General features: G+C 72.1%; 100 protein-coding genes, 2 pseudogenes and 1 riboswitch (1 of these 103 only partly in view). Of the genes and pseudogenes, 65 read left to right on the top strand and 37 right to left on the bottom strand.

The window, feature by feature from the left end:
• Window positions 1–77: 77 nt before the first annotated feature.
• Complete coding sequence (locus tag ACNYC2_RS15605) at window positions 78–2,678, bottom strand: glycoside hydrolase family 9 protein (RefSeq protein WP_419702676.1); 2,601 nt, start codon at window positions 2,676–2,678, stop codon at window positions 78–80.
• Window positions 2,679–2,823: 145 nt separating this feature from the next.
• Window positions 2,824–3,996 (bottom strand): SLC13 family permease, encoded by a 1,173-nt coding sequence (locus ACNYC2_RS15600; RefSeq protein WP_419702675.1) that lies wholly within the window; start codon window positions 3,994–3,996, stop codon window positions 2,824–2,826.
• A 104-nt stretch (window positions 3,997–4,100) separates the two neighbouring features.
• On the opposite strand from ACNYC2_RS15600, the gene ACNYC2_RS15595 reads away from it, so the two are divergent.
• Window positions 4,101–5,075 carry an LLM class flavin-dependent oxidoreductase gene (locus tag ACNYC2_RS15595; protein WP_419702674.1) on the top strand — a complete coding sequence of 325 codons (975 nt, stop codon included), beginning with the start codon at window positions 4,101–4,103 and terminating at the stop codon, window positions 5,073–5,075.
• A 10-nt stretch (window positions 5,076–5,085) separates the two neighbouring features.
• On the opposite strand, the gene ACNYC2_RS15590 is transcribed toward ACNYC2_RS15595, so the two are convergent.
• Complete coding sequence (locus ACNYC2_RS15590; protein ID WP_419702673.1) at window positions 5,086–6,030, bottom strand: LacI family DNA-binding transcriptional regulator; 945 nt, start codon at window positions 6,028–6,030, stop codon at window positions 5,086–5,088.
• A gap of 126 nt (window positions 6,031–6,156) precedes the next feature.
• Between ACNYC2_RS15590 and ACNYC2_RS15585 the strand changes: the two genes are divergently transcribed.
• The 5 genes from ACNYC2_RS15585 to ACNYC2_RS15565 are packed head-to-tail and all read left to right on the top strand — an operon-like array spanning window position 6,157 to window position 14,531.
• Window positions 6,157–7,503, top strand: a complete 1,347-nt coding sequence (locus tag ACNYC2_RS15585) for an MFS transporter (protein WP_419702672.1) — start codon at window positions 6,157–6,159, stop codon at window positions 7,501–7,503.
• Window positions 7,504–7,547: 44 nt separating this feature from the next.
• Window positions 7,548–10,007, top strand: coding sequence for a glycoside hydrolase family 2 TIM barrel-domain containing protein (locus tag ACNYC2_RS15580; protein WP_419702671.1), 2,460 nt, complete (start codon window positions 7,548–7,550; stop codon window positions 10,005–10,007).
• On the top strand, window positions 10,004–12,337 hold the full coding sequence (locus tag ACNYC2_RS15575; RefSeq protein WP_419702670.1) for a glycoside hydrolase family 3 N-terminal domain-containing protein: 2,334 nt from the start codon (window positions 10,004–10,006) through the stop codon (window positions 12,335–12,337). The genes ACNYC2_RS15580 and ACNYC2_RS15575 overlap by 4 nt, the downstream gene beginning before the upstream one ends.
• A gap of 17 nt (window positions 12,338–12,354) precedes the next feature.
• Window positions 12,355–13,572, top strand: a complete 1,218-nt coding sequence (locus ACNYC2_RS15570) for a family 1 glycosylhydrolase (RefSeq protein ID WP_419702669.1) — start codon at window positions 12,355–12,357, stop codon at window positions 13,570–13,572.
• On the top strand, window positions 13,569–14,531 hold the full coding sequence (locus ACNYC2_RS15565; RefSeq protein ID WP_419702668.1) for an alpha/beta hydrolase: 963 nt from the start codon (window positions 13,569–13,571) through the stop codon (window positions 14,529–14,531). The genes ACNYC2_RS15570 and ACNYC2_RS15565 overlap by 4 nt, the downstream gene beginning before the upstream one ends.
• Window positions 14,532–14,594: 63 nt before the next feature.
• Here ACNYC2_RS15565 and ACNYC2_RS15560 read toward each other — a convergent pair whose 3' ends face one another.
• Window positions 14,595–15,182: a TetR/AcrR family transcriptional regulator gene (locus ACNYC2_RS15560; protein ID WP_419702667.1), complete on the bottom strand. Its 588-nt coding sequence runs from the start codon at window positions 15,180–15,182 to the stop codon at window positions 14,595–14,597.
• 48 nt (window positions 15,183–15,230) lie between these two features.
• On the opposite strand from ACNYC2_RS15560, the gene ACNYC2_RS15555 reads away from it, so the two are divergent.
• Window positions 15,231–15,788: a GNAT family N-acetyltransferase gene (locus tag ACNYC2_RS15555; protein ID WP_419702666.1), complete on the top strand. Its 558-nt coding sequence runs from the start codon at window positions 15,231–15,233 to the stop codon at window positions 15,786–15,788.
• Window positions 15,789–15,801: 13 nt separating this feature from the next.
• Here the strand turns inward: ACNYC2_RS15555 and ACNYC2_RS15550 are convergent, their stop codons facing one another.
• A complete protein-coding gene (locus ACNYC2_RS15550) occupies window positions 15,802–15,987 on the bottom strand; it encodes a hypothetical protein (RefSeq protein ID WP_419702665.1) in 186 nt (61 codons plus the stop codon).
• 161 nt (window positions 15,988–16,148) lie between these two features.
• Here ACNYC2_RS15550 and ACNYC2_RS15545 point away from each other — a divergent pair.
• Together ACNYC2_RS15545 and ACNYC2_RS15540 are read left to right on the top strand one after the other, a co-directional pair.
• A pseudogene (locus tag ACNYC2_RS15545) lies at window positions 16,149–17,040 on the top strand (SDR family oxidoreductase).
• Between the two features lie 21 nt (window positions 17,041–17,061).
• A complete protein-coding gene (locus ACNYC2_RS15540; protein WP_419702664.1) occupies window positions 17,062–17,877 on the top strand; it encodes a hydrolase in 816 nt (271 codons plus the stop codon).
• A gap of 7 nt (window positions 17,878–17,884) precedes the next feature.
• Here ACNYC2_RS15540 and ACNYC2_RS15535 read toward each other — a convergent pair whose 3' ends face one another.
• Window positions 17,885–18,898: a LacI family DNA-binding transcriptional regulator gene (locus ACNYC2_RS15535; protein WP_419702663.1), complete on the bottom strand. Its 1,014-nt coding sequence runs from the start codon at window positions 18,896–18,898 to the stop codon at window positions 17,885–17,887.
• Between the two features lie 164 nt (window positions 18,899–19,062).
• On the opposite strand from ACNYC2_RS15535, the gene ACNYC2_RS15530 reads away from it, so the two are divergent.
• The gene (locus tag ACNYC2_RS15530; RefSeq protein ID WP_419702662.1) at window positions 19,063–21,990 is read left to right on the top strand and encodes a CBM35 domain-containing protein; all 2,928 of its coding nucleotides are present in this window, start codon (window positions 19,063–19,065) and stop codon (window positions 21,988–21,990) included.
• Between the two features lie 4 nt (window positions 21,991–21,994).
• Here ACNYC2_RS15530 and ACNYC2_RS15525 read toward each other — a convergent pair whose 3' ends face one another.
• From ACNYC2_RS15525 to ACNYC2_RS15515, 3 genes are all read right to left on the bottom strand, one after another.
• On the bottom strand, window positions 21,995–22,405 hold the full coding sequence (locus tag ACNYC2_RS15525; RefSeq protein WP_419702661.1) for a barstar family protein: 411 nt from the start codon (window positions 22,403–22,405) through the stop codon (window positions 21,995–21,997).
• A gap of 86 nt (window positions 22,406–22,491) precedes the next feature.
• Window positions 22,492–22,932 carry a ribonuclease domain-containing protein gene (locus ACNYC2_RS15520; RefSeq protein WP_419702660.1) on the bottom strand — a complete coding sequence of 147 codons (441 nt, stop codon included), beginning with the start codon at window positions 22,930–22,932 and terminating at the stop codon, window positions 22,492–22,494.
• Between the two features lie 89 nt (window positions 22,933–23,021).
• Window positions 23,022–23,786, bottom strand: coding sequence for a glycosyltransferase family 2 protein (locus ACNYC2_RS15515; RefSeq protein ID WP_419702659.1), 765 nt, complete (start codon window positions 23,784–23,786; stop codon window positions 23,022–23,024).
• A 243-nt stretch (window positions 23,787–24,029) separates the two neighbouring features.
• Here ACNYC2_RS15515 and ACNYC2_RS15510 point away from each other — a divergent pair, with 243 nt between their 5' ends.
• Window positions 24,030–25,421 carry a cryptochrome/photolyase family protein gene (locus ACNYC2_RS15510; protein WP_419702658.1) on the top strand — a complete coding sequence of 464 codons (1,392 nt, stop codon included), beginning with the start codon at window positions 24,030–24,032 and terminating at the stop codon, window positions 25,419–25,421.
• Window positions 25,422–25,473: 52 nt separating this feature from the next.
• Here ACNYC2_RS15510 and ACNYC2_RS15505 read toward each other — a convergent pair whose 3' ends face one another.
• Complete coding sequence (locus ACNYC2_RS15505; protein WP_419702657.1) at window positions 25,474–26,523, bottom strand: LacI family DNA-binding transcriptional regulator; 1,050 nt, start codon at window positions 26,521–26,523, stop codon at window positions 25,474–25,476.
• A gap of 171 nt (window positions 26,524–26,694) precedes the next feature.
• Between ACNYC2_RS15505 and ACNYC2_RS15500 the strand changes: the two genes are divergently transcribed.
• The 3 genes from ACNYC2_RS15500 to ACNYC2_RS15490 all read left to right on the top strand — a co-directional run bounded on the left by ACNYC2_RS15500 (window position 26,695) and on the right by ACNYC2_RS15490 (window position 30,674).
• On the top strand, window positions 26,695–28,257 hold the full coding sequence (locus ACNYC2_RS15500) for an alpha-N-arabinofuranosidase (RefSeq protein WP_419702656.1): 1,563 nt from the start codon (window positions 26,695–26,697) through the stop codon (window positions 28,255–28,257).
• Between the two features lie 232 nt (window positions 28,258–28,489).
• Complete coding sequence (locus tag ACNYC2_RS15495) at window positions 28,490–29,767, top strand: glucuronoxylanase (RefSeq protein ID WP_419702655.1); 1,278 nt, start codon at window positions 28,490–28,492, stop codon at window positions 29,765–29,767.
• Between the two features lie 244 nt (window positions 29,768–30,011).
• Window positions 30,012–30,674: a DUF5134 domain-containing protein gene (locus ACNYC2_RS15490; RefSeq protein ID WP_419702654.1), complete on the top strand. Its 663-nt coding sequence runs from the start codon at window positions 30,012–30,014 to the stop codon at window positions 30,672–30,674.
• Between the two features lie 26 nt (window positions 30,675–30,700).
• On the opposite strand, the gene ACNYC2_RS15485 is transcribed toward ACNYC2_RS15490, so the two are convergent.
• Both ACNYC2_RS15485 and ACNYC2_RS15480 read right to left on the bottom strand, forming a co-directional pair.
• Window positions 30,701–31,135 carry a BlaI/MecI/CopY family transcriptional regulator gene (locus ACNYC2_RS15485; RefSeq protein ID WP_419702653.1) on the bottom strand — a complete coding sequence of 145 codons (435 nt, stop codon included), beginning with the start codon at window positions 31,133–31,135 and terminating at the stop codon, window positions 30,701–30,703.
• Window positions 31,136–31,254: 119 nt separating this feature from the next.
• Window positions 31,255–31,476, bottom strand: a complete 222-nt coding sequence (locus ACNYC2_RS15480; RefSeq protein WP_357506662.1) for a hypothetical protein — start codon at window positions 31,474–31,476, stop codon at window positions 31,255–31,257.
• Window positions 31,477–31,691: 215 nt separating this feature from the next.
• Here ACNYC2_RS15480 and ACNYC2_RS15475 point away from each other — a divergent pair, with 215 nt between their 5' ends.
• From ACNYC2_RS15475 to ACNYC2_RS15460, 4 genes are read left to right on the top strand one after another with little or no spacing between them, the layout of a single operon-like run.
• Window positions 31,692–32,684: an ABC transporter substrate-binding protein gene (locus tag ACNYC2_RS15475; protein WP_419702652.1), complete on the top strand. Its 993-nt coding sequence runs from the start codon at window positions 31,692–31,694 to the stop codon at window positions 32,682–32,684.
• Window positions 32,684–33,685, top strand: coding sequence for a FecCD family ABC transporter permease (locus tag ACNYC2_RS15470; protein WP_419702651.1), 1,002 nt, complete (start codon window positions 32,684–32,686; stop codon window positions 33,683–33,685). Before ACNYC2_RS15475 ends, ACNYC2_RS15470 begins: the two co-directional genes overlap by 1 nt.
• Window positions 33,685–34,716, top strand: a complete 1,032-nt coding sequence (locus ACNYC2_RS15465) for a FecCD family ABC transporter permease (RefSeq protein ID WP_419702650.1) — start codon at window positions 33,685–33,687, stop codon at window positions 34,714–34,716. The genes ACNYC2_RS15470 and ACNYC2_RS15465 overlap by 1 nt, the downstream gene beginning before the upstream one ends.
• Window positions 34,717–34,748: 32 nt before the next feature.
• On the top strand, window positions 34,749–35,555 hold the full coding sequence (locus ACNYC2_RS15460) for an ABC transporter ATP-binding protein (protein WP_419702649.1): 807 nt from the start codon (window positions 34,749–34,751) through the stop codon (window positions 35,553–35,555).
• Window positions 35,556–35,577: 22 nt separating this feature from the next.
• On the opposite strand, the gene ACNYC2_RS15455 is transcribed toward ACNYC2_RS15460, so the two are convergent.
• A complete protein-coding gene (locus tag ACNYC2_RS15455) occupies window positions 35,578–41,625 on the bottom strand; it encodes an Ig-like domain-containing protein (protein WP_419702648.1) in 6,048 nt (2,015 codons plus the stop codon).
• Window positions 41,626–41,819: 194 nt separating this feature from the next.
• On the opposite strand from ACNYC2_RS15455, the gene ACNYC2_RS15450 reads away from it, so the two are divergent.
• Window positions 41,820–42,143 carry a hypothetical protein gene (locus ACNYC2_RS15450; RefSeq protein WP_419702647.1) on the top strand — a complete coding sequence of 108 codons (324 nt, stop codon included), beginning with the start codon at window positions 41,820–41,822 and terminating at the stop codon, window positions 42,141–42,143.
• A 15-nt stretch (window positions 42,144–42,158) separates the two neighbouring features.
• Here the strand turns inward: ACNYC2_RS15450 and thiE are convergent, their stop codons facing one another.
• The gene (gene thiE / locus ACNYC2_RS15445; protein ID WP_419702646.1) at window positions 42,159–42,806 is read right to left on the bottom strand and encodes a thiamine phosphate synthase; all 648 of its coding nucleotides are present in this window, start codon (window positions 42,804–42,806) and stop codon (window positions 42,159–42,161) included.
• An 83-nt stretch (window positions 42,807–42,889) separates the two neighbouring features.
• Window positions 42,890–42,993: riboswitch (TPP riboswitch) on the top strand.
• On the opposite strand from thiE, the gene thiO reads away from it, so the two are divergent.
• The 6 genes from thiO to ACNYC2_RS15415 all read left to right on the top strand — a co-directional run bounded on the left by thiO (window position 42,983) and on the right by ACNYC2_RS15415 (window position 48,209).
• Window positions 42,983–44,206: a glycine oxidase ThiO gene (thiO, locus tag ACNYC2_RS15440; protein ID WP_419702645.1), complete on the top strand. Its 1,224-nt coding sequence runs from the start codon at window positions 42,983–42,985 to the stop codon at window positions 44,204–44,206. Its footprint overlaps the riboswitch before it by 11 nt.
• Complete coding sequence (thiS, locus tag ACNYC2_RS15435; RefSeq protein ID WP_419702644.1) at window positions 44,203–44,460, top strand: sulfur carrier protein ThiS; 258 nt, start codon at window positions 44,203–44,205, stop codon at window positions 44,458–44,460. Before thiO ends, thiS begins: the two co-directional genes overlap by 4 nt.
• Window positions 44,461–44,462: 2 nt before the next feature.
• Window positions 44,463–45,311 (top strand): thiazole synthase, encoded by an 849-nt coding sequence (locus tag ACNYC2_RS15430; RefSeq protein ID WP_419702643.1) that lies wholly within the window; start codon window positions 44,463–44,465, stop codon window positions 45,309–45,311.
• Window positions 45,308–46,567 carry a ThiF family adenylyltransferase gene (locus tag ACNYC2_RS15425; RefSeq protein WP_419702642.1) on the top strand — a complete coding sequence of 420 codons (1,260 nt, stop codon included), beginning with the start codon at window positions 45,308–45,310 and terminating at the stop codon, window positions 46,565–46,567. Before ACNYC2_RS15430 ends, ACNYC2_RS15425 begins: the two co-directional genes overlap by 4 nt.
• Window positions 46,568–46,575: 8 nt before the next feature.
• Window positions 46,576–47,259 (top strand): hypothetical protein, encoded by a 684-nt coding sequence (locus ACNYC2_RS15420; protein WP_419702641.1) that lies wholly within the window; start codon window positions 46,576–46,578, stop codon window positions 47,257–47,259.
• A gap of 65 nt (window positions 47,260–47,324) precedes the next feature.
• Complete coding sequence (locus ACNYC2_RS15415; RefSeq protein ID WP_419702640.1) at window positions 47,325–48,209, top strand: HAD family hydrolase; 885 nt, start codon at window positions 47,325–47,327, stop codon at window positions 48,207–48,209.
• Here the strand turns inward: ACNYC2_RS15415 and ACNYC2_RS15410 are convergent.
• Window positions 48,197–48,859: a lytic transglycosylase domain-containing protein gene (locus ACNYC2_RS15410; RefSeq protein ID WP_419702639.1), complete on the bottom strand. Its 663-nt coding sequence runs from the start codon at window positions 48,857–48,859 to the stop codon at window positions 48,197–48,199. The two genes, ACNYC2_RS15415 and ACNYC2_RS15410, sit on opposite strands and share 13 nt — an antisense overlap.
• A gap of 295 nt (window positions 48,860–49,154) precedes the next feature.
• Here ACNYC2_RS15410 and ACNYC2_RS15405 point away from each other — a divergent pair, with 295 nt between their 5' ends.
• Both ACNYC2_RS15405 and ACNYC2_RS15400 read left to right on the top strand, forming a co-directional pair.
• A complete protein-coding gene (locus ACNYC2_RS15405) occupies window positions 49,155–49,601 on the top strand; it encodes a GbsR/MarR family transcriptional regulator (protein WP_419702638.1) in 447 nt (148 codons plus the stop codon).
• The gene (locus ACNYC2_RS15400; protein WP_419702637.1) at window positions 49,598–50,815 is read left to right on the top strand and encodes a glycosyltransferase; all 1,218 of its coding nucleotides are present in this window, start codon (window positions 49,598–49,600) and stop codon (window positions 50,813–50,815) included. The genes ACNYC2_RS15405 and ACNYC2_RS15400 overlap by 4 nt, the downstream gene beginning before the upstream one ends.
• 35 nt (window positions 50,816–50,850) lie before the next feature.
• Here the strand turns inward: ACNYC2_RS15400 and ACNYC2_RS15395 are convergent, their stop codons facing one another.
• Window positions 50,851–52,143: a glycosyltransferase gene (locus ACNYC2_RS15395; RefSeq protein ID WP_419702636.1), complete on the bottom strand. Its 1,293-nt coding sequence runs from the start codon at window positions 52,141–52,143 to the stop codon at window positions 50,851–50,853.
• A 141-nt stretch (window positions 52,144–52,284) separates the two neighbouring features.
• On the opposite strand from ACNYC2_RS15395, the gene ACNYC2_RS15390 reads away from it, so the two are divergent.
• Together ACNYC2_RS15390 and ACNYC2_RS15385 are read left to right on the top strand one after the other, a co-directional pair.
• Window positions 52,285–52,917: a TetR/AcrR family transcriptional regulator gene (locus tag ACNYC2_RS15390; RefSeq protein WP_419702635.1), complete on the top strand. Its 633-nt coding sequence runs from the start codon at window positions 52,285–52,287 to the stop codon at window positions 52,915–52,917.
• A complete protein-coding gene (locus ACNYC2_RS15385) occupies window positions 52,914–54,119 on the top strand; it encodes an FAD-dependent oxidoreductase (RefSeq protein WP_419702634.1) in 1,206 nt (401 codons plus the stop codon). The genes ACNYC2_RS15390 and ACNYC2_RS15385 overlap by 4 nt, the downstream gene beginning before the upstream one ends.
• A gap of 36 nt (window positions 54,120–54,155) precedes the next feature.
• Here the strand turns inward: ACNYC2_RS15385 and ACNYC2_RS15380 are convergent, their stop codons facing one another.
• Window positions 54,156–55,706 carry a SulP family inorganic anion transporter gene (locus ACNYC2_RS15380; RefSeq protein ID WP_419702633.1) on the bottom strand — a complete coding sequence of 517 codons (1,551 nt, stop codon included), beginning with the start codon at window positions 55,704–55,706 and terminating at the stop codon, window positions 54,156–54,158.
• 364 nt (window positions 55,707–56,070) lie between these two features.
• On the opposite strand from ACNYC2_RS15380, the gene nhaA reads away from it, so the two are divergent.
• Window positions 56,071–57,363 carry a Na+/H+ antiporter NhaA gene (nhaA, locus tag ACNYC2_RS15375; protein ID WP_419702632.1) on the top strand — a complete coding sequence of 431 codons (1,293 nt, stop codon included), beginning with the start codon at window positions 56,071–56,073 and terminating at the stop codon, window positions 57,361–57,363.
• A gap of 22 nt (window positions 57,364–57,385) precedes the next feature.
• Here the strand turns inward: nhaA and ACNYC2_RS15370 are convergent, their stop codons facing one another.
• The 4 genes from ACNYC2_RS15370 to ACNYC2_RS15355 are packed head-to-tail and all read right to left on the bottom strand — an operon-like array spanning window position 57,386 to window position 60,894.
• On the bottom strand, window positions 57,386–58,177 hold the full coding sequence (locus ACNYC2_RS15370; protein ID WP_419702631.1) for an ABC transporter permease: 792 nt from the start codon (window positions 58,175–58,177) through the stop codon (window positions 57,386–57,388).
• A complete protein-coding gene (locus ACNYC2_RS15365; RefSeq protein ID WP_419702630.1) occupies window positions 58,174–58,920 on the bottom strand; it encodes an ABC transporter ATP-binding protein in 747 nt (248 codons plus the stop codon). Before ACNYC2_RS15365 ends, ACNYC2_RS15370 begins: the two co-directional genes overlap by 4 nt.
• Window positions 58,917–59,483, bottom strand: coding sequence for a TetR/AcrR family transcriptional regulator (locus ACNYC2_RS15360; RefSeq protein WP_419702629.1), 567 nt, complete (start codon window positions 59,481–59,483; stop codon window positions 58,917–58,919). The genes ACNYC2_RS15365 and ACNYC2_RS15360 overlap by 4 nt, the downstream gene beginning before the upstream one ends.
• Window positions 59,484–59,526: 43 nt before the next feature.
• Window positions 59,527–60,894: a TrkH family potassium uptake protein gene (locus ACNYC2_RS15355; RefSeq protein ID WP_419702628.1), complete on the bottom strand. Its 1,368-nt coding sequence runs from the start codon at window positions 60,892–60,894 to the stop codon at window positions 59,527–59,529.
• Between the two features lie 166 nt (window positions 60,895–61,060).
• Between ACNYC2_RS15355 and ACNYC2_RS15350 the strand changes: the two genes are divergently transcribed.
• Both ACNYC2_RS15350 and ACNYC2_RS15345 read left to right on the top strand, forming a co-directional pair.
• Window positions 61,061–61,537, top strand: coding sequence for a GbsR/MarR family transcriptional regulator (locus ACNYC2_RS15350; protein ID WP_419702627.1), 477 nt, complete (start codon window positions 61,061–61,063; stop codon window positions 61,535–61,537).
• Window positions 61,534–62,694 (top strand): FAD-dependent monooxygenase, encoded by a 1,161-nt coding sequence (locus ACNYC2_RS15345; RefSeq protein ID WP_419702626.1) that lies wholly within the window; start codon window positions 61,534–61,536, stop codon window positions 62,692–62,694. The genes ACNYC2_RS15350 and ACNYC2_RS15345 overlap by 4 nt, the downstream gene beginning before the upstream one ends.
• 93 nt (window positions 62,695–62,787) lie before the next feature.
• Here ACNYC2_RS15345 and ACNYC2_RS15340 read toward each other — a convergent pair whose 3' ends face one another.
• Together ACNYC2_RS15340 and ACNYC2_RS15335 are read right to left on the bottom strand one after the other, a co-directional pair.
• Entirely contained in the window at window positions 62,788–63,780 is a 993-nt protein-coding gene (locus ACNYC2_RS15340; RefSeq protein ID WP_419702625.1) for a hypothetical protein, read from the bottom strand.
• Between the two features lie 148 nt (window positions 63,781–63,928).
• Window positions 63,929–64,921, bottom strand: coding sequence for a LacI family DNA-binding transcriptional regulator (locus ACNYC2_RS15335; RefSeq protein ID WP_419702624.1), 993 nt, complete (start codon window positions 64,919–64,921; stop codon window positions 63,929–63,931).
• 175 nt (window positions 64,922–65,096) lie between these two features.
• On the opposite strand from ACNYC2_RS15335, the gene ACNYC2_RS15330 reads away from it, so the two are divergent.
• The 11 genes and pseudogenes from ACNYC2_RS15330 to pcaC all read left to right on the top strand — a co-directional run bounded on the left by ACNYC2_RS15330 (window position 65,097) and on the right by pcaC (window position 74,631).
• Window positions 65,097–65,612: a TRAP transporter small permease gene (locus ACNYC2_RS15330; protein WP_419702623.1), complete on the top strand. Its 516-nt coding sequence runs from the start codon at window positions 65,097–65,099 to the stop codon at window positions 65,610–65,612.
• On the top strand, window positions 65,609–66,883 hold the full coding sequence (locus ACNYC2_RS15325; RefSeq protein ID WP_419702622.1) for a TRAP transporter large permease: 1,275 nt from the start codon (window positions 65,609–65,611) through the stop codon (window positions 66,881–66,883). The genes ACNYC2_RS15330 and ACNYC2_RS15325 overlap by 4 nt, the downstream gene beginning before the upstream one ends.
• A gap of 86 nt (window positions 66,884–66,969) precedes the next feature.
• Window positions 66,970–68,004 (top strand): DctP family TRAP transporter solute-binding subunit, encoded by a 1,035-nt coding sequence (locus tag ACNYC2_RS15320; protein ID WP_419702621.1) that lies wholly within the window; start codon window positions 66,970–66,972, stop codon window positions 68,002–68,004.
• Between the two features lie 43 nt (window positions 68,005–68,047).
• Window positions 68,048–68,902, top strand: a complete 855-nt coding sequence (locus tag ACNYC2_RS15315) for a shikimate dehydrogenase (RefSeq protein ID WP_419702620.1) — start codon at window positions 68,048–68,050, stop codon at window positions 68,900–68,902.
• A 1-nt stretch (window position 68,903) separates the two neighbouring features.
• Window positions 68,904–70,748: a TIM barrel protein gene (locus ACNYC2_RS15310; RefSeq protein ID WP_419702619.1), complete on the top strand. Its 1,845-nt coding sequence runs from the start codon at window positions 68,904–68,906 to the stop codon at window positions 70,746–70,748.
• Window positions 70,745–71,536: a protocatechuate 3,4-dioxygenase subunit beta gene (gene pcaH, locus ACNYC2_RS15305; protein ID WP_419702618.1), complete on the top strand. Its 792-nt coding sequence runs from the start codon at window positions 70,745–70,747 to the stop codon at window positions 71,534–71,536. The genes ACNYC2_RS15310 and pcaH overlap by 4 nt, the downstream gene beginning before the upstream one ends.
• Entirely contained in the window at window positions 71,529–72,176 is a 648-nt protein-coding gene (gene pcaG, locus ACNYC2_RS15300; RefSeq protein ID WP_419702617.1) for a protocatechuate 3,4-dioxygenase subunit alpha, read from the top strand. Before pcaH ends, pcaG begins: the two co-directional genes overlap by 8 nt.
• A 296-nt stretch (window positions 72,177–72,472) precedes the next feature.
• Window positions 72,473–72,904: pseudogene (locus ACNYC2_RS15295) on the top strand (lyase family protein); the annotation flags it as partial.
• 82 nt (window positions 72,905–72,986) lie between these two features.
• A complete protein-coding gene (locus ACNYC2_RS15290) occupies window positions 72,987–73,406 on the top strand; it encodes a hypothetical protein (protein ID WP_419707926.1) in 420 nt (139 codons plus the stop codon).
• Window positions 73,403–74,224, top strand: coding sequence for an alpha/beta fold hydrolase (locus tag ACNYC2_RS15285; RefSeq protein ID WP_419707838.1), 822 nt, complete (start codon window positions 73,403–73,405; stop codon window positions 74,222–74,224). Before ACNYC2_RS15290 ends, ACNYC2_RS15285 begins: the two co-directional genes overlap by 4 nt.
• A complete protein-coding gene (gene pcaC / locus ACNYC2_RS15280) occupies window positions 74,221–74,631 on the top strand; it encodes a 4-carboxymuconolactone decarboxylase (protein ID WP_419702616.1) in 411 nt (136 codons plus the stop codon). The genes ACNYC2_RS15285 and pcaC overlap by 4 nt, the downstream gene beginning before the upstream one ends.
• An 81-nt stretch (window positions 74,632–74,712) precedes the next feature.
• Here pcaC and ACNYC2_RS15275 read toward each other — a convergent pair whose 3' ends face one another.
• From ACNYC2_RS15275 to ACNYC2_RS15265, 3 genes are all read right to left on the bottom strand, one after another.
• Window positions 74,713–74,862 (bottom strand): hypothetical protein, encoded by a 150-nt coding sequence (locus tag ACNYC2_RS15275; protein ID WP_419702615.1) that lies wholly within the window; start codon window positions 74,860–74,862, stop codon window positions 74,713–74,715.
• 108 nt (window positions 74,863–74,970) lie between these two features.
• Window positions 74,971–75,615, bottom strand: coding sequence for a trimeric intracellular cation channel family protein (locus ACNYC2_RS15270; RefSeq protein WP_377139336.1), 645 nt, complete (start codon window positions 75,613–75,615; stop codon window positions 74,971–74,973).
• 57 nt (window positions 75,616–75,672) lie between these two features.
• A complete protein-coding gene (locus ACNYC2_RS15265; protein ID WP_419702614.1) occupies window positions 75,673–76,773 on the bottom strand; it encodes an amidohydrolase family protein in 1,101 nt (366 codons plus the stop codon).
• 243 nt (window positions 76,774–77,016) lie between these two features.
• Between ACNYC2_RS15265 and ACNYC2_RS15260 the strand changes: the two genes are divergently transcribed.
• The 6 genes from ACNYC2_RS15260 (at window position 77,017) to ACNYC2_RS15235 (ending at window position 83,058) form a co-directional block, all read left to right on the top strand.
• The gene (locus tag ACNYC2_RS15260) at window positions 77,017–77,904 is read left to right on the top strand and encodes an SIS domain-containing protein (protein WP_419702613.1); all 888 of its coding nucleotides are present in this window, start codon (window positions 77,017–77,019) and stop codon (window positions 77,902–77,904) included.
• 70 nt (window positions 77,905–77,974) lie between these two features.
• Complete coding sequence (locus ACNYC2_RS15255) at window positions 77,975–79,303, top strand: ABC transporter substrate-binding protein (protein WP_419702612.1); 1,329 nt, start codon at window positions 77,975–77,977, stop codon at window positions 79,301–79,303.
• A complete protein-coding gene (locus tag ACNYC2_RS15250; protein WP_419702611.1) occupies window positions 79,300–80,232 on the top strand; it encodes a carbohydrate ABC transporter permease in 933 nt (310 codons plus the stop codon). Before ACNYC2_RS15255 ends, ACNYC2_RS15250 begins: the two co-directional genes overlap by 4 nt.
• Window positions 80,232–81,125, top strand: coding sequence for a carbohydrate ABC transporter permease (locus ACNYC2_RS15245; RefSeq protein WP_419702610.1), 894 nt, complete (start codon window positions 80,232–80,234; stop codon window positions 81,123–81,125). Before ACNYC2_RS15250 ends, ACNYC2_RS15245 begins: the two co-directional genes overlap by 1 nt.
• Window positions 81,122–82,132 carry a carbohydrate kinase family protein gene (locus tag ACNYC2_RS15240; RefSeq protein ID WP_419702609.1) on the top strand — a complete coding sequence of 337 codons (1,011 nt, stop codon included), beginning with the start codon at window positions 81,122–81,124 and terminating at the stop codon, window positions 82,130–82,132. The genes ACNYC2_RS15245 and ACNYC2_RS15240 overlap by 4 nt, the downstream gene beginning before the upstream one ends.
• Window positions 82,129–83,058 carry a PfkB family carbohydrate kinase gene (locus tag ACNYC2_RS15235; RefSeq protein ID WP_419702608.1) on the top strand — a complete coding sequence of 310 codons (930 nt, stop codon included), beginning with the start codon at window positions 82,129–82,131 and terminating at the stop codon, window positions 83,056–83,058. Before ACNYC2_RS15240 ends, ACNYC2_RS15235 begins: the two co-directional genes overlap by 4 nt.
• A gap of 11 nt (window positions 83,059–83,069) precedes the next feature.
• Here ACNYC2_RS15235 and ACNYC2_RS15230 read toward each other — a convergent pair whose 3' ends face one another.
• Window positions 83,070–83,876 carry a DeoR/GlpR family DNA-binding transcription regulator gene (locus tag ACNYC2_RS15230; protein ID WP_419702607.1) on the bottom strand — a complete coding sequence of 269 codons (807 nt, stop codon included), beginning with the start codon at window positions 83,874–83,876 and terminating at the stop codon, window positions 83,070–83,072.
• Between the two features lie 99 nt (window positions 83,877–83,975).
• On the opposite strand from ACNYC2_RS15230, the gene ACNYC2_RS15225 reads away from it, so the two are divergent.
• Complete coding sequence (locus ACNYC2_RS15225) at window positions 83,976–85,292, top strand: alpha-glucosidase/alpha-galactosidase (protein WP_419702606.1); 1,317 nt, start codon at window positions 83,976–83,978, stop codon at window positions 85,290–85,292.
• Window positions 85,289–86,140, top strand: coding sequence for a class II fructose-bisphosphate aldolase (locus ACNYC2_RS15220; protein ID WP_419702605.1), 852 nt, complete (start codon window positions 85,289–85,291; stop codon window positions 86,138–86,140). Before ACNYC2_RS15225 ends, ACNYC2_RS15220 begins: the two co-directional genes overlap by 4 nt.
• Window positions 86,141–86,203: 63 nt before the next feature.
• Here the strand turns inward: ACNYC2_RS15220 and ACNYC2_RS15215 are convergent, their stop codons facing one another.
• Window positions 86,204–86,413 carry an EF-hand domain-containing protein gene (locus ACNYC2_RS15215; protein ID WP_419702604.1) on the bottom strand — a complete coding sequence of 70 codons (210 nt, stop codon included), beginning with the start codon at window positions 86,411–86,413 and terminating at the stop codon, window positions 86,204–86,206.
• 135 nt (window positions 86,414–86,548) lie between these two features.
• On the opposite strand from ACNYC2_RS15215, the gene ACNYC2_RS15210 reads away from it, so the two are divergent.
• Entirely contained in the window at window positions 86,549–87,142 is a 594-nt protein-coding gene (locus ACNYC2_RS15210; protein WP_419702603.1) for a hypothetical protein, read from the top strand.
• An 83-nt stretch (window positions 87,143–87,225) separates the two neighbouring features.
• Here the strand turns inward: ACNYC2_RS15210 and ACNYC2_RS15205 are convergent, their stop codons facing one another.
• A complete protein-coding gene (locus ACNYC2_RS15205) occupies window positions 87,226–87,918 on the bottom strand; it encodes an alpha/beta fold hydrolase (RefSeq protein ID WP_419702602.1) in 693 nt (230 codons plus the stop codon).
• Window positions 87,919–88,098: 180 nt separating this feature from the next.
• Here ACNYC2_RS15205 and ACNYC2_RS15200 point away from each other — a divergent pair, with 180 nt between their 5' ends.
• Entirely contained in the window at window positions 88,099–88,671 is a 573-nt protein-coding gene (locus tag ACNYC2_RS15200; RefSeq protein ID WP_419702601.1) for a dihydrofolate reductase family protein, read from the top strand.
• Between the two features lie 117 nt (window positions 88,672–88,788).
• Here ACNYC2_RS15200 and ACNYC2_RS15195 read toward each other — a convergent pair whose 3' ends face one another.
• Entirely contained in the window at window positions 88,789–89,238 is a 450-nt protein-coding gene (locus ACNYC2_RS15195) for an SRPBCC family protein (RefSeq protein ID WP_419702600.1), read from the bottom strand.
• Window positions 89,239–89,374: 136 nt separating this feature from the next.
• Here ACNYC2_RS15195 and ACNYC2_RS15190 point away from each other — a divergent pair, with 136 nt between their 5' ends.
• The 3 genes from ACNYC2_RS15190 (at window position 89,375) to ACNYC2_RS15180 (ending at window position 91,814) form a co-directional block, all read left to right on the top strand.
• Window positions 89,375–90,331 (top strand): helix-turn-helix transcriptional regulator, encoded by a 957-nt coding sequence (locus tag ACNYC2_RS15190; protein ID WP_419702599.1) that lies wholly within the window; start codon window positions 89,375–89,377, stop codon window positions 90,329–90,331.
• A 64-nt stretch (window positions 90,332–90,395) separates the two neighbouring features.
• Window positions 90,396–91,343: a diacylglycerol/lipid kinase family protein gene (locus tag ACNYC2_RS15185; protein WP_419702598.1), complete on the top strand. Its 948-nt coding sequence runs from the start codon at window positions 90,396–90,398 to the stop codon at window positions 91,341–91,343.
• Between the two features lie 144 nt (window positions 91,344–91,487).
• Window positions 91,488–91,814: a DUF5808 domain-containing protein gene (locus tag ACNYC2_RS15180; protein WP_419702597.1), complete on the top strand. Its 327-nt coding sequence runs from the start codon at window positions 91,488–91,490 to the stop codon at window positions 91,812–91,814.
• 30 nt (window positions 91,815–91,844) lie between these two features.
• On the opposite strand, the gene ACNYC2_RS15175 is transcribed toward ACNYC2_RS15180, so the two are convergent.
• On the bottom strand, window positions 91,845–93,455 hold the full coding sequence (locus tag ACNYC2_RS15175) for a PH domain-containing protein (protein ID WP_419702596.1): 1,611 nt from the start codon (window positions 93,453–93,455) through the stop codon (window positions 91,845–91,847).
• The gene (locus ACNYC2_RS15170) at window positions 93,452–93,973 is read right to left on the bottom strand and encodes a PH domain-containing protein (protein WP_419702595.1); all 522 of its coding nucleotides are present in this window, start codon (window positions 93,971–93,973) and stop codon (window positions 93,452–93,454) included. Before ACNYC2_RS15170 ends, ACNYC2_RS15175 begins: the two co-directional genes overlap by 4 nt.
• 202 nt (window positions 93,974–94,175) lie before the next feature.
• Between ACNYC2_RS15170 and ACNYC2_RS15165 the strand changes: the two genes are divergently transcribed.
• The 3 genes from ACNYC2_RS15165 (at window position 94,176) to ACNYC2_RS15155 (ending at window position 99,892) form a co-directional block, all read left to right on the top strand.
• On the top strand, window positions 94,176–95,252 hold the full coding sequence (locus ACNYC2_RS15165) for a LuxR C-terminal-related transcriptional regulator (RefSeq protein ID WP_419702594.1): 1,077 nt from the start codon (window positions 94,176–94,178) through the stop codon (window positions 95,250–95,252).
• 149 nt (window positions 95,253–95,401) lie between these two features.
• A complete protein-coding gene (locus ACNYC2_RS15160) occupies window positions 95,402–98,332 on the top strand; it encodes a M4 family metallopeptidase (RefSeq protein WP_419702593.1) in 2,931 nt (976 codons plus the stop codon).
• 219 nt (window positions 98,333–98,551) lie between these two features.
• Window positions 98,552–99,892 (top strand): FAD-binding oxidoreductase, encoded by a 1,341-nt coding sequence (locus ACNYC2_RS15155; protein WP_419702592.1) that lies wholly within the window; start codon window positions 98,552–98,554, stop codon window positions 99,890–99,892.
• 24 nt (window positions 99,893–99,916) lie between these two features.
• Here ACNYC2_RS15155 and ACNYC2_RS15150 read toward each other — a convergent pair whose 3' ends face one another.
• On the bottom strand, window positions 99,917–100,492 hold the full coding sequence (locus tag ACNYC2_RS15150; protein ID WP_419702591.1) for a hypothetical protein: 576 nt from the start codon (window positions 100,490–100,492) through the stop codon (window positions 99,917–99,919).
• A gap of 81 nt (window positions 100,493–100,573) precedes the next feature.
• Here ACNYC2_RS15150 and ACNYC2_RS15145 point away from each other — a divergent pair, with 81 nt between their 5' ends.
• The 4 genes from ACNYC2_RS15145 (at window position 100,574) to ACNYC2_RS15130 (ending at window position 104,818) form a co-directional block, all read left to right on the top strand.
• Complete coding sequence (locus ACNYC2_RS15145; RefSeq protein ID WP_419702590.1) at window positions 100,574–101,494, top strand: alpha/beta fold hydrolase; 921 nt, start codon at window positions 100,574–100,576, stop codon at window positions 101,492–101,494.
• A gap of 125 nt (window positions 101,495–101,619) precedes the next feature.
• Window positions 101,620–103,062, top strand: coding sequence for an extracellular solute-binding protein (locus tag ACNYC2_RS15140; RefSeq protein WP_419702589.1), 1,443 nt, complete (start codon window positions 101,620–101,622; stop codon window positions 103,060–103,062).
• On the top strand, window positions 103,059–103,976 hold the full coding sequence (locus ACNYC2_RS15135; RefSeq protein WP_419702588.1) for a carbohydrate ABC transporter permease: 918 nt from the start codon (window positions 103,059–103,061) through the stop codon (window positions 103,974–103,976). The genes ACNYC2_RS15140 and ACNYC2_RS15135 overlap by 4 nt, the downstream gene beginning before the upstream one ends.
• Window positions 103,973–104,818, top strand: a complete 846-nt coding sequence (locus tag ACNYC2_RS15130; protein ID WP_419702587.1) for a carbohydrate ABC transporter permease — start codon at window positions 103,973–103,975, stop codon at window positions 104,816–104,818. Before ACNYC2_RS15135 ends, ACNYC2_RS15130 begins: the two co-directional genes overlap by 4 nt.
• Here ACNYC2_RS15130 and ACNYC2_RS15125 read toward each other — a convergent pair.
• Window positions 104,815–106,479, bottom strand: a complete 1,665-nt coding sequence (locus tag ACNYC2_RS15125; protein ID WP_419702586.1) for a thiamine pyrophosphate-binding protein — start codon at window positions 106,477–106,479, stop codon at window positions 104,815–104,817. The genes ACNYC2_RS15130 and ACNYC2_RS15125 overlap by 4 nt on opposite strands.
• Before the next feature lie 293 nt (window positions 106,480–106,772).
• On the opposite strand from ACNYC2_RS15125, the gene ACNYC2_RS15120 reads away from it, so the two are divergent.
• A complete protein-coding gene (locus tag ACNYC2_RS15120) occupies window positions 106,773–107,579 on the top strand; it encodes a GH12 family glycosyl hydrolase domain-containing protein (RefSeq protein ID WP_419702585.1) in 807 nt (268 codons plus the stop codon).
• Between the two features lie 107 nt (window positions 107,580–107,686).
• Here the strand turns inward: ACNYC2_RS15120 and ACNYC2_RS15115 are convergent, their stop codons facing one another.
• Genes ACNYC2_RS15115 through ACNYC2_RS15105 form a run of 3 tightly spaced genes read right to left on the bottom strand, consistent with a single transcriptional unit; the run spans window position 107,687 to window position 112,517 of the window.
• Window positions 107,687–109,150: an NAD-dependent succinate-semialdehyde dehydrogenase gene (locus tag ACNYC2_RS15115; RefSeq protein WP_419702584.1), complete on the bottom strand. Its 1,464-nt coding sequence runs from the start codon at window positions 109,148–109,150 to the stop codon at window positions 107,687–107,689.
• Window positions 109,147–111,087, bottom strand: a complete 1,941-nt coding sequence (locus ACNYC2_RS15110) for an FAD-binding monooxygenase (RefSeq protein ID WP_419702583.1) — start codon at window positions 111,085–111,087, stop codon at window positions 109,147–109,149. The genes ACNYC2_RS15115 and ACNYC2_RS15110 overlap by 4 nt, the downstream gene beginning before the upstream one ends.
• Before the next feature lie 50 nt (window positions 111,088–111,137).
• A complete protein-coding gene (locus ACNYC2_RS15105) occupies window positions 111,138–112,517 on the bottom strand; it encodes an MFS transporter (protein ID WP_419702582.1) in 1,380 nt (459 codons plus the stop codon).
• 166 nt (window positions 112,518–112,683) lie between these two features.
• Here ACNYC2_RS15105 and ACNYC2_RS15100 point away from each other — a divergent pair, with 166 nt between their 5' ends.
• A protein-coding gene (locus tag ACNYC2_RS15100; RefSeq protein WP_419702581.1) for a fumarylacetoacetate hydrolase family protein crosses the window boundary here: on the top strand, window positions 112,684–113,011 show its start. The gene runs 1,241 nt beyond the window's last position; the window shows 328 of its 1,569 coding nt (coding positions 1–328); the start codon lies at window positions 112,684–112,686; the stop codon falls past the right edge of the window.

Here is a 113,011-nt window from a genome sequence, read left to right as displayed (position 1 = left end):
CGGCCGACGCCGAGGGCTCGTGGATCAGCCCTCCGGCGTCGGCCGCCCCAGATTCGACCGGTGGTGAATCAGCCCCGCTACGGAGCCGCTTGATCGCAGGCCACGCCGTTCACCGTGAACTCGGCCGGGTTCGTGTTGACGCCGGTGTGCGAGCCGTTGAACCCGAGGTCGGTGCTGGCCCCTGGCGCGAGCGTGGCGTTCCATGGCACCCCCGTCGCGGTGACGGCCGTGCCGGACTGCGTCCAGGTGGCCCCCCATCCCTGAGACACCCGCTGGCCGGACGGGAAGGTGAACCCGAGCGTCCAGGTGACCGGCGCCGTGGTGTCGTTCGTGATCCGTACCGAGCCGGTGAAGCCGTCGCTCCAGCTGCTCGCCGAGTAGCTGACCCGGCACCCGCCGGCCGGGCCGGCCGTCGTCGTGAAGGCCACGGCCGGGCTCGCGCCGGACGGGTTGCCCGCGCCGTCCCGGGCGCGCACCACGAACGAGTACGACGTGCCGGCGGTCAGGCCGGTCACCGTGTACGTGGTCGTGGTGGACGAGCCGGCGAGGACCTCGGTGCTGCCCTGCAGCCGGTAGACGTCGTAGCCGGCGACGCCGCTGGGCGGGTCGCCGTCGTCCGTCACCGCCGGCCAGGTGAGCCGGGCGCCGGAGGAGGTGACGGCGGTCGCCGTCGGCCGGGCAGGGGTGCCCGGCGCGGTGGTGTCGGTGGGCGTGCCGCCGGTCGGCTCGGTGCCCCAGACCAGCCTGCCGCCGTCGTACAGCGTGATCGCCTTCGTCCTCACCAGCGCGGTGGTGGTGAGGCCGGCGAACGACGGGTCGTTCGCGTTGCTCCAGCCCGTGCCGCCGCTGACCCGGAACTGGAGCTCGCGGCGGTGCTGCGACTGCCCGCCGGGGTGGATGTCCTGTCCCGCGCAGCTCAGCTCGGCGTAGTAGAGGCTGCCGGACGCCTGCACGGGCCTGGCGGTCTGCGGGCCGCACTCGCTGTAGTTCGACGACAGCGTGAGGTTGGCCGCGGAGTCGCCCGCGTCGAGGTTGAACCAGTACCGCAGCCGCGCGTTCTCGAGCGAGCGGGCGGGGAAGGCCGACCGGTTGCGGATCAGGGCCTTGATCTCGACGAACGTACCGCTCGGCGGCTGGTTGAGCTGCGCCTCGACGAAGACCTCGTCCTGGTCGGGGGTCTCCGCCTGCGGGAAGCCCGCCAGGGGCGTGCCGCCGTACTCCTTGGCCAGCCGCGCGAGGGCGCCGGAGAAGCCCGCGTTGTAGTCGGTCGCGACCTCGTTGGCCGTGTAGTCCTGGCGTGAGTCGGTGTAGGCGTCGTTGGCCGACGGCGGTCCGCCGACGAGCGCCCCGTAGAGGACGTGCCGGGTCTCGACCGGGTCGGTGAGGCTGTCCAGCCAGGACCCGTGCGCTGTGCGGTGGTGCGGCTTGGTCGGCGGGTTGGCGCCGAAGCCCACCACGTACGACGAGTCGCGCGGGTTGTCGCCGAGCGCGTAGTCGATCTGGCGGACGCCGAAGTCGTGATAGCGCGCCTTGAGCGTCGTGTCGGTGAGCCAGTCCGAGTAGACCAGCGCGACGAACGACGTGTTGGCCGCGTACCGCAGCGAGCCCCACGAGTCGAGCACCGCCTGACCGCCCGGGGAGTAGGGCACCCTCTGCCCGTTCACGCCGACCGTCCAGTAGTCGAGCCAGCGGTTGGTGTCGTCGACGTACTTCTGCTTGCCGGTCTCCATCGCCAGCAGCGCGTACGCACCGAACGACTTGTCGTCCCAGGCGATCGTCCACTTGTACTTGCGGGTGCTGGACTGGTTCTCGGTGCCCAGCTTGTCGTACTCGCTCTCGGCCTTGGCCAGGTACGTCGCGTCTCCGGTGGCCTTGTAGAGCCAGTAGGCGCCCCAGACGAGCTCGTCCTGGTAGCCGGACCACGACTTGTAGTAGGGGGCGACCGCGGTGACGCAGTCCGAGTAGCTGCCGCGGTAGGTGTCCGCGAAGGAGTAGAGCTGCTTGGCGTGCGCGATGAGCTCGTTCGCGTACCCGGGGTCGTCCTGGAGGACGATCGCCGAGGACGCCATCGCGGCGGCCGTCTCGGCGGCGACGTCGGAGCCGGGGCAGGACGCGGTGATCTTGTGCGACGGGCGGTCCATGGTCATGACCTCGGCCGGGCCCCACCACTTGTGGTCGTCCTCGCCGTCGCCCACCTGTACGTACAGCTCGTTCGGCGCGGTGTGGGCCTTGACGAGGTAGTCGTTGACCGAGCGCAGGTTGTCCTTGAGCTCGTCGAGCTGGCCGGCCCGCGTGTACCCCTCGGGCGACTCGATCGCACCCCACGCGAGCATCGTCGTGCTGAACGCCATCGGGAAGCCGAACTTCACGTGGTCGCCGGCGTCGTACCAGCCGCCGGTGAGGTCCTTGCCGACGTCGGCCCCGTCCTGGAGGCCGGAGTCGCCGCGCCAGCTCACCGGGTAGTCGTCCGGCAGGTCGCCGGACTGCTGCGCCTGGTAGAAGAACATCGACTTCTGCAGCGCCTCGGCGTAGTTGAAGGCAGGGTCTGCGGCCGGCGCACCCGTGGCGGGCGACGCGACGAGCAGGGTGGCGGCGAGCGAGAGAGCCGTGCCGGAGGCGAGCGCGGCGGCGCGCCTGCGGCGGGCCGGCGCGTCGGGAGTGCCGGACGAGTGTGCCATGAGGACCTCTTCAGCGCTGGAGCGGTCGGGGAGACGACGTCGGGCCGTGGCACGCCGTCGCCCCGGTGCGACGCGCCCGGACATCGTCGCGAGGGGCGGTTTTCTCCGTCAACGACCTAAACGATTCACAAGCCGGGGGACGGCGTCAGTGCGCGAGGGCGAGCGCCAACGTGGCGAGCGGAACCGTCACTGCGACGGCCACCAGTCCGAGTGCCGCGAAGCGGAGCCACGAGATGGTGATGCCGAGGGCCGTGAGCCGTTGGTGCCAGAGCAGCGTCGCGAGAGAGGCCCATGGCGACACGAGAGGGCCGAGGTTCACGCCGATGAGCAGCGCGACCAGTCGTAGCGGGCTGTCGGCCTGAGGTTCCAGCACCAGGTAGGCGGGCAGGTTGTTGATGCCGTTCGCGCTCAGCGCCGCCACGGCGGAGAGGTGGAGCAGGCTGAGCGGGTCGTCTCCTGAGCCCGAGACCGCCGCGAGCACGTCTTCGAGGCCGTGCGCGTGCGCGGTCTCGACCAGCACGAACAGCGCCAGGGCTATGCCGAGCGCCTGCCACGGCACGAGCGACACCTTGAGCGACTCGCGCCGGCGCACCGCGAACGCCACGAGCAGAAGCACGGCCGCGACGCCGGCGACCCACGCCACCTCGATGCCCGACACGAGCATGGGCAGCAGGAGCACCACGACGATCGCGCAGTACACGAGCAGCGGCCGGTCCCTGACCGGCGTCGGCGCGGGCGCGTGGTAGCGGCCGACGAGCAGCGCCCGGTAGACGAACGACAGGATGACGACGCTGACGACGACGCCCACGACCGCAGGCGCCCAGACCGCACCGAGGAACTGCACGGGCCCGCCCCCGAACGAGCGTGCCGCGAGCAGGTTGGTCAGGTTCGACACCGGGAGGAACAGGGAGGCCGTGTTCGCCAGCCATACCGTCGCGAGGGCGAACGGGATGGGTGAGACGCCGACATGGATGGCCAGCACCACGACGACCGGCGTCACGAGGACGGCGGTCGTGTCGAGCGAGAGGAAAGCGGTACACACCACGGCGAGCACGATGACGAGGACCCAGAGGACCCAGACCCGTCCGCGTCCCCAGGCGGCGAGCCGTTCGGCGAGCGCCGTGAAGACTCCGGCGTCGCTCGCGAGCTCGGCCACGACGGTGATGCCGACGACGAAGGCGAGCACGGGTGCCACCCGCTCGATCAACGACCGGACGTCGCCCCACGGCAGAGCACCGGTCGCGACGGCGACGGTCGCGCCGAGGAGCAGGAGCCCGGTGACGACTGCGGGGACTCGACGTGCAGCAGGAGCGACCACCCGGCCGAGTGTAGGTTCACGACGAGTACCCGGCCGTCGCCGGGCTCGTCAGGTGCTGGACCTCTCGCGGGAAGTGCTCGGGTGCTCTCGCGGTTGGGCTGCGTGTGAGGATCTCCCTGCTCGACCGTTCCCGCACCCGTGCGGGCTACTCCGACGGCGCCGCGCTGACCCACACGATCGAGCGGGCCGTGTCGGCGGAACGGCTCGGCTACCACCGCTTCTGGGTCGCCGAGCACCACGCCGTGCCGGGGATCGCCTCGGCGTCGCCACCGGTCCTGCTCGGTGCGCTGGGCGCCCGCACCACCACGATCAGGATCGGTTCGGGTGGCGTGATGCTGCCGCACCACCAGCCGCTGGTCGTGGCCGAGCAGTTCCTGATGCTGGACGCCCTCTACCCGGACCGGGTGGATCTCGGGGTCGGGCGCACCCTCGGCTTCACGGCGCCCGTACGCCGCGCGCTGCGGCACGGCCTGGACGCCCCGGACACCTTCACCGAGGACATCGAGGAGCTGCGCGACCATCTCGACGGCGCCGCGGCGATCACGGCGAGGCCTGTCGCCGAGCGGACGATCCCGGTCTTCGTGCTCGCCACCGGGCGCGGCCTCGCGGTCGCCGCCAGGCTCGGGCTGCCGGTGGTCATCGGCGGACCCGTGCTCGGCAGCCCCTCGCTGCGCGACGCGCTCGCGGCGTACCGGAGCGAGTTCCGGCCCTCGCCCCGGGCGCCGGAACCGGCGGTCACCGTCTCGCTCGACGTCCTCGTGGCGGACACGGACGCCGAGGCGCGCGACTTGGCCCTCCCGGAGGCGTGGGCGATGGCCCGGTCCCGGCAGACGGGGGAGTTCGGCCCGCTGGAGCCGGTCGCGGCGATCCGTGCCCAGCCGTGGACCAACCAGCTGCGCGAGCGGGTCGAGGCCCAGCTCGCGCAAGGCGCCATCGGGTCTCCTGCCACCGTGCGGAGCCATCTCGACAAGCTGGTGGAAGCCACCGGGGCGGAGGAGATCGTGGCGTTCAGCTCCACCTATGACCGTGCCGCGCAGGCTGCATCGGACACCGCTCTCCGCGACCTGGTAGGCGACTAGCCCCAGCGGGTCAGCAGGAGCTGCCGTCGATGATCCGCAGGCCGAGGTCGGGTGACGGAAGGTCGGTGTTCTGCCCGATGGCGCGCAGGGCGGCGTTGGTGGCCAGGCGAGCCGCCGCTGCGAGGTCATAACCGACCGTCGTGAGCGGCGGATTCATCACGTGCGCCAGAGGCGTGTCATCCATCCCGATCAGGCCGATGTCGGCGGGGATGCGCCATCCACGCCTCTCGACCGCCGTCATCAGCGCGATGGCGACGTCGTCGTTGTAGCAGACGATTCCGGTCCCCGGCTCGAGGGTCGCAAGGGCCTCGTCGGCCGACGACCGGTCGATCGCGATCCACAGGACGCGGGGCGACGGCAGTCCCGCGGCGGCGCAGGCGTTCACGACCCCTCGTTCCCTCCCCGGACCATAGGGGTCGGATCGACGATCGTGCAGGTGGACGAAGGCGAGCCGCTGGAATCCGCGAGCGATGAGGTGCTGCGCCTGGAGCGCTCCGATGTCGCCGTCGAAGTCGGTGTCGGTCGTCGTGTCGAAGCCCGGAACTTCCCTCTCCGTGAGGATCTGGCGCTCCTCGGGGCTGAAGGGCCGGAGGGAGAGCACGGCTCGAGGCTTGATCCCGCTGAGGATCCGGTCCAACGAGCCCGGTGATCCCATCGAGAAGTGCAGCACGAGGCTCAGGCCGTTCTCGGCGAGACTCTCGGTGAGGGGGTCGAAGATGTCCTGCAGGTTGCTGCCGTACGTGGTGTCGGGGATGAGCGCGACGATGAAATCGCTGGATCCTCTCCGCAGCATCCGCCCAGCAGCAGACGGCTCGTAGTCGAGCTCGCGGGCCGCTTGACGCACTCGTTGAGCGGTATCGGCGGTAAAGCGGTGGTCGTGGCCGTTGAGGATCTGGCTGACCGTAGCGCGCGAGAGGCCTGCGCGCCGGGCGACATCTGCACTGGTGACGGCCATCTACTCATCCTACGACACAGAATTGACACGTGATAACTGACATGATCTACTCCCTGATTATCACGTGTTAACGAGCGTGGTGATCACATCACGGTCCGGCGACCCGAGCCGGACGACAAAGGAGTCATGATGTCGGACAGCCCCCTCGCGCCGCCTGTGCCAGGCGCCCCCGCTCAGGAAGCCCTCGCCGCAGATCCGCAGGCCGAGAACCCACCGACCGGCACGGTGCGGACCCCGATGCCGCCCCGGTACGTCGTGTTCATGCTCCTCGGGATGTTCGGCGCGTACGCCGCGCTGGTCGCGCCGATCGGCCTGACCCTCTCTCTCCGCATCCAGGAGCTGGCCCCGTCGAACGTCGAGGTGCTGGGGTTCGTCATCGGCATCGGGGCGATCGTGACGACGGTCGTCGGCCCGTTGGCCGGCCTCTGGAGCGATCGGACGCGTTCGCGTTTCGGCCGACGGCGTCCTTTTGCCTTCGGCACGGCTCTTCTCGGTTTCGCCGGCCTTGTCGTGATCGCCCAGGCGCCCGACGTGCCGACCCTGCTCGTCGGCTGGATCATCACGTCGGTCGGCTGGAGCGGCAGCATGAACTCGCTGATCCAGTCACAGGCGGACCGCTTGCCAGAATCCCAGTACGGCCGCGTCGCCGGCATGTCCGGGTTCATCCAGATGGTCGCTCCGGTCGCGGGTATCGCGCTGGCCAGCGCGTTCATCGGCGACAACTACCTGGTCTTCCTCGTTCCCGGCGCGGTCGGCCTGGTGGGCATGATGGCGTGGGTGCTCTTCGTCAAGGAGCGCGATTCCAGGGACGCGGTCTTCGAGGACAACCTGAATGCCGGCAAGCTGCTCAGCAGCTTCGTCTTCAACCCGCGCCGCTACCCGGACTTCGCCTGGAATTGGCTGGCTCGGCTGCTGTTCATGACCGGTGTCACCTTCGCCACGACGTTCAGCTCCCTGTTCTTCGCGTCTCGCCTGACCGCGAGCGGCCAGGTCGCTGACATCGGAAACGTCATCATCGTGTTCTCGACGATCAGCATCGCCGTGACCGGCGTCGGGGCTCTCCTGGGAGGGTTCCTCTCCGACAAGCTCAAGCGCCTCCGGGTCTTCGTCCTCTGGTCGGGCATCGCCTACACGGCGGGATCGATCACCCTCGCCTTCGGTGGCAGCGACTTCGTCGTCCTGCTCCTCGGTTCCTGCCTCTCCGGACTCGCGCTCGGTGTCTTCTCGTCCGTCGACCAGGCGCTCGTGCTCATGGTGCTGCCGGAGAAGGACGTCAACGCGGGCCGCTTCCTCGGCATCAACGGCTACTCCACCTCGATCGCTCAAGCCGTCGCCCCGCTGCTCGCAGTCCCTCTGGTCCTCATCGGGGTCAGCGGGGGCGAGAAGAACTATGGCCTGCTCCTGCTCGTCGCCGCCGGGCTGACGATCGTCGCCGGAATCATCGTGCAGTGGAAGGTCAAGAGCGTGCGCTGATCCGCTTCCTCGCCCACGCCGCACGACCGACCTGGAGCACCACCATGACCACCACCTTGTTCACCGCCGGATGGACGTTCTTCCGCGACGGCGACCCTCTCGGAAGCGTCGTCAGACTGCCGCACGACGCGATGATCTCGGAGACGAGATCGCAGGACGGGGGCACCGGGAACCACGGAGGCTTCTTTCCCGGTGGGTCCTACCGCTACAGCAAGCACTGGACCCCGCCCGTCGACGTGGACGAACGCGCGTACTCCCTCGTCTTCGAGGGCGTCTACGGCAGCACGGTCGTCACCGTCGACGGGACGGAGGTCGCCCGCAGCGAGAGCCCGTACCGGGAGCTCACCGTTCCGCTTCCAGGACTCGTTCCGGGAGTGGAGGTACACATCGAGGTCGCCGTGGACAACTCCCGCACCCCGAAGAGCCGCTGGTACACGGGCTCGGGAATCTACCGCCCGGTGTGGCTGGACAGCGCTCCGCCGACACGTATCGCGCCCGACGGCGTCCGCGTGCGGACCCGCACGTTGGGTGCCGGCCAGGCCGAGGTCGAGGTGTCCGTATCGACCGAGGGCGACCTGGCGCACGCCTCCCGTGTCGAGGTGGAGCTCCGCGACCATGGTCGCGTCGTCGCCGGCGCGACGTCGTCGACGGCGAACGGCGGTGTCGTCGATCTCGAGCTGCTGGTGCCGTCACCTCGACCGTGGTCCGCCGAACATCCACACCTCTACGACCTGGACGTCCGTCTCGAGACCGAGCACGGGATCCTGGACGAGCGGTCCCTTCGCACGGGACTCCGGACGGTCGAGGTCGATGCCCGACGGGGTCTCCTGATCAACGGTCAGGCCGTGCTGCTGCGGGGTACCGCGGTGCACCACGACAACGGGCCGCTCGGTGCGGCGACCTTCGCCTCCGCGGAGAGACGCCGCGCACGCCTGCTGAAGGAGGCAGGCTTCAACGCGGTCCGCAGCGCGCACAACCCGCTCTCGCGCGCCTTCCTCGACGCCTGCGACGAGCTGGGGCTCTACGTGCTGGACGAGCTCAGTGACATCTGGTTCCGCAAGAAGACGCCCCACGACGAGTCTCCGCACTTCCACGAGCAGTGGCGCGACGACGTCGCCTCGATGATCGCGAAGGACCGCAACCGGCCCTCCGTGATCATGTACTCGATCGGCAACGAGATCGCCGAGTCGGCGACCCCTGCCGGAGTCGACGTCGCGAGACAGATCCAGGATCACTTCCGTCGGCTGGACAGGACACGCCCGACCACCATCGCCGTCAACCCGCTGCTGGCGATGATGGCCGTGCGCGCGAAGCCGTCCTCAGGCGAGGACGGGCCGCCCGAACGCAAGCCCGCGACGAGCACGGCGGCCAACCAGGCAGCGGCGAAGATGGGCCGGCTCATGGTGCTCGCATCAACGCTCCCCGCTGCTGAACGCGCGACCAGGGACGTCTTCGATGTCGTCGACGTCGCCGGCTACAACTACGGCTACGCCAGCTACGCAGGTGCCCGCCGACGCCACCCCGGTCGAGTCATCCTGGGCACCGAATCGATGGTCGGCGATCTTCCCGCCATCTGGAAGCGCGTGACCTCCATTCCCGGGGTGATCGGCGACTTCAGCTGGACCGGGTGGGACTACCTCGGCGAGGTGGGGCTCGGGTACTGGAGCTACGGCGACGAACCGGGCGGCATTGCCAAGCCGTACCCGGGGATCCTCGCCGGGTGCGGAATCTTCGACATCACCGGCCGGCCCGGAGCAGCCGTCTACCTCACGCAGGCCGTCTGGGGGCTCTCCGACCGGCCAGGCATCGCGGTTCGCCCCCTCGACCGAACCGGGCAGCGTCCGAACAGGACGCCGTGGCTCGCCTCCGACGCGCTCCCCACCTGGTCCTGGGGTGAAGAAACGGGGCGGGCGCAGATCGAGGTGTATTCCAGCGGGGACCACGTCGAGCTGCAGCTGAACGGTCGCTCTCTCGGCCGCCGCCGATGCGGCGCTGCCACGGGTTTTCTCACCCGGTACAGCACGCCCTACGAGAAGGGGGAGCTGACCGCGATCGCCTACCGCGACGGTCAGGAGATCGGGCGCAGCTCGCTCCGCAGCGCAGGACCGCCGCGCCTTTCGCTCCGACCCGAGACCGACCAGGTCTCGGGACCGGACGACCTGTGCTTCGTCTGGGCTGAGCTGGCCGACGAAGAGGGCATCGTCGACGTCCTCGCCCATGACCAGGTCCGCATCGGTGTCTCCGGCCCTGCTGAGCTGGTCGCCCTCGCCAGTGCGGCGCCCTCCACGCGGGAGAGCTTCGTCGACGACGAGCACCACACCTACCGAGGTCGCGCGCTGGCCGTCGTCCGCGCCACCGGAGAGCCCGGCACCATCACCCTGCACGCCACGTCCGACCGGCACGGTGTCGCGACCACAACCGTCGAAGCGCTGAGCGACCAGTCACGCGACCAGTCACGCGACCACAGGGCGGCGTCGGCGCTCGGCACGAAGGAGCAAGCATGACCAGCACCCCACCCGCCGCACCGGCTTCCGAACGTCAGGACAATCGCATGACGACGCCGCCCTACCGAGATGCCGAGGCTCCCGTCTCCGCCCGGGTCGACGACCTTCTCGCGCGGATGACCCTCGAAGAGAAAGCGGGGCAGCTCACCCAGTACTTCCATTTCGGGACTGCCGAGCTGCCCGCGGGCCTCGACATCGACGCTCTTCCCCCGGAGCACCGTGCCTTCCTCGAGCAGCCCGCGGCAGTCGAAGCTGCCCTGGAACAGGGGAAGGTCGGATCCGTCCTTTTCGTCACCGACGTGAACCTGACCACCCGGCTCCAGAGGATCGCCGTCGAGGAGACCCGTCTCGGGATCCCGCTCTTGTTCGGCTTCGATGTCATCCACGGCTTCCGCACCGTCCTCCCTGCCCCCATCGCCCTCGCCGCGAGCTGGAACCCGGACCTCATCGAGCAGGCACAGACGGTGGCAGCCCGTGAAGCGCGAGCCGTGGGCATCCACTGGACGTTCGCCCCCATGATCGACATCGCCCGCGACCCCCGCTGGGGACGTATCGTCGAGGGCGCCGGAGAGGACCCGGTGCTCGGCGCGGCCGTCGCGGCGGCCCAGGTCCGCGGCTTCCAGGGAGACCTCGGGCACGACCGTCTCCTCGCCGGCCCCAAGCACCTCGCCGGATACGGAGCCGCCCGCGGCGGGCGCGACTACGACGACGCCGAGGTCTCCGACTCCGAGCTGCGCAACGTGTACCTGCCCCCGTTCCGTGCGGCGGTCGACGCCGGTGCCGCGAACGTCATGAGCGCCTACATGGACCTCAATGGCGTCCCCGCCTCCGCGAATCAGTGGCTGCTGACCGAGATTCTTCGTGACGAGATGGGCTTCGAGGGGTTCGTCGTGTCCGACGCGAACGCCGTGCGTTCTCTGGAGACGCAGCACTTCGCGAAGGACCCGACGGACGCCGCGGTTCGCGCCCTTGAGGCCGGGCTCGACATGGAGATGGCCATATCGGACGCCGCCTTCTCCCGGCTCCCCAGCGCTGTCGCCGAGGGAATCGTCGACGAGAGCGTCCTCGACACCGCTGTTCGCCGAGTGCTCGAGGCCAAGTTCCGCCTCGGCTTGTTCGAGCGGCCCTACGCCGACGCTTCCACGGTCAACGATGTGCTCGACGCGATCGAACACCGCGAGGTCGCCCAGACCGCCGCGGAACAGTCCTTCGTTCTCCTCAAGAACGCCGATCGTGCTCTCCCGCTGTCCGCGGAGCACCTGGGCACCGTCGCGGTCGTCGGGCAGCTCGCCGACAGCCGGCGAGACCTGCTCGGCCCGTGGGTCTTCGACCACGACACCGCGGAGACCGTGACGATCCTCGACGGTCTCCGCTCCCGCCTCGGAGACGACGCAGTCGTGTACGCGCCCGGAGCGGGAATCCTTGAGCGGAAGTTCCCTTCAGCTTTCGATCGAGCTGACCCGACCATCGTCTCCACCCCGGACGACTGGGACGACGACGGCGAGATCGAACGCGCGGTCGCCGCGGCCGTCGCGGCCGACATCGCCGTGGTCGTCGTGGGCCAACGGCAGAACCAGGCGGGGGAGAAGGCCTCCACCTCGACGTTGAACCTCCCCGGCCGTCAGCAGGAGCAGCTCGAACGGATCACGGCCACCGGCACCCCCGTCGTCCTGGTCGTCGTCTCCGGCCGTCCCCTCGACCTGCGTCGGTCGAGCGAGCACGTCTCCGCGATCCTGCAGGCCTGGTACCCCGGCACCCGAGGCGGTGACGCCGTCGCCGCGGTCCTGCTCGGGGAGACCTCGCCGGCCGGGCGTCTGCCGTTCACGTGGCCACGCCACGTCGGGCAGGTACCGCTCATCTACTCTCACCTGCGCACCTTTGAACCCCAGGAGCAGTCGATCCGTTATTTCGAGGAGGAGAGCACTCCGCTGTTCCCGTTCGGGCACGGCCTCTCCTACGCGGAGTTCGAGTACTCCGGCCTCCGCGTCGACCGCGACACGATGAGCGTCGGCGACACCGCTGTGGTCTCCGTCGACATCCGCAACACCTCGGACCGCACCGCTGACGAGGTCGCCCAGCTGTACGTCCACCAGCGACACGGCGCGTCCTCCCGCCCGGTCCGCGAGCTCAAGGGCTTCCAGCGCCTCACGCTCGGCCCCGGTGAACAGCGCACCGTCTCCTTCCCTGTCGGTCCCGAACAGCTGCGGTACTGGAGCGCCGCCACGCGCTCCGAGACGCAGGACGCGACCACGGTCGACGTCGGTATCGGTCCCTCATCCACGACCGCACTCGACGCGGTCCTCACCGTCACCCCGGCCCACGCCCGATGAGCACGCAGGAGAAGCACATGCCCACCTTCCGACCGGGATTCCTCTGGGGTGCCTCCTCCGCACCCCACCAGATCGAGGGCAACAACCTCGCCAGCGACTGGTGGAAGAACGAGGCCACCATGCCCGGCATGGAGCCCAGCGGCGACGCCGTCGACAGCTACCACCGCTACCGCGAGGACATGCAGCTGCTCGCGGACGCCGGGTTGGACACGTACCGCTTCGGCATCGAGTGGGCCCGGATCGAGCCGCGAGCCGGCTACGTCTCCCGGGCAGAGCTCGCCCACTACCGGCGCATGATCGACACCGCCTTCGAGCTCGGCCTCACGCCGGTGATCACGCTGAACCACTTCACGATCCCGCTCTGGTTCGCCGAGGAAGGAGGCTGGACCGGCGACACGGCGTTCGAGCGGTGGCGCGCCTACATCGACACGGTCATCCCCATCCTCACCGACGTCGAGTGGGTCATCACCTTCAACGAGCCCAACATGCTCTCGATGATGCTCAAGGCGCAGCAGCTGTTCGACGCCGGAGACGCCGGAGACTGGGTCAGCCCCACGGTCGAAGGCGAGACGAACGCCGGGCGGGCCGCGAGACTTCCGGACCCGGACCCAGAGATCGGGCGGCGGTTCGTCGCGCTGCACCGCGCCGTGCGTGACACGCTCCGCGAAGGGACCGGTGCGAAGGTCGGCTGGAGTGTCGCCTCTCTGGCCCTCACCGCCACGCCCGGCAACGAGGACAAGCTCACCGCCGTGCGCTACGACTGGGAAGACCTCTACCTCGAGGCGTCCCGCGAGGACGACTTTCTCGGGGTCCAGTCCTACTCGTCCCAGTCCGTCGACGAGAACGGCCTCGTCGCCCACCCTCCGCACCCGGACAACTCGCTCACCGGCGCGGCCTATCGACCTGATGCCCTCGGCATGGCCGTGCGCCACGCCGCGGAGGTGGCGAACGTGCCCGTCCTCGTGACGGAGAACGGGATCGCGACGGCGGACGACGCCCGCCGCATCGCCTACACGGAGGAGGCCCTCGCCGGGCTCGCAGCGGCTGTCGGCGACGGTATCGACGTCCGCGGATACCTGCACTGGAGCATCCTCGACAACTACGAGTGGGGCCACTGGGGACCCACGTTCGGCCTCGTCGCCGTCGACCGGACCACCTTCGTGCGCACTCCCAAGCCGAGCCTGTACTGGCTCGGACAGCGCGCCCACTCTCAGACCGAAAGAGACCAGACATGACCGACTTCCCTGTTCCCACCACCATCAGCCCGGAGGCGCAAGGCGTCCTGGCCTTTGCAGCACAGCTTCCTCAGCAACCTGACCCCGCGCCCGACGACGTCGAGGGTTGGCGCGCTCTCGGCGAGGCGGCCGCCTCCGACGACCCGGCGACGGTGGAAGCACTGGCACTGGCGACGACCGGGGCCGTCGCGACAGACGTCGTCGCGACGGTCGAGCCGGCCGAGGTCGACGGGGCAAGGTTCTACATTGCCGAGCCGGAGGACATCGGCAGCGATGACGACCGAGTCCTTCTCTACATTCACGGTGGCGGTTTCACCTACGGCGGCGGCGCCACCGCCCGCCGTTCCACGCAGCTCATCGCCGCGAACATCGGAGTACGCACCTGGGGAATGGACTACCGGCAACTTCCCCAGAACCCCTATCCAGCCGGCCTCGACGACTGCATCGCGGTGTATCGCCATCTCCTGCGAACGCACAAGCCAGAGAATATTGCGATCGGCGGGCAGTCCGGGGGAGCCAATCTCACGGCAGCGCTCCTCCTGCGGGCGCGCGACGAAGGCCTGCCCCTCCCCGCCGGCGCAGCCCTCATCTCTCCTTGCGTGGACTTCACCCTGGCCGGTGACACCTGGACCACAAACGCTTTCGCCCTTCCGGGCCGCTTCGAGAACATGCTCGAGCTGTACCGGGACGGGCACGAACTGACCGAGCCCTATATCTCACCGCTGTTCGGGACCTTCACGGAGGACTTCCCCCCGACGATCCTGACCGCGGGGACACGCGACTTCCTGCTGTCGGACACCGTGCGACTTCACCGCAAGCTTCTCCGCGCCGGAGTCCGCGCGGAGCTCCACGTCTGGGAGGGCGCACAGCACGGCATGTTCATGGGACAGGCACCCGAAGATCGAGAGCAGATCGCCCAGGTGCGCCGCTTCCTGGAGGACATCTGGACGAGCGCGTGATCCTTTCGGGCGCGCTGTCCGGGCGGCTTTCTTGGCGCGGAGCACTCATGCCCGACTTCTGGCCTACGTCGAGGTGAGCCCCGCCAGGTACTTGTCCAGGAGCTCGGTCTGCCGCGCGGGCGGGAACGCCGCCGGGTCGAACAGGGCCTGGACCACAAGTCCGAGGGCGAACGCCTGCGCCCCGGCCGCGAGGTCGGCGGGCTCGCCCGAGGGCAGCTCGCCGGCCTCCTGGGCGGCGATCACCCGCTGGAGCATCCGGTCCCGTCCCTTGGCGTACATGCGGGCGTAGTGGGCGCTGAGGGCCGGGTCCGCGAGGGCGTTGTCCCAGGACGAGACCCAGATGCGGTTGCTGTCCGTGGCCTCGGGGGTCAGCGGCAGGATGTCCAGGACGGCGTCCCTGAGGGCGGCCAGACCCTCGCCCGCCTGCCGACGGGGCCGCGAGAGGGTGCGCTCCTCGAGCAGGTCGAGGGCGTACGCCACCAGGGCCTGCTTGGTGGGGAAGTAGTGCGTCAGCAGGCCGGTGGTGGCGCCCAGCTCGGCGGCGACGGCGCGCAGGGTCAGGCCCGCGAAGCCGCGGGTGGCCATGACCTGCCACACGGCCGCCGAGACGTCGTGCCGGCGGGCCTCGTGATCTCCCTTGGAACGTGGCATGCGGCCACGGTACATTGCCGTAACAACCGTTATGTGAATGGAGACCGCATGTTCACGCTGTCGTTGTCCGACGGGGCGCAGCTCGCACCGCTGGAGGTCTGGCACGCCGACGAGTTCGCCGAGCACCTCGACCGGGCCCGCGAGCACATCCGTCCCTGGGTAGGCCCCACCTTCGTCACGGACGACGTCGACGGCGCGCGCGCCACGCTCGCGCGGTACGCCGAACGAGCGGCGGCCGACGGCGCCCGCCTGTTCGGCATCTGGCGCGACAGGACACTGGTCGGCGGGGTCATGTTCACCGCCTTCGACGCCGCCTCCGGCGTGTGCGAGATCGGCTGCTGGCTCGAGCCGTCGGCCGAGGGCCACGGGCTGGTCACGGCGGCGTCCGCCGTGCTGGTCGACTGGGCACTGACCGTCCGCGGCCTGCACCGCGCCGAATGGCTCTGCCGGGCCGACAACGACCGCAGCGCGGCAGTGGCCAAGCGGCTCGGCATGACGCTCGAGGGGGTGCGCCGCGAGGCATGGCCGTACCAGGGCGTGCGCTACGACAAGCAGGTCTGGTCGGTCCTCGCGCCCGAGTGGGTTGCCGTCGCCGCGAACCGGTGAGCGATCGTCCTGGTCAGGCCGGTGCGACGACCTCCGCACCGCAGGAGAAGCACATCAGCGTGTGCTCGACCACTACCCGGCCGGGTCCGAACCGCTGACCGGCGTTGACCGTGTACTCGTCGCACTCCGGGCACGTCCACGGGCCGTTCTCGTCATCCTTCACCGATCGGATGATCCGGTCCCATTCGTCGTCGCTCATCGCCCGGGACTATACGGACCCCGTAGAGGAGCAGGCCAGCCGCCGGACGCACCGGTGGCCCGCACCGGTGTCAGACCGGCGCGCACCACCGGTTCTGGTGCGAGTGGACGCAGCTCCTTGCATGCTGGACGCTCCGCGCGAAGTCGACAGGGGAGTGACACATGTCGGACCAGACCACGCCACAGGACCCGACCACCCAGCACCCGCGGCCGGAACAGCCGGCGGACGACCTGCAGCCGCCCGGTCGTACGGGGGACATGTCGCAGGAGCCGGACCACGGAGAGTCCACGTATCGCGGATCCGGCCGGCTCGACGGCAAGCGGGCGCTGATCACGGGCGGCGACTCCGGCATCGGGCGGGCGGTGGCGATCGCGTTCGCGCGCGAGGGCGCCGACGTCGCGATCTCCTACCTGCCCGAGGAGGAGCCGGACGCCCGGACGACCGCCCACTGGGTCGAGGACGCGGGCCGCAAGGCGGTGCTGCTGCCGGGCGACATCCGGGACGAGGAGTTCTGCCGCCGGCTCGTCGCCGACGCGGTCGACGGGCTCGGGGGCCTCGACATCCTGGTGAACAACGCCGCGTACCAGATGTCCCAGGACGAGGGGCTGCGCGGTATCACGACGGACCAGCTCGACCGGGTGCTGAGGACCAACGTCTACGCACTGTTCTGGATCACCAAGGCCGCGCTGGACCACCTGCCGAAGGGCGGGTCGATCATCAACACGACGTCCATCCAGGCGTACGAGCCGAGCCCTCAGCTGCTCGACTACGCCACGACGAAGGCGGCGATCCTCAACTTCACGAAGGGGCTGGCGCAGCAGCTCGCGCCGGAAGGCATCCGCGTCAACGCGGTGGCGCCGGGGCCGATCTGGACGCCCCCTGATCCCGGCCACGATGCCGGAGGAGAAGGTGGAGCAGTTCGGCGCCGACACGCCGCTGGGCCGCCCCGGCCAGCCTGCCGAGCTGGCGCCGGCGTACGTGTTCTTCGCGTCCCAGGAGTCGAGCTACATCACCGGCGACCGCATCGGCGTGACCGGCGGCCGCCCGCTGTAGCGCGCGAGGGGGAGCTGTCGCGTGACGTTCTGGATCTGCGCCAGGTGCGGCGTCGAGCACGAGAACCGGCCCGCCGTGTGTGCCGTCTGCGCCGACGAGCGCGAGCTGGTGCCTGCCGACGGGCAGCACTGGACCACCCTCGACGAGCTCGCCGCCGAGGGGCAGAGCATCGCCGTCGAGGAGCTCGAGCCCGACCTGTACGGCCTCACCACCATGCCCGACGTCGGTATCGGGCCCACCGCGAAGATCGTCCGGACCAGCGGCGGCAACCTGATGTTCGACGTCCCGGCCTACCTCGACGACGCGGCGGTCGCCGCGGTCGAGGGCATGGGCGGGCTGGCGTACATCGTGGCGAGCCACCCGCACATGTACGGCGTGCAGGTCGAGTGGAGCCGCCGGCTGGGCGGCGTCCCGATCCTGGTGAGCGAGCCCGACGCCGGCTGGCTCGCCCGGACCGACGACGCCGTCGAGCTCTGGAAGGACGACCGGGAGGTCCTGCCCGGCGTGACGCTGACCCAGCCCGGCGGGCACTTCCCGGGGTCCACGGTCGCGCACTGGGCGGCCGGGGCCTCGGGGAAGGGTGTGCTCCTGGGCGGCGACACGATCTTCGCCAACCCGGACCGCACGTCTGTCTCGTTCATGCGCAGCTACCCGAACCGCATCCCGCTCTCGGGTGCGGTGGTGCTGCGGATCGCGCACCACGTCAGGCGGTTCGAGTTCGACAGGCTCTACAACAACTTCCGGGGCGTGATCCCCGTCGACGCGCGCGACGTCGTGCTGCGCTCGGCGGAGCGCCACGCGGCGTGGGCCCGGGGCGACTTCGACCACCTGACGTGACGCCTCGTCACCCGCCGGGTGGTGCCACCGAACCGCGTTCGACGAGGCGGACGTCGAGGGAGACGGGGGCGCCCGGTCCGCGGCCGTGCTCGATCTCGTCGAGGATGATGCGCGAGGCCTCGGCCACCTTCGCGGCCATGTCCTGCGCGATCGTCGTCAGACCCGGGGTGGTGTAGGCGGCGAAGTCGAGGTCGTCGAAGCCGATCACGGAGACGTCGCCGGGCACCGAGCCGCCCGCCTCCGCGATGCCCGCCATGATGCCCACCGCCAGGTGGTCGGCGGTCGCGAACACGGCGGTCACGTCCGGGTGGTCGCGACGCAGTCGCAGTCCGAGGCGGCGGCCGTCCTCGAACGTCGTGAACACCTCTTCGGCCACGACGTCGCGTGCGTCGATCCCCGCGTCCAGGCAGGCGGACCGGAACCCGTCCCAGCGCTGCCCGACCACGCCCATGCCCTGGTAGGGCGGGCCGGCGAACAGCACGTGCCGGTGCCCCGCCTCGGCCAGACGAGCGCCGGCGAGGCGCCCGCCGCCGTGGTCGTCGCTGCGCACGCCGGTCGTGCGCGGGTTCGACGAGTAGCTGTCGATGGCGACCAGCGGGACGCTCGGGACCCGCAAGCGATCGATCTGCGTGTCACTGAACTCGACCAGGACGACGCCGTCGAGCGACCAGCCGCTGATCGTCTGCGCGACCTGGTCCTCGTGCTCGATGCCGCGCAGCAGCACGTGGTAGCCGTGGTGGCGCAGGTGGGTCTCCATGCCGCCGACCACCGCGACCGTGTGGGGGCTGACCAGCAGGCTGTTGTTCGCTCCCACGGGCACGAGCGCGGCGACGATGTGCGAGCTGTTCGCCGCCAGGCTGCGCGCCGGGATGTTGGCCACGTACCCGAGCCGCGCGGCGATGGCGAGCACGCGCTCGACCGTCGCGGGCGACACCCGGGCGCTCTTGCCGTTCATGACGTTGGAGACGGTCATCCTGCTCACGCCGGCCTCGGCAGCGATGTCGCTGAGTCGTGCGGTCACTCGATCCTCTCCCGCCGGCGTCCGTCTCCCGCGCCATCGTAGGCCGCCCCTTGACCGGGTGGGCGGCGTCCCCGTACCGTCTGCAGAAGTTTACCGCTAAACCTATGGTCCCGGCTGGCCCGGTACCGCGGTGAACGGTGCGCATCCCGGTCAAAGGAGATCTCATGCCGCGCAGAACCTCGACTGAAACCCGTGCTTTCCCGGCCTGGCGCAGACGCCTGGCCCTGCTGGCGGCCCTCGCCGTCGCCGGCACCACCCTCGTCGCAGGCGCGGTCCCGGCCGGCGCCGCGACCACCCGCTACCAGGCCGAGCAGGCATCGCTCTCGGGCGGTGCGGTCATGGCCACGGAGCACGCCGGCTACACCGGCTCAGGCTTCGTCGGTGGCTACACCGACGGCAACAAGGGCGCCGCGACGACGACGTTCGCCGTGACGGCTTCGTCGTCCGGGCCGCACACGCTCGCCCTGCGCTACGCCAACGGCACCGGCTCGGCCAAGACCCTCACGCTCCTGGTGGACGGTTCCGCCCAGCAGGTCACCCTCCAGCCGACGGCGGGCTGGAGCACCTGGGCGGCCCAGAGCGCCGTGGTCACGCTGTCGGCGGGCAGCCACTCGGTGGCCTACCGGTTCGGCAGCGCGGACTCCGGCAACGTCAACCTGGACGGTCTGGACGTGACGGACTCCGGCGGCAGCAGCGGCGCCGACTACGGCCCCGGGCCGACGTTCCAGGCCGAGGCGGCCACCCTCGCGGGCGGAGCGGCGGTCGCGACGGACCACACCGGATACTCCGGATCCGGGTTCGTGGGCGGCTTCACCGACGGCAACGCCGGTTCGGCGTCGATCACGTTCAAGGTGCAGGTCACCACGACGGGCGCGAAGGACCTGACCTTCCGCTACGCGAACGGGACCGGTTCCGCGAGGACGCTGTCCCTGTACGACGGCGGCACCCGGCTGGCGCAGCTGTCGCTCCCCGCGACCGCGAGCTGGGACACGTGGTCCACCGTCACGCACGCCGCGACCCTCGGCGCGGGGAACCACGACCTCCGTCTCGCGTACGGCTCCGGCGACAACGGCAACGTGAACCTCGACAGGCTCGACGTCACGGCGAACGTGCCCGGTCAGCCCGCCGGACCTGGCGAGGCCGAGAACGCGTACCGCTCGGGCAGCGCCGCCGTGGCCTCCTCGACCGGCGGCTTCGCCGGTTCGGGCTACGTCGGCGGCTTCACCGCTACGGGCGCACGCGTGCTCCGTACCGTCCAGGCAGGCACGACGGGCACGGCCACCGCGACGTTCACCTTCGCGACGCCGGGCGGCGCCCGCACGCTCGACCTGCTGGTCAACGGTCGCGTCACCGGTCAGGTGGCGTTCTCGTCCGGAAGCGGCTGGCGCACGGTCACGGCGAGCGTGCCGGTCCGTGCCGGCGTCAACACCGTGGGGCTGAGGGCCGCGAACGCAGGGAACGACGTGCTGATCGACAGCCTCGTCGTCTCCGGCGAGACCGGAGTGGCCGAGCGCGGTGCGACCGCGCCGTACACGCAGTACGAGGCCGAGGCGGGCACGACCAACGGCACCACGCTGACGCCGTCGCGCACCTACGGGACCGTGCAGGCGGAGTCGAGCGGCCGGAGCGCCGTCCGGCTGGACGCCGTCGGCGAGAAGGTGAGCGTCACGCTCACCGCGCCCGCGAGCGGGCTCGTCGTGCGTCACTCGATCCCCGACGACGCGGCCGGGACCGGCCAGACGTCGCCCCTGGCGGTCTACGCGAACGGGACCAAGCTCAAGGACGTCACGCTGAGCTCGGCCCACGGCTGGGTGTACGGCGACTACCCGTTCCACAACGATCCGGCGCTGGGCAGCGCCCACCGGTTCTACGACGAGCTACGGTTCGAGATCCCGGAGCAGCCGGCGGGGACGGTCATCACGCTCCAGAAGGACTCCGGCGCCGTGGCGCACATCGACATCGACCTCGTCGAGGCCGAACGGGTCGCGCCGGCCCTCACCGCGCCCGCCGGCGCAGTGTCGGTCACCTCCCACGGCGCCACGTCGGGAGGCGGCGACGACACGGCGGCCTTCACGGCGGCGGTGACCGCGGCGCGGTCCGCGGGCGTGCCGCTCTGGATCCCCGCGGGCACCTTCCACGTGAACACCGCGATCCAGGTGTCCGACGTCGCGATCTTCGGCGCGGGACCCTGGCACTCGGTGGTCGTGGGCACCGGCCGGGCAGGCGGGTTCTACGCGACGGGCGGCGGCGTCACCATCGCCGACGTCGCGATCCTCGGCTCGGCCACCGTGCGCGACGACGAGAACGGGCAGGCCGCGATCGAGGGCGACTTCACCGGCGAGACGCTGCTGCAGAACATCTGGATGCAGCACACCAAGGTGGGGCTGTGGGTACGCCCCGGGTCGCGGGACGTGCTCGCCGTCGGGCTACGCGTCCGCGACACCTACGCCGACGGCGTGAACCTGCGCTCGGGCGTGCTCAACACCCAGGTGACCCAGTCGACGTTCCGCAACACGGGCGACGACTCGCTGGCCATGTGGTCGGACGGCGCGGCCGTCAGCGGCAGCGTCTTCTCCTTCAACACCGTGCAGGCGCCCGCGCTGGCCAACGGCCTGGCGGTCTACGGCGGCGGAGGCGGCAACCGGGTCGAGGACAACCTCGTGGCCGACACCGTCAACGCGGCGGCGGGCATCGCGGTCAGCACCCGGTTCGGGGTGCCGTTCACCGGTACGACGACGGTGCAGCGCAACACGCTCACCCGGACGGGCAGCCGCGAGCCCAACTGGCCGGCCGAGCTCGGCGCGCTGTGGATCTACGCCGACGTGCACGCCATCGACGCGCCGATCGTGGTGCGCGACCTGACCATCCGGGACAGCACCTACGCGGGCGTCCTCGTGTCGTGGCAGAAGTCGATCCGGCAGGTGAGCCTCGACCGGGTCGCAATCACTGGCTCGGGGACCTACGGCATCGAGGCCCACGCCACGGGCAGCGCGACGTTCGCGAACACCACGGTGTCGGGTTCGGGAACGGGCGGGCTGCTGAACGACATGGGGTTCGTGCTCGACCGGCTGGGCGGCAACTCGGGGTTCTAGGAGCTCAGGTCAGCTCGAGCAGGATCCCGTCGGCTTCCTCCGAGCCGCCGGGCCCGTGCTCGCGGACGATGTCGACGATCTCGTCGAACAGCGTCGGGCCCTCGCCGCGCCGCGCCGCATCGAGCCTCGCCTCGAAGGCTGCGCGGTTCGACGGGTCGACGGCGGGGAGGAGCCGCTCCAGGCGGCGCGCCGTCTCGGCGTGGCCGAGTGCTTCCCGAGAGGTCTCCGAGGCGACCCACCGCAGCGTCCAGCCGCCGTCCGGCGTCCCGTAGCCACCGCGGAGCACGTCGTTGAGGGCGTCGAGGTTTCCTCGCCAGGTGTACCCGGTCAGCAGGCGGGAGAACTCGCGGGCGAAGCCGTCGAGGTCGCTGAACCGCGTTCCGTCGACGACGAGCACGGGGAGGTCACGAGTCATGGTCCGAGGCTATCCGTCCGCTCTGGGCCGGGTCCGTGCGCTGCGTCCAGCCCTTGGCAGGGCCGGACGCAGCGCACGGGACCGGGTCACATCCGGTAGAAGTCGCCGTAGTGGTTCGGGGAGAAGTAGACGACGCCGGTGGTGCGGTCCAGCACCAGCCGGTAGGACTGGCGCGCGGCGCCGCAGGCACGGGGCGTCACGTCGAACTCGAGGTACGAGTGGCCGGCGGGGAGCTGGCCCTCGCTGTTGCGGTGCACGCCGCCCGCGTAGTTGCACTGGCCGTTGGGCCAGCTGACCCAGCCGCGCGTGCTCGGGTAGCCCTTGGAGCTCCAGATCGAGTTCGAGGAGTACGCCTCCGCGCAGCCGCTGTGCGTGCAGGAGTTGAAGACGCTCGCGTCGGCCGGCTGCGCGACGGTGACGCCGCCGGCGACGAAGCCGACCATGGCGGTCAGGACGACGAGCATCCTGAGCATCGTGGACACGGCGCTGTGCTTCTGGATGGACACGGTGCTGTGGTTCTCGGACACGCTGTTCCCCTCTCGGTTGGGACTACCGGGGGGAATGCTGGCCCGGCTACCCGACGCGGACCCGACGACACACCCACCTGCGGGTGAATTTAACCTGTCCGTATTGTCCGCGAAAGATGCGCGAGCCGGCGCCGCCACCGCTCCCACGGAGGCAGGACCTGCCAGTTGACGCGCAGGGTGCGCCAGGCGCGGTCGAGCCGCCGACGGCGCTGCCTCCGCCCGCGCAGGCTGCGCGCGGACACCCCTACCCGCCACGAACGGTCGAGCCGGACGCGTCGGCGGGGGCCGAGCCGGAACGCCAGGTCGAGGTCGTCGTGCACCTCCGAGTCGTCGCGCACGACGTCCCGGCGTACGGCCCGCCACGTGCTGGAGCGCATCGCCATGCACGAACCCCACAGGGCGGTGTGCCCGAGCGCGAGGTGGCAGAGCGCGTAGTACGACCCCAGGTAGGCGACCGACACGGCGGTCCGCAGGCCCCGTGGCGCGTCGTAGAAGCTGCCGGTCCCGGTGAGCGCGTCGAGACCCACGTCGGCGGACATCCGTTCCACCGCCGTCTGCACCCACCGCGGGCCGGGCCGGGAGTCGGCGTCGAGCCGCGCGATGACCTCGCCCTTCGCGACGTCGTAGCCGGTCGCCGCCGCGGCGGGGATCCCGACGCGCGGTTCGCCGACGACGACGGCTCCCCAGCGGTGCGCCACCGCGGCGGACGAGTCGGTCGACCCGTTGTCGACCACGACGACCTCCAGCGGGGCCACCGTCTGGCGCGCGAGCAGGGACAGGCACGTGTCCAGCGCCCGTGCGTCGTCGCGCACCGGGATCACCACCGAGACCGTCGGCGCGAGATCAGGCGTCACGACCGAACCCCGACGTCGGACCCCGTGAACCTGCCCGCTGCAGCGACACGCACCACGTCGCCCGGCACGAGGCCGAGTTCGGCGGTGACCTGTGGCACGGGTGCCTCCGGCGAGGTTCGGGACGGTGGCCCTCCAGTGTCACCCGGAGCCCTGTCGCACGCACGAGCGCGCTCGGCCGGCGGCCGGGCTCGGCCCGGCGGCGCGGATGGCAGCGCGCACCCGGCACGGATACGTTGGTGCGAGATGACTACGTCCCCGGCACTGGTGTGGTTCCGCCGCGACCTTCGCGTGGCCGACCAGCCCACGTTCCTCGCCGCGGGCGAGGGCACACCCGCCCTCGCCCTGTTCGTGCTCGACCCGCACCTGATCAAGCCCGCGGGAGAGGCCCGGCTGTGGTTCCTCTACGGCTGCCTGCGGGACCTCGACCAGAGCCTGGGCGGCCGCCTCCTGGTCGTCGAGGGCGACCCGGTCGACGTCGTCCCGCGGGTAGCCCGCGCGATCGGTGCCGGGACCGTCCACATCGCCGCCGACTTCGGACCGTACGGCCAGGACCGCGACCGTGCCGTGGAGCGTGCGCTGGCCGAGGAGGACCGCGAGCTGGTGCGTACCGGTTCTCCCTATGCGGTGGCGCCAGGCCGGGTCCGGTCGGGGGACGGCGGCCGTTACCGCGTGTTCACCCCGTTCAGCAAGGTCTGGGCCGACCACGGATGGCGAGCCCCGGCAGACACCGGCGCCGGCTCCCTGGCCTGGATCGATCCCGCGACGGTCGGGGTGAGCGCGACGGCGGTGCCCACCCCGCCGGACGTCGACGCGACCCTGCCCGAGCCCGGTGAGCGGGCGGCGCGGCGGCGCTGGCGGGAGTTCGTGCGGGACCACCTCCACGAGTACGCGGACGGCCGTGACCGGCCCGACCAGCCGGGCACCTCGCGCATGTCGGTCTATCTGAAGTACGGCTGCGTGCACCCCCGCACCCTGCTCGCCGACCTCGCGGCCGGCACGTCGGCGGGGGCGCGGTCGTACCGCAACGAGCTCGCGTGGCGCGACTTCTATGCCGACGTCCTCGACCAGCGCCCGGACTCCGCCCGTCGTAACTACGACCGTGCCTTCGACGCCCTGGTGACCGACAGCGGGCCGGACGCCGACAGGCTGTTCGCCGCCTGGCAGGAGGGGCGTACCGGGTTTCCGGTCGTCGACGCCGGGATGCGGCAGCTCCTGGCCGAGGGGTGGATGCACAACCGCGTGCGCATGATCACCGCGTCGTTCCTCGTCAAGGACCTGCACCTGCCGTGGTGGTGGGGCGCCAGGCACTTCATGCGACTGCTCGTCGACGGCGACCTCGCCTCCAACCAGCACGGCTGGCAGTGGGTGGCCGGCACCGGCACCGACGCGGCACCGTTCTTCCGCGTGTTCAACCCGGTGCTGCAGGGCGAACGGTTCGACCCGGACGGCGACTACGTGCGGACCTATGTCCGAGAGCTCGCGGGTGTGACCGGCAAGGCGGTCCACAAGCCCTGGACGCTGCCGGACGGCCCGCCGGCCGGGTACCCGTCGCCCGTCGTCGACCACAAGCACGAACGTGCGGTAGCCCTCGACCGCTACCAGGCGGTCCAGGAGGCCAGGCGCCGCAAGCCCTAGGACGGCACGGGCCACGGGGATGTGCCTGCTGACGGCCGGGCACGCAGGAGCGCTACGCGGGGCGCGTCGACTCCCTGACCACGAGCCGCGCGGGGATCGTCACCTCGGCGGTCGGCTCGGACGCCGCGCCGGGCCGCTCGCTCGAGTGAGCGGCCATCCGGGACTCCAGGAACCGGAGGACGGTGGCGGCGATCTCCTCGTTGCCGGGATCGACAGAGGTGAGCCGTGGCGTGGTGAACTCCGTCTCGTCGATGTTGTCGAACCCGACGACCTGGACGTCCACCGGCACGCGGAGCCCCAGGTCCCCGAGGGCACGCAGCGCACCGATGGCCACGACGTCGGTGGCGGCGACGATGCCGTCGAACGCGACGCCGTCGTCGGCGAGACGGCGGACCTCCGCGTAGCCGGACGCCATGTCCAGCAGCCGGATCGGTGCGACGAGCCGCTCGTCGAGCGGGACACCCAGGCGGGCGTGCGCCTTGTAGTAGCCCAGCGTGCGGAGCGTCGGCATGTCCTGCTCCGTCGTGCCCTGTCGCCCGCCCAGCATCACGACGCGACGGGACCCCCGTTCGAGCAGGTGTGCGGTGGCGGCCGCGGCGCCCTCGACGTTGTCCATCATCACGTGGTCGAACGTCCGGGGGAGCGGGCGCTCGCCGACGAGCACCACCGGTGTGCGGAAGTTGAGCTGCTCCAGGTCGGGAGGGTTGAGCCCGACGACGGTGATGATCACGCCGTCGTACATGCGGAGGCGGGCGAACGAGGCGGCGGCCAGCTCGTCGGCCCGGCTCAGGCCCGAGCGCTGGACGACGAGGTGCCTGCCCGTGGGCTCCAGGGCGTCGGCGAGGCGGGTCGCGAGCTGACCGAAGTACGGCCGGTCGAGCTCCGGCACCAGCAGGCCGATGGCGTCCGTGCGGCCCGCCCGCAGGTTCCGCGCGGTGGGATTCGCCTGGTAGCCGAGCTCGGCGACCACCTCCAGCACGCGCTCGCGGGTCCGCGGCGCGACCCGGGGCAGCCCGTTGATCACCTTCGACACGGTGGTGGTCGAGACCTGTGCGGCTCGTGCCACGTCGCCGATGGTCACCGTGCGTTGGCCGGTACTCATACGAACCTTCCTCACCGTCTCGGTCGTAGGACGCCTCTTGACATCCGCAACTGCCGAGGGAATCGTTACCGCAGCGACGAGGACCAGTGAATTCCGGCTGTGCAAGCGGCTCCTCTGCGCCCTTGAGGAAACGATACCTCGGTCGAACCCTGCACCCGGAAGGCCTTTCGCATGCCCACTGAGCTGTCCACTGAGCTGACCACCGAGTCTGCCCGCGTAGTGATCGATCTCGACCTGCCCGGGCCCACGATCAGCCGGCACGTCTACGGGCACTTCGCCGAACATCTCGGACGCTGCATCTACGGCGGGTTCTGGGTGGGGGAGGACTCGCCGATCCCGAACGCCGGCGGCATCCGCCTCGACGTCGTCGAGGCCCTGCGCGCGCTCCAGATCCCGAACCTGCGCTGGCCCGGCGGATGCTTCGCCGACGACTACCACTGGCGCGACGGTATCGGCCCGCGTGCGGAACGCCCGCGGATGGTCAACTCCCACTGGGGGGACGTCGTCGAGGACAACTCGTTCGGGACGCACGAGTTCATGGCGCTGTGCGAGCTGCTCGGCGCGGACGCGTACATCAGCGGCAACGTGGGCTCCGGCACGGTGGCGGAGATGAGCGAGTGGATCGAGTACCTCACCCGCGCCGACGACTCCCCGATGGCGGCGCTGCGCCGGCAGAACGGCCGGGACGAGCCCTGGAAGGTGCCGTTCTTCGGCCTGGGCAACGAGGCGTGGGGCTGCGGCGGCAACCTGCGGGTCGAGCAGTTCGCCTCGCTGGCGCGGCAGTACTCGACGTACGTGCGCAACCACGCGGGCAACGACGTGTACCGCATCGCGGCGGGCGCCTCGGACGACGACTACCACTGGACAGAGGTGCTGATGAAGTCCTTCGGCCCGCTCGACAAGGCCGACGGGCCGGCGGGGCCGTTCCAGGGCATCTCGCTGCACTACTACACGATGTCCGGTTCCTGGGAGGACAAGGGCAGCGCCACCGCCTTCACCGAGGACGAGTGGTACCTCGCGCTGTCCCGTGCGGGGCACATGAACGAGCTGCTCACCCGGCACAGCACGGTGATGGACCGCTACGACCCCAACAAGCGCGTGGGTCTCGTGGTCGACGAGTGGGGTACCTGGTGGAACGTCGAGCCCGGCACCAACCCCGGGTTCCTGTACCAGCAGAACACCCTGCGCGACGCCCTGGTCGCCAGCGTCCACTTCGACGCGTTCCACCGGCACGCGGACCGGGTGGTCATGGCGAACATCGCCCAGACGGTGAACGTGCTGCAGGCGATGATCCTCACCGACCCGGACACCGGCGCACTCGTGCTCACCCCGACCTACCACGTCTTCGCGATGAACGCCCCGCACCACGACGCCACGTCGCTCGCCGCGCACGTCGTCGCGCCCGGCGCCACGCGGGCGGTCGACGGCAAGGAGCTGCAGCTCCTGTCGGCCTCGGCGTCCACCAAGGGTTCGACGGCGCACGTCTCGCTGTCCCACCTCGACGCGGCCCAGGCCCGGACCGTCGTGCTCGACCTGCGCGGCCGCGACGTCGTCGGCTTCTCTGCGCAGATCCTGACGGCGCCCGAGCTGCACGGCCACAACACGCCGGAGCAGCCCGAGGCGGTGGCGCCGCGCAAGCTGGAGGAGATCCGCAGGCACCCGCGCGGCCTCGAGCTCGACGTGCCCGCGCACTCGTACGTCACCGTCGCGCTGGAGCTGGGTGCCGACGACTGACTCGCGCCGCTGACCGACGCCGCCGGACCGAAGCCCTGGCCGAAGCCATGGTCGACGTCCGGCGGGTCGGCGGCGTATCGTGCGCGCCGTACCTTTCGTCAGCCGCACCGTTCGACAGAAGTGACCGGGTGATGAAGCCCGGCCGTCCGTGAGGTACGTACCCCACCGCTCGACGACGAGCGGTGAGGTCGAGTGGATAACGTTTCACAGCGCTCCGACGACAGAGAGGGCAATGATGCTGCTTCCCGGGAGAACCAACGAGCCGCGCTTCGACCCCGTCAGCAGGCGGGCCTTCCTCACGCTCTCCGCCACCGCCGCTGTGGGTGCGGCCGGCCTGGTGTCGGCGCAGCCGGCCGCCGCGGCCCAGGTGCTTGTCCAGCCGTCGATCCGGCAGCAGACGATCCAGGGCTTCGGCGGCATGAACCACACGGCCTGGATCAGCGACCTCACGGCGGCACAGCGTGAGACGGCGTTCGGCAACGGTGCGGGGCAGCTCGGCTTCACGATCCTGCGCATCCCCGTCCACGAGGACCCGGCCAGGTGGGCCGGCGAGGTGGCGACGGCCAAGCGCGCGACCGAGCTCGGCGCCAAGGTCTTCGCGTCGCCGTGGAACCCGCCGGCGTCGATGACGGAGACGTTCTCCGGCGGCAAGCGGCTGCGCTACGACCAGTACGGCAACTACGCCCGGCACCTCAACGACTTCGTGCGCTACATGCGCGACCGCGGGGTGCCCCTCTACGGGATCTCCGTACAGAACGAACCCGACTACGCGCACGACTGGACGGCGTGGACGCCGGCCGAGATCGTCCGGTTCCTCCGCGAGAACGCCGGGTCGATCGAGGCCAGGGTCATCGCCCCGGAGTCGTTCCAGTACCGGAAGAACCTCTCCGACCCGATCCTCAACGACCCGGCGGCGCTGGCCAACGTCGACATCCTCGGGGCGCACCTGTACGGCACCCCGACCTCGGACCTCGCCTACCCGCTCTTCGTGCAGAAGGGTGCGGGCAAGGAGCTGTGGATGACGGAGGTCTACCACCCCAACAGCACCGACTCGGCGGACCTGTGGCCGCAGTCGCTCGCCACCGGCGAGAACATGCACAACGCCCTCCTGCACGGCCGGTTCCAGGCGTACGTGTGGTGGTACATCCGCCGTTCGTACGGGCCGATGCGCGAGGACGGGCAGATCAGCAAGCGCGGCGCGAACATGGCGCACTTCTCGAAGTGGGTACGCCCCGGCTACTGGCGCGTCACGGCGACCGCGAACCCCGAGTCGAACGTCTTCGTCACCGCGTTCACCAACGGCTCGAAGCTCGTCATCGTGGCGATCAACAAGACCTCCGCGGGGGTCTACGTACCGTTCAGCGTGGAGGGTGCGGGTTCCGGCGCGTTCTCGACCTGGGTGACGGACGCGAGCCGGACGCTCGCCCCGTACAACAGGGTGGTCATGACGAACGGCGCGTTCGGCTCGGAGCTCCCGGCGCAGAGCATCAGGACCTTCGTCACGGAGTAGGAAGTCGGAGGCCCTGACCCCCTGAGCCCTGAGCCCTGCGCCCGGGGGTCAGGGCCTGACTTTGGTTCAGGAGGTGCGGGGGTGCCGGAACCCCGGGGGTTGTGGTTGCCTCAAGCCTCTTGACCGGGGCTCAGTTCACGCTGGTGTCGTCGTCATCTCTACATCACGTGGTACTGTCGCCGCGGTTTGATCACCGTTGTCGCTCGTCGAGAACGCGGGGGCGCCAGTGCCGTCGGACCCAGCCGTGCAGTGGATCGTGACCGTGTCGTTCGCCGCGCTCGCCGCGCACTCCCTGTGGCGGCTCGTGACCTCCCGCCAGGTGTTCGCCGTGACCGGCTACCTGTGCCACCTGGGCATGAACCTCGTGATGGTCGCGATGGTGTGGCCGTGGTGGGTCCGGCTGCCCGCTCCGCCGCAGCTGGCCTTCTTCGTGCTGGCCGCGGTGTTCTTCGCCGCGGCGGCCGGCTGGTACCAGGCCGATGCTCTGTCGCGCGGCCTGACGGCGGGGTCCCGCGGCCCGACGACGGGAGCCCCGCGGGCCTGCCACCACGAGAGCCCCGGGACCCAGGCGGTGCACGCCGTCATGATGCTGGCGATGGTCTGGGCGGTGGTGGTCATGCACCCCGGCCTGACGGCGTCGCGAACGCTCGCGACGGGACACGGGGCCGGGCGCGCGCACCACACGGACCACGCGGTGGCTCATGCGCAGCTGAGCGGCTGGTCCACGGTCAGCGGTGCGGTGCTGCTCGCGGCGCTCGCGGTCGGCGGCACGGTCTTCCTGGTCGGCCTGTTCCGGCACCTGCGCGACGGCGGCTCGGTGCGGGCCCACGCCGGTTCCGACCTGCTGGCGAGCTCCGCGATGAGCTTCGGGATGGCCGCGATGTGCTGGCTCATGCTCACGAGCTGATCGGCCCGGACCCCAGGGGCGCGGGATCAGCCGGCGCGCTGCTGCTCGGTGTGCCTCGGCCGGAGCGCGCGCTCCAGCATCTCGGCGTCCCGTGCGGTCAGGTGGTCCGCGAACCGGGCGAGCGCTTCCTCGCGGTCGCCGGTGCTCTCCAGCACGGACAGCATCGCCGCTCCGGCGCGCTCGCCGTCCGAACGGGTGGGCCGGAAGCGGACCTTCCGCGGGGAGGTCGCGATCCGGACGACCTCGCCCTTCTTCTGGAGGCGGTCGAGCACCGTCAGGAGCGTCGTGTAGGCCGGGACGTGCTCGGCCTCGAAGCTCTCCTGGACGACCCTCGCTCCGATCGCGTCCTCGTGGCTCCAGAGGATCCGCATGACCTCTGCCTCGAGCTGTCCGCGTTCGCGGGTCCTGCCCGCCGAGGTCTTGCCTGACGGCGTCCTGCCTGCCTGGGTCCTGCCTGACATGTGCCCTCCTGGCAGGACCCTACTGCAAAGGTGGCTGCCCACTCGCTCGTGGGCAGCCACCTCTGCGTCGTCCGGGATCCCGGACGGAACGGCCTGTCGTCAGGCCGGACGGTCGGGCGTCAGGCCGGCTGGAGCGCCGCCGCGTCCAGCGCGCCGCTGCGCGCCTGCTCCACCAGGTCCGCGAGCTGGTCGTGGCTCATCTGGATCCGCTGACCGAAGTCGTCGGTGATCACGATCTGCTTCTCGGGCTCCGCGCTCGGGTCGACGAACAGCTCCGGGCAGCCACAGTCGCACTTGCCGCAGAAGGTGGCCACATGAAGAAGCTGAGGGTTGTCGCTCATCGTTGTCTCCTTTGCCTGGACGTGCAGGGATGTAACGGAACGGACTTCGTGCCGGGCTGGTGCCCTCTACGAGGGTCACGTACATCTCTACAAGACGTCAAGATAAGCCGTGATACGCGGTGCGGGCGCGGAGGGGACAAATCCGCTTTGATGCCGAGATAAGGTAAGCCTTGCTTTACCCCAATTCTCTGCTTGATTGTCTGGAAGGGCTTGCCATGCGCCGACTTCGGCTCCTCCCCATCGCGCTCACCGTGGGTGTCGCGATGCTGACCGGGTGCACCAGCGCCGCGCCCGACGAAGCGGCCTCCGGCGACGGTGCCTGGAGCTACGTGTCCGGCGACGGCGAGACCTACACCGCGGACGAGGTACCCACCCGCATCATCGCGCACGCCTACGCGGCGAAGGTGCTCATGGAGTTCGGGATCAAGCCCGTCGGGATCTACGCGGACGGTGACATCGACAGCGACGTCGGCCTCCAGGGAGCCGACTTCGAGGGCATCGAGATCCTCGGCGAGGAATGGGGCAAGATCGACGTCGAGAAGGCGGCCGGGCTCGCGCCCGACCTCATCGTGGGCGACTGGTGGCCGGCCGAGGGCGGGTACTCGGGCCTCGAGGACGGCGTCGAGGAGTCCAGCAAAAAGCTCGCGGAGCTCGCGCCCGTCGTCGGCGCGTCGCAGGGCGACTCGATAGTCGGGCTGATCGAGGGCTACGCCGAGCTGGCCGAGTCGCTCGGGGCCGACACCTCGGTGATCGACGAGCAGCGAGCCGAGTTCGACACGGCGGTCGAGGAGTTCGAGGCCGCCGTCGCCGCGAAGCCCGGACTGACGGCGCTCGCGATCAGCCCCTACGAGGACACCTACGCGGTGGCCGTGCCCGAGCACGCACCCGAGCTGCTCGACCTGCAGTCGTGGGGCCTGGACGTGATCGACCCGGAGACGCCCGACCCCGAGTTCCCCTACTGGGAGAGCCTCAGCTTCGAGAACGCCGACACGTACCAGCCGGACGTCCTGCTCTTCGACGACCGCAGCTACCCGGCCAACCAGGAGACGCTGGACGCACAGCCGATCGCCGAGGAGATCACCGCCTACGCGGCAGGCGCCTACACGTCCTGGCCCGCCTACTGGCTGCACACCTACCCGGACTACACCGAGCAGCTGCGCAACCTCACGGACTTCGTCAACGAGGCTGACGAGAACCTCACCGACTGATGACGGCAGTCGCCACCCGACCCCGGCGGAGCAACGCACTCATCGCCGGCGGGCTGCTCCTGTCCGCCGGCGCGCTGCTCGTCGTCTGCGTCGCGTCGGTCATGCTCGGCTCTCGCACCATCGACGTCGGTGACCTGGCCGAGAGCGACCTGACGGTCATCCTCGACATGCGGCTGCCCCGCACGGTCCTCGGGGTGCTCGCCGGAGCCGCCCTCGCGGTCAGCGGCACCCTCCTGCAGGGCGTCGCCCGCAACCCGCTGGCCGACCCAGGGATCATGGGCATCAACGCGGGCGCCGCCGTCGCCGTCGTCACCGGCATCCTCGTGCTGGGCGACCAGGCGGCCGGCGCGAACGTCTGGCTCGCCTTCCTCGGCGCCGGCGTCGCCACCGCTACCGTCTACACGATCGCGTCCTTCGGCAGGGAAGGCGCGACGCCGATCAAGCTGGCGCTCGCCGGCGTGGTCGTCACCGCCGTCTGCTCGTCGATCACGTCGGCGATCGTGCTCTCCTCCACGGACGCGCTCGAGGAGCTGCGCGTCTGGCAGGTCGGGGCGCTCGCCGGACGGTACTGGCCCGTCGTCCTGCAGGTCGGGCCCTACATCGTGACCGGGCTGATCGCCGCGATGTTCCTGGCCCGCCAGCTCAACCTGCTGGCGCTGGGCGACGCCCTGGCCGTCTCGCTCGGGCAGCACGTGCGCCGCAACCGCGTCATCACGTTCGCCGTCGTGGCGGTCCTGTGCGGAGCCGCGACCGCCGCCTGCGGCCCCATCGCGTTCCTCGGCCTCATGGTGCCGCACCTCGTCCGGCTCGTCACCGGGCCGGACTACCGGTGGATCCTCGCCTACAGCCTCGTGCTCGGACCGCTCGTGCTGCTGCTCTGCGACATCGTCGGGCGGCTCGTGGCGTCACCGGGCGAGCTGCAGGTAGGCGTCGTGCTCGGCATCGTCGGGGCACCGGTCTTCATCGCGATAGTGCGCCTGCGGCGCGGTGTGGAGCTGTGATGTTCCGGCTCGAGCGCCACGCCCGCACCCGCCGCGCCCTCGTCGTCACCGCGGCGCTCGCGGTCGTGGCGGCCTGTGTCTTCGTCGTGTCGATGATGCTCGGCAGCTACCTGCTCGGGCCGGCAGAGGTCCTGGGCTCGGTGCTCGGCCTGTCCGCTGAGCCGTCCGTCGACTTCATCGTGCGGGAGCTGCGGCTGCCCCGCGCGATCACCGCCGTGCTGGTCGGGCTCGCGCTCGGGGCGGCGGGCAGCATCTTCCAGCGTGTCCTGCGCAACCCGCTGGCGGCTCCCGACATCATCGGGATCTCGGCCGGGGCGAGCAGCGCGACCGTCGCAGGGCTCGTGCTCTTCGGCGCGGGCGGGTTCGGGCTGTCGATCGCGAGCCTCGCCGGCGCCCTCCTCACGGCGGCCGCCGTCTACCTGCTCGCGTGGCGCGGCGGCATCGCGGACTACCGCTTCATCCTGATCGGCGTGGGCGTGGCCGCGCTGCTGGAGTCGGTGACGGGGTACCTCGTCTCGCGCGCCGAGATCTCCGACGCGCGGGCCGCCATGACCTGGCTCGTCGGCTCGGTGGGCATGGCGGGGGAGGGCGAGATCCTCGGTCTGGCCGTCGGCTGCGCCGTCGTCATCCCGGTCCTGATGGCGTTCTCGCGGCGGCTCGGCGTGCTGGAGCTCGGCGCGGACAGCGCCAGAGGGCTGGGCGTGCGCCCCCAGGCGGAGACCGCCGTGCAGCTCGGGTGCGCCGTGGTGCTCGTCGCGCTCGCGACCGCCGCCGCGGGACCGCTGGCGTTCGTCGCGCTCATGGCCGGACCGATCGCCGGCCGCCTGCTCGGCCTGGCCGGAGAGCGGGTCCTGCCCGCGGCGCTGGTCGGCGCGATCATCGTGCAGACGGCCGACGTCGTCGCGCAGCACCTGCTGCCGTACCCGATCTCGACCGGCATCGTCACGGGGCTCACCGGAGCCCCGTACATCGCCTGGCTGCTGATCCGGAACGGCAGCCCGACCGGCAGTCGCAGTGAGGGACAGCAGTGAGGGACAGCAGTGAGAGACAGGGGAGCGGGCGCGTGAGCGATCATTCATTCGAGGTGGCCGGGCTCACGCTCGGCTACGACGGCGCCGACATCGTGCGCGAGCTGTCCACCGACATACCCGCCGGCGCGATCACGGCGATCATCGGCGCGAACGCGTCCGGCAAGTCCACGCTCCTGCGCGGTCTCAGCCGGCTGCTCGCCCCGCGAGCGGGCCAGGTGCTGCTCGACGGCGTTCCCGTGCACGGCATGCGGTCGGGCGACCTCGCGCGCCTGGTCGGCCTGCTGCCGCAGTCGCCGGTCGCGCCGTCGTCGATCACCGTGGGCGACCTGGTCGGCCGCGGCCGCTACCCGCACCAGGGCTGGTTCCGCCGCTGGACCCCCGCCGACGACGCTGCCGTCGACGAGGCGCTGGAGGCGACCGGGACGGCCGAGCTCGTGTCCCGCCGGGTCGCCGACCTCTCCGGCGGGCAGCGCCAGCGGGTGTGGATCGCCATGACGCTCGCGCAGGACACCGACATCCTCCTGCTCGACGAGCCGACGACGTTCCTGGACGTGAACTATCAGATCGAGGTGCTCGACCTGCTCGTCGACCTCAACCGCGACCGGGGCAAGACGATAGTGATGGTGCTGCACGAGCTGAGCCTCGCCTGCCGCTACGCCGACCATCTCATCGCGATGAAGAACGGCCGCATAGTCGTCGAGGGCACCCCCGACGAGGTGGTGACCGCACAGATCGTCGAGGACGTCTTCAGCCTGCCGTGCGACGTGATCACCGACCCCCGCAGCGGCACGCCGCTCGTGATCCCGCTGGGGCGGCACCGGTCGGGGCTCGCGCGGTAGCCGCGCGAGCCCCGGTCAGTCGTCAGCCGACGTTCCAGCGCCTGGTCTCGTACCGGACCCCGTCGACCATGAACGCGACCTCTGTCCCGTTGTAGGTCGAGCCCATCCAGCAGGAGAGCTGTCTCGAGCCCGAGGAGCCGTTCATCGGGTACTTGGTGCTGCCCTCCCAGGTCCTGGCGTGCCCCTCGTGGATGTCGTGCCAGTAGTCCGGGCCGTTGTCGATGCGCGACGTGTCACCCGCCCAGCACGCGACCTGGCTGTTCGCGTCGAAGCCCTCCCAGTTCACCACCCAGTAGCGGCTGCTGGAGTTCGGTCCGCTGCTCGCCGCCGTCACCCAGGCCCTGGGCTGCAGCACCTGTGCCGAGTCGCAGGCCTCCTTGTACTTCCCGTTGTCGTCGGTCACCCTGACGCAGGCCTGCAGGGTCTGGCCGGGGTTGCCGTCCGCCGTCGAGGTGCCGGTCTTGCTGGTGCTGCTGATGGCCCCGGACACCTGGACCCTGGTGGTCACACCGTTGTACCCGTCCGCGTCCCACGTGAAGGACACGTTCCCGATCCCGGGGGTGGCGGTGATCGTCGGCTGGATCGGCGGACCGTACGGCGTCTGCGCGTTCGACGAGGCCGACCAGTCCGAGCAGGTGTGCGCGTTGCACGCCTGCACCTGGAACGTGTACGACGTCCCGTTGTTCAGGCCCTTGTGGGTGTACGGCGGGTTGGCGCCCGCGTTCTGGGCCGTGCCGCCGTTGGCCCGGACGTTGTAGTACCCGCCCTTGCCGTAGAAGTTGCTGGTGCGGTTCCACTGCACGTCGACCTGGCCGTCGGTGTTCGAGCCGAGCCTGGCCGTCGGGGCGCCCACCGGGTCCGGTGTGCCGTGCGGCACCGTCTCGGCGGACTCCGGGCTGACCGGCGACCGGCCTGCCTTGTTCTCGGCCTGGACCGTGTACTTGTACGCCGACTCGGTGCTCAGGTCCTGGACGGTCATCTCCAGGTCGCTGTCCGGCATCGTCCTGGTCTTGGTCCCGTCCCGGTACTCGGTCACGTAGTACCGGGAGATCGCGTCACCGTTGTTGGCCGGAGCCTGCCACCCGACGGTGATCTGACCACCGGCTGCGGTCTCCTTCCGGGTGGCGGTCGGTGCGAGGGGCTGCGCCGGCTTCGTGGCGGGAGTCTCCGCCGCGGACGGGTCGCTCCAGTCCGACGGCTGGTCCGCGTCGTTCTTCGCCTGGACCCGCACCGTGTAGGAGGTGCCGTTCTGCAGCCCCGTCCACTCGACCGGGCTGCTGGTCTGACACGTCTTCTGGGTCACGTTGTCGGCCGGTGGCGGGCTGATCTCCAGGGTGACGCACTCGATGGGGGACCGGTCCGTGTACGTCCTGTTCTTCCACGAGACCGTCAGCTTCTGGTCGCCGTCCTTGAGCGTCGGCGGCTCCGGCTTCTCCGGCTTGTTGTCGGGTCGTACCTCGGCGGACGCCGGTGACGGCGCCGAGTCGGCCACCTCGTTGGTCGCGACGACCGTGAACGTGTACTTCACGTTGTTCTTCAGCTCGTCGAACGTGCAGGTGGTCGTGGCGCACCTGTGCTCCTGACCGCCGTCGGTGCGCAGCGTGTAGCTGGTGATGTCGGCGCCGTTGTTGTTGGGCTGGTCCCAGCTCAGCACCACGGTCTCGGAGCGGACCTCCTCGATGCGGGGTGCACGGGGAGCGTCGGGCTTGCCCAGGACGGTGAGCTTCACGAAGCCGTCGACCTGGCGGTCCGGGTCCCCGGTGGCGTCCTGCACCGTGTACCGCACCGTCATGACGCCGGTGAAGTCGTCCTCGGGAGTGACGACCACCGCGGAGTCGGTGAACGACACCTCGCCACCGCCCGCCTCGCTGGCGGCCGCGACCACCTTCAGCGGCGTCCCCGGGAACGGGTTGGAGTCGTTCTCCAGCACAGGGACCGTCGACGGCTTGCCCTGGTGCGCGTTCGGCACCTTGTCGTCGGTCGTCTTCACCTCCGGCCGGGTGGACTGCACGACCTTGACGGTCAGCTCGGCGCGGACGGCCGGGTTCCGGCCGTCGGAGACGGTCATCGGGAGCTGTGCGACGGTGCCCTTGGGGACCGCCCCGACCTCGCCGATGACCGTGGTGCCGGAGACACTCATCTCGATGCCGTTCTTGCTCCCGACCCTGAAGTCCAGCGGGTCCTTGTCGGGGTCCTTGACGTAGCGCGACAGGTCGACGGTCGCCTTCTCGGCCGCCGCGACCTCGAGCACCGGGGTACCGGTGATCTTCGGCGGCTGGTTGTTGGAGGGGACGACGTCGATCGGCAGCGTCAGCACCGCGGTCAGGCCCTCGGCGTCGTCGGGGCCGGTGCCGTCGGTCACCTCGAAGCTGACCGACGCAGCGCCCGCGTAGTCCTCCGCGGACGTGTACACGAGCGTGTCGTGGTCGGTCATCGCGACCCTGCCCGCCACGGCCTTGACCGTGTTGTCCTTGGTGATCCGCGGCTTGTGGCCCTCCCGGACCACCACGTAGTCCCCGAGCTCGATGGTGAGCGGGTCACCGCTGAAGGCCTTGAGCGGGTCCAGGCCCGGCTTGATGTGCGGCCGCGCCTGGTTGCTCGGCACCCGCACGAACGCCTTGGCCTCCAGGCCGTCCATGTCGGTGACGGTGTAGGTGATGACCTGGGCGTCCTCGGTGAGCTCGACCTTGATCGTGTTCGACTCGGTGACCGTCACGCCCTCGAGGCCCGGGTCGACGCTCACGTCCAGGTCGGCGCCCACGCCGTCCGGGTCGGCGTCGTTGGCGAGCACCTTCACGGTGACGCTGGAGCGGCCCTCGACGTCGTCGGACGTCACGACGTCGTCGTACGCGATGGGGCGCAGCAGCGGCGCGTCCGGGTCGACGTTCACCGTGATCGCGCCGCTGGTGCCCGCCTGATAGGTGTCCTGGATGCCGTAGTAGAACGAGTACGGGCCTGCCTCGTCGGGCGCGGTGACGACGACGTCGTCCTCGACGGCCTTGGGCCTCAGGTCCTTGGTGCCCTCGAAGCCCTTGGCGACGAGGCTGATCTGGTCGCCGTCCGGGTCCGAGTCGTTGAGCAGCGCCGGGATGGCCACGGTGCGCTCCGGCCGGACCGTCGTCTCGTCGTCGATCGCCTGCGGTTCCTGGTTGCTCGCCGGGGGCGCCGCGATACCCACCCGGACGACACCCTGGCCGATGGCCCCGCGCGTGTCGGTGACCTGGTAGCTGAAGGTGTCGAAGCCCGTGGTGTCGGAGGCCTGGTAGTCGATGGCCCCGTCCACGATCTTGGCAGTGCCCTTGGCGGGCGCCGCCGAGATCGAGCTGAGCGTCACGTGGTCGCCGTCGGGGTCGATCCCGTCCAGCGGCAGCGGGATCCGCACGATGCCCGTGCTGAGCACCCGTGCCTCGATGTCCGGCAGCTGCGGGGCGGTGTTCTCCGGGTCGTCCTTGATGGTGATGGTGACCTGCGCGGAGTCCTTCTGGCCGTTGGCGTCCTCGACCTCGTAGACCGCATGGACGGTCTCGGCCTTGTTGCCGGCCCGGAAGCGCACGGTGTCCTCGGAGACGAAGGCCTCACCGAGCGAGGACGGCGGCGCCTCCTGCAGCTTGTCGGTGACCTTCATCGCCAGACCGTCCGGGTGGCTGTCGTTCTTCAGCACCGGGATGGTCACGACGTCGCCGACGCGCACGGTCGCCTCGTCGGGACCCGCCTCCGGCGGCCGCATCTGCGCGGACGCCGGGATGGGCACCACGCGTACCTGACCCGTGACCGTGCCCGAGCCGTTCGCGACCCGGTAGGTCACGAGGACGGGCTCGCCGAGGCGCTTGATCTCGGACACCTTCAGGATCTGGTGGTTCAGCACCGAGACGGTCACCGGAGCACCGGTGGGCACGTTGACGCCCTGCACCACCAGCACGCCGCCCGCCGGGTCGGTGTCGTTGGCCAGGACGTCGACCAGGGCGGAGCCGCCGGTCGGCAGCAGCACCTGGTCCGAGACGGCCACCGGCGCACCGGCCTCCGCCGGCGGGTCCAGCACGTCCACCCGCACCAGACCCATCGTCTGCTCGATGCCGTCGGAGATGTAGTAGGGCACGTCGTACGAGCCGGCCTGGTCGCTCCGGAACTTGAAGTTCCCCGCCGGCGTGTTCTGCGTGATGCTGGCGCCGGCCGCTTCGGCGACGCTCGTCAGCCGCAGCTTGTCGTCGTTGGCGTCGTGGTCGTTCACCATCGGGTTCACGGTGACCGGCTCGCCGGTCAGCACGGTCACGTGGTCCTGGACGGGCACCGGCGCGACGTTCGCGGCCACGACGTCCACGTGCATCTTGCCCTCGAAGGACTCGCCCTCCGAGTCCGAGACCCGGAGGTCGACGACCTTGAGGCCCGTGGCGCCGCCGCCGTCACGGAACTCGACGGTGCCGTCCGGGCGGAACCGCACCTCGTCCAGCGGGTTCGCGGTACTCGCGTTCGAGAGGTAGAGGTCGTCGCCGTCCGGGTCCTGGAAGTAGGGCAGCACCTTCATGCTGGCCAGACGGTCCTGGCCCACCTGCAGCACGGGTTCGCCGTCGGGCTGGACCGGCGGGTTGTTCTCCGTCAGCGGCACGACCCGCACGGTGGCCTCGGCGGTCGCCGTGCCGTTCTCGCGACCGTCGTCGACCTGGTACGTGAAGGTGGTCTCACCCGTCGCGCGGTCCGGCACGTCGGCCTGCAGGGCCGCGCCGCCGAGCACGCGGTTGACGGTGACACCCTCGGGCGGGGTGACGACCGAGGCCGTCAGCACGTCGCCGTCCTTGTCCATGTCGTTGCCCAGGACGTTCAGCACGGTCGTGCGGCCGGGCCGGACGCCGAACGAGTCCTTCTCGGGCACCGGCGTGTTGTTGGCCTTGTTCCGGTCGGCCACGAAGTGGTCGACCTGCATCGCGGTGGTCTGCTCCGACTCGGTCTTGTCACCGTCGCCCTTCTTGGGCTGCATGTAGTCCCAGTCGTCGACCATCTCGAAGTCGTCGGCGGCCATCCACAGCTGACCGTTCGCAACGTCGTTCAGCACGATGACGTCACGGTTGACGCGGTAGACCAGGCTCGTGGAGGCGTCCGCACCCTCCAGCGCCTGCCGGACGTCGTTGGTCTCTCCCGCGCACTCCCGGACGACCTGGCCGGGTCCCGACCAGGCACCGTAGATGCATCCGCCGAGCTGCACCGGGGCCGAGGCGACACTCGCCGGGCCGCCCGTCAGCGCGTGCAGGGTGGAGGTCCCGCCCGCCAGCGGCTGGACGACCAGGCCGTTCAGGGTCGCGACCACCACGTCGTCGGTCCCGCTCGACGGCTGCTGCAGCGTGCCCTGTGCGCCGTCGGCGATCTTGACCGTATCGCCGCCCGGCAGCACCAGGGTCCCGGACGTCTGGTCGAACACCACCGGTTCGTCACCCACCGCGGAGACCTGCACCTCGGCGTCGGCGCCGAGGGGGAGGCCGGTCTCGTCCACCTGCTCGGCGACGCCCTGCTTGGTGGTGGGGATCGTGTAGAGCTTGCCGTCGGCCGGGACGGCGAGGAAGACCGTGCCGTCGTTGCCGACGGCGAGCCTGCCGCCAGGGCCCGCCTTGACCGTGGGCTTGAGCTTGCTCTCGTCGAAGGTGGTCGAGGCGAAGGGAAGGACCCAGGCCTTGCCCGTCTCCGGGTCGTAGACGGCGGTGGTCGCGCTGCCCGAGGCGACCTGCGCTCCGGCGGGAAGCTTCATCGTGGCGTCGAGCACGAGCTGCCCCGGGTTCACCGGGCTCGCGGAGAACCTGCTCGTGCTGTTCAGGAGGACACGCTGTGCGTCCTGCTCCACGTCGAAGCTTCCGGCGCCTGCCAGCAGGACGCCGTCCAAGGCCTTCGCGTCGTAGTTGAACCGGCCGAGCTCGCCCTGCGCGGTCCGCGTCACCCACACGCCCGAGTCGTTCAGCTCGACGTCGGCTGTCGACTCGCCCTCGTACAGGAGCGCGAAGCTCAGGAGCCCCGCCCCGAAGAGGGTCACCACACCGGCCGACACCACGGATCGACGGTTCTTCAACGCGCGTGAGACCAGGCTCATGCGTCCTCCTCATTCCACGAAAGATTGCTCGCCCGGACGGCCCACACAGGCGCAACCGGAGCACCCTACCGAGTACAAAGGTGAAAAGTCGTCGAATATCGGTGGGTAGAACTACCCGGAATGACCTGTCTGTCCGTCGGGTGGTCCGGAACGACGGTTGCCCTTCTGTGGCGTGCGCCGGGAGGATGAGCGACATGACAGCCACCCCGCCTCCGGTACCCCGTCGGGGGCGCGCCGTACGTCTCGTCGTCCCGGTCCTCGCCGTCCTCGGACTCGTGCTGCTGGGCGCCGCCGCCTGGTCCGAGAGCCGTCCGTCGCCCGGGTGGTTCGCGTACGCGCCCCTGTCGGACACGACCTACGTCCCACGCGGCACCCCCGCGCCGGGGACGGCAGTGCTGCTGTCCGGCGCCGGTGCGCTCCTGCTCGGCGGTGCGGTCGGCTTCGCCGTCGGACGGCGCGGCCGGCCCGCGGCGGACGAGCACCGCCGTGCCGGTGGACCGGCGCCCGACGAGCTGTGAGATCAGGGTCGCGCGCTACCGGTCCGCGTTCGTGATCCTGCGACGCAGACCGGCAGCCGCCGCCCTCGGGTCGTCCGCCTGCGTGATGGCGCGCACGACGACGACGCGGCGCGCCCCCGCGTCGAGCACCTGGTCCAGGCGGGCCTCGTCGACCCCGCCGATGGCGAACCAGGGTGTGGCCGGGTCCTTGGCGGCGACGTCGCGCACCAGGTCGACGCCGACGGCCGGGCGCCCCGGCTTGGTCGGTGTGGCCCACACGGGTCCCACGCAGAAGTAGTCGACGCGCGGGTCGGCCTCGGCTGTCAGCGCCTGGTCGAGGGAGTGGGTGGAGCGGCCCAGCACGGGGCCGTCGCCCAGCAGGGTCTGCACCGCATCGCTGGGCAGGTCGCCCTGGCCCATATGCACCACGGGCGCACCGGTGAGCCGCGCGATGTCCGCTCGGTCGTTGACCGCCCACAGCGCGCCGTGCTCGGCCGCCACCCGGGCGACGAGCGCGTGCAGCTCGACCTCGCGGGCCGCCTCCAGGGACTTGTCCCGGAGCTGGACGACGTCGACGCCGCCCTCCAGCGCCGCGTGCAGGAAGGGTTCGAGGTCGCCGGTGTCCTGACGGGCGTCCGTGCACAGGTACAGGCGGGCGCAGGCGAGCCGGGTACGGGGATCCACGAGCGCGAGTGTAGGCCGACGCACCGACGGTCCGACGCCTTGTGCACAGGCGTCCCGGAGCGGCTGCCCGGCGGGGTTAAGGTTGTCGCGTGCACGGGAGCCCCGGACGGGGCTGAGAGGGCGCAGGGCGCCGACCGTCGAACCTGATCTGGGTCATGCCAGCGAAGGGAGAACACTTGAGCAGCCGTGCGAGCAGCCACGTGAGCAGTCACGCGTGCGACGTCCTCGTCGTCGGCGGGGGCGTCATCGGCCTGACCGTTGCCTGGCGTGCGCTGGAGGCCGGGGCGAGCGTCGTCGTCCTGGATCCCTCGCCCGGCGACGGCGCCACCCATGCCGCCGCGGGCATGCTCGCGCCGGTTATGGAGGCGGGCTTCGGGGAGGAGGCGCAGACGCGCCTGGGCACGGCCTCGCTCGCCCTCTGGCCCGAGTTCGCCGACGCGCTCGAACGCGCGGCGGGGCTGTCGGCGGGCGGCGTCGGCCTGGACACCGCAGGGACCCTGGCCCTCGCCTACGACGGCGACGACCTGGTCGCGCTGCGCCGGACCCTCGCCCTGCACCGGGAGCTGGGGCTCGGCTCGGTGGAGATCACGCCCGCCGAGGCGCGGCGGCGCGAGCCCGGCGTCGGACCCCGGGTCGCGGGTGCGGCGTGGGTCCCCGGCGACCACCAGGTGGACCCGCGTGCGGTGCACGCGGCGCTCGCCGTGGTCACCGCGCGCGCGACCCACGTGCCCCGCGCCGCTCTCTCGCTGACCTGGGCGGACGGCGCGGTCGTCGGCGCGCTCGACGATGCCGGTACCGCGTACTCGGCGGGGACCGTGGTCCTGGCCGCCGGCCATGCGAGCGCGGCCCTGTTCGCGGGCGCGCCCACCCGGCCCGTACCCGGCACGACCCTGCGCCTGGACGCCGCCGCCGACGGGTCGCCTGCGGTAGTGGTGCGCGGCACCGTGCAGGGGCGACCCGTCTACGTGGTGCCCCGCCGGGTACGGCCCGACGGGCGGCGCGAGCTGGTCGTCGGCGCGACGTCGGACGAACGCGACGACGACCACCTGACCCGCGCCGGCGACGTCTTCGCGCTGCTGCGCGACGCCCGGGCCCTGCTGCCCGAGCTCGACGACGCGGTCCTCCTGGAGGCCGTCACCCGGTCCCGGCCCGGCAGCCCGGACAACGCGCCGCTCCTGGGCCGGGCGGCCGACGGCCTCTACCTGGCCACGGGGCACTACCGCAACGGCATCCTGCTCACCCCGCTGACGGCGGCCGCCGTCGACGCGGCGCTGGGCGCGGCGCCGCGCGGTCCGGGGGACAGGGCCGCCGTCGAGGCGGCCGCCCGGTACGCGGACCCCCGCCGGTTCGCCGGTGCGGACCGCACCACACCCACGACTGAACGAGGAGGCACAGCATGACCACAGCACCGTCCACCGCACCGTCCAGCGCGTCCGGCACGGCCGTCGTCAACGGCGAGCCGTACCCGCTCGACGGCCCGCTGCCGATCGCCGACCTGGTCGCCCGCCTGCTGCCCGGCCTCGTCATCGACGGCGCGCCGCGCGGGGTCGCGATCGCGGTCGACGACGTCGTCGTGCCCCGCAGCGCCTGGGGCACCACCGACGTCCGGCCCGGCGACCGCGTCGAGGTAGTCACCGCCGTGCAGGGAGGCTGAGCATGCTGAGCACCGACGACACACCGTTCACCATCGCGGGCACGACGCTCGGATCGCGCCTGGTCATGGGCACCGGGGGAGCGGCGAGCCTGCTCGCCCTGGAGGACGCCCTCGTGGCCTCGGGCACGGAGCTGACGACCGTCGCGATGCGCCGCGTGTCCCGGCCCCGGCCGTCGGCCGACCCGGCAGCCGCCGGTGACCCGTCCGTCTGGGGGCTGCTCGAACGCCTGGGCATCCGGGCCCTGCCCAACACCGCCGGCTGCTTCTCCGTGCGCGAGGCGGTGCTCACCGCGCAGCTCGCGCGCGAGGCGTGCGCGACCGACTGGGTCAAGCTGGAGGTGATCGCCGACGACGTGACGCTCCTGCCCGACGTGATCGGCCTGGTGGAGGCCGCTAAGATCCTGGTCGACGACGGATTCACCGTGCTGCCGTACACCAACGACGACCCGATCACCGCGCGCCGCCTGGAGGACGTCGGCTGCGCGGCGGTCATGCCGCTGGGCTCGCCCATCGGCTCCGGGCTCGGCATCGCCAACCCGCGCAACATCGAGGCGATCGCCGGCGCGGCGTCGGTCCCGGTGATCCTGGACGCGGGGATCGGCACGGCGTCGGACGCGGCGCTCGCGATGGAGCTCGGGTGCGACGGCGTCCTGCTGGCGACCGCCGTGACCCGCGCGGCCGACCCGGTGCGGATGGCGCACGCGATGCGGCTCGCGGTCGAGGCGGGTCACGCCGCGGCCGGTGCGGGCCGGTCGCCGCGGCGGGAGCGCGCGCTGGCGTCGTCCCCGGTCGGGGGCCTGGTCACGGTCGGCGGCAACGTGGTCGGCGACAACCTGGACCTGGCACTGTGACCGCGCTGCCGCCGCTCGTCGAGCCCGGCCGCGAGCTGGACCGCGACGAGCTGGCCCGGTACGCGCGCCACCTGGTGCTACCCGGGATGGGTGCCGAGGGGCAGCGCCGGCTGGCGAGCGCACGCGTGCTGGTGGTGGGCGCGGGCGGCCTCGGCAGCCCCGCCCTGCTCTACCTCGCCGCGGCGGGCGTCGGCACGCTCGGAATCGTGGACGACGATGTGGTCGAGACGTCGAACCTGCAGCGGCAGGTGGTCCACGGCGTCTCGGACCTGGGCTCGCCGAAGACCGCGTCGGCACGCGCGACGGTCGCCGAGGTCAACCCGCACGTCCGCGTGGTCGAGCACCGCGAGCGGCTGACCGTCGCCAACGCGCTGGACGTGCTCTCGGGCTACGACCTGGTGCTCGACGGGACCGACGCCTTCGCCACGCGCTATCTCGTCTCCGACGCCGCGGAGGTGCTGGGGATCCCGTGCGTCTGGGGCGCGATCTACCGGTTCACGGGACAGGTCGCGACGTTCTGGGGTGCTCCGCCGGCCGGCGTCGACGGCGTGACCTACCGGGACGTGTTCCCGGAGCCGCCGCCGGCCGGTGCCTCGCCCGACTGTGCGACGGGCGGCGTGCTCGGCGCGATGTGTGGCACCCTGGGCTCGGTCATGGCCACCGAGGCGATCAAGCTCGTCACCGGGCTGGGCGAGACCCTGCTCGGGCGGCTCGCGACGTACGACGCCCTGGCCCTGACCTGGCGGCACCTCACCGTCCGGCGCGATCCGGCCCGCGAACCCGTCACAGCGCTGCTGGACAGCACCGGCACAGGTGCCGGCGACGCCGACCCCTACGCGGTGTTCTGCGGGCTGTCGCCGGCGGACGGTCCGGAGTCCTCGGACGGCGTGGCGGCCACGGTGCGGACCGGTGTGGGGGAGCTGGCGGCGCTGCGCGCGGACGGTCCGGAGCCCGCCGTGCTCGACGTGCGCGAGCCCTGGGAGATCGAGCTCGCCGCCCTGCCCGGTGCGCGGCCGGTCCCCTCGGGTGCCTTCGCCGGGGACCGCTCGGGGGCCGTGGTCGACGACGTCACGGCCTGGGCGGCAGGCCGCCCGGTACACGTGCTCTGCAAGTCCGGCGCCCGGTCCGACCGCGTGGCCCGGCAGCTGCGCGAGACAGGGCTCGACGCCCGGTCGGTCGAGGGCGGCATGGACGCATGGCTACGTGAGCAAATCGCAAGCAAAAAAAGAACAAATTTGGGGCAAATGGGGCCATAATCATCCCCATGACCCTCGCCCAGGTGAGGCCAGGCTTGTTCGGCTGGCCGGCGTTCTGGTTGATGTACGCCGCCGCCGGCAATCTCGGCGCCATGGCGGCCACTGTCGTGCTCGTGCCGCCGCTGGTCGCGCTCGGGGATTCCCCCGTGCGGCCCGTGCTCACGGTGGTCGGGACCGCCGTCTGGGTGGCCGCCGTGGTCCTGGCGGTCCGCTGGGGGCATCCGAAGATCGCGCGCTTCATCGACCGGGCGCACTTTCGCCTGACCGAGGACCACCTGTACCTCGGCCGGCGGGACAAGCTGACCGTCGACCTCCGCGACGTGACGGACGCCTGGTTCGGCATCCGCACCTCCGGCGGCTCCGCGACGAGAGCCGCGACCCGGCACGGCTACCGGGTGCTGGTGCTCCGCCTGGAGAACGGCTGGTTCGTGCCGGTCTCCCCGCCGCCGGGAATGTTCGCCGGCGGCGAGAGCGTCTCGCCGGACGCCATGCCGGTCGAGGCCGTGGTGAGCGGCGGGACCGACTTCATGAGGGCGCTGATCACCAGGCTGGAACCCGTCCTCCGGGAGGGGGAGGAGATGCCGTGGGGAATGCGCGAGCTCACCGGGCCGGCCGACGTCAACTGGGTGTACGGCCCGGGCGCGCCCCAGCTCCCGAAGGGTTCGAGGCTGCCGAACTGGACCTTCGTCTGATGGACGCGGGACGAGCGTTTCCTGGAAGTGCTGTGACATCCGGGCGCCCGGTGCGTCTGAGAGGTATGACGCCGACGACAGGTACCGTGACGCCGTCCACCACCGACCCGCAGCGGGCGACCGTGCCCGTTCCCGGAACCTTTACCGGAAGTGGCGCCGAAGCCGGCGCCCTGATCGCGCTCGACATCGACGGCACCCTGTCGGCGGGCGGCATGGTCGTCCCCGCCGTGACCGTCGAGGCAGTGGGGGACGTGTGGCGGGCCGGACACGAGGTGGTGCTGGCCTCGGGCCGGTCCCTCGTCGGCGTTCTGCCCGTCGCCCGCCGGCTGGGTATCGACCCGGGCTGGGTCGTCGCGTCCAACGGGGCGGTGGTCGCGCGGGTCGGTGCCGCCCTGTCCGGCGGGTTCCGGCTCGAGACGGTGCACGCCTTCGACGTCGAGCCGGTGATCCGCCTCGCTCGCGCTGCCCTTCCCACCGTCCAGGTGGGCGTCGAGGAGATCGGCTGGGGCTACCGGGTCAACCGGTTCTTCGACCCGAGGCTGGTGAACGGGGAGCAGCGCGGTGTCCCCGACCCGGAGCTGTGGGACGTTCCCGCGTCACGCGTCATCCTCCGGGGCGCGGGCGTCCTGGACCTGATCGAGCCGCTGCGCGCGCTGGGTGTCACCGCGACCCCGGCCGGCCCCGACTGGGTGGACGTCACACCGCGCGACGTGAGCAAGGCGACGGCGCTGGAGCGGATCCGCGAGCGGATCGGCGTGGACCCGAGGTGGACCCTGGCCGTGGGAGACGGCGTCAACGACCTGGAGATGATCGCGTGGGCGGCCCGCGGCGTCGCGATGGGCCACGCGCCCGCGGCCGTCATCGATGCCGCGGACGAGGTCACCGGGACCCTGGCGGAGCACGGCGTCGCCACGGTGCTCCGCACGCTGACCCCGCGTCACGAGGCCTGAGGTCGCTCCGCGTACGAACCGGCGAGGTCGGCCACGTCGTTGGCGTACGACACCGAGCGGTTGTACGCCGCCAGCGCCGTGGTCCACCCGTCGTCGGTGGTGACGTCGCCGCCGCTCTCGCACAGGTAGTGGGCGGCGGTCAGGGCCGCGTCGTCGATCTGGTGCGGATCGGCTTCCCCGTCGAGGTTGCCGTCCACCGCGTGGTCCGCCCAGGTGGCCGGGATGAACTGCATGGGGCCGACGGCGCGGTCCCACTCCGCGTCCTCGTCGAGCTCGCCGTCGTCCGTGTCGGTGATCGCCATGACGCCCTCGCTGCCGTCCAGCGGGATGCCGATGATCGCCGGCCGCACCGCGCCGTCGTCGTCGGTGCGCGCCCCGAGGTAGGTGCCGTGCACCGACTCGACCATGCCGATACCCGCGAGCGTGTTCCACCCGATGCCGCACTCGGGCTGCGTCCGCGCCAGCCGCAGGGCCGCGCCGGCGTACGCCGCCAGGGCTCGTGGTGGGATCTCGGTGCGTTCCGCGGTGTCCGCGAGCCAGCTCCCGAGCGCCAGCTCCGCGAGGGGGACCTCGGCCATGTCGCCTCGGCCGGCTGCCTCGGGAAGCTGCTGGAGCGGCGCGGGTGCGTAGGTGAGATCCGGCCACGTCATCCCGCCGGCGCCGCAGCCGGTCAGCAGCAGCGCGGTCGCGAGCGCGACGGTCCAGATTCTTGGTCTGACGGCGATGATGCGACTCCGAGGTCTGGGGAACGGGTCAGCGGACGGCGACCCCCTGGCGCTCGCCGCGCTTTGACCGAGGCTACGGCCGGCCGAGGTCGATCCGGCATACCCTGACAGGACCTCCCACAAACGTGCGCGTTCAGCGACCGTGGACCAGGGTGGACGTCGAGTGCTCCCGTGGTTCGTAGTGTTCGGAACCAACCGAACAAAGATGTAGGCTGGGGTCATGAGCGCCATCGAGGACTTCACCGAGGAAGCGGGACTGTTCTACGAGCGGCTGGGCCTGAGCCGCACTGCCGGCCGCGCCATCGGGCAGCTGCTCACGTCCGACGACGACGGCGCGGACGCCCCTGAGCTGTGCGAACGGCTCGCGGTGGCCAAGAGCAGCATGAGCGTGGCACTACGGCAGCTCGAGCAGGCCGGGATGGTGGAGCGGTTCCGGAGACGCGGTGAGCGGCGTGACCGGTACCGCCTGACCGAGGACGTCTTCGGGCGGGCGTTCCGCGCCAAGATGGCCGAGCTCGGTGCGTTCCAGGAGCTCGCCGCGCACGGCCTCGCCGCGGTGGGCGACGACCCGCTCCGGCGTAAGCGGCTGGAGAACATGCGCGACATGTACGCCTTCATGGCGGACCGGTTCCCCGCGCTCCTGGACGAGTGGGAGGCCTCGCGATGAAGGTCCTCCTCGTGACCACGGGCAGCCGCGGCGACGTCGAACCGTTCGCCGCGCTCGCGCTCGGACTCGCCCGTGCGGGCCACGACCCGCTGCTGGCCGCGCCACGGCGTCTGGCCGAGCACGCCGCGGAGCAGGGAGTGCCCGTGGCGCCGCTCGACGACGGCATCTACGCGCTCCAGGAAGAAGTGGCCGGAAAGGGTGCGCGCGCGTCCGTCACGGCGGCGCGCTCTGCCCTCCCGCTGCTGCGCCGCTGGCTGGACGACGTGGCCACGCTGCGGGACGGCGGCGCCGACGTCGTCGTCTACGCCCCCAAGTCACTGGGCGCGCACCACCTGGCGGACGCCCTGGGGGTGCCGTCGATCGCGGCCCTCCCGGTGCCGCTGTTCAGCCCCACGGCGCGGTTCCCCTCGCCGCTCAGCCCGATCCGCCCGCCGCGGTTCCTCAACCGGGCGAGCTGGCGGCTCGCGAGCGTGGTCGAGGCGCCGTACCGGCGCATGGTCCGCTCCTGGCGGTCCGAAGCGCTCGGTCTGACCGGTCCGACGCCGAGCCTGGGCGACCGCATCGCCCGCGACGGCGTCCTGCACGGATGGAGCCGCCACCTGCTGCCGGCCCCGGACGACTGGGCGGCCGGGCTGGAGCCGATGGGCTTCTGGAGCCTGCCGCCGCGCGACGGCTGGACGCCGCCCGAGGCGCTGACCCGCTTCCTCGATGCCGGCGAGCCGCCCGTGTACGTCGGCTTCGGCAGTGCGCTGGCCAAGGACCCGGACGCCTTCACGACGACGGTGCTCGACGGGCTGCGGCGTTCCGGTCGCCGCGCCGTCCTGGCGACGGGCTGGGGAGCGCTCAGGCTGTCTGACGTGCCCGAGTCGGTCCACGTGCTCGATGCGGCGCCGCACGGCTGGCTGCTGCCCCGCACCGCGGTCGCGGTACACCACGGCGGCGTGGGCACTGTCGCCGCCGCCCTGCGGGCGGGGGTTCCGCAGGTGATCAGGCCGTTCCAGGGCGACCAGTCCTTCTGGGCACGGCAGGCGCACGAGATCGGGATCGCGGCGCGGCCGCTGACCGGAAGGCTCACGGCGGAACGGTTCGCGGCGACGATCGACGACGCCGCATCGAGAGCCGAAGAGGCGCGGGAGCTGGCCACGAAGGTGGCTGCGGAAGACGGCGTGGCTGCGGCTGTCGCCAGGATCGAGCAGGCGGCCACGGGCGCCTGACCCGCCGGCCGGTGCACGAGCCCGGCGCTCGACGGTCAGCGACCCGCCTCGACCGCACGCTCGACGAGGGCGACCGCCCGGTCCAGGCCCCGCTCCTGGGCGATGCGCGCCCCGAGCGCTGCCGCCGCGGCCGTCGCCGCGGGTGCGCACGCCTCGGCGATCCGCTCGGCCAGCGCCGGTCCGGTGAGCCTGCGCTGCGACAGAGGTATCGGGGCGACGCCGCGCGCGTGGGTCACCCGACCCCAGAAGGGCTGGTCGGCCACGAACGGGCACACGACCTGGGGCCGGCCGGCCGTGAACGCGGTGCCGGTGGTGCCCGCTCCGCCGTGGTGCACGACGGCAGCCATGCGCGGGAACAGCGTCTGGTAGTCGACGTCGCCCACCACGAGCAGCTCCACGCCGCGCTCGGCGGCCGCGGAGCGCGCCGTCTCGGCGTCGAGCCCGCCCCAGGCGGTGGCCATCACCAGCCGGTGACCGGTCAGGGCCGCGGCCTCGACCACCGCTCGGGTGCTGGTCTGCGGGGCCAGCCCGGACATCGAGCCGAACCCGGCGAACAGGGGAGCGGGGCCGTCGGCCAGGAACTGCTCGACGACGTCCGGCAGGCCGGGCTCGGCTGGGAGGAACCAGTACCCGGTGACCTCTGCCCCTACGGGCCAGTCCTGGGGTCGAGGCAGCACCGCCGGGCTGTGGGCGTGCAGGACCGGGGCCGGACCGCCGTCGGGCCGCAGTGTCGGGTCGTGCCGGCCCCGCCTGGGGGACAGGCCCAGCGTGTCCCGGCGCCAGCGGTCGACCACCCGGCCGAACATCGCCGCGGGCAGCCGCATCCCGCCGAACGTGGCCCGGTTCACCCGGCCCGGCAGGCCGAACGGCAGCGACTGGCCCGGCCACGGGTACTCGCGCGTGGGGACGTACATCGGTAGCGGCAGCCCGAGGACGGCCGGGATCCCGAGCGCTTCGGCGACGTGCTGGCCGGCGATGATCTGCCCGTTGTGGAGGACGACGTCCGCACCCTTGCCGGCGCCGTGGGCGGCGACCTGCCAGGAGTCGGCCAGGACCTGGTCGAACATCGAGGGCATCTCGCGGACCTGGCGCAGCCGGGTCCGGAGGCCGCCGCCGAACGCCTCGCCGGCCTCGGCCGGGGTGTCGAGCTGGCGCAACGGGCCGTCGTCGACCCCCGCGAACGGCACCCCGTTCCCGGTGGCGAGCTGCTCGAATCGGTGGGGCGCGCACAGGACCGCCTCGTGGCCGGCAGCGCCCAGTGCCTGCGCCAGCGCGACGAACGGCTGCACGTCACCGCGGGTGCCCAGGGTCATGATCAGTGCCTTCATCGGAAAGCTCCTTCGGGGTCGACGAGATGAACGCCGACCAGGCTTCCCGGCACACCGGTAACGACAGTAGACCCGTCCACCCGGGCCGTCAAAACAAATCGCCGGATATGTTTTCATGGTCGCAGCGAGAGGGGGCCGACGGTGCCACGAGGATTCACGACACAGGAGCGCGACCGGATCAGTCGGGAGCTGCTGGCGGCGGGCCGGGAGCTGTTCACGAGGCAAGGGCTGCGCAAGACGGCACTGGAGGACCTGGTGGCTCCGGCCGGGATCGTGAAGAGCACCTTCTACCAGTTCTTCGACTCCAAGGAAGCGCTCTACCTGCAGCTCATGCTGAACGAGGCGGGGCAGGTCAAGAACCAGGTCATCGACCAGGCGCTGCTGTCGACGGACGACGCGCGCGAGGGGCTGCGCCGGTTCCTGCACGCGACGCTCGAGGTGCTCGACACGTACCCGTTGTGGCGCCGGCTGGTGACCCATCCGGAGGAGATGGCGGCCGTCGCGGCACGGCTCGAACCTGAGCGGATCGCCGCTATGGGGGACAGCAACCCGGGCATCGCACTCACGGCGTACGTGACCGACCGGCAACAGCGCGGCGACCTGGTCGGTGACGACCCGCAGGTCGTCGTCGGGGTGCTGCAGTCGGTGCTCCTCATGCCGTTCAACACTGCTCACATCGCAGCCGGGGACTCCGGCACCTACCGCAAGTCCCTGGACCTGCTCGTCGACATCGTGACGACAGGGCTGACCACTCACGAAGGAGACCGGTCATGAGCACCAACCGCCGTCGCGCCGTCGTCATCGGAGCCGGGATCGCCGGGCTGAGCACCGCGCTGCGGCTGCGCCAGGCAGGCTGGGACGTCGTGGTGGTCGAGCGGACGCCGTCGCGCCGCTCGGGTGGGTACGCCGTGGCCTTCGCGGGTGTGGGCTACGACGCCGCCGAGCGGATGGGCATCCTGCCCGAGCTCGCGAAGCGGCACCTCACACCCGACCGGATGGACTACGTGCGGCCCGACGGCCGCACCCGGTTCTCCGTGCCTGGCCGCACCGTCCGGGCGCTGGTGGGGGAGCGGTCGCTGAACCTCCTGCGGGGCGACATCGAGGACGTGCTCTACCGGGCGGTGACCGCCCAGACACCCGTCCAGGCGCCCGGTCAGGGTTCGGGCGCCGTGGAGATCCGCTTCGGAACCAGCATCGCCGGGGTCGAGCAGGACCCGGACGGCGTGGACGTCATGCTCTCCGACGGCACCGTCGAGCGGGCCGACCTGCTCGTCGGCGCGGACGGCCTCCACTCGGCGACCCGGCGCCTCGTCCTCGGACCGGAGGACGACGTGCGCCTGGACTTGAACCACATGGCCGGCGTCTTCACGCTCGACACGCTGCCCGACGGCGTCGAACCCGGCGTGACCGCCTCGCTCACCGACACCGGGCGGACGCTGGCTGTCGTCAGCCTCGGTCCGGACCGCGCCGTGGCGTTCTTCGGCTACCGCACCGACCGGCCGATGGACGAGCTCGCGGACGGCCCGCAGGTAGCGCTGCCCCGTGCGTACGGCGACATGGGCTGGGTCGCGCCGAGCGTGCTCGACCAGCTGACCCGAGCCGGGTCGGTGTACTTCGACACCATCAGCCAGATCGTCGCCGACAGCTGGAGCCAGGGCCGGGTCGTCCTGCTGGGCGACGCCGCATGGTGCGTCACCCTCTTCGCCGGCTACGGCTCCGCGCTGGCCGTCGCCGGGGCCGACGCCCTGGGCGCGGCGCTCGAGCGTCACCCGGATGACCTGTCCGCGGCGCTGCGCGAGTGGGAGGCCGAGATCCGGCCCGAGGCCGAGCGCAAGCAGAAGCTCGGCCGCCAGATCAAGGGTCTCTACACGCCCGCCGGGCCGTTCGGCGTCTGGTTGCGCGACCTGCCACTGCGGCTTGCCTCCTGGCGTCCCGTCTCGGCGCTGCTGCAGCGCCGGCTCCAGCTGAGCTCATGAGCTGTTCCCCAGTCCAGGACTGCGTCTCGGACCCCCTCAGTGGCCGGCGCCGAGGTTTCCGGCCAGCCGCTCGTGCCGCGCGGCGGAGTCGTCGTTCATGCCGACGATCGTCACGCTCTTACCCTTGGCCTCGTACTTGGTCGTGATCGCGTCCAGCGTGGCGACGGTGGAGGCGTCCCAGATGTGGGCCTTGGTCATGTCGATCACGATGTTCTTCGGGTCGCCCGCGTAGTCGAACTGGTACACGAGGTCGTTGGACGAGGCGAAGAACAGCTCGCCCTCCACCGCGTAGACCCGCTGGTCGTCGGCGTCCGAGGCGTCCAGGCGATTGACCGACGTGAGGTGCGCGACCCGGTTGGCGAACAGCACCATCGCGACGAGCACCCCGACGATCACCCCGTAGGCGAGGTTGTGCGTGACGACGGTGACGACGACCGTCGCCACCATGACCGTGGTCTCGGACCTGGGCATGCGCCGCAGCGTCGCCGGACGGATCGAGTGCCAGTCGAACGTGCCCACCGAGACCATGATCATCACGGCCACGAGCGCCGCCATCGGCATGATCGCCACGACGTCGCCGAGACCGACCACGAGGATCAGCAGGAACACACCGGCGAGGAACGTCGAGAGCCGGGTGCGTGCTCCGGAGGTCTTGACGTTGATCATGGTCTGACCGATCATCGCGCACCCGCCCATGCCGCCGAAGAAGCCGGTGACGATGTTGGCCGCGCCCTGGCCCAGGGCCTCGCGGGTCTTGTTCGAGTGGGTGTCGGTGACGTCGTCGACCAGCTTGGCGGTCAGCAGCGACTCCAGGATGCCGACCAGCGCCATCGCCAGCGCGTAGGGCGCGATGATCTGCAGTGTCTCGAGATCGAGCGGCACGTCCGGGAACAGCAGGCTGGGCAGCGACTCGGGTAGCGCACCCTCGTCCCCGACGGTCGGCACGTTGATGCCCGCGAGGACGACGGCGGCCGTGAGCAGCACTATCGCGACCAGCGGCGCGGGGACCACCCTGGTCAGCCGCGGGAAGAAGACCATGATGGCGATGCCGGCGGCGACCAGCGGGTAGACGATCCACGGCACGTCGATCAGGTGCGTGACCTGGGACAGGAAGATGAGGATCGCCAGGGCGTTGACGAACCCGACCATCACCGACCGGGGGATGAACCGCATGAGCTTCGCGACACCGAGCAGCGCCAGGACCACTTGGATCACCCCGCCGAGGAGGACGGTGGCGATCAGGTAGTCGAGCCCGTGCTCGCGCACCACCGGTGCGACGACCAGCGCGATGGCGCCGGTCGCTGCAGAGATCATCGCCGGGCGCCCGCCGAGGAACGAGATGGTGACGGCCATCGTGAACGACGCGAACAGGCCGATCCGCGGGTCGACGCCCGCGATGATCGAGAAGGCGATCGCCTCGGGGATGAGGGCCAGTGCGACGACGAGGCCTGCCAGGACCTCGGTGCGGAACGTCCTGACCGAGCTGAACGCGGCCCGGAAGGAGCCGGAGGCGGTGGCCTCGGGGGCGCCGGTGACCGGGATCGGTGCAGAGGCAGGATCGGGCAGATCAACAGGAGGGTGTGACACGCAGTGTTTCCTTCAGGCTCTGGGACGCACGCGCCCCAAGGACCGAGGTCGCGAGACCCGGCCCGGGTGGACAGGACTGAGCACGCGACACTGCGTACGAAGGATGTGGGATGACACCGAACATCCTGCACCGAGACCGATGTCGAGCGCATCCTGCTGGAACGCCGCATGAAACCGCTCGGCTTCTCGCTCGACGAGCTGATCACGCTTCTCGCCGCCCTCTGACCCACCACCGCGAGGCCGGACCGGGGCCCTGGGGTTGGGCGGGTAGGGTAGAGCACAGGTGTGCCGGGAAGTCTGGTCGGCGTGGACCGGTCGCGCGCCGGTCCGGTTCAGCTGACCCCACCGGCCCGAGAGGACCCCTGTGCCCCACACCACCCCCACCCTCCCTTTCTCCCGACGGCTGCGTATCTGGGTCTCGCGGGAGACCACCGGGGGTGCGCTCCTGATCGGGGCGGCCCTTCTCGCCCTGCTGTGGGCCAACTCCCCGTGGCGTGAGGCGTACGCGTCCCTGTCCGCTGCAGTGGTCGGCCCCGCCGCCATCGGCCCGGTCCCGGTGCATCTCGATCTGTCACTGGCCACCTGGGCCGCTGACGGGCTGCTCGCGATCTTCTTCTTCGTGGTCGGCGTCGAGCTCAAGCACGAGTTCGTCGCCGGGAGCCTGCGCAACCCGCGGGAGGCCGGCGTACCGATGATCGCCGCGGTGGGCGGCATGGCCGTGCCCGCCCTGGTCTACGCCGGCGTGCTGCTCACGCTCGGCGACCCGGGCGCGCTGCACGGGTGGGCGATCCCCACGGCCACCGACATCGCGTTCGCCCTGGGTGTCCTGGCGATCTTCGGCCGCGGCCTCCCGGTCGCGATCCGCACGTTCCTGCTCACGCTCGCCGTGGTGGACGACCTGCTGGCGATCATCGTGATCGCCGTGTTCTACACCGAGTCGATCCACTGGTGGCCGCTGGCCGGCGCGCTGGTGTGCGTGGCGCTGTTCGCCTGGCACGTCCGGTCGCGCACGCCCCGCTGGTTCGTGCTGCTGCCCCTCGCGGTGGTCGCCTGGACCCTGATGCACTCCTCCGGTGTGCACGCGACCGTGGCCGGCGTGCTGCTCGGCTTCACCGTCCCCGCGATCGCGATGCGCGGCGAGCCGGAGTCCCGCACCCACGCGTTCGAGCACGCGGTCCGGCCCTTCTCCCAGGGCCTCGCACTGCCCGTGTTCGCGTTCTTCGCCGCGGGCGTCTCCCTGGTCGACGGCGACGGACCCGGTGCGATGTTCGGGCAGCCGGTCGTGCTGGCGATCACCGCAGGGCTGGTGCTGGGCAAGCTCGTCGGCGTGCTCGGGGCCACGGCCCTGGTCACGCGCCTGACCCCCTTGCGGCTGCCGGCGGGTATCGGCGTGCGCGACCTGCTGCCCGTCGGGCTCCTGGCCGGGATCGGGTTCACGGTGTCGCTGCTGATCAGCGAGCTGTCCTTCGGCGACGCCGAGCACGCCGACGGCGCCAAGGTCGCGATCCTCGGCGCCTCGGTGCTCGCCGCGATCCTCGGCGCGGTCTCGCTGCGCTGGGACGCCCGCCGTGCTCGCACCGCCGACATGAACCTCGACGGCGTGGACGACGTGGTCGAGGGCTACATCGGGGACGCCAAGGACCGCGAGACCCACTGAGTCGCCAGCCCCGGTCGGCGTCTCAGACGTTCGTCAGGCGCCGCCAGGTGTGTACGACCGCCGCGGCGCCGAGCGGGGCCATCGCGGCGGCGAGCGTCAGGTGCGGCAGGCCGACGGCGGCTGCGGCCTCCGCTCCGCCCATGCCCGCCCACAGCGACGGCGCGGCGTAGGGAAACCAGGTGCCGCCGCCGAGCAGCACCACGATCTGGGTCAGCGCGACCATGCCGACCAGCGCGCCGACCGTGCCGAGCTGGCTGCGGGTCACGGTCGCCACCCAGGCGAACGGCAGCGCCAGCCCGCCACCGAGCAGCCCGGCGGCCACGGCGTCCCGCACCCCGGCCCAGGCCGCGAAAGGCTCGCCCGACACCCCGGCGACGACCGCCGAGGCCGCCGTCGTCACGGCGACGGCCAGCACCACGCACGACGCGATCCAGGCCAGCGCGACCAGGCACTTGGCCAGGGCGATGGTGCCGCGCGGCACGGCCAGCCCGAACAGTGCCCCGGCGGTGCCGCTCTCCAGCTCGCGCCCGAACGACCACGCGACGAAGAACCCGCCGGCGGCCAGGGCGGCGACGGAGAGGACCTGGGCGCACACCAGCAGGTGCGTCGTGGCGAGGTCGCCGGTCGCGTAGTCGGCGAGCTTGGCCGCCGTCGGGCCGACGGCCTGCGGTGACCGCGCGAGCGCGACCATCCCGACGCTCCCGAGCGGGACGAGCACCACGAGCAGCGCGGTCGCGAGGCGGGCGACCGTCGAACGGCGCAGCTTGAGCGTCTCGACGGCCAGGGCGGCGCGGAGCGCGGATCGGGTGGTCATGTCAGGCTCCCGCTGTCGGCCGCGTGAGTGGTGTCGGCGTCCAGGACCATGGCGAAGAACCGCTGCTCCAGGTCCGTGCCACCGGGCTCCAGCCGCCCGACGTCGCGCCCGCCGTGCAGCACGACTATCTCGTCGGCGACGCGGGCGACCTCGTCGAGGTGATGGCTCGAGACGAGGACCGCGGCGCCGTCGTCGGCCAGGCCGCGGACCAGCTCGCGGACCAGGACGACGCCCTGCGGGTCGAGGGCGCTGGTCGGTTCGTCAAGGATCAGCGCCGTGGGTCGATGGAGGGTCGCGCCGGCGATCCCGAGGCGCTGGCGGTTGCCCATCGAGAGTGCGCCGGCGCGGACGTGGCGCCACGGGCCGAGCCCCATACGGCCGACGGCGGCGTCGGCGGCTGTCGCGGCGGCCTGCCGCGCCATGCCGTGCAGGCGGGCGGCGCAACGGAGGTTCTCGGTCACGGTCAGCTCCGGGTAGACGAGCGGCGTGTCGACCACGTGGCCGAACCGGCCGGCGACGTCGACGGGCATGCCTGCCGGGTCGTGGCCGAGGATCCTGGCCACGCCCTGCGCGGGGCGCAGGCGGCCGGTCAGTGCGCGCAGCGCCGTCGTCTTGCCCGCGCCGTTGAGGCCGATCAGGGCCGTGACCCGGCCGGGCAGGACGGCCAGCGTGAGGTGGTCGAGGGCCGCGCGGCCGCCGAAGGCGTGCGAGACGTCGTCGAGCAGCAGGGCGGGCCCGGTCATGAGGCAGCTCCTGCCGGGGCGAGCTGCGCCAGGGCGCGGCGGACGAGGTCGGCGAGCGTGACGTCGCTCGGCGCCGAGCCCCAGGCCAGGAGAGCCGCGGTGGTGGCGGCCAGGCAGGCGGACGCCGAGATCGCGGCGTCGAGGCGGTCGACGCCGTCGGCCACGAGCCGCTCGACGATGGCGTCCTGGGTGGCCTCGGTGCCGATCACCGTCGCGGCGCGCAGCGAAGGGGACGTGGCGACCAGGGCGACGCGGCGCCTCGCCGTCGAGTCCTCGGTGGGTGTGATGTCACCGAGGGCGGCGAGCAGGCCGAGGCGTGTGCGCTCCAGCGGCGAGAGACCGGTCGGCTGGGCGCCGACGGCCTCGGCGATCAGCGGATCGTACGGATCCGTGACGAGCACGGCGTCCTTCGTCGGAAAGTGCCGGAAGAACGTCATCGGGGTGACGCCGGCGGCCTCCGCGATCTGGTTCACCGTCGTGGCGTCGTAGCCCTGGCGCTCGAAGAGGTCGAGCGCCGCATCGAGGATGCGGGCCCTGGTCCGGAGGGTGCGAGGCGTGACCATGCACCAATGTTAGTCACTAACATTGCGCTGGCCAAGCCCTGTCTCAACCGATGATCGGCGCGCTCTCCGGGAGCCGGTACAGGCGCCCGCGGGCCCGGAGGACCAACGCGGTGCCGAGCGTGATCGGCCCGAGCCGCCCGACGAACATCAGGACGCAGAGCACCACCTGGTGGTACCAGGCGAGCTGTGCCGTGATCCCCGTCGACAGACCGGTGGTGGTGAACGCGGACGTCACTTCGAACAGGATCTCGTCGACCTGGAACGGCGACAACGCCGTCATCCACAGTGAGGGCAGCACCACGATCGCCACCGCCAGCAGGGCCAGGGTCAGTGCCTGCCGCTGGGTGGCCAGGGAGATGCGCCGGTCGAAGGCCGAGGCGTCGGGGTCGCCGCGCAGCTCGGACCAGATGACCACCGCCAGCACGGCGAACGTCGTCACCTTGATGCCGCCGGCCGTTCCTGCCGAGCCGGCCCCGATGAACATCAGGATGATCGTGCCGAGCCAGGTCTCCGTGTGCATCTCACCGGTGGCGAGCGAGTTGAACCCGGCGGTGCGCGCCTGGACGGACTGCGTGAACGAGGCCAGGAGGCGGCCACCGGTGTCCAGCGTGCCCATGGTCGCGGCGTTGTCCCACTCCGTGACCAGGAAGAACCCGGTGCCACCCACCAGCAGGAACCCGGTCATCAGCAGCGTCATCTTGGTGTGCAGGCTCCAGCGCGCCGGCCGGCGCCGTTCGCGCAGCAGCTCCAGGATCACCGGCAGTCCTAGACCGCCGACGATCGTCGCGGCAGCGATCGGAAGGCAGATCCAGGGGTCGGCCACGAAGTCCATCAGCGACAGCGAGAACAGGGCGAAGCCGGCGTTGTTGTAGGCCGAGACGGCGTGGAACACCCCGTGCCAGAGCGCCCGGCCGAGCGGCTCGTCGTAGGCGACGGCGAAGCGAAGGGTCAGGATCAGCGCGACGACGGCCTCCACGACGAACGCGATCACGACGACGCGGACGAGCGTCCGGCGCACGTCCCCGAGGCCCACCGTGCGGGTCGACGCCGCGGCGACCAGCCGGGAGCTGAGGTCCAGGCGCCGCGAGACCAGGACGCCGAGCAGCGACGCGACGGTCATCACCCCCAGCCCGCCGAGCTGGACGAGCACCAGGATCACCGCCTCGCCGAAACCGGACCAGAACACCGGCGTGTCCGTGACGATCAGCCCGGTCACGCACGCGGCCGACGTCGCGGTGAACAGCGCCTCCATGAACGACGCCGGCTCGCCGGCGGCCGACACGGGAAGCAGCAGGAGCACGGTGCCCACCGCGATGGCGCCGAGGAAACCGACGATCACGAGCTGGCCGGGCCGTCGCCGCAGGGCCGCGCCCCGGCTCTTCTCGTGACCTCCCGAACTGCTGAACCTCATCCGATCACTGCCGCCTCTCTTCGCCACCCGACGTCACACGCCGCGCCGTCACCACCGCGGTGCCAGACGTCACCGTAGCCCCTCGCCCCGTGGCCTACCGCAGAGCAGGTCACTTGACCGGGCGCGAGTTTCAGTTGATAGTGAAACAACTGACATTGGAGGTGGCATGGATCCCGAGGACCCCGTGCTCGAATGGGTCGAGCGCGTGTCGATGTATCTGGCCCGCGACGGCGTCCCCCCGATCGCCGGGCGGGTGCTGGGCTGGCTGATGGTGTGCGACCCGCCGGAGCAGTCGGCGGGGCAGATCAGCGACGCGATCGGCGCCAGCCGCGCCTCCCTCACGTCGAACCTGAGGCTGCTGACCACCATGGGCTTCCTGGGCTCGCGGACCAGGCCCGGCAACCGCACCACGTACTACCGGATGGCCGACGACGCGTGGTCCGTCGTGGTCCGGCGCCAGATCGAGGCCATGGCGTCGTTCCTCGACCTCAGCCGCGACGGCATCACCCTGGCCGGCCCGGGCAACGACGCCCGGGTCCGCCAGGCGCACCGGACCTTCGAGTGGATGGCCGCGGCGCTCGCCGCCGCCCCGCCGCTCACCACGCACACGGTGGAACCCGACGACGAGGAGACGAAGCGATGACCGGACACGCGATAGTCGTCGGCGGCGGGATCGGCGGACTCGCTACCGCGCTGGCGCTGCGCCGGATCGGTTGGCGCGCCACGGTGCTGGAGCGCGCGCCCGAGCTCGGCGAGGTCGGCGCCGGCATGTCCCAGGCGCCGAACGCGCTGCGCGCCCTGGCCGAGCTCGGCGTCGAGGCGGAGGCCCGCGCCGTCGGCGTGCCGACGTACTCGGCGAGCAACCTGCGCCGGTCCGACGGCCGCTACCTCCAGCGCGCCCGGCCCGGCGACCCCACGCCGCTGCTCGCGTTCCACCGCGCCGACCTGCACCGCGTCCTGCTCGACGCCGTGCCCGCCGACTGGCTGCACACGGATGCTGAGGTGACGGACGTGCGGCAGGACGACGGCGGGGTGAGCGTCGTGGCCGGAGACACGGAGTACCAGGCGGACGTGGTGGTGGGCGCGGACGGGATCCACAGCGCCGTCCGGACCGTCCTCTGGCCCGACGCCGAACCGCCCCGCCACCTGGGGCGCACCGCGTGGCTCGGCGTCACCGACGTCGCGGGTCTGCCCGGCGACCTCACCGGGAGCGTCACCATGGGGAACGGCGACCTCCTCCTCATCCACCCGGTGTCGCGAGGACGGGCGTACTGGGCGCTCCTCACGTCCGAACCCACGGCAGGCGTGCGGTACGACGACGAGAAGGCCGCCGCGCTGGACCGGGTCGGAGACTGGCACCAGCCGGTGCCGGACCTGATCCGCGCGACGCCGGAAGCGGCGGTGATCCGCACCGACATCCGTGAGCTTCCGCCGCTGCCCGCCTACGTCCGCGGGCGAGCGGTGCTGCTCGGCGACGCGGCGCACGCCATGAGCCCCGACCGCGGGCAGGGCGCCGGGCACACCCTCGAGGACGCGGTGGTGCTCGCCCACACGCTCGCGACAGAGCCCACGATCGATGCGGGGCTGGCGCGGTACGACGCCGAACGTCGGCCGCGCGACCAGGCCACCGCCCGTGGCGCCCGGAGTGACGGTGCCCGGACCGCCTCCCGCGCCGGGCAGCGCTTCCTGACGACGATGGTCCGGCTCATGCCCGCGGCCGTCTGGCGCAAGGGCCTCGCACCGGACGGCAACCCCACCTGGCGCTGGCAGCCGCCCGAGCTCCCGGCGCGGAGCGGCTGACGATCACCGCGTGACCACGCCGGCCGGTCCGGCCCGGCGCCCCTTCGCGCCGGGCCGAACCGGGCCGGGCCGGGCCGGGCCGGAGCAGCGCGATCAGCCCGCGCGGGCGACGGCGATGTTGGTGTTCCCGCGCTGCCCGGCCTCGTAGAACATGTGGAGCCGGCCGCCCTCCTCGGCGAAGCTCGGCGCCGCGGCGCGGGTCGCCACCGGCTCGGTGTACAGGACGCCGAGGTGGTTCTCGCGGTCGAAGCTCGTGCCGACGTCGGCGACGTGGATCGCGCCGCTGTCGCCGTGGTAGACCACGTGGCCGCCGCCGTTCCGGGACCAGTAGTGGGCTCCGGAGAGCTGGCCGCCCTCGCCCGCGGCGGGCGAGATCAGCGGTTCGGGCTTGAACTGCCAGCCCGAGGCGAGCTGGTGCGACCACCCGATGAAGATCTTCCGGGTTCCCGCCTGGTTGCCCATGAACAGCATGACGTACATGCCGGGCCGCGACGGGTGCGGGAAGACCCGCGCGTAGGACGACTCGCTGACGTTGGACGGCAGCATCCCCGTGGTCAGCACGGTGCCGCCGTAGGTGAAGCTGCGCCCGTCGGCGCTGGTGGCCACCCTGGTGGTGGTGTTCTCACCGTGGAAGTAGAGGTAGACCCTGCCGTCCGCGGCGTTCCAGAGGGCGTGCGGGCTCGAGACGTGGCTCACCGAGTAGTGGGGCGACCAGGTGCGGGCGATGATCGGGTTGCCCGGGTGCTCCCGCCAGGGGCCGGCGAGGGAGTCGGCGTACGCGAGGCAGATCCCGCCGGGCGCGTCGTGCGGGGCGTAGTACATGTACCAGGCGCCGAGCGGGTTCTGCACCCGCCCGGCGACGTGCAGGATCGAGGGGAAGATGAGCTCGCCGGTCGGGTTGTACGCGAGCGCCGACTTGTCCAGGGCCGCACCGAGGCGGGTGAAGGTCGGGAAGCCCGGCACCGCCGCTCGGGCCGGGGCGGCGATGCCCAGGGCGGCGGCCGAGCCGAGGACGGTCGCGCCCAGGAGCAGGGTTCGCCGGTCGAGCAGGGGGCCTCGGTTCGATTCCGTGCCGTTCGATTCCATGACGACTCCAGTCCGGCCCGGGCGACCGCCACCGGGCTCCGGTGCGCGACGGCGTGAGGATGCCGCGCCGGGCCAATCGGGATCGAATCTGTGGCCGGCGGCGTCCCGCGGTCAAGATGATCATGAGGATCTTCAGCAGCTGGGCCGGTCAGGACCCCCGCGGCGCCGGACCCGACGACTCGCGCAGCACCAGCTCGGTCGGCAGCCTGAGCTGCTCGGCGTCCCGCACCGAGCGCCCGGCGAACTGGTCGATCAGGAGCTCCACGGCCAGCCGGCCGGCATGCGCGCCCGGCCCGCCGAGCGTCGTCAGCGACGGGTGGACGAAGTCGGCGGCGAAGATGTCGTCGAACCCGACCACGCTCACGTCGCCGGGCACGCGGACGCCGCGCTGGGTGAGCCTGCGGATGACGCCGAACGCCAGCAGGTCGTTGTGCGCGACGATCGCCGTCGCGCCGGTGCGCAGCGCGCCGTCGGCCGCGACGCCCCCGTTCGCGACGTTCGGCGTGTACGGGCCGACCCGGTGCGCGGTCATGCCGTGCTCCTCGGCCCCGGCGCTCAGCGCCGCCCACCGCACGGCGCCCATCCAGGACCCGGGCGGCCCGGCGCAGTAGGTGAGGCTCCGGTGCCCGAGCGAGGCCAGGTGCTCCAGGATCTGCTGGCAGCCCGCGCCGACGGCCAGCGCCACGCTGGTCAGGCCGGCGAGCTCACGGTTGAGCAGGACCACGCGGTGCCTGCCGGCCAGGGCGACCAGGTCGTCGTCGGCGAGCCGGCTCGCGGCGAGGACGAACCCGTCGACGGTGGGGGCCAGGTCGCGGATCTGGGCCTCCTCGACCCGCTGCGACTCCTCGGCGTTGACGATGACGAGCGTGACGTCGGACGCCCTGGCGCGCTGCTCCGCGCCGCGGATGAGCTCGAAGAAGTGCGGGTTGGTGATGTCGGACAGGACCATCGCGATGGTGCGGTGCCGCCCGCCCGGCAGTGCGCGGTTCTGCGGGCTGTGCTGGTACCCGAGCTCGGACGCGGCGTCGAGGACCCGTTGCCGGGTCGCCTCGTTGACCCGGCCGGGCTTGTTGAAGGTGCGCGAGACCGTCGACGCGGCCACGCCGGCGGCCTTCGCGACGTCGTAGATCGTGGGCTGCACCTGGGCATCTAGCCATAGGCGCGGCAATTTTGGCAACTGCTTGCACAAGTTGTCGGGCGGTTTCTACTGTCGCCGCAGTGACGACGCCACACGCCGACGTGTGGTGATGACCGCACCACACGCCGCCGTGTGCTGCCGGACGGAAGGGGACCGTCACGATGTACGTGGACGACGTATGAGAGACCCGGGCAAGCGGGTCGTCCAGCTGCTCACCGCCGTCGAGCTGACGATCGGCTGCCTCGCGGGGGCCATGATCTTCGTGCTCGTCCTGTTCCAGGCGGTGCAGCGCTACCTGCCGCTGCCGCAGGTCGTCTGGACCGGTGAGCTGTCGCAGTTCGCGCTGGTCTGGCTGACCTTCGCGGCCGCCGGCGTGCTGGTCACCCGCAACGGCCACATCGCGCTCCAGCTGGTCGACAGCCTGCCCAGCCCCGTCGTGGTGCGGGTGGTGCAGACGCTCGCGATGGTGCTGGTCGCGCTGATCGCCGCGGCGTTCACCTGGGCGTGCTGGGAGCTCGTCTCCTCCGCCGGCTTCCTGACGTCGCCCGCGCTGGGGCTGCCGATGTCGTGGGTCTACGCGGTGGTGCTGGTCGGTCTGGTGAGCACGACGGTCCGGGCGGCGGTCGGAGCGGTGCAGGTCGCCCGGAACGGTGTGCCGTCGCCCGACCACGACGAGGGTGAGGTCGTCCGATGACCGTGCTCCTGCTCCTCGTCGCGATCCTGGCGCTGCTCGCGCTGCGGGTTCCCGTCGCGTTCGCCTTCCTCGGCCCCGGCCTGGGCTACCTCCTGATCGAGGGCCAGTCGCTCGGCCTGCCGATGCGGCTGGTCGCCGACGCCACCAGCAACTTCGTGCTGCTGGCCGTCCCGCTGTTCGTCCTGCTCGGCGTGGTCGCCAACCACGCCGGCATCGCGGACCGCCTGTTCGACTTCGCGCTCGCCCTGTTCGGCCGGGTCCGCGGCGGGCTCGGCTATGTGAGCGTCGGCGTCAGCCTCGGGTTCTCCTGGATGAGCGGCTCCGCGGTGGCGGACGCCGCCGCCCTGAGCAAGGTCGAGATCCCGCCGATGCTGCGTGCCGGGTACTCCCGCAGGTTCGGGCTCGGCGTCGTCGGGGCGTCCGCGCTCATCGCGCCGGTCATGCCGCCCAGCATCCCGGCGGTGATCTTCGCCGGGCAGGCCTCGGTCTCGACGGGCGCGCTCTTCGCCGCCTCGGTGGTGCCCGCGCTGCTGATGGTGGTCGGGCTGTGCGCGGTGGTGTTCGTGCTGGTGCGCAGGCAGCCGGAGATCCGGCACGTCGGCTTCTCCTGGGCGCGGGTCGCCGAGACCGGCAAGCGCGTGGTGCTACCGCTCGGGGCGCCGGTGGTCATCCTCGGTGGCATCCTCGGCGGGCTGTTCACGCCGACCGAGGCCGCCGCCGTCGGCGCCGCGTACATGATGGTTCTCGGTTTCGGCTACCGCCGGCTGAAGGTCAGGGACCTGCCGCAGATCTTCGTCGAGACGGTGCTGACGACGGCGTCGATCATGCTCATCGTCTCGTCGGCGGCACTGCTCGGATACGTCCTGGCCAAGGAGCGCGTGCCGCAGGACCTGGCGCAGCTCGTGCTCGGCATCACCGACGACGGCACCGTGTTCCTGCTGCTGGTCATGCTCCTGATGCTGCTGCTCGGCACGGTGATCGACGCGACGGCCACCCTGGTGCTCGTCGTGCCGATCCTGATGCCGATCGCCACCAGCCTCGGGGTCGACCCGATCCTGCTCGGTGTCGTGATGATCCTGTCCCTCATGATCGGGCTGCTGACGCCCCCGGTCGGCACCGTGCTCTACGTCCTCAGCTCGACCCAGCGCGTCCCGGTCGGCGAGGTGTTCCGGGGCGCGCTCCCGTTCCTCGTGCCCCTGCTCCTGTGCTGCCTGCTGATCATCTTCTTCCCCGGCATCGCCACCTGGCTGCCGGGACAGCTCGGCCTGTGACCGCTCGTCCCACGACCGCTCCTCTCACCACCGCTCCTCTCACCACCGTCCGACGACGACGTCGGCGCGAACCGAAAGGACCCACCATGAACCTCCGTCCCAACCGCACCAGGACCGCCGCCGCGAGCGCGGCCGTGGCCCTGCCCCTGGCGCTGCTGACCGCGTGCGGCTCCGGTGACGACCCCGGCGGCGACGCCGGCGGGGGCCAGGTCGAGCTGGTGCTCGCCCACAGCTACACCGAGGACCAGCCGCAGCACACCTGCGGCGCGCAGGTCATCAAGGAGGAGGCCGAGGCCGCCGACGTCGGCATCACGGTCGAGGTGTATCCCAACAGCCAGCTCGGCGGGGACGCCGACCGGATCGCGTCGGTGCAGTCGGGCGACGTCGACATCGACATCCAGGGCGCCTCGGCGCTCGCGGCCGTCTACGAGCCGGCCGGGGTGGTGGACGCGACCTACGTGTTCGACGACGGCGCCCACCTGGTGCGGTTCTTCACCGACGGCTCGGCCGACGACCTGGAGCAGGACTTCAAGGACGCCTCCGGGGGCGTGTCCATCCTCGGGGCGTGGTCGGCCGGCGCCCGGCAGTTCACCGCGAACGCGCCGATCCGGGAGCCCGCCGACCTGGAGGGGCTGCGGATGCGATTCCCGGGGTCCGCGCAGTACCTGCTCAACGCGCAGGCGCTCGGCGCCGAACCGACCGAGGTCGCCTACGAGGAGCTGTACCTCGCCCTGCAGCAGGGCGTGGTGGACGGTCAGGAGAACCCGCTGACCAACATCGACGCGAGCAACCTGGTCGAGGTGCAGGACTACGTGAGCATGTCGGACCACGGGCAGAACTCGAACCTGATCGTGGCCGCGCCGACCTACGACTCGGAGCTGGACGACGACCAGCGGGCCGCGCTGGAGGAGGCGGTGGCGGCCGCCGTCGAGCGGATGCCCGGCTGCGTCGAGGAGGCCGAGCGGGAGATCGTCGAGAAGTGGGAGCAGGAGGGTTCCGTCGAGATCGTCGACGACGTCGACCAGGAGGCCTTCGCGCAGCAGACCGACGAGTGGTTCCGCGCCAACCTCGAGGGCGACTCGCTGGCCGTCTACGAGGCCATCCGGGGCTCCGCACAGTGACGCCGGTACCACCAGCGCCATCAGCGCAGAGGACGGGCGCACCGTGAGTCGCGGCTACCGGGTGGCCCTGCTCGGCAACGGCATCAAGCCGTCGCTGTCGCCCGCGCTGCACATGGCGGAGGCGCGGCGGCTCGGGCTGGACTACGAGTACCGGACCGTCGACCTCAGCGGGCGCCGCGCGGTGGACCTGGGTGTTGAGCTGCAACGCCTGGAGGACGCCGGCTTCGACGCGGCCAACGTGACCCACCCGTTCAAGCAGGCGGTGCTGGGTCACGTGGCCGACCTCAGTCCGGTCGTGCGCCGTCTCGGCTCCGCCAACCTGGTGCTGCTCGGCGGCGGCCGGCGCACCGCGCACAACACCGACGTCACGGGTTTCCGCGCCGCGCTGGAGGGATTTCTCGGCGACCTCCGTACCGGTGACCGACGGCCCGGCGGCACCGTGCTCCAGATCGGTGCGGGGGGCGCGGGGCTCGCCACCGCGTCGGCGCTGCTCGACCTGGGGTTCGACCCGGTGGTCGTGCACGACGTCGCCCCGGCGGCGGTCGAGGCGATGATCGGCCGCTTCCCGGGTGCGCTGCGCGGCAGTGGCGGCTCGCTCGACGTCTGGCTGCCCCGGGCGGACGGCGTCGTCCACGTCACGCCGGTGGGCATGGCCGAGCACCCGGGCGTCGCGTTCGACGTCGACCGGCTCCGTCCCGGCGCCTGGGTCGCCGAGGTCGTCTACCGGCCGCTGGAGACCGAGCTCCTCCGGCGCGCCCGGGCCCGCGGCCTGCCGACGCTCGACGGCGGCGGGATGGCCGTCGGCCAGGCGGTGGAGAGCCTGCGCCTGATCACCGGCCTCGAACCCGACGTCGGCCGGATGCACGCCCACTTCGACCAGCTCGTGACGGAGGGCTGACATGCACAGGTCGATCGCCACCGTCTGCCTCAGCGGCAGTCTGGAGGACAAGCTCTACGCGTGCGCCGACGCCGGGTTCGACGGCGTCGAGATCTTCGAGCCCGACCTCGTCGTGGGCGACCGCAGCCCCGAGGAGATCCGGGCGCTCGCGGACCGGCTCGGCCTGAGCCTCGACCTCTACCAGCCTTTCCGGGACTTCGAGGGCGTCACTCCGGACCTGCTGGAGGAGAACCTGCGCCGGGCACGGGAACGGTTCACGACCATGCGCCGCCTCGGTATCGGCACCGTGCTGGTCTGCAGCAACGTCGCCACCGCGACCGTCGGCTCCGACCGGGTCGCCGCCGAGCAGCTGCGCCGCCTGGGCGACCTTGCCGCGTCCTTCGGGATCCGGGTCGCGTACGAGGCGCTCGCCTGGGGCCGGTACGTCGACGACTACCGCCGCTCCTGGCGCATCGCGCAGCTCGCCGACCACGAGGCGGTCGGGGTCTGCCTCGACAGCTTCCACATCCTCTCCCGCGGGCACGACCCGGCCGGGATCGAGGACATCCCCGGCGAGAAGATCTTCTTCGTCCAGCTCGCCGACGCGCCCGACCTCGGCATGGACGTGCTCTCCTGGAGCCGGCACCACCGCCTGTTCCCGGGGGAGGGCGTGTGGGACCTCGGCCGGTTCGTGACCCACCTCGTCCGCGCCGGGTACACCGGCCCGCTCTCGCTGGAGGTCTTCAACGACGTCTTCCGGCAGACCGACACCGTGCGTACGGCGGAGCATGCGCTCCGTTCCCTGGTCTGGCTCGAGGACCGGGCGGCCCGGCTCCTGACCGACGACGGCGGGGCGGCCGTCTCCGGGAACGGTGGGGCCGGCCTCCGCCGGATCGCCGACGTCGACGTGCCCACCGGGTACGACTACGTGGAGATCAAGGCCGAGGACACCAGCGGGGTCGAGGTGCTGCTCGACCAGATCGGCCTCACCTTCCGCGGCCAGCACCGCACCAAGCCGGTCCGGCTGTGGGCGTCCGGCGACGCCCGGATAGTGCTCAACGAGCAGCACGCGCGGGACCTCGACCCGCACCTGGCGGGCATCGGCTTCGGCGTGGCCGACGCCTCGGTGGCCGGCGACCGGGCCCGCGCGCTGGCGGTCCGTGCCGCACCCCGCAGGACCCAGGACGGCGAGCAGGACCTCGCCGGGTTCGTGGCGCCCAGCGGCCTGGAGGTGTTCCTCAACGACCGCCGCGACCGGACGCAGGACGGCGAGGAGCCCGCCTGGGCCGCCGAGTTCGACCGCGGCCGGGCCGGCGGCGCGGGTGAGATCACCGGGATCGACCACGTCAACGTCTCGCACGGCTGGGACGCCCACGACGAGGCGGTGCTGTTCTACACCAGCGTGCTGGGGCTGGAGAAGCCGACGGCGACCGAGGCCGCCGGACCGCAGGGCCTGGTCCGCAGCCAGGTGATGCGCACCCCGAGCGGCGCGGTGCGCGTCTCGCTGAACGTCGCGCCCGTCGGGGTGTCGCACCCCGAGCACATAGCGCTGGCCTGCACCGACGTCGTAGCGGTCGCCCGGCGGGCCCGGGACCGCGGGCTCCGCCCGGTGCCCGTACCCGACAACTACTACGACGACCTGCGGGCCCGGTTCGCCCTCGACGAGGCGACGCTGACCCTCCTGCGCGAGCACCAGCTCATGTTCGACCGCTCGGAGACCGGCGAGTTCTGGCACTTCTACACGCCGCGCGTCGGCCGCGTCTGCTTCGAGGTCGTGCAGCGGGTTGGCGGGTACGACGTCTACGCGGGCGACAACACGCCGGTCCTGCTCGCCGCCCAGGACCGGCTCGACAGGGGGACACGATGACGCCGGACCCCGCCGGGCCGCTCGCCTCGCAGGCGCAGCTCAGCGCCGAGATCGAAGCCGCGCACCGCGCCTACGAGCAGGGCCTGGACCGCGGTGCCCCGGCGGAGTCCGGCCCGCGCCTCGACTGGCCGCCCTACCGCAGCTCGCTGCTGCGGCACCCGACCAAGGACCTGCACCACGCCGACCCGGAGACCATCGAGCTGTTCGCCCCGGTCTTCGGCGAGCGCGACATCGGCGCGCTGGAGGCCGACCTGACCGTGCAGCACCACGGCGAGCCGATCGGGGAGCGGATCGTGGTGCGCGGGCGCGTCGTCGACGGGGAGGGCCGGCCGGTGCGCCGTCAGCTCGTCGAGGTCTGGCAGGCGAACGCCGCGGGCCGGTACGTCCACAAGCGGGACCAGCATCCGGCGCCGATCGACCCCAACTTTACCGGGGTCGGGCGGATGCTGACCGACGACGACGGCTGGTACCGGTTCCAGACCATCAAGCCGGGCCCGTACCCGTGGAAGAACCACTTCAACGCGTGGCGTCCCGCGCACATCCACTTCTCGCTGTTCGGGCGGGAGCTCACGCAACGCGTCGTCACGCAGATGTACTTCCCCGGGGACCCGCTCTTCGCCCTGGACCCGATCTACCAGTCGATCCAGGACGCCCGAGCCCGCGACCGGCTCGTGGCGGCCTACGACCACGACCTGTCGGAGCACGAGTGGGCCACCGGCTACCGCTGGGACGTCGTGCTGACCGGGTCGCACCGCACCTGGACCGAACCGGAGGACGGCGATGAGTGAGCCCGCCACGAAGGCCCTGCCACCGAGGCCCCTGCTCCCACCGACTCCCGGCCAGACCGTCGGCCCCTTCTTCGGCTACGCGCTGCCCTACTCGGGCGGCAACGAGCTCGTCGAGGCGGGCGCCCCGGGCGCCGTCCGACTGCACGGGACCGTGTACGACGGCGCGGGCGCGCCGGTCCCCGACGCGCTGATCGAGATCTGGCAGGCCGACCCGGCGGGCGCCGTCGTGCGCCGGAGCGGCTCGATCCTGCGCGACGGCACCTTCACCGGCTGGGGCCGCGCCGAGACCGACCGCGAGGGCGGCTACTGGTTCCGCACGCTGCGTCCGGGCGCCACCGAGCCGGGCCGGGCGCCGTTCTTCGCCGTGACCGTCTTCGCGCGCGGCCTGCAGGACCGCCTGTTCACGCGCGCCTACCTGCCGGACGCCGCGGCCTCGGACCCGCTGCTCGGCTCGCTCGGGCCCGAGCGACGGGCGACGTTGATCGCCCGCGACGAGCCCGACGGCTCGCTCCATTTCGACCTCCGCCTCCAGGGCGGGCCACCAGGGGAGGAGGAGACCGTGTTCCTCACGTACGACCGCACGGACGCCCGCGCCTCCGTCCCGGCCGCCGCGGCCGGACGGGACGGCATCGATGCCTGACGTCGGCCTGCTCACCCCCGGCGCGGACCTCGCCCCCGGTTCCCCGGCCGCGGTGACCGACGACGTAGCCGTGCTGCGGGCGATGCTGCGCACCGAGGCGGCGTGGGTGCGCGTCCTCACGAGGCACCGGGGCGGCGGCGGGCTGGACGCCGTCGTCGAACGCCTGGCCGGCCCGGACGACGCCGCGCTGGACCTCGCCACCCGGGTGGCCCGCGCGAGCGCCGGGGGGAGGCAACCCGGTCATCCCGCTCGTCGCCGAGCTGCGCGCCGCGGCGGGACCGGACCTCGCCCCGCTCGTGCACGCCGGGCTGACGTCGCAGGACGTGCTCGACACGGCCCTCGTCCTGGTGCTCCGCGACGCGGCACGCGACGTCCACGCCGACCTCCGGCGGGCCGTCACCGCCGCGGCCCGCCTCGCGGAGGACCACCGCGGCCGGCCGGCGCTCGGCCGCACCCTCGCCCAGGCCGCCGTCCCGACCACGCTGGGCGCCCGGTTCGCGGGCTGGCTCCAGGGCCTCGACCCGGCCCGGGCCTTCCTCGCGGAGACCGCCGAGGCCCTGCCGCTGGCCTACGGCGGCGCGGCCGGCGAGCTGTCGGGCGTGAGCGACCTGGCCGACGGCGACCCCGTCGCCGACTGCGACCCGTTCGCGCTGGTCGAGGCCTGGGGCGACGAGCTGGGGCTGCCCGTCGGGCCCGGCCCGTGGCACGTCACGCGCACGCCCTTCGTCCGGGTCGCGTCGGCGCTCGCGGAGGTGTGCGCGGCGCTCGGCAAGGTGGCGAACGACGTCCTGCAGGGGGGTCCGCCCCGGGGTGGGCGAGCTGCGCGAACCGGCCGCGCCGGGACGCGGGGCGTCGTCGGCGATGCCGCACAAGCGCAACCCCGTGCTGTCGGTGCTGGTGCGGCGCTCGGCGATCGCCGCGCCGCACCTGGCGGCACAGGTGCTGGCGGCCGCCGGTCTCGCCGTCGACGAGCGGTCGGACGGCGCGTGGCACGCCGAGTGGCCGGCCCTGCAGCAGCTCGCCCGGCACACCGTGGCGTCGGCCCGCGCTGTCGCGGGGCTCCTGGAGGGTCTCGAGGTGGACGCCGACGCCGTCGACCGGAACCTGCGCGCCGGCCTGCCCGACGTCGGACGGGCGCCCGACGTCGGCGCGGCGGCCGCGGTGGTGGACCGGGTGCTCGGCCGGTTCGGCGACTCTGCCGGCGGTCGCCGGACGAGCGAGGAGCCGTGACCACGCGGCCCCGGCTCGGCGCCGTCGAGCTCACGCTGCGGGACGCGACGCGTCCGCTGCTGGTCCTCGGGCCCTCGCTGGGCACCTCGGTCGCCGCGCTCTGGTCGGACACGGCGAGGCTGCTGGGCGATGACCTGGACGTGATCGGCTGGGACCTGCCCGGCCACGGCACCGCACCGCCGCCCGCGCCCGGTGAGCTCGACGGGCTCACCGTCGGCGACCTCGCGACCGCCGTCCTCGGCGTGGTCGAGCGGGCACAGGCACGGCGCGGCGACGCCGGGGCGCCGTTCTGGTACGCGGGGGTCTCGGTCGGCGGCGCGGTCGGCCAGCGGCTGCTGCTGGACGCACCTGGCAGGGTGCTCGGCGCGGCGCTGATCTGCACCGCCACACGGTTCGGGGAACCGACCGCATGGGCCGAGCGCGCCGCCCTGGTGCAGCGGGCGGGCACCCCGACCCAGGTGGAGGCGGCGGCCGGACGGTGGTTCGCACCGGGGTTCCTGGACCGCGCACCGGAGGTCGCCCTGCGGCTCCTGGCCGACCTCCAGACCGCCGACCGGTTCGGCTACGCGGCGGTGTGCCGGGCGCTGGGCGGCCACGACCTGCGGGGGCGGCTCGGCGTCGTCGACGTCCCTGTCGTGGCGATAGCGGGCGGCTCGGACCGGGCGACGCCGCCCGCGCGGCTGGCGGAGATCGCGCAGGCCGTCCCGGGGGCACGGCTGAGGGTGCTCGACGGGGCGGCGCACCTGGTGCCCGCCGAGCGGCCGCAGACGATTGCCGCGCTGGTCAGGGACCTGGTGGCGGGGTGGGTGGCGGCATGACGGACCTCCCGGATGCTGCCGGAACCGGCGCGGACGAGTGCCACGACGCCGGCGCCACCGTGCGCCGCGAGGTGCTCGGTGACGCGCACGTGGACCGCGCCGTCGCGGGCACCACATCGTTCACCGCCGATTTCCAGGACCTCGTCACCCGGTACGCGTGGGGCGAGATCTGGACCAGACCAGGGCTCGACCGGCGCACCCGCTCCATGATCACCCTCACCGCGCTCGTGGCGGGCGGCCACTGGGACGAGCTGGCCATGCACGTCCGCGCCGCCGTGCGCAACGGGCTGAGCGCCGACGAGATCGGGGAGGTGCTGCTCCAGACCGCGGTCTACTGCTCGGTGCCGAGCGCCAACCGCGCGTTCGCCATCGCCCAGGAGGTGCTGGGCGAGGAAGGGCTGGACTGAGGGTGGTGGGAACGGCCCAGGCCGCGACCTGCCGGGGGCATCAGCAGATCGCGGCCTGGAGAGGTCTGGTGCGTACCGGCACTAGGTCCGGGTGCGGCCCATCAGGCCGAGGACCAGGCTGATCACGAGGACGATCGCGCCGATCCAGATGAGGAACTGTCCGATCTCCGTGGCGACACCGAGAATCACGAGTGCCACGCCGACCAGGATGAGAATGAGCCACGTAGGCATGTTGATCTCCTTCCTCCTCACGGCACATTGTCGCGCCGTGCTGATACGACAGTGCCCCTGTTCGCGGTTACTCGCATCTCGGTCATATTCGGCATCCCGGGAACCGGCTCAGACCGCCGGCGGCAGCTGCGGCGTGCCGTGGTGGCCGCCGGCGGGCGGCGCTCCCCAGCGGTACCGCAGGGAGACCATCCGCAGGGCGAACACCACCGCGGCGATCGCCGTCCCGGTGCCGACACCGAACCAGCCCGCCCAGGAGGCGAGGCTGGTCAGGGCGGCCCCGATCAGCGCGGGGATCGCGTACAGCCCGCGGGCGCGGAAGATCTGCGGCACGTCGTTGGCGACCACGTCGCGGATCACGCCGCCGCCGACGGCGGTGACCACGCCGAGGATCGCGGCCGCCGTCGGGTTCATGCCCGCCGCGAGCGCCACCAGCGTGCCGGTGACGGAGAAGAGCGCCATGCCCGCGGCGTCGAAGGTGAGCAGGAGGTTGTGGAAGCGCTGCACGGCGTGGGCGAAGAAGTACACGACCACTGCTGCGACGACCGGCGGGACCAGGTAGATCGGCGAGTCGAACGCGCGCGGGACGCCGGCGTCGATGATCACGTCCCGCAGGATGCCTCCGCCGAGACCCACGCAGGTGCCCAGGAGGAGCGAGCCGACGATGTCGAACTCGCGCCGGACAGCGAGCAGCGAGCCCGACACCGCGAAGAAGAAGACGCCCAGGAGGTCCAGGGCGAGCGACGTCCACGCCACGTGGGGCTCCTTTCCGCGGGAGACGCTGACAGGCAAGCGTAGAGCGGAACGGGACGATCAGCCGCGGTCGAGCCCGAGCACCCGGCGGGCGTTGCCCGCGTACAGGGCGGGCAGCAGGTGCCCGGGCAGGTCGGCGCCGGAGATCTGCCAGCGGCCCTGGGGCGGGACCTCCTCGCCCGGCGCGTAGTCGAAGCACTCGTCGTCGGTCTCGAGAAAGCGGAGGTAGACCTCGAGCTGCTCGGGGGAGAGCGGAAAGGCGTCGGTGCCGAAGAGGACGCGGTCGGGGAACGCCTCGACGAGCCGGCGGAACCGCCGGGGCTGCCGGCCGAGCTCGCCGAGCCGGCCCGCGATGTCGACGGCGAGGTTCGGCGCCGTGCGCAGCAGCCGCTCGACGCGGTCGAGGTCCTCGGCGACGCAGCCGACGTGCGCGCCGATGTACTGCGTCCCGGGCGTCGCGACCAGCAGCCGCTCGAACGCGTCCAGGAGCTGGTCGAACGACGGGTAGCGGCCCCGGTCGGCGAACGACCAGTCGGGCTGGCCGGCGAGCTCGTCGAACCGCTCGTTGTGGGCGTCCAGCGGCTCGAAGAACGCCTTCGGGTCCGCGACGTGGACGAGGGCGGGCAGCCCGAGCTCGCCGGCCAGGGCGAGCACGTCGACCACGCGCTGGTCGTCCGGTGCCACGAGCTCGCCGTCGGGCCCCACGACCGTGAGGCCGACGTTCTTCCACACCTTGAGCCCGCGGGCGCCGCGCGCGGCGCTGTCGCGCAGCTGGTCCTGGATCCGGCGCTCGCCGTCGCGGTGGCGCAGGAGGGTCCAGTCGACCTGGCAGAACGTCACGAACCGCCCCGGGTGGGCGCGGTCGTACCGGTCGAGGTTGGCCTCCAGCTCGTCGCCCCACAGCCCGTCGAGGTTGACGACGGTCGCCAGGCCCGCGTCGTCCATCATCCGGAGCAGCGCCGCGACGTCGGGTGCGCACCAGTCGGTGGTGAGCCAGCGTCCGAGGTGGTTGTGCATGTCGATCGCGGGCACCGACGCGCGCGTGACCCGGGTAGCGGGCACGCTGACCTGGGGCCGCGGCGCCCAGTCCACGAGCCGGAGGTCGGGTACCGGCGTGGTGGTGGTGCCCGTGGCCCCGAGGGGGCTGTGGTCGTGGCTCATTACTGGCTCCTCGGCGACGGTGCTGGAAAGTGCTCGACGTGAGCGGGACGTCCCCGAGGATCAGGCATGGCTGAGCAGATTGCCGACTTGTTACGCGATTCAATCACTCAGAGTGATCGAGTTCGCCAGTCTTGGTGACTGCCGCGCAACTGTCGAGCACGATGGGCGTCGACGGGGCCGGGCAGTCGGCGCCGAGCACGGCGCCCGGCAGCGGGCGCCCCGGACGACGACAGGAAGCTGCACGTGAGCATCAGCACCACGACAGAGCGGGAGATCCGCAGCCAGCCCGAGGTCTGGGCACGCGCCGTCGCCGCGGCCAGGGAGGGTGCGCGGGTGCTCGGCCGGCCGGGCGAGCGGGTCCTGCTGCTCGGCTGCGGCACCAGCGCGTTCGTCGCCGAGTCGGTCGCCGTCCTGCGCGAGCGGGCGGGGCACGGCGAGACCGACGCCGCCTACGCGTCGGAGTGGACGCCGGGCCGCGCCTACGACCGGGTGGTCGTGATCAGCCGTTCGGGCACCACGAGCGAGGTGCTCGAGGCGCTCGCTCTCGTCCCGGCGGGCACGGTCCGGGCGGCAGTCGTCGGCGTGGCCGGCTCCCCGGTGGCCGAGGTTGCCGACGAGGCGCTCGTGCTGGACTTCGCGGACGAGGAGTCGGTGGTCCAGACGCGCTTCCCGACGTCGGTCCTGGCGCTGGCACGCACCGGGTTCGGCGAGGACCTGTCCCCGGTGCTGGACCAGGCGGCGGAGGCGCTCGCCGCGCCCCTCCCCGTGGAGCCTTCACGTTTCGACCACTTCGTCTTTCTGGGCAGGTCCTGGAGCTACGGGCTCGCCCAGGAGGCCGCGCTCAAGATCCGCGAGGCCGCGCAGGCCTGGTCGGAGTCCTACCCGGCGCTCGACTACCGCCACGGACCCGTCGCGGTGGCGGGGGAGACCAGCCTGGTGACGCTCTTCGGCGACGCCGACCCGGCGCTCGCCGCCGACATCGAGCGCACGGGCGCGACCGTCCAGCACTGGGACCTCGATCCGCTGGTCCAGCTGGTACAGGCGCAGCGCCTCGCCGTCGAGCTCGCGGGGGCGCGCGGGCTGGACGCGGACCACCCCCGGCACCTGACCCGTTCGGTGGTGCTCGGCTGAACCCGAGCCGCACGGCTGAAAGTACTACCCACAGAAGACAGCGAAGTACGCAGAAGAGACGAGGACGATCATGCTGCGTCAACACAGAGGTACCTCCCGAGGACGGGCCGCCGCCGGCGCCGCCGCCCTGCTCACGACGACGGCTCTGCTCGCCTCGTGCGCATCGGGTGCGCAGGGGGCGACGACGCTCGACAAGGAGGCCGACGTCACGCTCACCTGGTGGACCGGACAGGCCGACCAGGCCCAGACCATCCTCACGGGGCTCGCCGAGGAGTTCGAGGAGGAGCACCCCAACGTGACCATCGAGATCTCGTCGGGGGCGCCGTCGACCGAGGACCTGCTCCAGAAGCTCTCGTCGTCGTTCGCCGGCGGCACCTACCCCGACATCTCCTACGCGTTCGGCTCGTGGGCGAGCGAGCTCGCGGAGTCCGAGCGGACGCTCGACATCACCGAGCAGGTGGCCGACCCCGCCGTCGGCTGGGACGAGTTCTCGGGTGCGGCGCAGGCCACGGCCCGGCCGACGGGCGACGCCACCATCGGGTTCCCCGCCGTCGTGGACAACCTGTCCCTGATCTACAACAAGACGGTCTTCGACGAGGCCGGCGTCGAGTACCCGACCGCCGACTGGACGTGGGACGACTTCCGCACCGCCGCGAAGGAGCTCACCGACCCGGCCACGAGCACCTACGGGTACGCGTACTCGGTCTCCGGCTCGGAGGAGACCACGTGGCAGTTCTGGCCGCACCTGTGGCAGAACGGCGGCGAGATCCTCGACGAGTCCGGGACCGAGGCGACCTTCGACTCGGAGGCCGGCGTGGAGGCGCTCACCCTGCTGCGGGACATGGCCGTCGAGGACGAGTCGGTGTACCTCGACCAGACCGACACCAAGTTCGGCCAGATCTTCGCGAGCGACCAGATCGGCATGATCACCTCGGGCCCGTGGTCGCTGTACGACCTCGGCGTCGCCGGGACGGACTACGGCGTCGTGCCGCTGCCCGGGACCGACGGCGAGCACACGACGATCTCGGGTGCGGACCTGTGGGTGCTGTTCGACCACCAGGACGTCAACCGTGAGTACTGGTCGTACGAGTTCACGAAGTGGCTCACCGACCCGGAGCAGGACGTGCGCTGGAACGTCGTCTACGGCAACCTCCCGCTGCGCGAGAGCGAGGTCGGGTCGCCCGAGTTCCAGGCGCAGGTCGAGGAGATGCCCGGCCTCGACGTGATGGCCGAGAACAGCGTGAACGCGACGATCCCGCGGCCGACCGTCCCGGGCTACGTCAACCTCTCGGAGGCGATCGGCACCGCGATCTCCCAGGTGCTGCAGGGGCAGGGCGAGCCGGCCGAGGCGCTGTCGCGGGCCGCCGACGAAGCGACGGCCGCCCTGGCGGACAAGTGACGGCGACCGCCGTCCGGACCCGGCGGGCCGTCCCGGACCGGCGGCCCGCCTCGGCCCGCCGGGTCCGGGACGGCCTCACCGGGTGGGGGTTCGTCGCGCCCGCGACCCTCATCGTGCTGGGCCTGTCGATCTTCCCCGCGGTCTGGGCGTTCCTGCTCTCCCTGCAGGACTGGAACGGGTTCTCCACGCCCGAGTCCGTCGGGTTCGACAACTACCGCGAGATGGCGACCGACGCGGACCTCGCGGCGGCCGCCGGGCACACCCTGCTGTACACCGCGCTGTTCGTGCCGGCCTCGGTGCTGCTCGGCCTGGGCCTCGCCGTGGCGCTCAACCGGCGCATCGTGCTGGTCGGCCTGTACCGCACCCTGATCTTCCTGCCGTTCGTCGTGTCCGCCGCCGCGACGGGCATCCTCACGACGTACCTGTTCAACCCCCAGTTCGGGCTCGTCAACAACGTGCTGCGGGTCATCGGGCTGCCGCAACAGGGCTGGCTTGAGGACCCGCACCAGGCGATGGCGGTCCTCGCGATCATGTCGCTGTGGGGGCAGGCGGCGTTCACCACCGTCATCTACCTCGCCGCGCTCCAGGACATCCCCGCCGAGCTCGAGGAGGCCGCGCGTGTCGACGGCGCCAACCGCTGGCAGTCGTTCTGGCACGTGACGTTCCCGCAGCTCGCGCCCGTGACGGTGTTCGTGGCGATCTGGCAGACGATCCAGGCGATCCAGCTCTTCGACCTCGTGTACACGACCACCCGCGGCGGGCCGCTGAAGGCCACCGAGACGATCGTGTACTACCTCTGGACCTCGGCCTTCAAGGACCTCGAGTTCGGCTACGCGTCGGCGGTGGCCTACGGGCTGTTCGCCGTCACCCTCGCGATCACCATCGGCGTGACGATCTACTCGCGCCGCAGCACGGTAGGTGGATTCTGATGACCCTGATCCGCGTTCCCGCCGGGCCGCTCCCTGCGCCGCCGTCGGCCACCGAGGCGGCCGAGCCGCTGCCGCGCCACAGGCGGTGGGCGGGCTGGCCGCACCTCCTGCTCATACCCGTGGCATGGCTGTTCGCCACGCCGTTCGTGCAGATGTTCCTGACCTCGCTGACACCCGAGTCGGAGATCAACCGGTTCCCGCCGCGCTTCTTCCCCTCCGAGCTCACGCTCGACGGGTACGTGAAGCTGTTCCGCGACACCGACGTGCTCCTGTGGACCGGCAACACGGTGCTGGTCTCCCTGGTCGCGGTGGTCTCCCACCTCGCCCTGTGCTCGCTCGCGGGCTACGGCTTCGCGCGGCTGAAGTTTCCGGGACGCAACGTCGGGTTCCTCATGATCATCGCCACGATCATGATCCCGACCCAGCTCCTCATGGTGCCCACCTACGTGATGTTCGCCCGGGTCGGCATCATCGACACGCTCGCCGCGGCGATGGTCCCGTGGCTCGCCTCCGTGTTCGGGATCTTCCTGATGCGCCAGTTCTTCCTGTCGCTGCCCGCGGAGCTGGAGGAGGCAGCCCTGCTCGACGGCTGCTCCCGCTGGGGGACGTTCTGGCGGATCATCCTGCCGCTCGCGCGGCCGGCGCTCGCCACGCTGGCCATCTTCACGCTGCTGAGCTCCTGGAACGACCTGGTCTGGCCGCTGATCGCGATCAACGACCCCAGCGCGTTCACGCTCCAGCTCGGCATCACCAACTTCCAGGGCGCGCGCCGCACCGACTGGTCGCTGCTCATGGCGAGCAACGTCGTCGCGACGCTGCCCCTGATCCTCTTCTTCGTCTTCGCGCAGAAGCAGTTCATCGCCACCATGACGTTCACAGGAGTCAAGGGATGACCGAGCTCGACCCGGCCGCCGGCACCGATGCCGCTGATGCGGCCGCCGACGCACCGCGCGCACCGCTGCCCGTCGTCGTCGCGGGGGACGCGAACGTCGACCTCGTCCTGCGCGGCGACGTCGTGCCGCGCTTCGGCCAGGCCGAACAGCTCGCCGACTCGGGCGACTTGGTGCTCGGTGGCTCGGCGTCCATCGCGGCGTCGGGCGTCGCACGCCTGGGCGTGCCGACGTCGCTGGTGGCGCGCGTGGGGGCCGACACGTTCGGCACGTTCACGCTCGACGCCCTGCGCGCGTGCGGTGTCGACGTCGGCTCCGTCGAGGTGGCGGACGGCGAGCCCACCGGGCTCTCCGTCATCCTCTCCACGCCCGAGGACCGGGCGATCCTCACGGTGCCGGGGACCATCCCGACCCTCACCGGCGAGCGGGTCAGCCGGGTGCTCGACGCGCGGAGCGCGCCGGGGCTGCTGCACGTCGCCTCCTACTTTCTCCAGCCGAGCCTGGCCGGCGACCTGCCCGGCGTGCTCGTCCGCGCCCGCGCGCAGGGCTGGGCCACGAGCCTCGACACCAACTGGGACCCGGGGGAGGAGTGGGCGGGGCTCGACGCCGTCCTGCCGCACCTCGACCTGCTGCTGCCCAACCGCAACGAGCTGCGGGCCATCGCGGGCGCACTCGGCGAACCGGCAGAGCTGGACGACGTCGCGCTCGCGGTCCGCATCGCCCGCCGCGGCCCGCGGGTGGTCGTCAAGGACGGGGCCGACGGCGGCTGGTCGGTCGGTTCCGACGGCGCCGTCGTGCGCGCGCCGGGCGTCGTGGTCGACGTCGTGGACACGACCGGGGCGGGGGACAGCTTCGACGCCGGCTACCTGGCGGCCCTGGCGTACGGCGTCCCGGACGAAGGGGAGCGCGTGCGGTGGGCCACCGTCGCGGGCTCCCTGTCGACGCTCGGCTCCGGCGGGACCGGACGGCAGGCCACCCGCAGCGACCTGGAGCGGGAGCTCGCGCGGTGATCTCCGCGATAGCGCTCAGCCCGTCGCTCGACGTCACGTACGTCGTCGACGAGCTGGCAGGGATCCAGCGCCCGCGCTCGGTGCACCGCGTGGCGGGCGGCAAGGCGCTCAACGCGGCGCGCGCGGCCGCGGCCCTCGGCGCGCGGGTCTCGGCCGTGGCGGTGCTGGGCGCGGGCGCGGGGCAGGACGTCGCGGACGGGGCCCGGGCCGACGGCGTCGACCTGCACGTGGTGCCCGGTGAGCAGCCGACGCGCACCTGCGTCTCGATCTTCTCGGTAGGCACCGGGCGGCTCACCGAGGTCTACGAGCGTGCGGTCCCCGTCTCCGCGGCCACCGCGGCGGCGGCCCTGGACGCCGCCGTCGGGCTGGCCGCGGCCCGGCCGGGGTGGTGGCTGATCTCGGGCGGCCTGCCGGAGTCCGCCCCTGACGGCCTGCTCGCCGACGCGGTGCGGCGCCTGCACGACGCCGGGGTCCGGATCGCCGTCGACAGCCACGGCGCGGCGCTGCGCGACGCCGTCGGCGCCCGGCCGGACCTCGTGAAGGTCAACCGCGCGGAGGCGCTGGAGCTGGTGGGCGTGGGTGGTGCTGGCCCCGAGCCGTCCGTGCCGGAGCTGCTCGCCGCCGTGCAGGCGGGGACCGGAGGGCTGGTCGTCATCACCGACGGCGCCGCCGGAGCCTGGGCGACCGACGGCGACCGGATCCTGCGGGCCCGGCTCACCGGCCACACGGGCGGCTTCCCGGTGGGCAGCGGCGACTCGTTCCTCGGCGGCCTGCTCGTCGCGCTCGACGACGGCGCCGACCTGGCGGAGGCCCTGGCGCTGGCGACGGCAGCCGGCACGGCGAACGCCCAGGTCCCGGGCGCGGCCGTCCTGGACCCGGCCCTGGCCCGCCGCCTGGCGCAGGAGGTAGGGGTCACGACCGTCTGACCTGCTGGTCGTCAGTCCGGGACCACCTGGATCTCCACGCCCTCCGCCTCGATCGCGGCGAGAGCCTCCGGGTCGGCCGACGAGTCCGTCACCAGCACGTCGATCTCCGAGAGGTCGGCGACCTTCGCGAGGGTCACGCGGCCCACCTTGGAGCCGTCCGCGACCACCACCACGTGCTCCGCGTGCGCGAGCATGGCGTGGTTCGTGCGCGCCTCGGTCTCGTCGTGGGTCGTGGCGCCGCCGCGCACGCTGATGCCGTCGGTGCCCAGGAACGCGGTGCCCACGTTGATGGCGTTGAACGTGTTCTCGGCCAGCGCCCCGACGGCCTCGAACGAGCTGGACCGTACGAACCCGCCGGTCATGATCACCTTCAGGTTGCTGCGCGACGCGAGCTCGGTGGCGGTGGTCAGGGCGTTCGTCACGATGGCGAGGTCGGGACGGGTCGCCAGCTCCCGGGCGACGGCGGCCGCCGTCGTGCCGCCGCTGATGGCCACCGAGTAGCGCCCGGCCGGCAGCATGCTCGCGGCGTGCTCGGCGATGCGCACCTTCGCGTCCCTGAACCGGTTGTCGCGCAGCAGCACCGGGACCTCGGTCGTGGGATCAAGCGCGCGGACGCCCCCGTGCGTGCGCACCAGCAGGCCCTGCTCCTCCATGGCGGCGAGGTCGCGCCGCATCGTCGCGGAGGACACGTCGAGCTCGCGCACGAGGTCGGTGAGCCGGGCGGTGCCCAGCTCGTTGACGTAGGTGAGGGTGCGCATCATGCGCTCCGTGCGCTTGTGCGAGATGGCGCGTGGTTCCGACTCCGCCGTGGTCGCCATGGCGTTCCCCTTCTGAACCGCTCACTCAGACTGATCGTTTAACGCGAATTCTGATCGCATTCTTGCACATCTCGCGCGGGCCACCGGATGATCGACGCCATGGTCAGCATCGCGTTCATCGGCGCCGGGAGCGTCGTCTTCACCCGGCAGCTCGTCGCCGACATCCTGCGTTTCCCCGAGCTCGTGGACGCGCGTCTCGTGCTCCACGACATCGACCCCGAGCGGCTCGACGTCGCCGAGGCGACCGCGCGGCAGGTCGACCGCCAGCTCGGCGGCCGGGCCACCGTCGTCGCCATGGCGGACCGCCGGGCCGCGCTCGACGGCGCGGACTTCGTCATCAACATGATCCAGGTCGGCGGTGTCGACGCGACGATCGCCGACCTCGAGATCCCGGCCCGCCACGGCCTGCGCCAGACGATCGGCGACACGACGGGCGTTGGCGGCATCTTCCGCGCACTGCGCACGTTCCCCGTGCTCACCACGCTGGCCGCCGACATGCGCGAGCTCTGCCCGGACGCGTGGCTGCTGAACTACACCAACCCGATGGCGATGAACGTGTGGTGGCTGTCCGTGGTCGCCCCCGAGCTCAAGGTCGCCGGGCTGTGCCACAGCGTCTACTGGACCGCCCACGACCTCGCGGAGCTGGTGGGCGTTCCGGTGGAGGAGACCCGGTTCCGCGCGGCCGGCGTCAACCACCAGGCCTGGCTGCTGGAGTGGGAGCACGAGGGCCGGGACCTGTACCCGCTGCTGCGCGACCGGATCGCCGCCGAACCGGAGCTCGAGCGCCGGGTGCGCGTCGAGATGTTCCGGCGCCTCGGCTACTACCCCACGGAGACGAGCGAGCACTCCTCGGAGTACCTGTCGTGGTTCCTGCGCTCGGACGCGCAGATCGAGCGCTACCGGCTGGAGCCGCTGGAGTACGTCGGCATCAGCCGCGAGAACCTCGCCGAGCTCGACCGCGCCCGGAAGACCCTGGCCGAGGGCGGCGAGCTGGAGCTGGAGGAGGGTGCGAGCGAGTACGCGCCGCAGATCATCCACTCGCTGGTCACCGGGACGCGCCGCGAGGTGCACGTCAATGTCCCCAACCGCGGGCTGATCGACAACCTCGGGCAGGACGCCGTCGTCGAGGTGCCCGCGATCGTCGACGGTTCGGGCATCGCGCCCGTGCCGATGGGTTCGCTGCCGATCCAGTGCGCCGCCGTCAACCAGGCCTATGTCTCGGTCGGGCGGCTGACCGTGGAGGCCGCCCGCACCGGTGACCCGCTCCTGGTGCGCCAGGCCGCGCTCATGGACCCGAACACGGCCTCGACGCTGACCCCGGAGCAGATCTGGGCGGTCTGCGACGAGCTCACCGCCGCGCACGGCGACCTGCTGCCCGAGGCGCTGCGCACGCCCGCGCCGGCGGCCGCGCAGTGACCCTCGCGGCGACGGGCTCCCTGGTCGCCGACGCCGTGCGGGCCCAGGGCGCAGTACTCGCGTTCAACGTCATCACGCTGGAGCACGCGGAGGGGATAGTCCTGGGCCTCGAGGCGGCCGGCCTGCCCGGGATCCTCCAGGTCAGCGAGAACGCCGTGAACTTCCACGGCGGGCGGATGGCGCCGCTGGTGGCGGGGTGCCGCGAGGTCGCGGCGTCGGCGGGCGTGCCGGTCTCCGTGCACCTCGACCACGTCCAGGACCTGGAGCTGGCCCGCTCGGTGGTCGCGAACGCCTGGCCGCTCGGCGTCTCGTCGCTCATGGTGGACGCGGCGCACCTGGACTACGAGGACAACGTCGCGACGACGGCGGAGCTCGCCGCCGCCGGGCACCGCACCTCGCTGTGGGTCGAGGCCGAGCTGGGCGCGATCGGCGGCAAGGACGGCGCGCACGCGCCGGGCGTGCGCACCGACCCGGACGAGGCGGCGTCGTTCGTGGCGCGGACGGGCGTGGACGGCCTCGCCGTCGCCGTGGGCAGCTCGCACGCCATGACGAGCGCGACGGCGCAGCTCGACCTCGACCTGGTCGCCCGCCTCGCGGAGCGGCTGCCCGTGCCGCTCGTGCTGCACGGGTCCTCGGGGGTGCCGGTCCCGACGCTCCGGGCCGCCGTCGCAGCGGGGATCCGCAAGGTCAACGTCGGCACGGCGCTCAACGTGGGCTACACGGCCGAGGTGCGGCAGTACCTCGCGGCCGACGGTGCGGTGACCGACCCGCGCAAGTACCTGGCCCCGGCGCGGAACGCCGTGCGGGACGTCGTGGACCGCCTCAGCACGGACCTGCTGCACACCTGACGTACACAACCGTTGGTCGAGCTTGTCGAGACCTGGTGCGAGGGTCGACGTCGTACCGCCCGGTCAGGCGTCCCAGGCCTCGGTGAACTCGGCGAGGTTGATCTTGCCGTCGTCGTCGTTGTCGGCCTTGCCGAAGATCTGCTCGAGGTCCTTGTCGGAGGTCTCCTCGCCGCGCGTGGCCATGGCCTGACGGAACTCGTCGGCGGTGATCCGGCCGTCGCCGTCGCCGTCGAACTCGGTAAACGTACGGGTGAGCTCGTCGTTGGTGGTCATGGGCAATACCTCCGCAATGTCGGAAACAAAGTCGGAGAGTATGCAATCACAGATCGGTCGCGCGGTGGCCCCCGAAACGGGCTCGGTTCCGCTACGGTGCGGCGTGCGACTCGCCGACGTCCGGAGGACCAGACCATGAGGTTGTACGCAGCGGCGCCTGCCCGGTGCGCCCGTCAGGTGCTCGGTGACCTGATGATGCTCGCCTGGATCGCGGGCTGGGCCTGGGCGGGCCGCGCGACCCACGACGCGACGCTGACGCTCGGGCGGCCGGGCCTGGCGACGGCGTCGGCAGCCGACGAGATGGCCGGCCGGTTCCACGACGTGGAGGGGCGGATCGGCGGCATCCCGGGAGTGGGGGACAACCTGGCCGCGCCGTTCCGCGGCGCCGCCTCCGCCGCCGAGAGCCTGGCCGCCGCCGGCCGGTCCCAGGCCGAGACGGTGGCCGACATCGCGCTGCTGGTCGGGCTGGCGGTGTTCCTGGTCCCGGTGCTGCTGATCGCCGTGCTGTACGTGCCGTTCCGGGTCCGGTTCATCCGGCGCGCGACCGCCGCCCGGCGGTTCGCGGGCGCCGACCCGCAGCTGCTGGCCCTGCGCGCCCTGGCGAACCAGCCCCTGCGGTCCCTGACCCGGATCTCGGACGACCCGGTGGCCGCGTGGCGCGCCGGCGACCCGGCCGCCGTCCGCCAGCTGGCGGACCTGGAGCTCCGCTCCCTCGGCCTGAAACGTTGAGCCTTTCGCCGGTCGAGCTTGTCGAGACCCTTGTTGGGGCCAGGGCCTCGACAAGCTCGACCAGCGAGACTCGGACAGGCGCTCTACTTCGCGGAAGAAGCCAGCAGGGTTGCCAGGGCTGCCGGGCGGGTGAACATCGGCCAGTGGCCCGAGTCCAGGTCGACCAGCTCGACGTTCTTGGCCCGCGCGAGCTCCGGCACGTCGCCGGCCTCGATCCACTGCCTCGCCTGCTCGGGTGTGAACTCCGGGCACACGACGACCACCGGCACGTCGAACCGGCGCTCGTCGGTCAGGTGCACCACGCCCCGGGCGACCCCTTCGGGGACCGGGACCGCCTTGGCGGCCAGCGCAGCCTTGACCTCGTCGGAGAGGTCGGCGGAGTCCGGCCCCTCGAACGGTCCCCAGCCGGGGAACGGCATGACGCCGTCGGTCATCTCGAACAGGTCGGCGTAGAGCTTGCCGTCGTCCCACGGGAACCCGCCGATCAGCACCACGCCGGCGAGCTTCTCCGGGCGTGCGTCGGCGGCGAGCCAGGCCAGGGCGCACGCGGCCGAGTGGCCCACGACCAGCGGCTTCCCGGCTGCTGTGTTCACTGACGAGTCCACCGCCGCGAGCACCGCGGCGACCTGGTCGTCCAGCGTCGCCGTCGTCGAGCCGTCGCCCTGTCCGGGAAGCGCGACCGGCACCGCACGGTGGCCGAGCGCCTCGAGCTCGGGGACGACGTCGTCCCAGGCCGACGTGTCGAGCCAGAGGCCGCCGATGAGCAGGATGTCCATGATTTCTCTCCCGTGGTGAGTGCGGCAGGATGCCGTTGCGCACCACGTTAGAACCAGTTCCGGACGTTCTACTGCCGGATTGTTTTGGGATCCAGGGCCGATGAGTTTTCCGTCCCCGGTCGTCTGAGCTGGCAGAGGGCTGAAGCATCCGCCAGGCCACCACTACCCAGGAGAACCCCCATGAGCACCATCGTCGCCACCCACTTCGTCTCGCTCGACGGCAAGGTCGACCCGACCGGCGGTGATCCCGAGCTGCACGACACCGCGTGGACCTTCAAGACCGTCGCCCCGGCACCGGAGGCGTACGAGCTCAAGGGCCGTGAGCAGGAGGAGGCGGGCGCGCTGCTGCTGGGCCGTGCCAGCTACCAGATGTTCGCCCCCGTGTGGCCCGACATGGAGGAGTTCGTGCGCTACAACACCCTGCCCAAGTACGTCGTCTCGACGACACTCACCGAGGCGGACCTGACCGAGGGCTGGGGCGAGACCACCATCCTGCGCTCGCTGGACGACGTCGCGAAGCTCAAGGACTCGGACGTCGGCGAGATCCAGGTGCACGGCAGCGTCTCCCTGACCCGGGCGCTCGCGGACGCGGGTCTCGTCGACGCGTACCACCTGCTCGTGTTCCCGGTGCTGCTGGGCCAGGGCAAGCCGCTGTTCAGCGACGCCGACAAGGCGGCCCAGAAGCTCCGCCTCGTCGAGCACGAGGCCTACAGGAACGGCGTCCAGAAGCAGATCTTCGAGGTGGTCCGCTGACGGTCCGGTACCCCCGGCCGTAACGCGCGCTGACCGTGACATGCGATGACCGTCCCGGACCGATCGGTCCGGGACGGTCATCGCGCGTCTCAGCGGGGGACGGTCAGCTCACGCCGGTCAGCTCACGTCGCCGCGCCAGGCGCCCGTCTCGGTGCCGCGCGACTCGATGAACTCCTTGAACCGGTCGAGGTCACCCTGGACCCGGCGGTCGTCGAAGTTCAGGGCGCTGCCCACCTTCTCCGTGGCGTTGTCCGGCTCCCAGTCCAGCTGCACGGTGACCCGGGTCTGGTCGTCCTGCAGCCGGTGGAAGGTGACCACGCCGGCCTGCTGCGGCCCGGTCCTGCTCGTCCACGCGACCCGCTCGTCCGGATGCTGCTCGGTGATCTCGGCGTCGAACTCCCGCTCGACCCCGCCCACCTTCGTCTTCCAGTGCGTATGGGTCGGGTCGAGCTGGCGGATCTCCTCGACGCCCTCCATGAACCGCGGGAACTCCTCGAACTGCGTCCACTGGTTGTAGACCGTGCTGACGGGGACATGCACGTCGATCGACTTCGTGATGCTGGCCACGAGGCTCTCCTTTCGTCGGGTTCCTTCACCGTGACCCGGGTGGGACTCACTCGCACGTGCGCCGGGCACCCGCTTCGAACGCCCGCTCTGGGCGCCCTCCCGACCTGCCCGCTGGACATGGCCGTAGCCTGCTCGTGTGCCCTCCGAGATCAGCCCCACCGCGCGTGCGCTCCGTGCGCTGGAGGTCCTGCAGACCCGCCCCGGCACGACGGCGAACGAGCTCGCCGACCGGCTCGGTGTCACCGAGCGGGCCGCCCGGCGCTACGTCGAGATCCTGCGCGAGGCCGGCATCCCCGTCTCCTCGGCCCGCGGGCCGCACGGCGGCTACCGCCTCGGCCGCGGGACCCGGCTGCCGCCCGTCTCGTTCACCCAGACCGAGGCGCTCGGCCTGGTCATGGCGGTGCTCGACGGGCACCCCGACGCCGACGGCGACGACCTCGTCGACACCGCGCTCGGCAAGGTGATCCGGGCGCTGCCCGAGGACGTCGGCAGGCAGGCCGCCGCGCTGCGCGAGCACGCGTCCGCCGCGCCCGACCGGTTCGCCGCCCGCCCCGACACCACGGTCACCAGCGAGCTGGTCGCCGCGATCGCGGCCCGACGGCGCGTGCTGGTCACCTACCGCGGCGAGTCCGGCAGCGAGTGGGTCGCCGAGGTGGACCCGTGGGCCGTCGTCGTGCGCTACGGGCGCTGGTACCTCCTGTGCCACTCCCACCGCGCGGGCGCCACCCGCACCTACCGTGTCGACAGGGTCCACGCGGTCGAGCACACCGACCGGGGGTTCACGCCGCCCGACGGCCTCGATCCCGTCGCCTCGCTCGAGGAGCACCTGGGCACCGGATGGCAGTTCACCACCCGCGTCGTGTTCGACGCCCCGCTCGCCGACGTCGCCCCCTGGGTCGGCGCACAGATGGGACGGCTCGAGGCGGCCGACGACGGGTGCATGCTGGTCGGCAGCACGCGGAACCCGGCGATGTACGCGCAGGAGTGGCTGGCGAGCGTGCCCTACCCCTTCCGGGTCGAGGGCGGGCCGGAGCTCCAGGAGGCGGTCAGGGCGCTCGCCCAGCGGTTCGCCGCGGCAGTACCGGACCTGTGAACGACGGACCCGTGACCGGCGGGTTCGGGTCGAGCCGCAGGACCGGCTGTGGAAACATGCGGCCATGAGCGCACAACGCGTCTGCATCATCTGGAACCCGGTCAAGACGACCAGGGCCGACCTCGAGTCCGGGCTGAACCGGGCGGCCTCCGCCGCCGAGACGACGTTCGAGGCCATCTGGTTCGAGACGAGCGAGGACGACGCCGGCCAGGGCGTCACGGCGCAGGCGCTCGCGGCGGGCGCCGACCTGCTCGTGGTCGCCGGCGGGGACGGGACCGTCCGGGCCGTCGCCGAACGTCTCGCGGAGGCGGACACCGGCACCGAGCTGGCGATCGTCCCGCTCGGCACCGGCAACCTCCTGGCCCGGAACCTCGGCGTGCCGCTCAACGACATCTCTGGCGCCCTGACCCGGGCGTTCGGCGCCGAGGCGCGGGCCATCGACGTGGGCTGGCTGGAGATCGAGCTCCCCGGCGGGCCGGAACGGCACGCGTTCGCGGTGATGGCCGGGTTCGGCCTCGACGCGCACATGATCACGGAGACCGACGAGGACCTCAAGGACAAGGTGGGCTGGCTGGCCTACGTGGAGTCGATGGGGCGCGCGCTCGCCGCGAGCGACACCCTCGAGGTCCGGATCACCGCGGACGGCCAGGCGCACGGCGAGGACAGCGTGCACACGCTGCTCGTCGGCAACTGCGGCACGCTCCAGGGTGGCTTCAACCTGCTGCCCGACGCCGACCCCTCCGACGGCGAGCTCGACCTGCTCCTCCTGAGCGCGGACGGCGCGGCCGGCTGGCTCGACACGATGCGGAACCTTGTCTGGGACAACGGGATCAAGCGCCTCGCGACGGGCGGCAAGGTGGCCGAGAGCAGCGACAGCGCCACGCACCTCCGCGTGCGGAGCCTGGGGCTCGAGCTGATGGAGCCGCGGGTCTTCGAGATCGACGGCGAGGACCTGGGGGAGACCGCCCGGGTCAGCATCACCATCCAGCCAGGAGCGGTGCGGGTCCGCTGACCCGTCGGTGCTGCACCGTCCGCGCTGCACCGTCCGCGCGTTGCACGGGCCAGTCGCGGGCACATGCCCCAGGATGGTCGTGCAGGGCTGACGCCGAGCGCTGGAGCGGGCACAGCCGACACCGAGAGCACGGGAGGCATCACGATGGGGCGCAAGAAGCACACCGAGCACGCCGAGAAGGCCGCGCACGGCGGCGGAGGGCTCAAGAAGTTCCTCACGCTCGTCGCGATCGCGCTGACGGCGGCGGCGGTCGTGAAGGAGCTGCGCAGGCCGAAGGAGGAGCGGACCTGGCACGGCAAGATCGCCTCGGTCGTCCCCTACGAGCTGCGCGTCCCGACCCTGGAGCGCGCCCGGGAACGGCTCTGGAACCCTGACGCCGAGCACGTCGTCGGGCCCCGCGTGTTCGGCGTCGGCTGGAGCGTGAACATGGGCAAGGCCGTCGCGATGGTGCGCGAGAAGGCCGGCGTCTGACCCGTCGGCCCTGTCGGCCCCGCGGAGCCGTCAGCGCCGCGCCGTGACCTCCGGCTCGGCGTCGGCCCCGGCCGCATCGCCGACCGCGCTGTCGATGAACGGCCGCAGCAGCCCGGGGACGGCGGCGTCCGCGAGGGCGAGACCGTCCGCCACCGCCGCGTCGCGGACGGCGTACGCGCCGGTGCCCGCAGCGGTGGTGGCGACGACGGTGACGAGCCCGGCCCGGCGCTGGAACCACGACTGCCGGACGGTCCAGCCCACTATGCCGCGCCGCTGGAGCGCCACCGTCGCGCGCCGGACGGTGCCGCTACGTGTCACCAGATAGCCGGCCGGGTACGCGCCCGTGAGGGTGTGGCCCAGCGCGCGGTAGGCGTCGTTCGCGAGCGCGACCGCCACGGGGAGGAGCACCAGAGCGCTGATCCAGGCGACGTGGAGCAGCACGGGCGTGAGCAGCGCGCCGAGCACGAGCACCACCGCCTCGGTCACGAGCACCGTGCCGAGCGCCCAGCGCAGCCGCCGTCCCCTGGCCGCCTCGGGGTGCGGCGTGAGGGGCGCCGACGTCGGCGGCGCCGGCTCGCGCAGGACCTTCGCGGCCACCCGGTCGGCGAGCTCCTTCGGCGCGGTGGGCAGGAGGGTCCGGCTCTCCGTCTTGTCCTCGTCGTCCGTCGTGAGCCCGGTGGCGACGGCGTCCACGCGCGCGCCGCCGGCCAGGCGGGCGGCGAGCGGCTCGACGACCTCCAGCCCCCGGAGCCGGGACTCCTCCAGCATGATCGACCGGGTGGTGAGCAGGCCGCGCTGCACCTGCAGCGTGCCGTCGGCCTGGCGGTCCAGCGTGTGGTTCCACCAGGTCTCGACCCAGAGCGCCAGAGTGGCCACGCCGCCGACGACGAGCAGGGCGACGCCGAGCGCGAGGGCGACGAGCAGCACCGGGGCGAGACCGAACCACGACCCGACGACGTCGAGCACCCGCTGCTGCATCCCGAACCACTCGGCCACCTGGAGCAGGCCGCCGCCCGCGGCGGCGCCCAGCGCCGGGGTGAGGAACGACAGCGGGGCGAACCGGATCCACCCGCGGTCGAACCGGGCCAGCGACCCGTCGGCCGGCTCCGCGCCGCCGTCGGCGTCCGGCCGCGTGGCGTGCGCCAGCAGGGTGGCGCGCAGCGCCTCGGCGGACGCGCGGCGCACCGGCCAGAGCGTGACGGTGCCCTCGGCCCCGGCCTTCTCGCCGGTGCCGACCCGCACGGTCACCGCGCCGAGCACGCGCAGCACCGGGTCCGCCGTCAGGTCGACCGAGCGGATCCGCTCCCGGCGCAGGGCGAGACGCTTGCGGAACACGACGCCGGTGTGCACGTGGAACCGTTCGGCGTCGACGCGATAGCTGGTGACGCGCCACATCCACTCGCCGGACGCGGCCCCGGCGACGGTGATGACCACGAGGGCCGGCAGCACCCAGGCCAGGGCCGTGCCGACGGTGCTGCCGACGGCCACCCAGTAGCCCGTGACGAGTGCCGCGCCCGCGGTGGGCAGCGCGGTGTAGATCCCGCCGGCGAGGAAGGCCCGGCGGTCGAGCCGCTCCCATGGCAGGTCGTCCGCGCCGTCCGCCGTCCGCTCGGTGAGGACCGGCGCGGCGTCGTCCGTCACGTCGCGTCCTCGGGTGTGGCCCGCGTGGCGACGGTGAGCTCGGCGGCGAGGTCGGCGGCCGTCTCGGCGTCGAGTCCCTCGACCTTCACCGCGCCCTTCGCGGACGCCGTCGTCACCGTGAGCGTCGCCAGCCCGAAGCGCTGCTCCAGCGGCCCGCGGACCGTGTCGACGGTCTGGATCCGGGACAGCGGGGCGACCCGCCACTCCTGGAAGAACCAGCCGGTGCGCGTGTAGACCGCCTCCTCGGTGACCTCCCAGCGGTGGTGGCGGAACCACAGCCGGGGGAGGGCGAGCGCGGCGAGCACCCCCAGGACGGCAAGGATCCCGGCGGGGACGAGCAGCCATACGCGGGCCGGTGCGATGAGCAGACCCAGCACGCCGAGCGTCACGACGGGCACCGCCGTCCAGAGCGCGAGCTGCAGCGACCACCAGCCGACGGCGCGCGGGTCCACGGCATGCCGTGGCGGGCGCAGACGCAGGGGAGGGCTCGGACTGTCGTCGATCGTCGGCGCGGTCACGGCCCCCATCGTGCCAACCAGCGCGGGCGCCAGCAACGCCTTTGCGTACGGCGCGCAGCGCCGACAGGTCGGGTGAATTCGGGTCGATCGCTCGTGCCGACGGACTAGGGTCGGCGAAAAACGAGCGGGCCGGTGCAAGGCGTGGCCCGTCGCCGAGGCAATGGCGACTTGGTGCGAGAAGCTGTGCCAAGGAGGCAGACCCGTGATCCCTGACGGCGTACGTCGCACCCTGGGCGTGGACACGCCGTCCGCCGTCCGGGTGCTCGAGTACCTCGTGGCCCGCGACGGCGCCGACGAGACCGAGATCGCGCAGGCCATGGGTCTTGACCCCGACGAGCTGCGCCGGGCGCTCGCTACCCTCGACGGGAACGGGCTCGCCGTGCGACTGCCGGTCGTGCCAGGCGTCCCGGCCGGCGGGCGGTGGGCGGCGCTCCCGCCGCGGTCGGCCCTCACCACGCTGCTGGCCCGACGCCGGCTCGAGGTCGCCCTCTGGGAGCTGCACGCCGACGGCCTGGAGCGGGCGTACCAGCGGTCCACCGGCCAGGCGGGGACCCCGGGCCTCGTCGAGACCGTCGTCGGGGCGTCGCAGGTCGGATCCCTGTACTGGCACCTCATGGAGACCGCGACGCACGAGGTGCTGCACCTGGCCCGCCCGCCGTACCTCCAGCCCACGCCGGCGCTCCTCGACCAGGTGGAGCGGCCGGCCATGAGCCCGGCCGTGGAGCTGCGCAGCGTGTACGAGAGCGCCACGTTCACCGACCCGGTCTCGCTCGAGACGGCGCTCGGCGGGCTGACGACGGGCGCCGACCTGCGCCTGTCGCCGCAGGTCCCCCTCAAGCTCGTCGTCGTGGACCAGAAGATCGCCATGCTCCCGGCCGTGGGGGACGACGCCGGCGGCGCGTCCCTCGTGGTGCACGCCCCCGCGATCGTCGGGGCGCTCGTGGAGCTCTTCGAGCGGGTCTGGGACGCGGCGATGCCACAGTCCATGTGGGCGGCGCAGGGCGCACCGGCTCGTGCCGAGCCGCTGGACGACACGGCCGGAACCGCCACCCCGCAGCAGCGGCGCGCACCGCTGCGGCTGGAGCCGCGTACGCGGGCCATCCTCGACCTGATGGCGGGCGGGCTCACCGACGACGCGATCGCCCGGACCCTCGACGTCAGCCGGCGCACGGTCCAGGCGGAGGTCACCGCGCTCGCGGAGCGGCTGGGGGCCCGCACGAGGTTCCAGATCGGGGTGTTCGCTGCGGAGCAGGGCCTGCTGGCCCGGCCGAGCGCCTAGAGGTATCGCGCTGCTCATCTGCGCAACTGCGCATTGTGCACCTTGTACCGCAAAGTGCCACCTCGCACAGTGGTGTCCCAATCGACGGGCGCGAGGAAGCGGCCGGTTCTCACTGTTCATATCGGCCCGCGAGGGCCGTAGGAGGATCCATGCGCATCCACAGACCCCAGCGCGCTGTCGCCCTCGTGGCGGCGGCCGCCCTTCTCGGGGCCGCGGTCCCCGCCGCGCACGCGGCGCCGGTCGAGTCGCCGGGCAGCAGCACGGCGACCGCCCCGGCGCTCGACCCGGCACTCGACCCAGCACCCGACCTGGCACCCGACACGGAGACCCCCGCGCTCGTCGAGGGGCTCGCCGAACCGGCCGACGCTTCCGTCGCCCCGGCCACGGCCGCCCGGTCCCACCTCGAGGAGAACCGGTCCCGCTACGGGATCGCCGATCCCGACGCCACGCTGGTCACGGCCGACGTGCAGCGCGAGGACGGCCGCGAGACGGTCCGGCTGGACCAGCGGTACGAGAAGCTGCCCGTGCTGGGTGGCCAGTACGTCGTCCGCATGGAGAAGCGGGGCGGCGAGCGGACCGTCACGGGCACCTCGGGCTCGTACTTCACGGAGCTCGACGTCGACACGACGGCCCGGACGCTGCCGGTGGCCATCGCCGTCGAGCGGGCCGTGGAGAGCATCACCAAGAGCCTGTCCGGCGGCGCCGCCGTCGTCGCGGGCGGGGTCAGGCCGGGCACGGCGCCGTCGTCCGCGGACGACGGGCTGACCGGCACGGACAACGGCCTCGCCGTCGTCCCGACCGGCACCGGGGTGCTGGCCAGGCACGTCGTGGTCCGGGGCGCGGCGCCGGTCACGGGCGAGCCCGTGCTCACCGACGTGTGGGTCGACGCCGCGTCGGGCACCGTGCTGCTCAGCTCCAGCCGGGTGCGCACGCTCGCGGCGCCGGGGCAGCTCGCCGCCCTGCGCACGGACCGGGAGGCGACCGCGGGGCAGGGCGCCGCGGAGCCGCAGCTGTCGGTCAGCGGGTTCACGCCAGTGGTGGGGTCCGGGACCAAGGCGGACGGGACCGTCGTCGACCTCCCACTGCAGCGGGACGACGCCACGGGCGCCTACCTGACGGGGGACCTCACCCACACGTCCGCCGACGGGCGGACCGTCCCCATCACGACCTGGGACGCGACGCGCAACGACTACTACGACACGGCCGGCACGTGGCCCGAGGGCATCTCGCCGTTCGTGTCGCCGTCGAGCACGTTGGGCGCCGACCTGACGGACCTCGGCGCGGTCGACGCCCACTGGGCGGCGGGGCAGGTCTTCGAGTACTACAAGGTGGAGCACGGGCGCGACAGCCTGGACGACGAGGGCATGGCGCTGGACTCCTTCGTCGGCATCACCTACGGGGGCTCCCCGTTCGTCAACGCCTTCTGGGACGGCACCAAGATGGTGTACGGCACCGGCGACGCCGAGTACAAGTCGCTCGCGGCCGACCTCGACGTGGTGGGCCACGAGATGACGCACGGCGTCGTGGAGCACACCGCGGGGTTCTTCTACAGCGGGCAGCAGGGCGCCCTGAACGAGGCGATCGCCGACTACTTCGGCAACGCGATCGACGTGGACGTGTCCGGGACGCCGATGAGCGACCGGGAGGCGAGCCTCCTGGGCGGCGACCTGTGCCGCACCACGGCGCCGGCGGACTGCGCCCTGCGCGACCTCGACGACGGCATGACGACCGCCGACTTCAACCACCTGATCGACACCGACGCGCGGTTCGACTACGGCGGCGTGCACCTGAACTCGACGATCGTCTCGGGCGCGCTGTGGGACGTCCGCGAGGCGCTCGGCGGCGAGCTCGCCGACAAGATCGTCTACCGGGCGCTGACCGAGTACCTGACGCCGCTGTCCGACTTCGTGGACGGCCGTGAGGCGGTGGTCGCCTCCGCGCGGTCGTTCGGCCTGAAGGGCAGGCAGCTCAGGGTCGTCGAGCGGGCGTTCGACTCGCGCGGCGTCACCGCGGCGTGGGAGAAGAGCCTGCCGGGCAAGGGCACGTCGCCGCTCCTGGACCGGCTGGACACCGGGACGTACGTCGACATGCAGCCCTCCACAGGCGGCGGCTGGTGGGCCGTACCGCGGTCGAGCGCCGACGGCACGGAGCCGACGTCCATCTGGGTGGGCCGCACCGACGGCCGGGGTGAGCCCCGCGTGGTCTCCGGGAACGACGGGCGGACCAACAGCTTCGCGCAGACCGACGGCAAGCGCGTCGTCTGGCTCTCGATGGCCGCCGACTACTCGGACTACCGGATCATGTCCGCGCCGCTCACCGGCGGGTACACGAAGGTCCTGTACCGGACGACGAACCGGGTGACCGGGCTGGGCATGGACGGCGGCGTCACCTCCTGGTCGGAGACGAACGCCGACACCTGGCTGGACGAGGTGCACTACCTGACGGGCGGCTCCACGCGGGTGCACACCGTGGAGCACGACTGGTTCGGTCCGGCGACCGCGCCGGTCGTGAAGGCGGGCCGCATCGGGTACGTGCGGTACGAGATCTTCGAGCACGAGGACGGGAGCTGGGACTGGGCGCTCGGCGTCGAGGTGCACGACACCCGTACCAGCGAGACGGTCCTCGCGGGCCTGGACGAGGGAGCCGAGTCGGTGAGCTACCCGGCGCTCTCGACCCGGGGCGCCTACTGGGTGACCGACATCGACCCCGGGTACACCGAGGCGGGCGCGTGGCACAACTCGGTGCGGGCGTACTCGTTCGCCACGGGCGAGGGCGAGATCCTGTTCGACGAGACCTCGCCGCGGGCGAAGCGGGCCTGGTTGCTGACGGCGTCAGACACGGCGCTGACCATCACCGAGGACGCCCCGAAGGAGGTGTGGCAGTCCGCCACGCTGCCCTCGGACGCGCTCATGCCGCGCCTGAAGCAGTACACGCTCGACGGCCGGTACCTCGGTGAGGCCTCCTGCAGCCCCGGCGCGCAGATGTTCGCCGCGGCGGGCGAGGGCCGGACCGTGGTCTTCAAGTCCACGGCCACCTCGGTCACCGGGCTGGCGGTCGCCTCGGGAGCCAAGCGCTGCTGACCGGCTGAGGCTGTCCGACGACGGGGTGGTCACCTTCCGTACGGAGGGTGACCACCCCGTCGTCGTGCGCGGGTCCGTTCCGCGCGGGTCCGATGAGTCTCGCGGTGCCGGACGGTCTGACCAGGACCAGGACCTCGCCGGTGAGGTCCGCCCGCGAGCGTGGGTCCCGAGCACGGGACTCCGAGCGCGGGACCGCGCGGGACCAGGAGGAGCGAGCACATGGACAGGATCGAGGACCCCGTGGTGGCAGGGCTCGACGTGCGTTGGCCGGGCGACGCCGGGTTCGACGAGGCCCGCGCGGTGTGGAACGCGATGGTCGACCACCGGCCGGCGCTGATCGTCCGCTGCCGGCAGGCCGACGACGTCGTGGCGGCGCTCGCGCTGGCGCGGCGGGAGGGCCTGGAGGTCGGTGTCCGCTGCGGGGGCCACAGCGTCGTCGGGCACGGGGTTCCCGAGGGCGGGCTGATGATCGACCTGACGCCGATGGGTGCGGTCCGGGTGGACCCGGAGCGCAGGCGGGCGTGGGTGCAGGGCGGCGCGCTGCTGGGCGCGCTCGACGCGGCGACGCAGCCGTACGGGCTCGCCACGACGGCGGGCAACGCGTCGCACACCGGCGTCGGCGGGCTCACCCTGGGCGGCGGGATGGGCTGGCTGGCCAGGCAGTGCGGCCTGGCCTGCGACAACGTGGTCTCCTACGAGGTGGTCACGGCGGCCGGCGAGGTGGTCCGCGCGTCGGCCGACGAGCGGCCCGACCTGTTCTGGGCGCTGCGCGGCGGGGGCGGCAACTTCGGCGTCGTCACCGAGCTCGAGTTCCGGCTGCACGACGTCGGCACCCGTGCGCTCAGCGTCGAGCTCGACTTCCCGGTCGGGGGAGCGGTGCCGACCGTCGCACGGTGGCGCGACCTCGCCGCGCGGGCCCCGCGGGCGGCCACCTACACCGCCGGCGTGCACGACGGCGTGGTGGCGCTCGGTCTCGTGTGGGTCGGCGACCCGGAGGAGGGGCTGGCGCACGCGGCGGAGCTCGAGTCGGAGCTCGTGACGGTGCCGAGCACACCGGTGGCCCGCCGCGTCGAGGAGCTGTCCTACCTGGACCTCCAGACCCGGGAGGACAGCACGGCGGGCCACGCCGTGCGGCGCTACTGGAAGGGGCACTACCTCACCGACCTGTCCCTCGGCGCGATAGAGGCGCTGCTCGCCACCGAACCCGGCGTCCGGGCGGGCCTCCAGGCGTACGGCGGCGCCATCGCCGACGTGCCGGACGACGACGCCGCGTTCAGCCAGCGGGACACCCGCTTCGAGTACGTGGCGGCCACGGGCTGGACCGACCCGGCCGAGGACGCCGAGAGGATCGCGGCGGCGCGGGCCAGCGCGGCCCGCCTCGAACCCTTCGCCAGCGGCGTCTACGTCAACGTGCTCGGCGACGACGGCGCGGCCGGCGTCCAGCGGGCCTACCCGCCCGCGAAGCTCGCGCGCCTCGCCGCGGTCAAGGGTGTCTACGACCCGGACAACGTCTTCCACCTGAACCAGAACATCCCACCCGCGGCGGAGCCGGCGGGTTGATGCGCCGACCCCGCCGGGCGGCCCTCACTCCTCGCCGAACGAGCCCGCGAACTCCTCGATCGCGCTGACGACCTCGTCGAGGATCGCGAGATTCTCGGCCCGGGTGCCCGGCACCTCGAGGCTGTGGTCGGCGTCCTCCACCTCGAGGACGTCGGCCTCCGAGCCGTCCGCGAGCTCGCCGTCCCACAGGGGGTCGGCTGTGCCGCCGATCAGCAGGTGGTCCTCGTCCAGCTCGGCGGCCGTCTCCCGGACGTCGGGCGCCTGCTCGCTGGTGAGCACGGGGGTGAGCCAGACGCCCGGCAGGCCGAGGTGGACCGCCATCGGCATGGCGAGCGTGCCGAGGGACTTGGCCACGACCAGGTGCAGCGCGTCCTGACCGGGTGCGCCGCGGCCGTCGAGGATCTCCGCGTACGACTCACGCGCCGTGCCGAAGGACGGCCTGGCCGCCCACTCCAGGGTGCGGACCGTCCAGCCCAGGTCGCGCAGCGCGCTGCGCGCGTACCAGAGCAGCGGGGCCATGGCGGTGTAGCCGCTCCCGGGCAGGACCGTGACGACGCGGGCCGGGTCGGCTTCGGTCACGTGCAGGTCGTAGGCGGTCACCCGTTCATCATGGCAGGGCCTCGCGATTGCGGCCCCCGCACCCCGTTGCGAGCCGGACTGAGGCTCGCGATGGTGAGAATCATGGAGATATCACCCCCGCAGCAAGCCGCTGACCACGCGGGCACCGACCGCGCCGTCCGCCACCGCACGCTCGACCTGGACGGCGTGCGGGTGTTCTACCGCGAGGCCGGACCACCGGACGGGCCAGTGCTCCTGCTCCCGCACGGCTATCCCTGCTCGTCGTACGAGTTCCGCGACCTGATGCCGGCGCTCGCCGACCGATGGCGCACGGTCGCCCCCGACCTCCCGGGCTTCGGGTACAGCGGCACGCCCGGTCCGGCGACCTTCGACTACTCCTTCGACGGCTACGCGGGCTTCCTCGACGCGTTCTGCACCCGACTGGGCCTGGACCGGTACGCGCTGTACCTGCACGACTACGGCTCCCAGATCGGGCTGCGCCTCGCCATCCGGGCGCCCCGGCGGGTCGCCGCGCTGATCATCCAGAACGGCGACATCTACGAGGACGAGCTGGGGCCGAAGTACGAGGGGCTGCGGGCCTACTGGAAGAACCCGACGCCCGAGGGGCGCGCGGTGCTGGAGAACGCGGTGACCGAGGAGGGGTTCCGCGAGGAGTTCCTCAACGACGTGCGCGACGAGCTGGCCGAGCGCATCCCGCCCGAGCTGTGGACGGTGGCGTGGGCGCAGCTCCGGACCCCGGAACGCCGCGGCGTCATGGTGGGCCTGATGGAGGGGCTGCGCGAGAACCTGGACTGGTTCCCCCGCTACCAGGCGTACCTGCGCGAGCACCGGCCCCCGGCGCTCATCGCCTGGGGCCCGCAGGACGGCTACATGCCCGAGGGGGCGGCGCGGGCCTACCTGCGCGACCTGCCGGACGCCGAGCTGCACCTCCTCGACGGCGGCCACTGGCTGCTGGAGACGAACCTCGACGAGGTCGTCGAGCTGGCGCGCGACTTCCTCGGGCGGGTGCACGGCACGTCCTGACGGCGGAGTCTGACGGTGCCCAGCGGGCGAGAACCGCTTCTCGTGCGAGTGCCCCGGCCCGGGCACACGATGATCCCGGACCGGCCGAGGAGCGCCGCCGGTAGCCCGCACGGAGGAGGATCACCATGCCCGCGCCACGTCAGCACCTCGCCCGTCCGCCCCGCGCCGCCGGGCGCAGCACTCGCTACGCCGCGGGTCCGGTCGCGGCCGGGATCCTCGCCCTGCTGCTCGGGACGACGGGCTGTGCCACCGGCATCGGTGCGGAGGACGGAGCAGGGTCCGACGTCGACTTCGGGGCCTCGCCGTCGCCCGGCGGCACGCTCCAGGTCATGGGGTTCGGCACCGGTGACGAGATCGGCGAGGTCCGGCACGAGCGCGCGACCGAGGCCCTCGGGATCGACGTCAAGCTGTCCGAGGGGGCGCTGGACCCGCAGGCGTTCCTGTCCGCAGCGGCGGCGGGCAACCCGCCCGACCTGATCTACGCCGAGCGCGACCAGATCGGCACCTTCGCGTCACGCGGCGCCGTCCTGCCGCTGTCGGCCTGCGTCGAGGAGCAGGGGATCGACACCGACGCGTTCGTCGACCCGGCGCTGGCCGAGGTGACCTTCGACGACGAGCTCTACGGCATCCCCGAGTTCAACATGGTGCAGATCACCATGGCCAACGCCGACCTCCTCGCGGACGCGGGCCTGAGCGTCGCCGACGTCGACGGGTCCGACCCGGACGCCGTGCTGGCCGCCACCGAGGCGATGACGCGGCGCGACGGCGGCAAGCTGTCGGTCATCGGCGTCGACTCGAAGCTGCCCGAGTTCCTGCCGCTGTGGGCCAAGGGCCGCGGTGTCGACCTCCTGTCCGAGGACGGCCGCACCGCGCAGCTCGACGACCCCGCCGTCGTGCAGGCGCTGGAGGACGCGGTAGCCGTCTACGACGCGCAGGGCGGGTTCCCCAAGGTCAAGACCTTCCGCGACTCGGCGGACTTCTTCGGCGAGGGCAACCAGTTCGCCACCGGCCAGCTCGGCGCCATGGCGATGGAGCAGTGGTACGTCAACGTGCTGAACGAGAGCTCCCCGGACGCCCCGCTGGCCTTCGGCCCCGTCAAGGGCCCCGACGGCGAGGTGCACGCCTATGCGACGGGTTCGGCCTGGGCGATCCCCGTCGGGGCGAAGGACCCGGCAGCCGCCTGCGCGTACGCCGCCCGCATGACCGAGACGGAGGCCTGGACCGAGGCCGCGCAGGCCCGGGCGGATGCTCGCGAGGCCGACGGACTGGTGTTCACCGGCGTCCTGACCGGCAACGAGGAGGCCGACGCCCAGATCCGCGAGACGCTCGTGCCCGCCGATCCGCCCGCGCCATGGGGCGACGCCGTCGACGCGATGTACGAGGCCAACGACCACACGTTCACGCTGCCCGCCAACCCTGCGGGCGCCGAGTTCGAGACCGCGTGGCAGGACGCCGTCAACCGCGTGCTCAACGGCCAGCAGGAACCCGCCGAGGCGCTGGCCCAGGCGCAGGAGGAGGCACAGTCCGCCCTCGACGAGGCGTGGGCGACGTGGGACGAGAAGCAGTGACGGCTGCGCGTCCCAGCGCCCGCGCCCGCCGCGAGCGCAACGCCGGCCTGGCCTTCATCAGCCCCTGGATCGTCGGCTTCCTGGTCTTCACGGCCTGGCCGATCTTCTACAGCGCCTACCTCTCCCTGACCGACTACGACGTGCTGACCGACCCGTCGTTCGTCGGCCTGGAGAACTACGAGCGCATGGCGGTCGACCCGCAGGTGCGCCTCGCGCTGTGGAACACGCTCCAGTACACGGTGGTCCAGGTGCCCCTGTACGTGCTGGTCGCCCTCGCGCTCGCGCTGCTGCTGCACCAGGCGGGACGCGCGTCCGGGTTCTTCCGCACGGCGTTCTTCGTGCCCAAGATGACGCCGCCGGTCGCCGTCGGGGTGCTGCTGCTCCTGCTGTTCAACGGCGAGTACGGACTCGTGAACGAGGCCCTGGGCGCCGTCGGCATCGACGGGCCCAGCTGGACCACCGACCCGAACTGGATCAAGCCGGGCCTCGCCCTGGTGAGCCTCTGGTCCGTCGGCGCCGCCGTCGTCATCCTGCTGGCCGCGCTGCAGGACGTGCCCGTCGAGCTGTACGACGCCGCCCGCGTCGACGGGGCCGGCTGGTGGCGCCGCACCCGCACCGTCACGCTGCCCATGATCAGCGGCGCCCTGTTCTTCGTCACCGTGGTCAACACCATCGCCGCGTTCCAGATGTTCACCGAGGCGTACTCGGCGTACTTCGGCGCGGGCAGCTCGACCTACTCCAACGACGCCGCCCTGTTCTACGTGATCTACCTGTTCCGCGAGGGCTTCGCCGAGCTGCACATGGGCTACGCCTCCGCGCTCGCATGGCTCCTGTTCGTCGTCATCATGCTGGTCACCGCGGTACAGCTGCTCGTGTCACGCAGAGTCGTCTACTACGAGGGGGAGCAGCGATGACCGCCGCACGCCAGAGCCGGCGCTGGGCGCGCGTCCCGGTCCTCGTCGCCCTGGTCGCGCTCACCGTCGTCTTCGTCTACCCGCTGGTGTGGCTCCTGTCGGCGTCCTTCAAGCCGCGGGGCGAGATCTTCGACAACCGGCTCGTACCGCAGCACCCCACGCTCCAGAACTACCTCACCGTGTGGGAGTCCGCGCCCCTCGCCCTGTGGCTCGGCAACACGCTGGTCGTGACGGCGCTCGCGGCGACCACCGTGACCGTCTCCAGCGCCCTGGTCGCGTGGGGCTTCGCGCACTACCGGTTCCGGGGCCGGGGGCCGCTGTTCGGCGTGGTGCTCGCGACGATGATGCTGCCGGGTGCCGTCACGCTCATCCCGACCTATCTGATCTGGCACCGGCTGGGGTTCGTGGGCACCAACGTGCCGCTCTGGGCGGGCAACCTCTTCGCGAGCGCGTTCTACGTGTTCCTGCTGCGGCAGTTCTTCCTCAGCCTGCCCCGCGAGCCCTTCGAGGCGGCCCGGCTCGACGGTGCGAGCGAGTGGAAGCTGTTCTGGCTGGTCGCGGTGCCGCTGTGCCGGCCGGCGCTCGTGCTGACGTTCCTCTTCGAGGCGCAGGCCTCCTGGACGGACCTGATGCGCCCGCTGGTGTACCTGCAGGACTCGGCGACGTTCACTGTGCCGCGTGGGCTCAAGGCCGTGATCGACCAGTTCGGCCCGGGCGGCGAGTCGCAGTGGGAGGTGGTCGTGACGGCGTCGGTCATCACCACCGTGCCGATGATCCTGCTGTTCTTCGCGGGGCAGCGGTACTTCGTGCAGGGGATCGCGACGACCGGTTCGAAGGGTTAGCGCGTGCGGTTCGCCCGCAGGATCTCCTCCTGGTACGGGGCGACGACGTCTCCCGAGACCCGGCAGTCGAGCAGCAGGAACCGACGGTCGGCGACCGGCTCGGCGGCCCACGTCGCGAGGCGGTCCAGGTCGGCGAGCGAGCGGACGACGACGCCCTCCGCGCCGACCGCCTCCGCGAGCGCCGCGAAGTCGGTCTCGGGGATGAGCATCGGTTCCTTGGTGATGCCCTGCCGCCCGTAGACGTGCACCTCGGCCCCGTAGGCGGCGTCGTTCCAGACGACGGTGATGCCGCGCCCGCCGGCGGTGCGCACCGCGGTCTCGAGGTCGGCGAGCGCCATCAGCCCGCCGCCGTCGCCGGTGGTGAGCACGACGGCGTCGTCGGGCCGGGCCGCCGCGGCGCCGGCGACGCTGGGGAAGCCCAGCCCGATGGACTGGTAGGCGGTGCCGACCATCACCATGCGGTCGGGGGAGGCGACCGGCCAGTACATGTTGGCCCAGCCGATGAAGTGGCCGCCGTCCGAGACGACCACGCGCTGCGCGGGCAGCAGGTCGGCGAGGCGGTGCGCGACGGCGCGCGGGTCGAGGCGGCCGTCGGGGGCGATCCCGTCGGCGGGGCCGGTGTCGTAGCGCCGGGCCGCTGCGACGTCCACGGTCTCGCGCCAGCCGGACGGCTTGGCGGCCAGGGTGTTCAGCTCGTCCAGGAGGATGCGGGTCACGAGGGCGGCGTCGCCCCGGACGAAGCCCCCGACATGGCGGTGCGTCGCGGCGGGCGCGGTGTCGACCTGGACGACGCGGGTGCCGGGTGCGAACAGGTCGCCGAACCGCATGGTGAACTGGTTGAGCGACGCCCCGACCACGACGGCGACGTCGGCCTCGCGCACCAGCTCCATCGCCCGCTCGGCGCCGAAGCCGCCCGCGACGCCCAGGTCGTACCGGCCGTCGGGGAAGACCCCCCGCCCCAGCGCGGTGGTCGCGGTCAGCGCCCCGGTCGCCTCCGCGAGGTCGCCGAGCGCCGGGCCCGCGCCGGCGAGCCAGGCGCCCCGCCCGGCGAGCAGCAGCGGCCGCTCCGCGGTGGCGAGGTGCTTGGCGAGGTCGGTGATGGCGGCGGCGTCGAACGGTCCGGTCGGGGCCATCGGTGCGGGGAGCGTGGGCTCCGGCGCGTCGGGGATGGGCCCGGCCTCCAGCGCGGCGACGTCGTAGGGGATGGCCAGCACCACGGGCACGCGGTAGGTCAGGGAGTGCTCGATGGCGATGACGCTCGTGGCCGCGGCGTCCGCGCGGCCGACGGTATAGGTGCGGGCGCCGACGGCGGCCGCGAGCGCTATCTGGTCCACGTCCCAGGGCCGGGGGCCCGACGTCGGCTCGTCGCCGGCCAGCAGCACGAGCGGCACGCGGGCCGCGGCGGCCTCGGCGAGGGCGGTCAGCGCGTTGGTGAACCCGGCGCCGTAGGTCGCGGTGGCGGCGGCGATGCGGCCCGACGCCCGGAAGTGGGCGTCGGCGGCGACCACACCACCCGCCTCGTGGCGGACGGCCGTGAACCGGGCCTGCGTCGAGCGGGTGAGGTCGTCGAGGAACCAGGCGTTGCCGTTGCCCATGACCCCGAAGACGTGGTCGACGTGGCGGGCAACGGTACGGGCGACGTGTGCGGACACGGTGGGCACGGGGGCCTCCAGGGAAACAGTGACGGATGAGTGGTGCGGTCCGTATGTGTCCCGTGCGGCCCGGCCGGCGGGCTGCCGCGCGCCCCTTTTTCGAGCGCAGGCGGTTCGTCCGCCTTGACGCTCCGAAGTATAGCTACGCCCTCTCGGCCGCTCTCGACGCGGAAGCGCTTCGACGAGTTCATGCCAAACGATGGACATTTCTGAAACTTCACCCCATCATTGGTTTCACCCGCTTTTCAGCGGATTTCGTCGGGCCAATGGGGGGCCGACGAGACCTGACCGAAAGGACCGAGATGCGTCAGAGTCGAACCGCATCGATCAAACACCGGATCACTGGCATCGTCGCCGCGCTGTGCCTCGCAGTGGTCCCCGTCGTGGCCACGGCCGCGCCGGCTCAGGCCGCCAGCACCTGCGCGAGCGGCGGCAACATCGCGATGGGCAAGTACTACGTCGTCAACAACCTCTGGGGCAGCGGGTCCGGCTCCGGGTGGCAGTGCGTGTGGGACAACTGGCAGTCGGGCGACACGATCGGCTGGGGCACCAACTGGGAGTGGAGCGGGCAGTCCAACTCGGTCAAGAGCTACTCCAGCGTCGTCCTCGGCTGGCACTGGGGCTGGCAGCGTTCGGGCACGGAGCTCCCGGTGCAGCTGAGCGCCAACCGCAGCGTCCCGACGACGTGGGACTACGGCGTGACCGGCTCGGGCACCATGAACGTCGCCTACGACCTCTGGCTGCACAACCAGTCGAACCCCGGGGCGTCGAGCAATCCCACCGATGAGATCATGATCTGGCCGTACAAGTCTGGCGGCGCGGGGCCTGCCGGCACCCGTCAGGCGACCGTCAGCATCGGCGGCGGGACCTGGGACCTGTACCGCGGCTGGATCGACGCCGGCAACGGCAACGGGTGGAACGTGTTCTCGTTCGTCCGCACCTCGAACACCAACTCGGTGAACCTCAACCTGCGGGACTTCACCGGCAACCTCGTGAACCGGGGCTGGATCAGCAACAGCAAGTACCTCAGCAGCGTCCAGGCCGGCACGGAGGTCTTCACCGGCAACGGCCAGCTCAACACCAACAGCTACTGGGTAGACGTCCAGTAGCCCGCTCCCGTAGGACCGCGAAGTAGAGCGCTTGTCCGGGTCTCCCTGGGTTCCTCCGGGAAGAGTCGGACAAGCGCTCTACTTCGCGACAACTGCGGGGGCGACTGTTACGCCTGGGTCAGCGTGTACTTGGTCTGGAGGTATTCGTGGATGCCCTCGGCGCCGCCCTCGCGGCCCAGGCCGGACATCTTCCAGCCGCCGAACGGCGCCGCCGCGTTGGAGACGACGCCGACGTTGAGGCCCATCATCCCGGTCTCCAGGCGCTCGATCATGCGCTGGCCGCGCGCCAGGCTCTCGGTGTAGACGTAGCTCACCAGCCCGTACTCGGTGTCGTTGGCCAGCGCCACCGCCTCGTCCTCGGTGTCGAAAGTGGCGATGGCGAGCACCGGGCCGAAGATCTCCTCGCGCAGGATGTCGCTGCCGGGCGCGACGCCCGTCAGGACCGTCGGCTCGAAGAAGCTGCCCGCCCCGTCGACGCGCGAGCCGCCGGTGGCGAGCTCGGCGCCCCGGGCCACCGCGTCCTGGACCAGCGCCTCGGCCTTCGCGACCGCCTTGTCGTCCACCAGCGGGCCGATCGTCACCCCTGACTCGGTGCCGCGGCCGATCACGAAGTCGTTCACCGCGGCGGTCACCCTGCGGGCGAACTCGTCGGCGACCGAGGAGTGCACGATGAAGCGGTTGGCGGCCGTGCACGCCTGCCCGATGTTGCGGAACTTCGCCGCGAGGGCGCCCTTGACCGCCTGGTCCAGGTCGGCGTCCTCGAAGATCACGAAGGGGGCGTTGCCGCCCAGCTCCATGGAGGTGCGCAGCACGCCCGGCGCCGCCTGCGCCAGGAGCTTCTGGCCCACCGGCGTCGAGCCCGTGAAGGACAGCTTGCGCAGCCTCGGGTCGCTGATGATCGGCTCGGAGACGGCGCCGGAGCTGGTCGTCGTGACCACGTTGACCACGCCGTCGGGCAGGCCGGCGTCCTGCAGCAGCCTCGCGAGGTAGAGGGTGGTCAGCGGCGTCAGGGCCGCGGGCTTGATCACCACCGTGCAGCCGGCCGCGAGGGCGGGCGCGATCTTGCGCGTGGCCATGGCCAGCGGGAAGTTCCATGGGGTGATGAGGAAACAGGGCCCGACAGGGTGCTGGCTGACGATGATGCGGCCGGTGCCCTCGGGGTTCGGCCCGTAGCGGCCCGTGATGCGCACGGCCTCCTCGGAGAACCAGCGCAGGAACTCGCCGCCGTACGCGACCTCGCCGCGGGCCTCCGCGAGCGGCTTGCCCATCTCCAGGGTCATCAGCAGGGCGAACTCCTCGCTGCGTTCCTGGAGGAGGTCGAACGCGCGGCGGAGGATCTCCCCACGGGTCCTGGCCGGCATGGCGGCCCACGCGGCCGCGGCGTCGACGGCGGCGTCGAGCGCGGCCATGCCGTCCTCCGCGCCGGCGTCCGCGATGGACTTGATCGTCTTGCCGGTCGCCGGGTCCTCGACCGTGAGCGTGGCGCCGGCCGTGGCGGGCCGCCACACGCCGCCGATGAGCAGCCCGTCGGGGACGGAGTCCAGCAGGTCGGACTCGCGGGTGTCGGTCATGTGTTCTCCTTCGTGGGCAGGTTCGTGAGCGTGTTCGCGGGCGGGCTGTCCGGCTGGAGCAGTGCACCGGCAAAGAACGCGCTGAGCTCGTCCGTCGCGCTCAGGGGGAGCACAGCGGCAACGTACTGGTCCGGCCGCACGACGACCACCACGCCGCCCCGGTCGATGCCCCGCAGCTCGAAGATGTCCTGCTCGGGGTCGGTCGCGTACACCTTCTCGTGGTCGACCAGCTCGAACGGGCCCACCCGGGGCTTGAAGACCTCCGGCACGTCGGGGAACTCCACCCCGAAGTGGTCCTGCTGGTAGACGACCTTGACGTCGAGCACCGAGTCCGGATCCGTGCCGGCCGGGGTGTGGCGCAGCAGTGGCGACCCGGGTGCCGTGCCCAGCCACTCTGCCCACTCCCGCAGCGCCGAGGGCTCGCCGGGCGCCGCCGCGTCGGCGAACGCGTACACGCGCCACCGCCCGTCGGCGCGGGCGTGGTGCCCGAGGTGGGCGGGGTTGCCCTCGGCGACGCGCTCCACCGGGGCCGACTTGAACCGCTTGCCCACCGGGAAGCCGGTCGCTAGGTGCTGATGGACCGGCTCGGACACGATCATGGAGGGCTGGTACTGCGTCATGAACCCGCAGGGGAACTCGGCGGTCTTGACGTAGAAGTCCTCGAGATAGGTCGGGTCGGGCAGGTCCTCCGGGGGTGTGGCCATGAGGCGCGACCACTCCCGGTCGAAGTCGATGAGGTCCTGAGCGACGACCTGCCGCTCGGCCGAGTAGGTGGCCAGCAGGGATTCGGGTGCCCGGCCCGTGAGCACGTGGGCCAGCTTCCAGGCGATGTTCCAGCCGTCCTGCATCGAGACGTTCATGCCCTGACCGGCCTTCGCGCTGTGCGTGTGGCAGGCGTCGCCCGTGAGGAACACCCGAGGCGTGCGGAGGCCGGTGAGGTCGTCGGGCACGTCGTCGAACCCGTCGGTGACCCGGTGGCCCACCTCGTACACGCTGTGCCAGGGCACGTCCTTCACGTCCAGCGTGTACGGGTGGATGATCCGGTTCGCCCGCGCGATCACCTCGTCCAGCGACGTCGCGCGGATGCGGGCGCCCTCGCCCGGCGGCACCTCGCCGAGGTCGACGTACCAGCGGGCCAGGTAGCCGCCCTCGCGGGGGATGAGCAGGATGGACCCGCCGTCGTGCGACTGGATGGCGCACTTGGTGCGGACGTCGGGGAAGTCGGTCACCGCGAGCACGTCCATCACGCCCCAGGCGTGGTTGGCTCGGTCGCCCACGGGCTTGCGGCCGATCGCCTGCCGGACGGCGCTGTGCGCGCCGTCCGAGCCGATGACGTAACCGGCGCGCACCGTGCGCTCGCTGCCCTCCTGCGGTCCGGTGGTGTGTCGCAGCGTCACGGTGACGGGATGCGAGCCGTGGTCGGCGACGGTGAGCCCCACGACCTCCAGCCCGTAGTCCGGGGTCACCCGGGCGGGCGCCCGTGCCGCGACCTCGGCGAAGTAGTCGAGCACCCGCGCCTGGTTGACGATCAGGTGCGGGAACTCGCTGATGCCGTGGGCGTCGTCCGGCGGGACGGCGCCGCGGACGATGTTCGCCGGGTTGGCGGGGTCGGGCTTCCAGAACGCCATCTCGGTGATCCGGTACGCCTCGGCGGTGATGCGTTCCGCGAACCCGAACGCCTGGAACGTCTCGACGCTGCGTGCCTGGATGCCGTCGGCCTGGCCCATCTCGAGGCGTCCGGCCCGCCGCTCGACGACATGGGTGCGGATGCCGGGGAACTGCGCCAGCTGCGCGGCGGCGATCATGCCCGCCGGGCCGCTGCCGACGATGAGCACGTCGACCTCGTCCGGCAGCTCGGCGGGGCGCTCGAGACCGTAGCCGGCGGCGGGCTGGACGCGCGGGTCACCGGACACGTAGCCGTGATGGTGGAACTGCATCGTTCTTCCGTTCTGCTCGTGGTGCGGCTCTGCCTACGGGCGCCGGGGCCTCAGGCCCTGGCGAGACCGTAGACCGGGCTGGCGGCCTGCAGCTCCTCGTGGTCCGGCCCCAGCGGGATGCCGGTGCGGTCCCGCAGCATGAGGACCGCCGCCAGCCCGATCACCGTCATGCCCGCCAGGTACATCGTCACCGCTGTCGTCGTGCCCGTCGCCTGGACCAGGGCCGTGGCGATCGTCGGCGCGAAGGCGCCGCCCAGGATCGACCCGATCGCGTAGGAGATGGAGACTCCGGAGAACCGGATCGACGCCGGGAACAGCTCGGCGTAGAGCGCCGCCTGCGGCCCGTAGGTGAGCCCGAGGCCCACGGACAGGAAGCTCAGGCCGAGCAGCAACGAGCCGAACGTCCCGCCGTTGACCAGCGGGAACAGGGCGAGCACACCGGCAAGCTGCACCACGAAGCCGATCGCGTACGTGGTGCGCCGGCCGAGACGGTCGGACACCGCGCCCGCGAACCACGTGGACACGAGCCAGACGACGGCGGAGATGGTCACCGCCCAGAGCACCGGACCGCGGTCGAGGCCGACCGGACCTGCCGGGTCGGACGCGTACCGCTGGATGTAGCCGCCCGTCGTCATGTAGCCGACGGCGTTGTTGCCGGCGAAGACGAGGGCGGCGACGATCACCAGCGGCGTGTGCCTGCGGAAGAGCCGCAGCAGCGGCTGGCGGGTGGTCTCCGCGCGCTGGGAGATCTCGACGAACACCGGGCTCTCCTCGACGCTCCGGCGCACCCAGTACCCGATGCCGATCAGCACGACGCTCAGCAGGAACGGGACACGCCAGCCCCAGGCGAGGAACGCCTCGCCGGGCGCCACGGCGTTCATGATGCCCAGCACCCCGGACGCGAGCAGCAGGCCGAGGGGGACACCGATCTGGGGCGAGGCCCCGAACAGGCCGCGCCGCTCGACCGGTGCGTGCTCGCAGGACATGAGGACGGCGCCGCCCCACTCGCCGCCGGCCGAGATGCCCTGCAGGATCCGCAGCAGCACCAGCAGGACCGGTGCCGCGACGCCGATCTGGGCGTAGGTCGGCAGCAGACCGATGAGGGCGGTCGCCATGCCCATCAGGACCAGGGTCAGGACGAGCACCACGCGCCGCCCGTACTTGTCGCCGAGGTGCCCCGCGACGAACGCGCCGAGCGGGCGGAACAGGAAGCTGACGCCCACCGAGCCGAACGCCAGGAGGGTGCCGAGGCTCGAACCGGCAGGCTCGAAGAACAGCTGGCCGAAGACGAGGCCGGCGGCCGAGGCGTAGATGAAGAAGTCGTACCACTCGACCGTCGTGCCGACGATGGTCGCGAGGACGACGCGGCGGCGCTCGCGGGACTCGGTGGCGTGGGCCGCGGAGGCTCCGTCCGGGACTAGGCGTGACATCGCATGACTCCCTCGTCATCCGGGCCCGCCGTCGTTGGCGGGCCGGTGGTGGGCTCGGCCGGGGTGGCCTTGCCTGGTTCCCACGGACCATATACGATTTGAGATACAAAGCGCCAGAGGTCATCGAGCAGTGGACGGACCGGCGGAACGACGGGCAAGGGAGCTCATGGGTACCGACGCAAGTACCGAAGCGCAGGCCGCCGCGACGCGGACGCCGGCGGCGAGCGGTCCGTTCGCGGAGCGGCCGGGCAAGATCGTCGCCGTCCACATCGCGTACCTGTCGCGCGCCGAGCAGCGCGGACGGCGGCCCGTCGCGCCGTCGTACTTCCTCAAGCCGACGAGCTCGCTCGCTGCCACCGGAGGCGTGGTCGAGCGGCCGGCCGGCACGGAGCTGCTCGCGTTCGAGGGGGAGGTCGCGCTGGTCATCGGCAGGCCCGCCCGGCACGTGTCCGTCGAGGAGGCCTGGGAGCACGTCGCCGCCGTGACCGCGGCCA

The sequence above is a fragment of the Promicromonospora sp. NFX87 genome (assembly GCF_048564965.1).
Taxonomy (GTDB): Bacteria; Actinomycetota; Actinomycetes; order Actinomycetales; family Cellulomonadaceae; genus Promicromonospora.
Note: the sequence above shows the minus strand (reverse complement) of the source record. Positions and strands in the feature narration are given on the sequence as shown.

Excerpts from the sequence above, each read along its gene's own strand:
- ACNYC2_RS15605 (WP_419702676.1), bottom strand. The coding sequence starts at position 2,678 with ATGGCACACTCGTCCGGCACTCCCGACGCGCCGGCCCGCCGCAGGCGC.
- ACNYC2_RS15590 (WP_419702673.1), bottom strand. The coding sequence starts at position 6,030 with ATGGCCGTCACCAGTGCAGATGTCGCCCGGCGCGCAGGCCTCTCGCGC.
- ACNYC2_RS15585 (WP_419702672.1), top strand. The coding sequence starts at position 6,157 with ATGATGTCGGACAGCCCCCTCGCGCCGCCTGTGCCAGGCGCCCCCGCT.
- ACNYC2_RS15580 (WP_419702671.1), top strand. The coding sequence starts at position 7,548 with ATGACCACCACCTTGTTCACCGCCGGATGGACGTTCTTCCGCGACGGC.
- ACNYC2_RS15575 (WP_419702670.1), top strand. The coding sequence starts at position 10,004 with ATGACCAGCACCCCACCCGCCGCACCGGCTTCCGAACGTCAGGACAAT.
- ACNYC2_RS15570 (WP_419702669.1), top strand. The coding sequence starts at position 12,355 with ATGCCCACCTTCCGACCGGGATTCCTCTGGGGTGCCTCCTCCGCACCC.
- ACNYC2_RS15565 (WP_419702668.1), top strand. The coding sequence starts at position 13,569 with ATGACCGACTTCCCTGTTCCCACCACCATCAGCCCGGAGGCGCAAGGC.
- ACNYC2_RS15560 (WP_419702667.1), bottom strand. The coding sequence starts at position 15,182 with ATGCCACGTTCCAAGGGAGATCACGAGGCCCGCCGGCACGACGTCTCG.
- ACNYC2_RS15555 (WP_419702666.1), top strand. The coding sequence starts at position 15,231 with ATGTTCACGCTGTCGTTGTCCGACGGGGCGCAGCTCGCACCGCTGGAG.
- ACNYC2_RS15550 (WP_419702665.1), bottom strand. The coding sequence starts at position 15,987 with ATGAGCGACGACGAATGGGACCGGATCATCCGATCGGTGAAGGATGAC.
- ACNYC2_RS15530 (WP_419702662.1), top strand. The coding sequence starts at position 19,063 with ATGCCGCGCAGAACCTCGACTGAAACCCGTGCTTTCCCGGCCTGGCGC.
- ACNYC2_RS15525 (WP_419702661.1), bottom strand. The coding sequence starts at position 22,405 with ATGACTCGTGACCTCCCCGTGCTCGTCGTCGACGGAACGCGGTTCAGC.
- ACNYC2_RS15510 (WP_419702658.1), top strand. The coding sequence starts at position 24,030 with ATGACTACGTCCCCGGCACTGGTGTGGTTCCGCCGCGACCTTCGCGTG.
- ACNYC2_RS15505 (WP_419702657.1), bottom strand. The coding sequence starts at position 26,523 with ATGAGTACCGGCCAACGCACGGTGACCATCGGCGACGTGGCACGAGCC.
- ACNYC2_RS15500 (WP_419702656.1), top strand. The coding sequence starts at position 26,695 with ATGCCCACTGAGCTGTCCACTGAGCTGACCACCGAGTCTGCCCGCGTA.
- ACNYC2_RS15495 (WP_419702655.1), top strand. The coding sequence starts at position 28,490 with ATGATGCTGCTTCCCGGGAGAACCAACGAGCCGCGCTTCGACCCCGTC.
- ACNYC2_RS15485 (WP_419702653.1), bottom strand. The coding sequence starts at position 31,135 with ATGTCAGGCAGGACCCAGGCAGGCAGGACGCCGTCAGGCAAGACCTCG.
- ACNYC2_RS15480 (WP_357506662.1), bottom strand. The coding sequence starts at position 31,476 with ATGAGCGACAACCCTCAGCTTCTTCATGTGGCCACCTTCTGCGGCAAG.
- ACNYC2_RS15475 (WP_419702652.1), top strand. The coding sequence starts at position 31,692 with ATGCGCCGACTTCGGCTCCTCCCCATCGCGCTCACCGTGGGTGTCGCG.
- ACNYC2_RS15470 (WP_419702651.1), top strand. The coding sequence starts at position 32,684 with ATGACGGCAGTCGCCACCCGACCCCGGCGGAGCAACGCACTCATCGCC.
- ACNYC2_RS15465 (WP_419702650.1), top strand. The coding sequence starts at position 33,685 with ATGTTCCGGCTCGAGCGCCACGCCCGCACCCGCCGCGCCCTCGTCGTC.
- ACNYC2_RS15455 (WP_419702648.1), bottom strand. The coding sequence starts at position 41,625 with ATGAGCCTGGTCTCACGCGCGTTGAAGAACCGTCGATCCGTGGTGTCG.
- ACNYC2_RS15450 (WP_419702647.1), top strand. The coding sequence starts at position 41,820 with ATGACAGCCACCCCGCCTCCGGTACCCCGTCGGGGGCGCGCCGTACGT.
- thiS (WP_419702644.1), top strand. The coding sequence starts at position 44,203 with ATGACCACAGCACCGTCCACCGCACCGTCCAGCGCGTCCGGCACGGCC.
- ACNYC2_RS15430 (WP_419702643.1), top strand. The coding sequence starts at position 44,463 with ATGCTGAGCACCGACGACACACCGTTCACCATCGCGGGCACGACGCTC.
- ACNYC2_RS15420 (WP_419702641.1), top strand. The coding sequence starts at position 46,576 with ATGACCCTCGCCCAGGTGAGGCCAGGCTTGTTCGGCTGGCCGGCGTTC.
- ACNYC2_RS15415 (WP_419702640.1), top strand. The coding sequence starts at position 47,325 with ATGACGCCGACGACAGGTACCGTGACGCCGTCCACCACCGACCCGCAG.
- ACNYC2_RS15410 (WP_419702639.1), bottom strand. The coding sequence starts at position 48,859 with ATGACGTGGCCGGATCTCACCTACGCACCCGCGCCGCTCCAGCAGCTT.
- ACNYC2_RS15405 (WP_419702638.1), top strand. The coding sequence starts at position 49,155 with ATGAGCGCCATCGAGGACTTCACCGAGGAAGCGGGACTGTTCTACGAG.
- ACNYC2_RS15400 (WP_419702637.1), top strand. The coding sequence starts at position 49,598 with ATGAAGGTCCTCCTCGTGACCACGGGCAGCCGCGGCGACGTCGAACCG.
- ACNYC2_RS15395 (WP_419702636.1), bottom strand. The coding sequence starts at position 52,143 with ATGAAGGCACTGATCATGACCCTGGGCACCCGCGGTGACGTGCAGCCG.
- ACNYC2_RS15385 (WP_419702634.1), top strand. The coding sequence starts at position 52,914 with ATGAGCACCAACCGCCGTCGCGCCGTCGTCATCGGAGCCGGGATCGCC.
- ACNYC2_RS15370 (WP_419702631.1), bottom strand. The coding sequence starts at position 58,177 with ATGACCACCCGATCCGCGCTCCGCGCCGCCCTGGCCGTCGAGACGCTC.
- ACNYC2_RS15365 (WP_419702630.1), bottom strand. The coding sequence starts at position 58,920 with ATGACCGGGCCCGCCCTGCTGCTCGACGACGTCTCGCACGCCTTCGGC.
- ACNYC2_RS15360 (WP_419702629.1), bottom strand. The coding sequence starts at position 59,483 with ATGGTCACGCCTCGCACCCTCCGGACCAGGGCCCGCATCCTCGATGCG.
- ACNYC2_RS15355 (WP_419702628.1), bottom strand. The coding sequence starts at position 60,894 with ATGAGGTTCAGCAGTTCGGGAGGTCACGAGAAGAGCCGGGGCGCGGCC.
- ACNYC2_RS15350 (WP_419702627.1), top strand. The coding sequence starts at position 61,061 with ATGGATCCCGAGGACCCCGTGCTCGAATGGGTCGAGCGCGTGTCGATG.
- ACNYC2_RS15345 (WP_419702626.1), top strand. The coding sequence starts at position 61,534 with ATGACCGGACACGCGATAGTCGTCGGCGGCGGGATCGGCGGACTCGCT.
- ACNYC2_RS15340 (WP_419702625.1), bottom strand. The coding sequence starts at position 63,780 with ATGGAATCGAACGGCACGGAATCGAACCGAGGCCCCCTGCTCGACCGG.
- ACNYC2_RS15330 (WP_419702623.1), top strand. The coding sequence starts at position 65,097 with ATGAGAGACCCGGGCAAGCGGGTCGTCCAGCTGCTCACCGCCGTCGAG.
- ACNYC2_RS15325 (WP_419702622.1), top strand. The coding sequence starts at position 65,609 with ATGACCGTGCTCCTGCTCCTCGTCGCGATCCTGGCGCTGCTCGCGCTG.
- ACNYC2_RS15320 (WP_419702621.1), top strand. The coding sequence starts at position 66,970 with ATGAACCTCCGTCCCAACCGCACCAGGACCGCCGCCGCGAGCGCGGCC.
- ACNYC2_RS15310 (WP_419702619.1), top strand. The coding sequence starts at position 68,904 with ATGCACAGGTCGATCGCCACCGTCTGCCTCAGCGGCAGTCTGGAGGAC.
- pcaH (WP_419702618.1), top strand. The coding sequence starts at position 70,745 with ATGACGCCGGACCCCGCCGGGCCGCTCGCCTCGCAGGCGCAGCTCAGC.
- pcaG (WP_419702617.1), top strand. The coding sequence starts at position 71,529 with ATGAGTGAGCCCGCCACGAAGGCCCTGCCACCGAGGCCCCTGCTCCCA.
- pcaC (WP_419702616.1), top strand. The coding sequence starts at position 74,221 with ATGACGGACCTCCCGGATGCTGCCGGAACCGGCGCGGACGAGTGCCAC.
- ACNYC2_RS15275 (WP_419702615.1), bottom strand. The coding sequence starts at position 74,862 with ATGCCTACGTGGCTCATTCTCATCCTGGTCGGCGTGGCACTCGTGATT.
- ACNYC2_RS15265 (WP_419702614.1), bottom strand. The coding sequence starts at position 76,773 with ATGAGCCACGACCACAGCCCCCTCGGGGCCACGGGCACCACCACCACG.
- ACNYC2_RS15255 (WP_419702612.1), top strand. The coding sequence starts at position 77,975 with ATGCTGCGTCAACACAGAGGTACCTCCCGAGGACGGGCCGCCGCCGGC.
- ACNYC2_RS15245 (WP_419702610.1), top strand. The coding sequence starts at position 80,232 with ATGACCCTGATCCGCGTTCCCGCCGGGCCGCTCCCTGCGCCGCCGTCG.
- ACNYC2_RS15240 (WP_419702609.1), top strand. The coding sequence starts at position 81,122 with ATGACCGAGCTCGACCCGGCCGCCGGCACCGATGCCGCTGATGCGGCC.
- ACNYC2_RS15230 (WP_419702607.1), bottom strand. The coding sequence starts at position 83,876 with ATGGCGACCACGGCGGAGTCGGAACCACGCGCCATCTCGCACAAGCGC.
- ACNYC2_RS15225 (WP_419702606.1), top strand. The coding sequence starts at position 83,976 with ATGGTCAGCATCGCGTTCATCGGCGCCGGGAGCGTCGTCTTCACCCGG.
- ACNYC2_RS15215 (WP_419702604.1), bottom strand. The coding sequence starts at position 86,413 with ATGACCACCAACGACGAGCTCACCCGTACGTTTACCGAGTTCGACGGC.
- ACNYC2_RS15210 (WP_419702603.1), top strand. The coding sequence starts at position 86,549 with ATGAGGTTGTACGCAGCGGCGCCTGCCCGGTGCGCCCGTCAGGTGCTC.
- ACNYC2_RS15205 (WP_419702602.1), bottom strand. The coding sequence starts at position 87,918 with ATGGACATCCTGCTCATCGGCGGCCTCTGGCTCGACACGTCGGCCTGG.
- ACNYC2_RS15200 (WP_419702601.1), top strand. The coding sequence starts at position 88,099 with ATGAGCACCATCGTCGCCACCCACTTCGTCTCGCTCGACGGCAAGGTC.
- ACNYC2_RS15185 (WP_419702598.1), top strand. The coding sequence starts at position 90,396 with ATGAGCGCACAACGCGTCTGCATCATCTGGAACCCGGTCAAGACGACC.
- ACNYC2_RS15180 (WP_419702597.1), top strand. The coding sequence starts at position 91,488 with ATGGGGCGCAAGAAGCACACCGAGCACGCCGAGAAGGCCGCGCACGGC.
- ACNYC2_RS15160 (WP_419702593.1), top strand. The coding sequence starts at position 95,402 with ATGCGCATCCACAGACCCCAGCGCGCTGTCGCCCTCGTGGCGGCGGCC.
- ACNYC2_RS15155 (WP_419702592.1), top strand. The coding sequence starts at position 98,552 with ATGGACAGGATCGAGGACCCCGTGGTGGCAGGGCTCGACGTGCGTTGG.
- ACNYC2_RS15145 (WP_419702590.1), top strand. The coding sequence starts at position 100,574 with ATGGAGATATCACCCCCGCAGCAAGCCGCTGACCACGCGGGCACCGAC.
- ACNYC2_RS15140 (WP_419702589.1), top strand. The coding sequence starts at position 101,620 with ATGCCCGCGCCACGTCAGCACCTCGCCCGTCCGCCCCGCGCCGCCGGG.
- ACNYC2_RS15130 (WP_419702587.1), top strand. The coding sequence starts at position 103,973 with ATGACCGCCGCACGCCAGAGCCGGCGCTGGGCGCGCGTCCCGGTCCTC.
- ACNYC2_RS15120 (WP_419702585.1), top strand. The coding sequence starts at position 106,773 with ATGCGTCAGAGTCGAACCGCATCGATCAAACACCGGATCACTGGCATC.
- ACNYC2_RS15115 (WP_419702584.1), bottom strand. The coding sequence starts at position 109,150 with ATGACCGACACCCGCGAGTCCGACCTGCTGGACTCCGTCCCCGACGGG.
- ACNYC2_RS15110 (WP_419702583.1), bottom strand. The coding sequence starts at position 111,087 with ATGCAGTTCCACCATCACGGCTACGTGTCCGGTGACCCGCGCGTCCAG.
- ACNYC2_RS15105 (WP_419702582.1), bottom strand. The coding sequence starts at position 112,517 with ATGTCACGCCTAGTCCCGGACGGAGCCTCCGCGGCCCACGCCACCGAG.